Raw genomic sequence first — 115,343 nt, 5'->3', positions numbered from 1 at the left:
CCTAATACATGCAAGTCGAGCGGACGGATGGGAGCTTGCTCCCTGAAGTTAGCGGCGGACGGGTGAGTAACACGTGGGCAACCTGCCCTGCAGATGGGGATAACTCCGGGAAACCGGGGCTAATACCGAATAATCAGTTCCTCCGCATGGAGGAACTCTGAAAGACGGTTTCGGCTGTCACTGCAGGATGGGCCCGCGGCGCATTAGCTAGTTGGTGGGGTAACGGCCTACCAAGGCGACGATGCGTAGCCGACCTGAGAGGGTGATCGGCCACACTGGGACTGAGACACGGCCCAGACTCCTACGGGAGGCAGCAGTAGGGAATCTTCCACAATGGACGGAAGTCTGATGGAGCAACGCCGCGTGAGCGAAGAAGGTTTTCGGATCGTAAAGCTCTGTTGTAAGGGAAGAACACGTACGGGAGTCACTGCCCGTACCTTGACGGTACCTTATCAGAAAGCCACGGCTAACTACGTGCCAGCAGCCGCGGTAATACGTAGGTGGCAAGCGTTGTCCGGAATTATTGGGCGTAAAGCGCGCGCAGGCGGTCCTTTAAGTCTGATGTGAAAGCCCACGGCTCAACCGTGGAGGGTCATTGGAAACTGGAGGACTTGAGTACAGAAGAGGAAAGCGGAATTCCACGTGTAGCGGTGAAATGCGTAGAGATGTGGAGGAACACCAGTGGCGAAGGCGGCTTTCTGGTCTGTAACTGACGCTGAGGCGCGAAAGCGTGGGGAGCAAACAGGATTAGATACCCTGGTAGTCCACGCCGTAAACGATGAGTGCTAAGTGTTAGGGGGTTTCCGCCCCTTAGTGCTGCAGCTAACGCATTAAGCACTCCGCCTGGGGAGTACGGTCGCAAGACTGAAACTCAAAGGAATTGACGGGGACCCGCACAAGCGGTGGAGCATGTGGTTTAATTCGAAGCAACGCGAAGAACCTTACCAGGTCTTGACATCCCGCTGCCCGGCATGGAGACATGCCTTTCCCTTCGGGGACAGCGGTGACAGGTGGTGCATGGTTGTCGTCAGCTCGTGTCGTGAGATGTTGGGTTAAGTCCCGCAACGAGCGCAACCCTTGATCTTAGTTGCCAGCATTCAGTTGGGCACTCTAAGGTGACTGCCGGTGACAAACCGGAGGAAGGTGGGGATGACGTCAAATCATCATGCCCCTTATGACCTGGGCTACACACGTGCTACAATGGACGGTACAGAGGGCTGCGAACCCGCGAGGGGGAGCCAATCCCATAAAACCGTTCCCAGTTCGGATTGCAGGCTGCAACTCGCCTGCATGAAGCCGGAATCGCTAGTAATCGTGGATCAGCATGCCACGGTGAATACGTTCCCGGGTCTTGTACACACCGCCCGTCACACCACGAGAGTTTGTAACACCCGAAGTCGGTGGGGTAACCCTTACGGGAGCCAGCCGCCGAAGGTGGGACAGATGATTGGGGTGAAGTCGTAACAAGGTAGCCGTATCGGAAGGTGCGGCTGGATCACCTCCTTTCTAAGGATATTTACGGAATATGAACTTCGGGTTCATACGTTGACGTTTTGCGTTCAGTTTTGAAGGTTCATATAATCGAAACTTCATACAATCCCGGAAGGGGCCTATAGCTCAGCTGGTTAGAGCGCACGCCTGATAAGCGTGAGGTCGGTGGTTCGAGTCCACTTAGGCCCACCATCATATACTTCTGGGGCCTTAGCTCAGCTGGGAGAGCGCCTGCCTTGCACGCAGGAGGTCAGCGGTTCGATCCCGCTAGGCTCCACCAACTTACTCCATAATGGGAGTATTTTTGTTCCTTGAAAACTGGATAAAACGACATTGAAAGCAACAAACACAAGTAATCAACCGAGTCGATCACTTTTTGTGATTGAACATGCAAGTCTTTGTAACGATCTGGAAGCCGTATCGCTATGGCCGAACGATCGACCATTATGGTCAAGTTAGAAAGGGCGCACGGCGGATGCCTTGGCACTAGGAGCCTATGAAGGACGGCACTAACACCGATATGCTCCGGGGAGCTGTAAGTAAGCATTGATCCGGAGATTTCCGAATGGGGAAACCCACTGCCCGTAATGGGGCAGTACATGTACGTGAATACATAGCGTACATGAGGCAGACCCGGAGAACTGAAACATCTAAGTATCCGGAGGAAGAGAAAGAAAATTCGATTCCCTGAGTAGCGGCGAGCGAAACGGGAAGAGCCCAAACCAGGAAGCTTGCTTCCTGGGGTTGTAGGACACTCTATACGGAGTTACAAAGGGATGGGTTAGGCGAAGCGACCTGGAAAGGTCCGCCGCAGCGGGTAATAGCCCCGTAGCCGAAAGTCCATCCCCTCCAGAGTGGATCCTGAGTACGGCGGAACACGTGAAATTCCGTCGGAATCCGGGAGGACCATCTCCCAAGGCTAAATACTCCCTAGTGACCGATAGTGAACCAGTACCGTGAGGGAAAGGTGAAAAGCACCCCGGAAGGGGAGTGAAACAGATCCTGAAACCGTGTGCCTACAAGTTGTCAGAGCCCGTTAAGGGGTGATGGCGTGCCTTTTGTAGAATGAACCGGCGAGTTACGATTCCATGCAAGGTTAAGCCGAGAAGGCGGAGCCGCAGCGAAAGCGAGTCTGAACAGGGCGAATGAGTATGGGGTCGTAGACCCGAAACCAGGTGATCTACCCATGTCCAGGGTGAAGGTAAGGTAACACTTACTGGAGGCCCGAACCCACGTACGTTGAAAAGTGCGGGGATGAGGTGTGGGTAGCGGTGAAATTCCAATCGAACCTGGAGATAGCTGGTTCTCTCCGAAATAGCTTTAGGGCTAGCCTCAAACAACGAATCTCGGAGGTAGAGCACTGTTTGGACTAGGGGCCCATCCCGGGTTACCGAATTCAGACAAACTCCGAATGCCGATGATTTAGGTTTGGGAGTCAGACTGCGGGTGATAAGATCCGTAGTCGAGAGGGAAACAGCCCAGACCACCAGTTAAGGTCCCCAAGTATCCGTTAAGTGGAAAAGGATGTGGCGTTGCCCAGACAACCAGGATGTTGGCTTAGAAGCAGCCACCATTTAAAGAGTGCGTAATAGCTCACTGGTCGAGTGGCGCTGCGCCGAAAATGTACCGGGGCTAAACGGATCACCGAAACTGTGGATTGACACCATTGGTGTCAGTGGTAGGAGAGCGTTCCAAGGGCGTCGAAGCCAGACCGGAAGGACTGGTGGAGCGCTTGGAAGTGAGAATGCCGGTATGAGTAGCGAAAGAAGGGTGAGAATCCCTTCCACCGAATGCCTAAGGTTTCCTGAGGAAGGCTCGTCCGCTCAGGGTCAGTCGGGACCTAAGTCGAGGCCGAAAGGCGTAGACGATGGACAACAGGTTGATATTCCTGTACCACCTCCCCGCCGCTATCAGCAATGGGGGGACGCAGTAGGATAGGGTGAGCGCGCTGTTGGTCATGCGCGTCGAAGCAGTGAGGTGTGGAACGAGGCAAATCCCGTTCCTGTAACATTGAGCTGTGACCGCGAGGGGAATTATTCCCCGGAGTCCCTGATTTCACACTGCCAAGAAAAGCCTCTAGCGAGGCGGGAGGTGCCCGTACCGCAAACCGACACAGGTAGGCGAGGAGAGAATCCTAAGGTGATCGAGAGAACTCTCGTTAAGGAACTCGGCAAAATGACCCCGTAACTTCGGGAGAAGGGGTGCTCTGGTAGGGTGAATAGCCCGAGAGAGCCGCAGTGAATAGGCCCAGGCGACTGTTTAGCAAAAACACAGGTCTCTGCAAAACCGTAAGGTGACGTATAGGGGCTGACGCCTGCCCGGTGCTGGAAGGTTAAGAGGAGAGGTCAGCGCAAGCGAAGCTTCGAATTGAAGCCCCAGTAAACGGCGGCCGTAACTATAACGGTCCTAAGGTAGCGAAATTCCTTGTCGGGTAAGTTCCGACCCGCACGAAAGGCGTAACGATCTGGGCACTGTCTCAACGAGAGACTCGGTGAAATTATAATATGCGTGAAGATGCGCATTACCCGCGACAGGACGGAAAGACCCCGTGGAGCTTTACTGTAACCTGATATTGAATTCCGGTGCAGCCTGTACAGGATAGGTAGGAGCCTTGGAAGCCGGAGCGCCAGCTTCGGTGGAGGCATTGGTGGGATACTACCCTGGCTGTATTGGACTTCTAACCCATGCCCGTGATCCGGGCAGGAGACAGTGTCAGGCGGGCAGTTTGACTGGGGCGGTCGCCTCCTAAAGTGTAACGGAGGCGCCCAAAGGTTCCCTCAGAATGGTTGGACATCATTCGCAGAGTGCAAAGGCATAAGGGAGCTTGACTGCGAGACCTACAAGTCGAGCAGGGTCGAAAGACGGGCTTAGTGATCCGGTGGTTCCGCATGGAAGGGCCATCGCTCAACGGATAAAAGCTACCCCGGGGATAACAGGCTTATCTCCCCCAAGAGTCCACATCGACGGGGAGGTTTGGCACCTCGATGTCGGCTCATCGCATCCTGGGGCTGTAGTCGGTCCCAAGGGTTGGGCTGTTCGCCCATTAAAGCGGTACGCGAGCTGGGTTCAGAACGTCGTGAGACAGTTCGGTCCCTATCCGTCGCGGGCGCAGGAAATTTGAGAGGAGCTGTCCTTAGTACGAGAGGACCGGGATGGACACACCGCTGGTGTACCAGTTGTCTTGCCAAAGGCATCGCTGGGTAGCTATGTGTGGACGGGATAAATGCTGAAAGCATCTAAGCATGAAGCCCCCCTCGAGATGAGATTTCCCTTTACATTCGTAAGTAAGATCCCTCAAAGAAGATGAGGTGGATAGGTCCGGGGTGGAAGTGCGGCGACGCATGGAGCTGACGGATACTAATCGATCGAGGACTTGACCTCAATACAAAGGTTGCATGGCTTGTGGCAGACAATGTTGGTTTTATCCGGTTTTGAGCGAACAAGCTCAAGAGTCTGGTGACGATGGCGAAGAGGTCACACCCGTTCCCATACCGAACACGGAAGTTAAGCTCTTCAGCGCCGATGGTAGTCGGGGGCTTCCCCCTGTGAGAGTAGGACGTCGCCGGGCAAACAGGTCATTCCCAATGGGGAATGGCTTTTTTTATTGCCTTTTTTCGGGCAGGTGGCAAGCGGATGTGATGTATTGCATCCGCCTCGTCGAGGAGTTATCGGCGGTTGTCCGGAGATATCAGCACTCTAGAGAAGTTATCAGCGGTTGTCTAGAGATATCAGCACTCTAGAGAAGTTATCAGCGGTTGTCTAGAGATATCAGTACTCCAGAGAAGTTATCGGCACTTGACTAGGGATATCGGCATTCTGGAGAAGTTATCAGCGGTTGTTCAAGGATATCAGCACTCCAGAAAAGTTATCAGCGGCTGTCCGAAGATATCAGCGTTCCGGAAAAGTTATCAGCGGCTGTCCAAAGAAATCAACATTACGGGGAAGTTATCAGCACTCGTCCATAATTATCAGCGCTCCAAGGAAATTATCAGCACTTGTCCAGAAATATCAGCATTCCTCGAATAATATCATCCCTTGTCTGAAATTAACTGCAATCCTCCTCTCGAATCCGAACCATGTTTAGTTCCCTAAGAATCATATCCTCTTCATCCCTTCCGTAACATGATAAAGGGTTGTTCCGTATGCAGAAATCCTTTGGAATGGGGTATATTGGGAGTAGAGGTGAGCAAATGATCTACACGATTCGGAATGTGGCTATCCGTTTTTTCAAAGAGCGCTTTTTTGATCAGGCCGCCCAGACGGCTTATTATTTGTTGTTGGCTATTTTTCCATTCCTTCTGTTCTTGCTCTCCCTCCTTAGTTTACTTCCCGTGAATGAAGAAATGATCTTGTCCTTCCTCAGTCCATTTGTGCCTGTGGAGGCTTTTAATTTGATTGAGGCGAATATAAGTGTCATCCTCCGTAAAAGGCAAGGGCATCTTGTCTATACGAGTTTACTCTTGGCCTTTTGGATTTCTTCCGTTGCCGTCCAGTCGTTGTCCCGGTCCATGGATTTAGCGTATGGCTCTTTTCGGCGATATGCTTTTTGGAAAGTGCTGATCCGAGATTTGGGTATCACTTTTCTGTTTATGTTGGTCATTTCATTGTCTCTTTTTCTCCCGCTTATTGAAAAAGCGCTTCATGAAGCGGTCATGTATTATGATACGATTGAGCAGTGGCGAGGTTGGATGTATGTATGGCCGGGCATTCGATGGGGGCTGGGCACCGTTTTCTTGTTCCTGTTCTTCATGCTGTTCTATAAAGTCGTGCCGACCCACAAGGTGAAATGGCACCAGACATTGCCGGGCACCCTTTTCTCCACATTCGGGTGGCAATTGTTTTCCATTGTATTCGGGGAATATGTGACCAATGTGGACTATACACGGCTCTATGGCCAGCTGTCCGGGATCATTCTTCTGGTCATCTGGTTTTATATGACGGCGATCATCCTATTGATCTCCGGTTTATTGAATGCGGAATTTCGAAAGAGAGGTCGTTTGGTTTGAATAAAATACTTGTCGTTGACGATGATCCCAATATTTTAGAGCTGGTGAACATTCATCTGGTGCAGGCGGGCTACTCGGTCATGAAGGCTCCCAATGGAGAAGAAGCGTTGAAACTTGTAGAAACCGATCTCCCCGATTTGGCGGTGGTCGATGTGATGATGCCGGGGATGGACGGCTATACCTTGACGCAAAGACTGCGCGAGGAAGATTTACCGGTTTTATTATTAACGGCAAAAGGTGAGTTGGAGGATAAAGAGCGAGGCTTTCTGGCGGGTTCGGATGATTATGTCGTGAAGCCGTTCGAACCGAAGGAGCTGCTGTTTCGCATCAATGCAATCTTGCGACGCTATGACAAGGCGGTCGATGCTGTCATCCAGGCCGGCCCGCTGAAGATCAACCGGCAGAGCTACGAAGTATCCGTCGGGAAAAAAGTGCTGCTCCTGCCTTTGAAAGAATTCGAGTTGCTGTCGGTTTTGGCGTCTCGTCCCAATCAAGTATTTACGCGCGAAATCCTATTGGAGCGAGTGTGGGGCTATGATTATGAAGGAGACGAACAAACACTCAACGTCCATATTAAACGCCTGCGGGATAAGCTGGAGAAGTTGGCCGGCGCGGTCCATATTGCGACAGTCCGCGGGGTTGGGTATAAACTCGAGGTCATGTCGTGAAATCACTCTACGGTAAATTCCTATCCTTTACGATCGGCATCATGATGACCAGTGTGCTGATCGCGTTCCTTGCAGTAAATACATATTACCACCACCAACTGAAAGGCGAGAATGATGTAAAAAATATGGAGATCGCGGAAAGTATCGCTTCCTATGTTAGTACGATAGAGGGAGTGCATCTCGATAGTTATTTGGAAACTCTCTCTACTGCAGGCTATAAGCTTTTTCTTGTCAATGAAGAACGGGAAGTAAAACGATTTGGAGCGCCGTTCCGAGACGAAAATCTACCGCAATCGGCAATCGATCAAGTATTGAGCGGGAGGCCTTTCCATGGAATGCGTGATTTGAAGACTGAGACGTTTATGACAGGGTTTTTTTCAGACCAATCCGCTAATACGGTCGGTGTTCCGTTTAAGTATGAAGGGGCAACTTATGCGTTATTTCTTCGTCCGGATATCAAGTTGCTGTTCACCGAGGTTCATTTTTTATTAGGCGGTATGGTCATCGTCATGGCGATTGTCAGCCTGCTTTCCATGTTGATTGTCGCAAAAAAGCTGATTGAACCGATAACGAAACTGACCGAAGCGACCAAAATGGTAGGAGAAGAGCAGTTTTCGGGAGCCGTTGAAATTAATCGTCGGGATGAAATTGGTCAGCTGGCACAAAGTTTTCAACGGATGACAGAACGACTTGGGGAGAATGACCGGATCCGGAAAGAATTCATCAGTGATGTGTCGCATGATTTTCAGACGCCCTTATTGAATATCAAAGGATATGCCGAACTTCTGATGAATCAAGAGCTACCCGTCGGGGAACGGCTCGGTTATGCCAAAGTGATCCAATCGGAGACGGAGCGTTTATCTTCATTGACCAAACAATTATTGCTCCTCACCTCCTTGGATCAGCTGACATCGCCGCTTAAGCTTAAAATTTTTCGACTAGATGAGCAATTAAAAGAAGTCATCCGGAAATCGAGATGGCTGCTCGAGGAGAAGGAGATTTCGCTTTCGATGGATATCGACGAAGTGGAATATCAGGGCGATCCTGCTTTCCTTGAAAAAGTTTGGGAAAACCTGCTGTCCAATGCTTTGAAATATACCGAAGACGGAGGCACGGTGGATATTGAATTGGTCGACGAACAGGACGCTGTCCGGGTATCCGTCCGCGATACAGGGATTGGCATGAAGCAAACGGATGTGGATCGCATATTCGACCGCTTCTACCGGGTGGATCAATCCCGGACTCAGGAAGTCGGTGGAACTGGTCTCGGCCTATCAATTGTCCAAAAAGTGGTGAAACTCCACGGCGGGAAGATCGAGGTCCAGAGCGAGGAGGGGGTCGGAACGACATTCCTTGTCATGTTGCCAAAGTTGTAACAGGCAGTTAATGTTCCGTTCATCTTGGGTGTTTAAGATATAGTTATAACTTAAATAACTAGGAGGAAGTTAACAATGCAGGAAAAATGGAGTTTGCGATTGATTCGTATTTCAGCGCTCTTCGGTTTGCTCGGTACGGTGCTCGGTTCCCATATGGCGGGGGCCGGATCGTATGCGTTCCGTCCAATCCACGCACATATCTTGCTGGTCGGTTGGTTGTCCATGTTCGCATGGGGCGTGTTCTATAAAGTGTATAAGGTGCGTGCCCAAAAATTGATCACCGTCCATGGTTGGACCGCCATCATCGGGGCAATCGGACTGACGGGCGGGATGTGGCTGCAATTCATGAAGCCTTTCGGGGTGAATCCGACATTGGCGCTCATCCTGTACATCGTGGGCGGCACTATTTTACTAATCAGCTTTGCCTTGTTCGTCATGGTGACATTTCTCACTGAAAAAGAAGTAAAACGGTGATGACAATGAATAAACGATTTTGGTGGATCTCGTTTGGGGTATGGGTTTTATTGGCGGTCCTCTTGTCTGGATTCGCCCCTGGTGCGAAAGATTTCGTCGTGGCGAATAAAGATGCCGGATTGCCGGAGGATGCAGAGTCCATCATCGCAGATCGACAGCTCGAGAAATACTTTCCACAAGACGGCGGGCTACCGTTATTCGCCGTCCTCCATAATGCAGGCGGCCTGACAAATGAGGATACACTGCAATTTGCGAAGGCCCTGGAATCGTTGGAATCAAACCCCGTGTTTGAAAATGTGGAATCCATCCCCTTAACGGAATTGCCCCCGCAAGTAAGGGCGACGTTCCTTTCAGAAGATGGCAAAACGTTCTTTGCACCGTTGACCTTGCCTGCGACCCTCGAAGGCAAGGAATTGCATGATCTCGTCGTAAAAGTGAAGGAAGAAGTGACGGTTCCGGAGGAGATGGAATTATCCTGGACGGGGCCGGCCGGAATCGCCTCCGATGCAGTCGAGCTTTTTAGCCGGGCGGATGTCGTCTTGCTTCTCTCGACAGTCGGGTTGATCCTCGTTCTTCTTCTGCTCATCTACCGATCGCCTTTGCTGACATTCATCCCTTTGATCGGGGCGGCAATCGTGTATGCCGTCGTCGATCGGGTTATCGGCTTGGCGACCGAAGCCGGCTGGTTTGGGATTGACAGCCAGGCCGTCTCCATCATGACGATCTTATTATTCGCCGTTGTGACAGACTATTCGCTGCTCATCTTTTCCCGGTATCGCGAAGAGCTCAAGCGGCATGAATCGACCTATGCAGCGATGCGCGAAACAATGCGTCATGTAAGAGAGCCGATTTTCTTCAGTGGCAGCACAATTGTCCTTGGGGTCGCTACGCTTTTCTTTGCCCTTTATGAACCATACCGGAATTTTGCTCCGGCGTTTGCCATTGCCGCGGCAGCTATGCTCATTGCAGGGCTTACGCTCTTGCCTGCATTGTTTGCCTTGATCGGCAGGAAGTCATTCTGGCCGGTCATTCCGAAATATGGGGATGCACAAGAGGACAAAAAATCGTTTTGGGGTAAAATTGCGGAAAAAGTGACAAGGCAGCCACTCTTTTTCCTAGTGCCGATTTTGCTGTTGCTTGTCTTGGGCACTTGGAACACAACAAACTTGAAAGAGTCGTATGACTTGATTGAATCCTTTCCGGAGGATTTGTCTTCCCGTGTCGGGTATGAGCGTCTTGGCGAATCTTTTTCAGAAGGAAGCCTGGCTCCGGGCACTTTGCTTATCGTTTCCACTCAACAGCTAGAGATGGAAGAGACGATGGCGGCAATCGAGAAATTGAAAGAGATTCCGGGAGTCGATAGCATATCTGCTCAAGGGAACCCGGTGTCCGAGGATGGGAAAAACGCTAAGTTCTCCGTAACTTTCGAAGGGAGTCCATACGATGTGCCCGCGTTTGAGGCGGTCCATGAACTGCGGGCGCAGGGGGATACGATTCTTCAAGAGGCTGGTCTTGTCGACACCGAGCTTTTCATAGCGGGTGAAAGTGCAAAGAATGCAGATCTCCAGGCTATCAATAAGCGGGATTCGATTGTCGTCATGAGTATTATGACAGCGTTGATCTCCATCATGCTTGGATTGCAGACGCGTTCCATTGTTGCTCCCATTTATATGATGGGCACAATCCTCCTGTCCTATGGAGCGACGCTTGGGTTATCGATTTTCCTATTCGACGTCGTCCTTGGGTTGGATGCGATCAGTTATCGGATTCCGTTGTATGCGTTCGTCTTCCTAATTGCGCTCGGAGTCGACTATTCAATCATGCTCATCGCACGTATCCGTGAGGAAATGAAATCAATGCCGTTTGAGGAGGCAGTGAGAAGGGGAGTCGACAAGACGGGAGGCGTCATCAGCTCGGCCGGGCTCATTTTGGCAGCGACCTTCCTCGTCTTGGCCACGATGCCGATCAATGAATTGAAGCTGTTCGGCTTCATCATGGCGCTCGGTATTCTAATCGATACATTTATTGTTCGACCATTGCTTATTCCGGCGATTCTAGTATTGCTCGGAAAATGGAGTTTTTGGCCGAAGCGGGTGGAATAAAATGAAAAACGTCACTTCCTTGAAGGGGAGTGGCGTTTTTTGTCTGCCCGTCACTTCGAACGAGTCATGTATTCCATCGTTCGCTGCAATCCATCCCGATAGGAAGTACGAGGGAGCGGACCGATTTCGTTTTCATACTTGGACCCATCCAATACGACCGGCTCCTCATTCAAGTAGAACATTTCAACCGTTTCACGCATGTCTGCCTTGAAAATGCCCAAGAACCGGATCAGATTTTTGGATACCGTCGAGACCGGCTTATCGTATCCGGTAAGGTCTCGAATGATCTGAATGAGTTCTTCCCCGGTAACGATATCAGTGGCGGGGATATTCCAGTTTTGTCCGTAGGTGTTGTCATGCATTGCCAAGTTGACGACCGCTTTAGCTCCGTCCGGCGTGTAGATGAATTCCCTGGCAATGGTTCGATTCCCGACAAACATTGCTTTTTTATGCTGGACAGCATTCTTCAATGTGAAGTGCAATAGTGTATTCTCGGCGTTCGGACCATAAAAGTCGGGAAAGTGGGCAATGATGGTCGGTACGTTTCTCTGTTGGACGAGCTGCTCCACCTGCAGGCGGATCTTTCCCTTTTTTGTATTCGGTCGTTTCGGAGTGCTTTCCGATATCTTAGCCCCGGTCGATCTGCCATAAGCATATATATTTTCAATCAATACAAGCTTTGTTTGATTGATTTCTGCTGCCTTGAGGACATTTCCGATAAAAAGAATTAGTTTATCTTCCCATTGCGAGTATGGAATATTGGCCGCTTGGAAAATGACATCCACATGTTCGGACGCGGCAACGACATCTTGCAAATTGAAAATATCCCCGGTTTGAATGGAAATCCCTTGATGACCCTGATATAAAGCCTTCAGCTTTTGCTCCGAACGGGCAAATGCGACCACTTCCACACCTCTGTCAATCAATTCATTCACAATTGAAAATCCCATTCCACCGGATGCTCCTAAAACAAGCGCTCTTTTCATTTCCCATACCTCCTACAATTAATTGACCACTGTTCAAATGAGGTGAAAAAAGAAAGCCGAAAGTTGGCTAACTTTGAAATAACCCTTTCAGCAAAAACTGGACATGTTCCCTCGCCATGTCCGCTACCTCCTCATATCGGAGGACGTGCCGCAAATAATGAGTGACAAAACCGTGTAATGACAGGAAAATGGACCAAATATCCTGGATGGACAAATCCTTGCATAGACTATGCAAGGTTTGGGCGAACAATTCATACGTTTGATTCGGGCTTTGATTGAGGCAGTTTCGTACTTCCTCGTCTTTGATTAAAAACATGATTTCATAATGGCTTTGATGGGTTAACCCAAACTCGATAAAGCCGAGCAAGATAGCTTCAATCTTTTCCCGAGGGGCAAGAGGGGCCTCCGTAATTTCCTTCAGCTTGCGTTCCAGCATGCTGAAATGTTCTTCTACGAGGGCGAAAAACAGCTCCGCTTTATTTGTGAAATGGTAATAGATCGCACCGTGACTATAGCCAAGTTCTTTAGCGATTTGCCGCATGGATACGTGCTGGTAACCTTTCATGATAAATAAATCCCTTGCAGCATCCATGATCATTTCCCGAGTCAAGTCACGTTGTGCAGATTTTCGAGATGACATAGTTCCTCCTCATTTGACCACTGTTCAAATATAGAGTAGCGGAATTATGGTTGGGTGTCAATCTTAAAATGATTAAGGGGGAGTCTACGTTGCACAAGTAATGGGAATAGGTCTTTGTGACATGGATTTTTCTCCTGTAGAAAGCAGTAAAATATGAATGACAGTATGAGAAAAGTCACGCTTTTTATTGTTACCTTTGAAAGTATATGATACTATTTTCAAGTAATAGTTTTGGCGAAAGAGAGGGGCATAAAGCCCGTTACTGAGCGGCAAGTGCCCAAAATCTCTATTTTTTTGCCTATTCCTTTATGGAAATAGGTTTTTTTATCTGAATTTAGATAAAGTCTCCGGCGGATGCTACAGGTTAGTAGAGAAAGCTAAAAAAGTAATCCAAGTGCTTGAATTACTGCAAATAGCGCAGAAATTCGACCAAAAAATCCGGATGCAATTACGGTAAAGTGTAATTGATCACCCTTACAGAGTTGGAGGAAGAAAAGGATATGCGTTTGTTAAAAAACGTTCCGCTGAAGTTCAAGTTATTGCTTACTGTTTTTGCCATCATTATGGCACTCGTGGCTGTGACGACGATGCAAAGCATTTCTCAATTGCAAAGCCAGTTAGAAAGCAATCTTGAACAGGAATTGAAGAGTGTCGGATTATTGACGGCCATGCAGTTGAAACCGCAAGAAGTGGAAAATTTATTTACTGTAAAAGGGGAAACGGATCCAGACTTTATCGAGGTCCAAAACAACCTAGACCATATAGTGGATCAACAAGGAATCATGTTTTGGAGCTATATTTGGAAGATGGAGGACGGCGGGGTGAATCCTGTCGGCTACACGAATAACCTGAACGATGTGTACGAAGTGGGAGAATTGTTTACGGATATTGCACCCGACCATATGACAGCAGCAAAATTGGCGATTGAGTATGATCGACCTGAAGTGACAAGAATTTTTGAGGACTCGTTCGGAACATGGAGAACGGTTTTCAGCCCATTGAAAGACGCAAACGGAAAGACAATCGCTGTATTAGGAATCGATTATTCAGCGGATTATATTCAAGCTACTATTAACAAAAGTATTACAAAACAAATCGCCATTGCAGTGGCAGGTCTAGTTATTTTATTGGCGGTGCTGTACTTCATCATTATCCGCTTGCTCAGCCCATTAAACAAAGCAGTCCTGATTGCCAATCAAGTAGCAGGCGGCGATTTGCGTAAGGTGGAGTTAGATGAATCGAAGGATGAAGTCGGAAAACTATCAGGTTCTATTAACGAAATGGTATCAGACTTGCAGCACGTTATTTTGAATATACGAAATACGTCGAATGCAGTCGCATCCTCTGCTACTCAGCTAACAACGACGGCTAAAGAATCTTATCATAATGCAACGAATGTTTCCCGTGAGGTCGATCACCTAGCGAAAAATGCAGAAACCACCATGGTGATGACGGTAGAAACAGCAACAGCAATGGAAGAATCTGCAACGAGCATTCAACATATTGCTGAAGCCGCGCATAGCGTATCGGAGTCCTCTGATTTCACTTCAAACGCGGCAAAAGAAGGACATGAAGTGATTCAGCAAGTCATTGATCAAATGCAATTGATCGACGAATCTGTCAATCAGATAGATACAACGGTTCAAGGTTTAAATGACAACTCAAATCGTATTGGCAATATCGTAGATTTCATTACAGATATTGCGGAGCAGACCAACTTATTGGCACTGAATGCCGCTATTGAGGCAGCCAGGGCGGGCGAACATGGAAAAGGATTTGCGGTCGTGGCGGGAGAAGTGAAGAAGTTGGCGGAGCAATCTGCACATTCCGCTTCAGAAATCTATATGCTCATTCAGCATATCCAATCGAACTCGAATGAATCCATTCTTGCGATGGAAAAAGGGAAAGAAAATGTACGGGTCGGTTTGGATCGGACAGCAAGAGCGGGCGAAATCTTCCAAGGGATTGTCAATTCTGCAGAGCAAGTGGCTAGTCAAATTCAAGAGATTTCCGCTGCTTCACAAGAAATCTCCGCTTCTTCCGAAGAGGTGGCAGCATCAGTCAATAATATGAAAGCTGCTTCCGAGCAATCCGCCGAGTTTTCAACGAATGTCTCGAAGCTGACGAACGAACAACTTAGATCCATGCAAGAAGTGAAAGAGGCTGCTATGCTATTAGATAAAACAGCTGAGGAACTTCAGTCCTTGATAACGCGATTTAAGCTTTGAATTAAAAACAGAAAAAAATCCACTGGGCATGCTGCTCCAGTGGATTTTCATTATTGAAAAACCAAATTCAATTTCCCATTTTCCAAAGAAAGACTGGCATTGAACTGGTTTCCGTTATTGGCGGTAAATCCTTTGATGGAATTCGTTTTTCCTTTCGTACAGAGGAGTTTGACCTGCGCTGGAGTCAGCTTCTTCTTTAGAAAGATGCCGGGAAATGTTTGTTTGCAGCCATTTTTGTAATTGCTGCAGCCGTAAAAGCCTTTGCGGGCGACAATCATCCCTTGTTTGCAAGTCGGGCACGTAGCCACTTCCTGCGGTGCATAGGATCGTTTGGATGAACGGTTGGCGGCAGGGGGAAGGACAATGTCGATTTGTTTCGCTTCCAATTGGGGCGGCACCTCGTCCAACAGCTTTTGAATGAATTTCGCAATATTGTTTAAGAAATGTTGCCCGGTCCCTTCTCCGTTGCCGATTTTCCGCAAATATGCTTCCCATTTCGCAGTCATGGAAGGGCTAGCAAGCAAGTTACCTTCAATTGCTTGGCAAAGGACACGCCCTTTATCGGTGATAGATACAATATTCTTCGACACATTGATATAGCCGTGCTTTTTGATCGTCTCAATGATACCGCTTCGGGTCGCTTCAGTGCCGAGCCCTTCCACTGCTTTCAGGATTTCCGTTTCTTCCTTGTCCTCCACCAGTTTCCCGCATGTTTTCATCATGGCGATCAGTTGACCTTCCGTGTATGGTTTCGGCGGCTCGGTTTTTCCTTCTTTGATGCCGATCTTGCTGTGGACGGGTTCCTGTTCCCGTAGTGGCGGCAGGGAAGGTTCGTCCTTCTCCTGCTGAGATTTGTGAAATAAAGCCTTCCATCCCAAGTCCCGTTCCGTCTTCCCGGTTGTGAAGAACGACAATTCATTCACCGCGGTCGTTACTTTCGTCTCCGTGTATAAATAATCGGTATGGAACATGGCAAGTGTGGTGCGGACCACTTCTTCATATAAATTGCGTTCCACTGGGGACATTTTGGCAAGTGCCGCTTGAGTCGGAATTTTCTTCGTTGGAATGATGGCGTAATGCTCCTGCACTTTCGAACTGTCGACGAAGCGTTTTTTCGGTGACAGAGAAGCAACAGGGAACGGATGATTGACGAGTTGTTGATAATCATTCACTTGCGCCGCCAAATAAGAGAACTCATTTGGCGTAATATGCCGAGCATCGGTCCGCGGATAGGTGACGAGCTTTTTCTCATAAAGGCCCTGCATGATTTTCAAGACATTCGCAGGGCTCGTCTTCCAGCGCCGATTCGCGGTCGCCTGCAACGTAGAGAGCGAATGCAGCTGCGGCGGTGGAATCCGTTTGTCTGTATGAGTGACAGATGTGATGACGCCGGGGGTATCTGGGCGAATTCCGTGTTTTGCGAGGAGCTCCTGGATAATTTCCCGTTTCGGTTCCTTCGCCTTCGCTTTCCCCTTATAGGTACCATGTTCCGCCGTGAAGGTTGCCTCAATTTCGAAGAAAGGCTCCGACACGAATGTTTCGATTTCCCGCTGACGCTGGTAAATCAGATAGACCGTTGGAGATTGAACGCGTCCGATTGGAAACACTTCTTGGATACCACGCGCCTTCAAAAGCAGTGAATAAAGGCGCGACCCATTCATCCCAACGAGCCAATCACTAATTTGCCGGGCTTTCGCCTCCTCGTACATCAGCAAATCCTTGCGATTGTCCTGAAGATTTGAAAACCCTTTCCGCACTTCATCGACCTCAAGGGAATTGATCCATAGCCGTTTAATCGTTTTTCCCCTCGCGCCCGTTTGGTTGTAAATACTATAGAAGATGTTCGATCCTTCCCGATCCACGTCGCAGGCATTAATAACGACATCCGCCGCCAGGATGAACTTTTTCACAGCCTGAAATTGCGCATACTTTCCTTTTGCAACTTGGAATTCATACCGTTCCGGTAAAATCGGTAAACTGCCAAGCGTCCATCGATTCCAACGCGCATCATACGCTTTCGGTTCTTTTAACTCGACGAGATGTCCGATACCCCACGTAATAATTGCGCCATGTGGAAAGAGCTGACTTTGCGCTAGTTCAATATGCGTTTTCTGTCGAATTTTCACGGTAAATGCCTCTGCATAGGCTTTTGCTTGCGATGGTTTTTCAGCTAGGATGACGGGTTTCATAGGAATACCTCATTTCATTCTATGGTACACTTGTTCTTATAGTCTCATAATTAAAGAAGAATTGCTAGATGGAGAGTGTTCGGCGTAAAAATGTATCTTCCTATTTAAAAGATGCCGGAGGCCGTCTAGTATACGTTTGAAACAAGGTATAATAGTAGAGCAGTGACATATAGCGGATGGGCGGTTGGCACTCCTTTTTAAGAGGAAAGGCAGACTAAGACCGCTTCCTGCGGCAACGTCTGCATGACCCACATCCTGTGGGCCCGTGCTTAAATGGTGGCATACGAAGCAATGAACATGCTATTCCAATTTGGAATTTTTCTCGCAGCGACAGTTATTGCAGCGAATAATTGCTCTATACACCAATAGAAATAAGTAACCATCCTCCGCTACTAGGCTAAGTAGATACGATGGTTACTTCTTTGGAAAACTTCATAATACCGGCCAACCGCTTTAAGCGGATGTCAGCTGCGATTGACTGGGTGTTAGCGCACCCAGTCTTTTTCAGTATATGTACATTATAAGAAATAATATGCAAAGTATCAACCGGGGGGCTTGTTCTGTCATCATACTATGCAGTAAGAGGGCAGCGCGATTCCTTGCTAATTTCCGTGTTTCCTGTATTTCAAATTCTAGTCCATTCATATCTGTGAAGACCTTCGTTTCTTCATAAATATAATCTGAGTCACTAGTGTTGCATTAGTCCATTTCGAGGATTAGAAATCCATGGAATTCTCAAAAACAGGATGAATCTAAAAGAAAAAGTTCTTTATAATGGAAGGTATAGGTAGTTCCTGTCCAAATCCAATACAAAGGACCAACTCATGGACAAGAATATACGAAAAGCTTCATTTGGTAAATGGCTTAACGCCATTAATTTCGAGAAATTAAACGAAACCTTGGACATGCATCAACAAGATTGATATACAAAAAATTGACGACGCAGGTTTACATGCTTCTCATGCTTTACGCCCAATTAATGGAGGCGGACAGCCTGCACGCACTGGAAGCGGCGTTGACCAATCGGGATTTCCAACGGGCAATCGGCGTGAAATCCACCAGTGTATCACAGCTTTCCAGAAAAAATAATCAGTTAGATCCTGCAGTCCTGTCGAATCTATTCATGTAACTGGTCAGTCAGATTTCTGCGCGGAAACTGTCCCCCAGAAAGAGGATGCTGCTGAAAATCATAGACTCCACGACAATCTCCTTGCATGTCTCCATGTTCTATCTGGCCATTTTTTCATCTAATCCTTCGCATCGTAAAGTTGAAGTAAATGACCAAACGCCCAAGTTATAATATTTCCGTTACCTTCAAAATAACCATCACTTCTGTTTTTGATTTTTAAAGCATCTGCAATATTTTTTGCGACAGATGGCTTCTCGGTATTTGGAATAGTATTCCGTCAAAAATAGTGATTCCTAGTGTATCAAATAATACCAAGTAATTACTTAGACTTCAGTTAAAAAATATAGGAGCTTTACCATATTTCATTTGGTAGGAGCGCTAAATAACTTTTAAAACTTCCTTAATTGACTAGGCTTTATAACATCCATACTAGCACCAAGGAAAATAAAAACTATTAAATGTACAATATTAATATTAATGAATATAGTCAAACGGAAAGAGGGATTAATCGTTGAAGAATAAAAATGGGGAAAATGATTACTTTAATATTTATTACATTAATTTCTCGAAAGTATATGAAATATCAATGATGTTGAATAATATTATCGCTTCATCAATTCACAAAGAAAAAAGTACTTCTTCTGAAAAAAGTAGTTCAATTGGTGGTTCTGCATCCAGCATGGATATTCTTTCAAGTATTAATGCATCATTGAGTGCGCAGTTAAGTAATAAAAAAAGCGATGCATCTAAAATGATTGAAACATTAGATGTTATTACAACAAAATCTGTCCTTTTGAAAAATATAAATAAACGAAGTAAGGTAATCAAGAGTTTTAGTGATCAATCTGAAGGTGACTTAATTAAAATTAATAATATTGAATTGGATATCGTTAATATTGAAAATCTTAGAGAATTCAAGTTGTTCAGAAGTGATGCTCTAAAAGGATTTCAAGTTGATGGAATTGAAGTCAGTAATATATTTAATTCAATGCTTAAAGACTATTCTTATATATTGAGCGGAAAATTGAATGATTCTAACGATGTAATTGCAATTAAAATCCCAATGGAATTAGAAAATGAATTTGAAAATAAATATACAGTTGATGATCTGGTAATAGGAAAAGTTTCAATTATAGGTATTTATAAAGGTATAGTTGATATAGATAATATAAAAATAAACACGATTAATTACCTAGCAAATATGGGTGAGAAATCGACAAAGCAAAATAATCACGGCAAATTTATTAGAAGTTCGGTAGATAGACTGGAAAAAGCAAAAGAAAAATTAAATGGTCTTAAGAATTATCATTACATAGATGCTATTGCTATTGTACAAAATATATCTTTTCAGGAGGATTTAGAAAATAATGAAACTCAGATACCTTGGTATAAAAAGTTACTGAAGAAATTGAGGGGAAATAACAATGATTAGGACTAAGCTATATACTTATAAAAACAGTGCGGAATTTAATGTTTATTATGAACAAAAAACTATAGAAGGACGAGTAATCCAGCCGTTTATATTCCAAGAAACGGGGGAACTTTTAGAATTTGATTCAACATGTATTATAGATATAACCTCATTAGTGTTATATTTATCTGCTAATCCTAATGACACAATTCCAGCTTTGAATAACTTAAAGCATGCAGATGAAACAACAATATTTATTATTAAGGAAGATTATCTCGAACTAGCTTTTGAAACTCTATATGTAATGTTTGATGATGCTGATTCGATTAATTTATCCAATGCCCCCGAAGAAGTTGAAATTCCTCGTGAGAGTAATAAAATCTTTTCATTTAAAAGGAGTACTCTATATCACTATAACATCGATCAGTTAAGATTTATTAACGAACATTGTGAGAAACAAGGGATACCATTTGTTAATATCAGCGAGATTGGAATACTTGGGAATAAGTTGTCGACACAGATGGAAGAAGCACCGTACTTTGTGGATATTACAACATTGATTAATGCCTCAATTGACAATAAAAACCTCCTGTATTTAGCGGAGCAATTATTATTTAACAAATCAGAAGCAATAATAGTTATAAATAGCTCTGTCAGAGAATTAGCGCTTACAAATTTACCCCTTTCATTCAAAGATTCATTTTCGATAACCGAGCTTATTGAAATCCCAGTACAATCAATACCAGCAACCATAAATTTAGTTAAAAAGGTTATTGACGTTCCAAAAAATGAATTGGAAGATTTGTTTAATCACGTTAATAGTGAGCTAATTGGGCATGAATACTTCAAAACGCGATTTGCAAGTCTAATAAAAACTTTTCGGTTGTTAAATAGTTTGAATGAAAAACGTGTTTCCTCACTGTTTTTACTTGGTCCAACAGGTGTAGGAAAAACCGAATTCGCAAATATTGTAGGTGACTATATGTGCCCAGATACAAGTATTGTGAAAATAAATTTTGGGAATTATAGTAGTCAAGATGCGTTGAATAGTTTAATTGGTAGTCCAAGGGGATTTGTAGGGTCTACTGAAGGGGAATTAAGTAAAAAATTAAATTCCAACAAGGTCGGTATAATATTATGCGATGAATTTGAAAAAGCACAAAAAAATATAATAAACTTTTTCTTGGAATTACTCGATACGGGTGTTTTTACTGATTCGCAGGGAACAGAACACGATCTCAATGGCTATTTAATAATTTTCACATCTAATTTAGCAATGACGAGTTTTCATGAGAAAATCCCGCCAGAATTCACTTCACGAGTTGATTTGATTTGTGAGTTTGATTTACTGACAAAAGTGGAAAAAGAAATCTTTGTCGAACGATACATTAGTCAATTAGTAAAAAAGGTGGAGACAAAGACAAGTACAACTTTAACAGAAGAAGATATAGAGAAATTATCTTCTGTGGACATCTATACAACAAATAATATTCGTGATATTAAGCGATACATTATAAATGAGTTGCAAGAAGTCCTAGAATCAAAAGAGAGCTCAAAATCATTACTAAGTGCAAAGTGAGCGCTTTATAATCAGTTTTATGGGAAGGAATTAATTAAGTTATGAAAAGCTTATTGTTTAAAATCCCATTATTATTCAGAACGCTTGTTTTAATTTTATTATCGGTATTATTATCACAGTAGCTTACTATTTTGCGTTTTATACAGAACCAGAGTTTCTATGGTAATTCTAAAACAAAAAATGGCTGATAGGGTGGGGGATACCTTTTTTATTGACTTGTCCTCTAGTCCAATGATGAACGAGGGCGTGTACACAATTTCTCCACCTTGCTTTCTGGGGTATTTTATCGCCTTCCATACAAATCTGTAGTTTTTAGATTCTATAGAGTTCACCTCCAAAATCCTAATATTACGAACGTGTATTCTCGTCTCCGGTTTGGACAATTTATATTGAAAAGTCAATCAAGTAAGACATTTTATTGTTAACTGAGTCAATTATGAAATTGACCCAAAGGACATAAACTTATATAGTAGATAATAAATTCCATAAAGAGGCGGATATCTATGGCTAAAACTGATAATTTACTAGCAATTCTATGGATGCTTAGTTCAGGTGAAAAAATTACTGCGAAACAAATTTCGGAAAAGTTAGAGATGAATATAAGGACTGTGTATCGTTATATTGATACGCTTTCAATAAGTGGTGTACCTATAATTTCAGATGCAGGACATAACGGTGGATACACTTTGTTGAACAATTTTATTGAAGCTCCTCTTTTTTTTGATTTTGAAGAGAAAACCTCGCTATTTCACGCTGCTATTTTTGCAGAAGAAGCCGGGTATTATGGAGGTGAAGCACTAAATAGGGCTATTTCAAAGCTAAGAAAACATTCGAATCAAGAGCAGGAAACAAAGTTAACTCAACATTTAACCAGTCTTGAAGTAATAAGTCGATTAAGTTCCCACGCTATGGAACCTTTTTTGAGTGAGTTGGAACAGGCTGTGGCAGACGGATACTCCGTAAAAATTCAATACCATAAAAGTGGCGAAGAGCAATCAAAGTATAGATTGGTGGATCCGTACAGAATTATTTATTGGAATAATAAGTGGTATGTGATTGGATTTTGTCATCTTAGGAATGATATCCGTAGTTTTAGAGTAGATCGAATGGAAAGTCTAATGCTAGCCGAAAATAAGTTTAACCGACCAGAAAACTTTTCAGCACGTGACTTTTTTATGAAAAACCTCCTTCCAACTATAGAAGATAAGGAAGGGATTATTTCTTTGATTATTAATGGAGATAAAAGGGCATTGGGTGATATTTGCCAACATTGGTTTTTAGGACATTATTTACAAGAACGGACTTCAAATCAAGCAGTTTTTCTTCTTGAAAAAGATGTGATACATACATATGTACCTTATTTACTTTTACCGTACAATAAATCTATTAAAGTTATTGAGCCAATCAGTCTTAAGAAAAGACTTATTGAAGTTCTGTCGGAATTAATAAAATTTCATCAAAATTGATAACTTCCCTGACGATAGGTGTCAGGGAAGTTATGTTATATTTGGCCATATTAAATGTGATTGGAGTGTTATTGGATGCAAACAAAAAGAGTTTTTCTTTATGTATTTAATACAATGTCGGACTGGGAATATGGATATTTAATCGCTGAACTAAACTCAGGAAGATATTTCAAAAAAGATTTAGCACCTTTGAAAGTAATTACAGTAGGAGCTAATAAAGAAATTATTAATACAATGGGAGGACTGAGCGTAAAACCAGATATTTCCCTTGATGAGTGTACTCTCGAGGGTACGGATCTTATAATTTTACCTGGAGGGAATACTTGGGGCGAAGATATTCATCAACCTATTTTGAAAAAAATTGGCGAGGCTTTAAAGCTTGACACTATTGTTGCTGCAATTTGTGGTGCAACTGAGGGACTAGCGAATGTTGGATATCTAGATTCTAGAAAGCATACAAGCAATGACTTAGAGTATATTAAAATGGTCTGTCCTAATTATAAGGGAGAAGAATTTTATGAGATGGAACCTGTAGTGTCTGGCGAGAATTTGATTACTGCATCAGGGGTAGCTCCTCTGGAATTTGCGATGGAAGTAATGAAGAAATTAGATGTATTTGCACCAGATACATTGCATTCTTGGTATAACCTAAATAAGACTCATAAACCTGAATACTTCTTCCAGTTAATGAATTCAATAAGTTGATGAACTAAAAAAATCAACTTAGCAGTTTAATATTAGTTTAAATAGTTACCATGCTTTAGACGATGTCTAAGCATGGTTTTTGTGCCTTAAAATAAAGACCTTAAAAAGCAGTATAAATGTAACTTGATCTCTCGTTCTTTTACCAGTTGTCATAAAATAAGTAATTTAATTATGACAACTCTGAAGACATGTAGTTAAAGTAAAGAGGTTGCTGTCATAATATTTTCTCCACTTTACTATTGATATTTACTGTTAATCTTGTTAACTTTGCAAGTTCTCATACTTTGTTGTTTCATAATCCTCTCTTTCTTTTGCACTTTCTTTTTATTGGTAACTTCACTATAAATCATTACGTTGCGTAAGGAAATCTAATAGTAGTAACTTTTTTTATTGTAACTAAAAAATTAATATCTTTTTATGAAAAATGAGCGCCGAAGGATCTTTTTCCAACTAGCTTTTTTGCTAAAGTGGACTTTTCATGTTCGACTATTTTTATTAAAAAGTCCAACGTAAATATGGTCTACTTTCCTTGCCTGATAAAGGATTCAACGCTTTTCTATTAAACTTGAACGTTGATTGACCTTAATCATCCACATAAGAGGATGACGGGTTGCATGGGAAGAAGGTAAAGATAAAAATACATCTTATTAAATCGGAGTTGTTTCAAATTTGTGTGTGATTTTACTTTCCAACGAGATTACCAGTATTAACTGAAGCCTGCTCATCTCGAGTAAAGTTCCCGTATGAAATTGGCGTTTTCAGTGAAGAACCTGTTGATCGTATCCTCTGCCGGAGCACGCCGAACGTAAAAGGGAATGTTTTTAGTTTGGATGAACGAGTCGATTTCTTGTACTGTGTCGATTCCACCCTCCAATGTGTTCGCCCACAGGTCTATCTGCTTTCCGTCACTGAAATGGAGGATGTACTTTCCATTAAATGATTTCCGGTTTGAGTCCGATTCGATCGATATGGAGTAATCAATGTCCACGTACTTCACTCCATCTGTCCAATCATATTCATTTTGCGTCAAACTCCAAAAAGTACTAAATGTGATTTTCTCTTCAGCAATCACAAGGGCATTTGTGACTCCTAAGTAGAGGAAAGGCAATGTGAGCAAAATGGGGATTATCGCCAATCGCTGCACTAAACCGACCCCAGATTGGAATGCCTTGAAAGACTTCTCTCGAATCCCTTCCTTGATGTAAAAGTAAATTCCCCAAGTTGTAAGCCCATAAATGATAGCGCTGAGAAAAAAGACCCAATAGGCGCTAAGCGGGGTGCCAAAATAGATAGCGTCCTCCGTATAATTGATCTGCTTGTTGATGAAATAGAAAACGAAAAACCAGATGACCGAAAAGAAACCGAACCTTAGGAAAAACAGCCACCACAGCTTTTTTTCAGACCCCTCTTTTTTCATTGGGACCCCCTCCTTCCATGTTTATGAAACCTTCACATGAAGTATAATTCATTTCAAAACTGTAGTAGGTGTACGTAAAGTAAGCGATTAAGTTTCAATTCAACAGCGGAGGCCCAGCTGGGGAATTTGATAGGAGAGCTGAAAAGTTAGTTTACTCGGACTCATTACGCTGTATTTCTACACCGTGCATTGAATCTTGGAAATGAGGATCAACCCATGCTTGGCGATTATGATTTATATAATGTTACAGCGAAAAAGTAAAGATGAAAGAATCCAACGTTGTGGAGCTAATTTGTAAACATAGACTACAAAGGAAGCATTCAAATAAATCACCTTTGACTTTTTCAAAAAGCCCTTGTATGATGGAAATGACAATTTGATCGTTAGGAGGACTATTGAAAATGACGCACTCAATGAGACTTCGTTTCCCATCTTTAAACCAGTAACTGAATACGGTTAAAGGCTCTGTATGTGCATGCAGAGTAAAAGGGATAAGTCTGTCCATTTTCAATATTCATCATTTGAAAAATAATTATGTGATTTGAAGAAAGGGAATTGAACTGCCTTTCTTTATTTGTGTACTTTCGATTTTACATTACGATAGGACGATTTAGAGACAGATATCTTCATAATCATTCAATTAGATAGGATTTTCCTTTTACTTAGATCACAAACTGACCGTTTGTGATCTTTTATTGTTATAGAAGGAGGTTTTTAAATGGGTATGTTGCTTTTTTATTGATACGAGCTGCAGTTTTGATGGCTCGTATCGGTTCATAATCGATACGTAAGAACTATTACAGGGGGTATCGATTATAATGAAAAATAAATGGAAACGTAAATTCTTTGCTATTTATACGGGGCAGTTCTTTTCACTGCTAACTAGTGCTGCCGTGCAATTTAGTATAATTTGGTGGCTAACGGATACTACAGGAGGTTCACCGCTAGTACTAACTTTGGCTGGTTTGGCTGGATTTTTACCTCAAGCCCTGTTGGGTCCTGTTGCAGGTACAATTACAGATCGTTATTCACGAAAAATGATGATGATTCTTTCGGATCTGACAGTTGCAAGTGTAACTTTTGCTTTATTTGTATCGATGTATTTTTTTGAACCAAGTATACAGTTGGTCCTACTTGTGTTAATCCTTCGTTCAATAGCAACGGCATTCCATATGCCGGCAATGCAAGCGTCAATTCCACTAATGGCACCCGAAGAACATCTTACAAAGGTTGCCGGTTGGGGGCAGACAGTAAGTTCCATCTCCAATATCGCAGGTCCGGCAGTTGGGATGTCATTATTAGCAGCAAGCTCAATTGAGTGGGTACTATTGGTAGATGTTTTCGGTGCGATGATAGCAAGTAGTATTCTGCTATTTATTCATATCCCGAAAGTACAAAGAGAAGCAACAATAAGCACTACTGGCATTCTTGCTGAAATGAAAGAGGGATATGAGGCACTTGTAAAGCACCCCGTCTTGTTAAAGCTTACGTTTGTCATGGCGGTTGTTGCAGTCCTATACATTCCTCTTGGCACTTACTTCCCTCTTATAACACGGAATCATTTTGAAAGAGGGGTTGTCGAGGCTGGTGTCGTCGAGGTTGTTTTTGCTGTTGGTTTAATTGTAGGAGGCTCCCTATTAGGTGTGCTCGGTGATCGATTTGACAAGGTTAAAACAATGGCAGCGGGAATGATGTTGATGGGGATTGCATTAAGTATCTCTGGTTTGCTCTCACCCTCACTCTTTTATATTTTTGTTGTTTTAGCTGGTTTAGTCGGCTTGTCCGGACCGTTGTTTTCAGGACCCTTCTATGCTTTTATACAAACCGAAATCGAACCACAGTTACTGGGAAGAGTTTTTGGTTTTGTAACTAGTCTATCATTATTAGCGGTACCGATAGGCTATGCACTGGCAGGTGTATTGATTAAATTAGCCGGCGTAGCTGCGCTATTTTCTATAATGGGTGTTTTAATTGTAATAAATGGAATTGCAGCGATGAAATCTAAATAGGGGGAGAATACAATGCCATTTTTATTATTCTATTGATACGAGCTGGTTTTAGAAGCTCGTATCGATTGTTAGCTATCGATACGAAATGAGTAGATTTCGGGAGGTAGCTATTATGGAACAAATATGTTTTGAATTAGAAAATGTGGAAGTGACCTTTCTTGATAAGAAAGTAGTAGAGATTGATCGTTTAGCTGTCCATCAATTTGACCGGATCGGTGTTGTCGGGAAAAATGGAGCAGGAAAGAGTACTTTACTGAAGTTGCTTGCGGGTATCGCCCAACCATCAAAGGGGAAAGTAAATCGGCATGTGAGTGTTGGATATTTTGAACAATTAGAGGCACCAAAAGCCGTAGAGGCTGATCCTCGGTTACTAGGGAAATTGAACGTACATGGCGCTGGTGATGGGTTGAGTGGTGGTGAACAGACAAGGTTGAAGCTTGCTCAATTGTTCACTCAGTATTATGAGTGCTTATTAATTGATGAACCGACAACACATCTGGATCAAGAGGGGATTTCCTTTTTGCTCGATGAACTTAGGTATTACTATGGTGCGCTGGTGTTAATCAGTCATGATCGAGCTGTATTAGACGAATTGGTAACAACCATTTGGGAAGTAGATGAAGGAAAAGTTAGCGTATATTCCGGAAATTATAGTGAGTACATTGCCCAGAAGAATTTGGAGCGAGAACAGCAAGGCAAAGCTCACGAACAATACATGAAGGAAAAGAGTCGACTTGAAAAAGCAGCCCAAGAAAAAATGAAAAAGGCTGAGAAAATAGCTAAGGCTTCGAAAAAGGAACCGAAGGCAAAGGCGAATCGCATGATAGAGACCAAGTCAAAGGGAACAAGTCAAAAAGCCATACAGCGTGCGGCAAAAGCAATTGAGCAAAGGGTGGAGAAATTGGATGCTGTGGAAGCTCCAAAGGAAGAAAACATCATTCGTTTTCGCCAACCAAAATCACTTGAGCTCCACAATAAATTTCCGATTATGACAGATCGGTTAACGCTTTCAGCAGGTGATAAATTGCTTCTACGCGAAGCTAGTTTTCAGTTTCCATTGAGTCGAACGATTGCCATTACGGGGAATAACGGGTCGGGTAAAACAACGCTACTTCGACATATTTTATCAAACGGTGATGGACTGACAATTTCTCCTAAAGTTGTCTTTGGAGCTTATGAGCAGATGGATTATCAGTTCACTAACGATGAAACAGTCATCGAGTTTATAAAAGATAGAAGCGACTACGAAGAAATCGAAATTCGATCTGCTCTTCATTCGATGGGGTTTGCAGGGAATGACTTGAAAAAGAATGTTCGTAATCTAAGTGGCGGTGAAGCAACTCGCCTTGTGTTGTGCCGTTTATTTTTAGGAAGATACAATGTTTTAGTTTTAGATGAACCAACCAACTTCCTTGATATTTTTTGCATTGAGGCCTTAGAACAGTTTCTAGAGAGATATGAGGGTACTGTTCTTCTTGTATCACATGACCGAACCTTTATAGATCGGGTGGCTGATGATGTGTATGTGATTGAGAACCAAAAAATAAAGCTCAGAAGCTAAACCTTAGGGGGCAGGGAAACCTGCTTCCAAGGTTTTTTTTTTTGAAATGGGCCCTATCCTTAAAAGAGGATTTGCGCTTGTTTGTTTCCTTCCGTAAATGAGGTGTCCATCGGTAGCCATCTTTTACCTGAAGGGCAAAGATTCCTTTATTTATTCGACTTCTTATACTGTTTACGACGACAACAAAGACAAATGGAATGCAAGTTATATATTGGATTTTCTTGTATATAGTGAATTTTGTAAGATTGTAGTAGAGTGTGACGGGAATACCTATCACGGCTTTTTGGAAGCAAAAGAAAAAGATCTAAAAAGAGATATATGGATTAAGCGGTTGGGTTTTGATGATACTCTTCGTTTTAATACAGAACAAATTAAGTATAATTTAGATGGTTGTATTAAATTTTAAGGTGTAGTGCTTTTAACTTTCCAGGAGAGGATGGTTGTACTGTATGGAGTTAGTTGTAACTGATGCGGCCGCTAACTGGTTTATAGAAGAGGTTGGTTTGAAAGAAGGAGATTCAGTGAAATTCCATGGGAGATATGGAGGCGTCGACCCTGTTCAATTTTGATTCTCATTAATGTTTACAAGAAATAAGCCAATTCGTGCAGTTGCAAGCGTTAAGAATAGCGGGATATTGTTATTTATCGAAGAGAACGACTTATGGTTTTTCGATGGGCATGATCTCCATGTAGATTACGATGAGAAGCTGGATGAACTTAGCTATACGTATGTCAAGTAATGGACCAATGGATATAGAAATTCGTCGATTACCAAAAAGGTGCTCGTGCGTGATTATAAGTCAGACTGTAGACAAAAGGGTTGGAAATCAATTTGATTTCCAACCCTTTTTGATATGGCGTAGGTTCTATTTGAGGAAAAAGCAGTTATTAATGCTACATTTGTTGAGCTTTTTAGTGAAATGTCAACAAAGTTTATGTATTGTTAACAAAGTATATTGAATGTTGACAGTAATACCTGTGTCAATTATATTTTAAATAATTAGAAGATTGGAGGAGAAGGACATTAGTAAGGATAAACAAGATCAATTCGTCAGCTCTTCTTTACGCCAACAAGCTTCAGACGTCATAAAAACTAGAATTATTAAAGGCGTACTTGAACCGGGGGAAAGGCTAAAAGAAATTGAACTGGCGGAGGATTTGGATATCAGTCGAGGACCCATTCGTGAAGCATTGAGCGACCTGGAAGCAATAGGACTGGTGGAATCAGATTCAAATCGTAAAAAAGTCGTGGCAAGAGTAAGTGAAAAGGAGGTCTCGGAACTTCTTGTCCCTATTCGAATACAATTGGAACTGTATTCGATCCAGAATAATTTGGATTACTATGATAAAAATTTCTTTCAAACGTTAGAGGGTATTGTCGCCAATATGGAAACAGAGATTCAGAAACACGAAGTATTTAACGTAACAGAGTGGGATTTAAAGTTTCATGAAGCTATCATTACATTTTCGGACTCCCCATTTCTAAAACAGATTTGGGAAGGAATCGCTCAACGGACGAGAATTCGCGTGTTAGATTATCTTATTAATTACGATGACTCTCAAGTGAAACTCCACAGTATGGCGAATACCCATTGGAATTTAATTAACACGCTTAAGTCTAGAAACTTTGAAGAAATCTCGAAAGTGTTTATCAACCACATCCATGTAAACGACTAATCAGCAGATATAGGGCGGGTTGAGTTACCATTCAAGCGGGCTCATCGAGGCAACATCGCTTGAATTTTACATAATTCATGAACACTCCGGCAAACGCACACTTGTCAAAACAACAGTTCCTTACAGCCAAAGGGACTTGCGCGGATAGGATGCAGCCCCACTATCCCACTTGCCAATTGTGACCCTTATTAATTTCATGTTGTAAGACACCGTCAAAACAGAATCATGCGTTTACGTATAAATGAGGAACTATGGGAAAGGGGTGTGAAGATCCCGACTCTTTTTTACACTCCATTTACGAACGACATGGAGATGAATATCTATTAGGAGCATGCTGCGTTATCACAAATAACACATAGGGGGGTAATAAATAAATGCTGACTCAATTTTTGATAGCTTTAATAATCAGTTTTACAATATTGATATTTTTGATAGTTGCATTGAAGGTGCACCCTATTCTTGCACTTATCGTCACATCCGCTTTTTTAGGGATTAGCTTTGGCTATCCTGTCTTAAAAACAATGTCTTTAATGAATGCAGGATTTGGATCCACCATTGGAAACGTGGGTATCCCGATAATCTTGGGCGCCATATTAGCAATAGGTCTGATTGATTTAAAAGCGGCCGATTCAATCGTTGGTTTTTTCGACAAGTTATTTAAGGGAAAGCGAATGGAACTTGCATCCGCCCTTACAGCATTTATCATATCGATCCCGGTATTTGGTGATATCACCATCTTACTAGTTGCTCCGATTGCCTCACGAATTGCACATATTAAAAAAATATCGATGTCTACCATGGTAACCTTCACCGGATTAGGCTTGTTATTAACGCATGCGCTTGTCCCGCCAACCCCAGGTATTTTGGCAACGGCTATGGATTTAGAAGCTGATATAGGTTTGGTTATTGTGTACGGAATCATCATTAGCTTAATCTCCTTTTTCATCACATGGTTACTTCTGAAATCATGGGCGGCCAAGGAATTTATCAAGCCTTTATCAAAGTTTTCGGGTGAAGTATCTGATGGGAAGGAACTGAAGGAAATACCATATACGTTAGCTTTTCTTCCGATATTGCTACCTATTATATTTATTGCCTCGTCTTCAATAGTTAACTTATATACTGCTGACGGAGGGGCGATTAACCAAGTTATGAATGTACTGGGCGACAGGGTAGTTGCTCTATTTAGCGGGGTCGTTATGGTCTTCCTATTGGCCTTTATGTTTAAACAAAAGGTGTATGATTCTGCTATGAAAGAGGACAAGGAAGTTAACCTAAACACTCCATTCATACAGTTGATTACAAATTCATGGGTAGCACGCGGTGCTGCGGTAGCATTATTGCCGTTACTGGTCACAGGTTTGAGTGGCTCCATTGCTAATTTGATACGGGAAAACGAAAATGTTGGCGTGTTAGCCGAGATTATCGCTTCGGGTCCGGTACCTTATATTTTAATACCATATGCACTTTCAGCTGTACTTGTGGCAACGATAGGTTCTGCGACTACAGCAGCCTTAACAACAGCTGGCATTATCATGCCTATGATGCCTGTATTGGGACTATCTCCCGAGTTAACCGCTTTGTCCATAGGAGCGGGCTCGCTGGCTATCACTCATTTAAATAATAGTGGTTTCTGGGTGAATGTCCTATTATTCAATCTTTCAACGAAGCAAGGTTTAAAATACATTACCTTCCCTGCTTTTGTAGCATCAGTTGTCGCCATCTGTTTGTTGTCTGTAGCTTATATGGCAGGCCTGGTTTAATCTGTGAGAATACAAAAGATAGACTCATATCCTCGGTAGGCTAAGAAATAAAGAGAAGTAATCGATCATGAAAGGAAGTCTTTTAATTGGATCAAAGAGCAATCAGCGGAAAGAACTTGAGAGCCGATACAATAGAGAGCTCTATTACTAGGGCGTTCATGCAAGGGGCAGGATATAGCAGAGAAGACCTTAAAAGTAAACCGGTTATTGGCATTTGCAATAGTTGGAGCGAGTTGAATCCTTGTAATTTAAATTTGAAATTCATTGCGGAAAATGTAAAAAAAGGGATCATAGCAGCCGGTGGAATACCCGTTGAATTCCCGACCATCTCCATAAACGAACAAACAAACACCTCGTCCTCTTTGTATTTACGTAATTTAATGGCGATGGATGTAGAGGAGATGATTAAACGCAGCCCTATAGATGGAGTCGTCTTGTTGAACGGTTGCGATAAAACGGTTCCAGCACAAATTATGGGAGCTTTAAGTGCTGGGAAACCTATGATATCTATGTCAGCAGGCCCTCGTCCGACTTCGACCTATAAAGGAGAAGTGACCACTATCCATAATCTATGGGAGAAGAAAGAGGAAAGGGAGAAGGGAGAGATCGACGAAATATCATGGGAAGCCTTTACGGATCAACTTATCCCGGGCCTCGGCACCTGCAATGTGATGGGGACAGCCTCGACCATGTCAGCTATTGTAGAAGCGTTAGGATTATCCATTCCCGGCACGGCTTTCTTGCCATCCACTTGTTCAAGCCGGCAACATGCGGCAGAAAATACAGGCAAGGTAGCTGTGCAACTAGTCAAAAACAATAGAACACCTGACCAAATTGTAAACATACAAGCATTGGAAAATGCTTTCCGTATCGTATGTGCGTTGGGGGGTTCGACAAATGCAGTGATTCATTTGGAGGCCATCGCAGGAAGAATTGGATTGAGGTTAGGCCTCGATAACTTAAGAGAGTGGAGTGAGACGACCCCGCAATTGGTATCTGTCATTCCTTCGGGCCCATACAAATTAGAAGACTTACAGGATGTAGGCGGGATTCCAGCACTCTTTAAGAACCTTTCTCGTTTACTTCACTTAGATACCCAAAGTGTAACAGGGCAGACGTGGGAAGACATCATAAATACCATTTCCGGGGGTACATCTGGAGTATTAAAAGACTTTGATAATCCGGTTAAATCAAATGGAGGCCTAGCCATTCTACAAGGGTCATTAGCACCTAATGGAGCATTGTTCAAAAGGTCGGCAGTACCTGAGGAATATTGGAAACATAGGGGACCTGCAGTCGTGTTTGATGGAATAGAAGATATGAAAGAGCGAATTGATAGTCCACACCTTGAGGTGGAATCGGATAGTGTCCTTATTTTACGTGGAATGGGACCAATCGGCGGGCCGGGAATGCCAGAAGATGCAAAAATTCCTATACCAAAAAAGTTGTGGGAAAAAGGTGTTCGGAATATGTTACGTATCTCGGATGGGAGGATGAGTGGAACTGCAGACGGGGCTGTAGTGCTCCATGTTTCACCAGAGTCTGCCGCAGGTGGACCATTAGCCATCGTTGAAGACGGAGATATTGTCGAACTTGATGCCGTTACATGCTGTTTAAATCTACATGTTAGTGAGGAAGAGATGAGGAAAAGAATGAAAAAGGTCATAGTAAAAGAAAAACCTTCTAGAGGTTATGAGAGATTATATCACGACCATGTAACACAAGCCGATTTAGGCGCGGATTTTGACTTTTTAATAAAACAAGAATCTACAGTTTTTAAGTGAGCCATATTTCTGCTCGACATCTACCAAATACGCGCTGCTCCATCCCTCGTCTAGAAAAGCTGTCTGTGATTCTTTGCTGATGCAGGAAACGGATGCGTAGATAACTATCTGTAAGCAGTGGAGAAAAAATAGAGCCTCATTTCGATTATCTGAACCCTTGTGACAGATATGTCAAGGAACAGGCGTGAAAGTATAAAAGTGACATCAGGAACGCCAAGAAACTGGAAATGTTGAGAAAAGGACAGGAAACAGCAAAAGGAAGGGGAAGAAAAATGGCTCAATTTTCTCCGCCTGATTCATTTTTGCAGCTTTTTAGACAGCTCCTTGAAAAATAAATGCACCAAAAAAGAATATGTATTCCAATTGGTTTGAATGATTTCCCTTGAGAAGCCAACGAATCTTGAAATTAAAAAAGTGAATAATTTCTATAATAACAATTGACAATTCGAAAAAGTCAATGTATCATTGCAATCAATATAAATCGCAGACTAAGAATGGAATTAGTAAAAATAGCTGTGTCCTTGTAGAGAGTCGGTGGTTGGTGAAAATCGGCAGGCGCGCATTTTGAACTCATCCAGGAGTCACTCCCTGAAATTTGTACAGTAAGGGATGTCGGTTTCCTCCGTTATCGGGATAGGCAGTGATGGCTGCCGATAAGTGGATCTGTCTCCAGGGACAGGTCAATTAGAGTGGTACCGCGAGTTGAACCTCGTCTCTATATTTCGATATAGAGGCGGGGTTTTTTGTTTTTTATCATAAATTTAGAAGGGGTGCAGAGAAATGGGCAGAAAAATTTGGGTGTTTGATACAACGTTACGAGATGGCGAGCAGGTACCAGGTGCGAAATTAAATCTTTATGAAAAAGTAGAAATTGCACAGCAACTGAAAAAATTAGGCGTCGATATTATTGAAGCGGGATTCCCGGCTTCTTCCCAAGGTGATTTCGACGCGGTCCAGGCGGTTGCCCAAAAAGTAGGGAACACGAGCGACATCATGATTACTGCCCTCGCGCGTGCAGTGCAGGCAGATATTGATTCCGTCTATCACGCAGTGAAAGATGCGGAAAATCCAATGATCCACATGGTGCTCGGCACTTCTGACATTCACGTGGAGAAAAAGTTCAGTAAATCCAAAGACCAAATTCTGCAAATTGGCGTAGATGCAGTGAAATATGCGAAAACCTTACTCCCTGAAGTACAGTATTCCACGGAAGATGCTTCTCGCTCGGAGTTCGAATACTTGTGGAAAACGATTGAGGCGGTCATGAAGGCAGGCGCCACCATGATTAACGTACCGGACACGGTAGGCTATGCGGAACCTGAAGAATTCGGTGCGATGATCTATAAATTAAATGATCGGATGAAAAACGTAAATCCAGACGTGTTATTGAGTGTTCATTGCCATAATGATTTAGGTATGGCAACTGCCAACACATTGGCAGCTATCAAAAATGGCGCCGATAAAGTGGAATGTACGATCAACGGCATCGGTGAGCGTGCGGGCAACGCAGCATTGGAAGAAGTGGTCATGGCGTTACACACCCGGAGTGCCGTTTATAATGCAACTACACGTATTAACACAAAGGAGATCATGAACACGTCCCGCCTAGTATCCAGCTTTATGGGACTTGACGTGCAGGTGAACAAAGCCATTACGGGAGATAATGCGTTTGCCCATTCGTCAGGTATTCACCAAGATGGTTTGTTGAAATCAAGGGATGCTTATGAAATTGTGCATCCTGAAGATGTAGGACTTGATGATATGGAACTCGTCCTGACGGCACGTTCTGGCCGTCATGCTGTTAAGAATGCACTTGAAAAACTAGGGTTCTCCCAGCTGGCCCCAGATGACTTTGAAGGAATTTTTGAAGGGTTCCTGGCTTTGGCAGATGCGAAAAAAGAAGTATATGACCATGATTTATATGTAATTATTGAAAATTATTATGAAAAGCATGATAAAACGAATGTGACAAATTTCAGCGACCATTTCTTTGAAATTGAAGATCTACAAGTCATCAGCAACTCAAGCTTCCCTAGTGCAAGTGTCAAAATCCGTAGGGGAGGCGAAGTATTCCATTCAAGCGCTGTCGGTACAGGACCGATTGATGCCTTATATTCAGCAATCGCAGAGGTCACAACGATTAAAGTCAAATTGGTGGAATACGATATTAACAGCGTTTCAAGAGGGAAGGATGCACTTGGTAAAGTGAAAATCATCATCGAACACGACGGTGAAACATATATCGCAAAAGCAGCAGACACGAATATATTAAAAGCCAGCGCCTTGGCCTATATAAATGCCATCAATAGCATAGTATCAGCAAGCTTGAGAAAAGTATTGGTAGAAGGGATGGTTATAAACGGATAAGACGAGTAAGAGGGGGCCGTGGCGATGCCACGGCCCTCTTTTTCAATATATCTACTCAGAATAATTGTATCATAAGCCACTCTATATTATAATTATTTAACATACTATTCCCATATTTCAGTCATGCAAAAGGTCGTCTATCGCATTAATACAACACTTAGTATTTGATTTTTAACCAACTTAGGTAAGTATACATAGTAGTTATATTTTAACCATATATCTTCCAGTATCTTTGAAACGGCATGACGATCGGGGGAGCATACGTTGAAAAACAAATCATTCGTCAATCGGTTTCATATTATGACAGTGTCCCTGAAAGGGATCTCACAAGTCATTTTGATAGAAAATGCCGTTACGGGAGCTATCATTCTGCTTGCCATTATGATATCTTCCTTTTCTTTAGGAGTCATTGCTATGCTATCGGCAATGATTGGCACATTATTAGGCAAATTGGGCGGTGCTGATGAAGAGAGTGTTAATCAAGGGCTATTTGGTTTTAACTCTGTGCTTACAGGTATGGCTCTTTACTTGTTTTTAACTGGTCCATACCATTGGATCCTTAGTCTGATCGGCGCCTTTCTTGCTGCCATCGTAACTGCCGCATTTATGCATGTGATGAAAAATACGGGCATACCGGTTCTAACATTCCCTTTTGTTGTATTAACTTTGTTTACCTTGCTCGTTTCTTATCGTTTAAGTGCAGTACATACGAGTAACGCACTCGTTCCTCAAAGTTTATGGCAATGGAAATTAGATATTACGGGGCCGTTTAATTTGAAAGAAGGTATCTTTACCGGGATTGGACAAGTATTTTTTCTCGATTATACATTATCCGGAGTCCTGCTTTTTGTTGCTGTTTTTTGGGCTGGTTGGCGAATTGGTCTTTATGCTTTTTTAGGGAATGCAGGAGCTTTATTAACAGCTTTAATACTAGGAGCAGAACGCTCATTAATATTTGTAGGATTGTACGGCTACAATGGTATTTTAACTGCCATCGCAGTAGCAGTCGTATTTAATACGAGCAAACAGCGCCTTTCTTATGTTACGGGAATCATTGCTGCGTGTTTGACCGTTCCAATCGCAGCGAGTATTCATTCGTGGCTTCTGCCTTTTGGTCTACCTCCATTAACCATGCCCTTTGTCTTAAGCACATGGATATTTCTTAGCGCAAGGAAAGTACTACCTAATTTATAATTTTATTTTAATTGTCGGGAACCTGGTACTATTTAATATTAGTAGCGTTTCAAGAGGGAAGGATGCACTTGGTAAAGTGAAAATCATCATCGAACACGATGGTGAAACATATATCGCGAAAGTAGTAGACACAAATATATTAAAAGCGAGCGTCTTGGCTTAATATGAATGCCATCAATAGCATAGTATCAGCAGGGTTGAGAAAAGTAGTATAAACAGATAACACAAGTTAGAGAGGGGCTGTGGCAATGCCATGGCCCTGATTGTTTTACTACTACTTCTAATATATAATTCACAACACTGAAAGACAAATGAGGGAAAGACAATGCGGAATTCGTGTGGAAAATAAAAATAAGATTGAAAGAAAATATAAAAAAGAGGTTCATTCCAGCATTTAATTTAATAGTGACTCTACTAAGGGGCTGTCTAGGGGATCAGGTCAAACTGATTTCTGTACAGTCTCTTTTTTTAATTTTTGAAAGCCTTTTTGTCGCTGAAAAATATCCTAGTAGCTAACTATCCTTATCAATCGACACCTCCTGTGCAAAGCCGACTAAAATTTGTTTTTGGGGCAATTTCTGTTCCTCACTCTTAATGGCTTTTAAAAAATAGACAATAAAACAGTATTTAAAAAATTTTAAACATATTGCGTAATGAGTTTTTTTGGTGTATAAATGAACTAATACTAAAAAAAATGTTGTAAAGGTACAATTTAAAAAATTTTGGCGGTGCAATATGGAAAATGTATATAAACGAATTAGGGAACTGCGTGTTAAAGCCGGAAAAACATTAAAAGAGCTAGGGGAAGAGACAAATTTAACAGCGAGCTTCCTTTCGCAAGTTGAGCGAGGGAATTCCTCATTAGCCATTGGATCATTAAAGAAAATTGCAGACGCACTCCAAGTCCATATCTCTTATTTCTTTGATGAGATGGATGACGAACAGTTTGTCTTAGATCCTGAAACTCAAGAACGAGTCAAAACAAATAATTTAGAAACAGAATATATACGTTTAAATGGCAAATTTCCTCAGCGTTCCCTTGCCCCATTTTTACTTAGGCTGGCCCCATATCAAAAGAAAACACAAACTTTTCAGTATGCAGGAGAAGAATTTTATTATGTTTTAAAAGGGGCTGTTATTTTTACGATTGATGAGAAAGAGCACTATGTAAAGCAAGGTCAATGTATCCACTTCCCAGCTCATTTGGAGCATTACGGAGAAAATCCGTTAAATGAGGTGACTGAACTTCTCGCTGTCGTTACGCCGGTCATTTTTTAAGAGAAGGAGGAAAGAAGGATGAGTCTTCTAACGGTAAATGATTTAACGATTAGTTTTAATAGGGATGATAAAGAGATCACTCCGGTGGATCGGGTATCATTTCAAGTTAATAAAGGTGAGACCGTGTGTTTAGTAGGTGAATCAGGCAGTGGTAAAAGTGTAACGAGCCTATCTATTATGCGGTTAATAGAATTTGACAATGGCAAAATTAGCGAAGGGGATATTCTTTTTGAGGGAAGGTCTATCTTAAATAATACAAAAGAAGAAATGAGATTAATGCGAGGGAAGGATATCGCTATGATCTTTCAAGAGCCAATGACAGCTTTGAACCCCGTAGTTCCTATTGGCAATCAACTAGTTGAGTCTATCCTGTTGCATAAAAAAATAGATAAAAAAAGTGCAAAACTGCGTGCGGTCGAACTACTGGAATTGGTTGGAATTTCAGATGCTGCCCGTAGATTTTCCCAATATCCTCACGAGTTATCGGGAGGGATGAGGCAGCGGGTCATGATCGCAATGGCCTTGTCCTGTGATCCCAAGTTGCTGATTGCAGATGAGCCAACTACTGCTCTAGACGTCACGATTGAAGCTCAAATTTTAAAACTACTGAATGACCTGAAGGACAAATTAAAAATGTCCATCATATTCATTACTCACGACATGGGGGTTGCTGCAGAAATTGCCGATCGGATTGTTGTTATGTATGCAGGAAAAGTTGTAGAGGATGCAGAGGTGTTTTCCATTTTTGAACAACCTTTGCATCCATATACGGAAGGGTTGTTACGATCCATTCCTAGTACCGAAAGCGATCGCAACCAACCACTTCTTTCTATTAAGGGCTCTATTCCTGCATTGGCTAATATGCCAACCGGTTGTCGTTTTCACCCGCGTTGTGAGTATGCAACTGAGAAGTGCTTTGAGGAAGAACCTCCTTTGATGCCAGTTGGACAGCATCGGGTAGCTTGTTGGAACTATGAACGTCTACTGGAAAATCAGAAAGGATGTGAGTAGGTGAAAAGTGTGGTCGAAAGCAATGACAAAAAGTCTTTGCAAAATTTGAATGGACCAGTAACCAACGATAACCTTTTCGTTGTAAATAACGTTAAAAAGTATTTTAAATTGAAAAAAGGGATTTTTTCAAAGGAACAACAGTACATCAAAGCGGTTGATGACGTTTCTTTTGCTATTAGGAAAGGGGAGACCCTTGGTATTGTAGGTGAATCGGGATCTGGCAAGTCAACCTTAGGCAGATTATTAATCCGACTTCATGAGGCAACGGCAGGAGAGGTCTTCTTTGAAGGCAAAGAGATTACGGCAATGTCGAAACATGAGTTTCGAAACTTACGTAAGGATATGCAAATTATTTTCCAAGACCCATTTGGTTCATTAAACCCAAGGATGAAAGTCCAGGAATTAATTTCCGAACCTTTCGATATTCATACTTCTTTGACGAAGAAAGAAAAAGAAGACAGAGTGATTGAGCTCTTAAATAAAGTAGGTTTGGATCCGGAGAAACGCTTTAATTATCCTCATGAGTTATCGGGAGGGCAGAGGCAACGAGTCGGGATTGCGCGGGCCATCGCACTGGAACCCAAATTCATATTAGCTGATGAAGCGGTTTCCGCCTTAGATGTCTCGGTCCAAGCACAGGTAATTAATTTACTTAAAGAATTGCAAAAAGAGCTGCAGCTAACCTATTTATTCATTGCGCATGGGTTAAATGTAGTCAGACATATATCTGACCGAATCGCCGTTATGTATCTTGGTAAAATCGTGGAGATAGCAGAAACAGATGAGTTGTTTAGGCAGCCATTGCACCCATACACGGCAGCGCTTTTATCAACTAATCCAATCGCTAATCCTAAGAAGAGAAGAGAGAAAATTATTTTGTCAGGCGAAATTCCATCTCCAGCAAATCCTCCTGCAGGCTGCAGGTTTCATACTAGATGTCCAATCGCTCAGGAGATTTGTAAAACGAAAGTGCCCGAGCTGTCGGGGGTACCAGAAGGAAGGCAGGTGGCTTGTCACTTCCCGCTAGTCGAGCAACATAACATAATTTAGGAGGAAATTTATTATGCAAAATGCTAAAGAGAAATACGGAGTAAAGGCAAAACCAACATACGATGGATATAAATCCTATCAATATTTGGACGCAGGAGTAGATTACAAAGAATATGAGCTGGCAAAAGAAATTGCACGTGTTGAGCCATACGTATATGAAGTATCAGATGAACAAGAGAAGCTGGTACAAAAGATCATTGAGGATGAATACATTGTTTCTCTGCACGAACACACTTTTATAACTCCGGCTAACATTGATTCGATCTTTGAATTTCGTCGTCAAGGAAGAGACTGGACAGGCTATGAAGGGTTGAGTGTTTCAGGACTGGATATCGTCTTTGAAAATTATATGGACGGCACTGCGTTCATAACTTCCAATGCAGGATGGAAGTGGAATGATGTACTTCATGATCTTGGAACGCGCTATAGTGATTTTGCCCATCAAGATATGGTAATCCGTGCTGAAAGAATCGATGATTTATACCGGGCTAAAAAAGAAGGAAAAATCGCGTTTGTCACTTCACTGGAATCGGCAACACAAATAGAGAATGAAATTGACCGCGTTGACGTGCTTTATGGATTTGGTGTTCGAGTGATGGGAATTGCCTATTCCGAAGCAAATGCACTAGGCTCGGGACTACGGGAAAAGAATGATTCGGGTCTGACTGTGTTTGGCCATAAAGTCGTTGAGCGAATGAATAAATTAGGAATGACAATTGATGTGTCCCATTGTGGAGATCAGACTGCAAGAGATGTAATTGCCGCAAGTAACAAACCTATTTTCATAACACATGTTGGTGCACGCGCATTATGGGATATTTCACGTTTAAAGCCGGATGATGTGCTAAAAGCTTGTGCAGAAAAAGGCGGAGTAATTGGTATTGAGGCTGCACCGCATACAACTTTGACGCATAATCATCCAGACCATTCCATTGAGTCCGTAATGGAACACTTCGAATATGTTGTTAATCTTTGCGGAATTGATCACGTAGCATTTGGTTTGGATACATTGTATGGAGATCATGTAGGATTGCATCATGCTTTTGCAGGAGCACTTTCCATCAAATCAGCGCATGCAGGTCCACAGTTTGAAGAGGTAGAGTATGTGAAAGGTCTTGAAAATCCTACGGAAGCGTATCAAAATGTCATCCGTTGGTTAGTAAAGCATGGATATAGCCAAGAAGACATCCGCAAGGTGATGGGACGAAATGTTCTTCGGGTTTTAGAAGAAACATGGGCGAAATAAGGAGGAGCATTTGGATGAGAAATATTTCAAAATGGCTGATAGGTTTAAGTTTACTTGCCATCTTCTTAGTTGCATGTTCAAAAGATAATTCGCAGAATGAAAACAAAAATAATGATGAAGCCAATCAGGAGGCAAACACAAGTGAACCTGTGGCGGGCGGAGAAATTTCAATGCCGATTGCGGCTGATCCGACGTTCAACACTTGGCATCCGAATGCATATGCCGAATCCAATATTGTCAACCGTATTATTTTTACAGGATTGACTAAGCCAGGTAAGGATTTAACGCCAGCACCTGCTCTTGCAGAGAAATGGGAAGCGTCAGAAGACGGTTTAACATGGACATTCCATCTGCGTGAAAATGTCAAATGGCATGACGGCGAGCCGTTTACAGCCGAAGATGTCGTGTTTACGTTTAACAACCTTGTTCTAGATGGTTCGATGGGGGCGAATGGGGCTTCCAACTATAAATCCTTAAAAGAGGTCACGATGGTCGACGAACATACAGTCGAGTTTCATTTAGAACGTCCATGGGCTGCACTGCCGGCTTATCTGGCATTTAACTCGGAAATCATGCCTAAGCATAAGCTGGGTGAAGGAGATCCTTGGAATAACACCGATTTTAATAAGAAAAATCCAATGGGAACGGGTCCGTATAAAATCGAAAGCTTTTTACCCGGACAAAGTGTGATACTCGTAAAAAACGAAGATTTTTATGAAGGCGTACCTAATCTGGACAAGGTTACATATAAAATTGTACCTGACGCCAACACACAAATTGCGCAAGCATTCAGTAAGGAACTGGATTACTTTGTATTGGAAGATATGTCGGCTCTTAAACGGATTGAAAGTTCAAAGGATTTGGAAGTGACTTCCGCAGACATAACAAGATACTTCTGGATAGCGCTGAATCACGAAGATGAGAGATTTAAAGATGTTAGAGTCAGCCAAGCGATAACACATGCAATTGATCGTCAGGCTATTATTGATTCTGTTATGCAAGGGTACGGCACAATCGCTCATGGTCCGATCACTCCTGACCAAGAAGTGTATTATACGGATGAAGTAGAGCAATATCCCTATGATGTAGAGAAGGCTAAACAATTGCTTGCAGAAGCGGGATGGGAAGATACGAATGGCGATGGAATTGTAGAAAAGGATGGAAAACCATTTACCATTACATTTGATATTGCCATACAAGGTGATTTGGAACGGATTGCTCAATTGGTCCAGCAATATCTCATTGAAGCAGGAATCGATGTTAAACTCAATGTCTTGGAATGGAATGCGATGATTCAAAAAGACATCATTGAGCGGGATTACGAAATGCTGCTGAACTGGTGGTCCTACCCTACAGATCCGGATGTATATGCTCAATACAGTTCGGAAAACGCCGGAACAGGAAATAATATCCCAGGTTACAAAGATCCTAAATTAGATGAATTGCTATCAAAAGGGCAAGCAACCAGTGATCAAGAAGAGCGAGCTGCGATTTATCGAGAAGTTCAAGAATATATGTCTGAAACGCTGCCGTATATTTATTTATGGTACCCGAAAGAACTACAATTGCGTAACAGCAAATTAAAGGGATTACCGGATATGTACTATGGCGCAACTCTCCATTATATCCATGAATGGTATTTAGAAAATTAATTCGGCTGGGGGATAAAGACTCACTCTTTATCCCTCTTTTACAAGGAGGTGTAGGTTATGACACAATTCATTGCAAAACGACTTTTTCAGAGTATCATTCTCATCTTCATCGTTACAGTCATTACATTTTTTATTATGAATTTAGCTCCTGGTGGACCATCTTCTATGATGCGCATGGATGCTACGGCAGAAGAGCGTGCAGCTATCGCTGAGCAATTGGGCTTAAACGAACCGGTAATTATTCGTTATAAGGATTGGTTATTCTCTGCCCTGTCTGGAGACCTGGGTATATCACTTTCCAGTGGTCAGCCCGTCATAGAACGAATACAGGAGCGTTTTCCCTACACTTTTCAGTTGACCGCAGTAACACTTATTGTTTCTACCGTTTTGGGGATTTTGTTAGGTGTTTTGTCAGCGATCCGAAGAAACAAATGGCAAGACCATCTTATCAATTTTGGAAGTGTAGCGGGTCTTTCTATTCCTTCATTTTGGATGGCAATTATGTTTATTTTGCTTTTTTCTGTAGAACTGCAATGGCTCCCTTCGTCGGGAGTAGGAGATGCCTCGTTTGCCGATAAATTCAAAAGTATGCTTATGCCAGTTGTTATATTATCTGCAAGCACCCTGCCTACAATTGTGCGCTTCACCCGCTCCTCTATGTTAGAAGTAATCAATCAAAACTATGTACGAACTGCAAGAGCTAAGGGAGCCAAGGAGAAAAAAGTGATTTATTATCATGCTTTAAAAAATGCGCTAATTCCAGTCGTGTCGATAATTGGGGTTTTGATTCCTCGCCTCCTTGGCGGCGCTGTCATTGTAGAAACGGTATTTGGATGGCCCGGAATGGGGCGCTTAATTGTTGAAGCTTCACAAGGGCGGGACTATAACTTGGTCATGGGTGTTACTGTTTTTGTCACAATCCTAGTTATTATTTCGAATTTTGTCGTTGACATAATCTATTCCAAGCTGGACCCAAGAATGAAAGCCTATTAAAGAGCGTAGGGAGGGATGCAAAATGTCCATTACGACAACCAATGATACAGTGGGTCTTCCAAGTAGTCAGGTGAAACCGAAAAAGATTAACGCATGGGGACGAATAAAAAAGAATAAAGCAGCAATGGCGGCTTTAGTATTTTTAATAGTCACCCATATTCTTGTGTTTGTAGGTCCATTTGTTTGGACCGTAAACCCGGATGCCACAAGTCCGGCCAATATGTTACAGGGAATAAGCAGCGCCCACCCATTAGGCACGGATGATCTGGGAAGAGATGTATTGGCCCGCATGATGAAGGGGGGACAAATTACACTTTTAGTCGGTTTCGGGGCGATGGCTTTTACCATATTGATTGGCGGCCTCGTTGGAATGCTTGCCGGGTACTATGGCAAATGGGTAGATGTAATTTTAATGCGCTTTACGGAGGCAATGCTCTCAATTCCTAACTTCTTTTTAGCTCTTGTAGCACTTACTGTATTTGGAAAGAGTCCCATGATGGTAGTCTTGGTGATTGCCTTTACATCATGGATGGAAATTGCGCGGGTTGTCTACGGGGAAACATTGAAATGGAGAAAAAGCGAGTTTGTAGAAGCATCCGAAGCACTCGGGTCTTCCTCCATCCGAACTTTGGTAAAGCATATAATGCCTCAAATCATTCCGTCTATTATAGTGTCAAGTACGCTTGGGATTGCATGGGCGATTCTAACTGAAAGTGCTATCAGCTATTTAGGGTTAGGCATTCAGCCGCCTACTGCTACGTGGGGCAATATGCTGCAAAATGCTCAACAATATATTTGGACAACTCCGATGCTCGGAATTTTGCCTGGCATAGCCATTGCGTTAGTTGTACTAGCATATAACTTCTTGGGTGATGGCTTGCGAGATGCCTTGGATCCAAAGCATACGGGAGGGAATTAAAATGCAAGTTCAATCGGAGCATATAAATATAAATGGAGCATCTTTGTACGTAACCCAAATGGGTACATCCAATAAGGAAAAGATCATTTTCCTGCATGGGGGTCCTGGATTAGGGGATTCTCGTGCAGATCAAGTCACCTTTGCACCTTTAGCCGATCAGTATCATGTGACGTTCATTGATTTACGTGGATGCGGCAAATCTTCGGATACGCCGCCCTTTACCCATGCCCAGTGGGTTGAGGATATTGAGACGCTTCGAAAAACACTGGGTTTCACAAAATTTGCGCTCCACGGTTCTTCGTATGGAGGATTTTTAGTACAGGAGTATGCCGCGAAGTATCCTGAAAATGTCTCGCATATAGCCTTAAACGTAACTTGCCCGGATGGAACGAACGATTTGAAAGCCATTGAAAATGCGAAACAGAGTGATCGGTGTCACTTGTCAGACAAAGAACTGGAAAGACTATTTCAAGGGGAAGTAATGAACAACGAGGACTTCCGTTATTTGTACGCGGGGATTCAACCGTTATATATGGTCACTGCCGATAAAGAACGGGATGAGGAAAAGCTCAACCAGATTATGTTTCATTATCAAACACATAATGAAGCATTTCGGAATTTAAAAAACTTCGATATGAAACCCGTTTTGGGAAGGTTAAACATGCCTGCTCTCATCACTGCTGGTGAGAAGGATTGGATTACCCCTCCTCTATATAGTGAGCAAATTCATGAATTAATGCCAAGTTCAGCATACGTCCTTTTTAAAGATTATGGCCATTCCTTAGTTCGTGAACAGTCGGTAATTTATTTGGAATTATTAAGAAGGTTTTTGAGTAATCGCATTGAGGCCCGGAAAGAGAAATACGAAGTAATAGGAGGAGAGATTTTATGATAACAGAAGTGAATGGATGTTCAATCTACTATGAAATTTTTGGTGAAGAAAACACGGAAACTATTTTCTTTATCCATGGGGCGCCTGGTTTAGGAGATTGCCGAAGCGATATTAAAGCATTTTCCTCATTATCTAAAAACTTTAGACTCGTCTTTTTAGACATGAGAGGAAGTGGGCGTTCGGCAGATGTTCCTCCTTATACACATGAGCAGTGGACAGCAGATATTGATGAACTTAGGAAACAAGTAGGCGTTGATAAAATACATATATTGGGTGGTAGTTATGGCGGTTTCTTGGCATTGGAATATGCGATCCGTTATCCTGACCAAGTTCTTAGCGTCATGTTGAGAGATACAGCAGCTAACAACAATTCAAGTGAAGATTCGATCAATAGAGCTTTGGAAGCCAATTTAAAGGGCTTGAATGAGGATAATTTAGTTCGTCTGTTCCAAGGGAAAGTGCGTACAAATGAAGAACTAAAGGATACATTTTTCAAGATACAGCCACTTTATACAGTAGAATATGATGAAGAAAAAACAAGAGAAAAAATTGACTCGATTTATTATCATTATGCCACCCATAATTACGCCTTTAGTGAAAACAAAAAAACATATGATATTAGTGAGGATATTAAATCCATCAAAGTTCCCGTGCTCATCACGGTAGGGATCCATGACTGGATTACTCCGGTTGAATCCTCTGACTTGCTGGCAAAGAATATTCCTGACAATACGTATATTAAGTTTGAGAACAGCGGTCACTCACCGCATATTGAAGAGAATGAAAAATATTTAGAACATGTTAGAGAATTCCTATCTAGTGTTACGGCAAAACAACAATAACATGCAGTAGTATTCGCGATGTGTCTTAAAGCCCTTGCTGCAATTCCTTGGGCAACCATATGATTTTTAGTAATTAGCGGCTAAATGGCAGAAGGTCCTTCCTGACTCGGAAGTTTATGGAAATCGGGGAACTACATAAAAGGTTTTGATTTACGAAAGAACAGGAAACTCGCCCGTACATTATTGTGAGGGCGAGTTTCCAATTTACTTGCCAATAGTAGCGGCTGCTTCGCAGGAGCGTAGCGACGAAACAATCATTCGTTTCATCTCCCCCCTAAGCTTCGTGTTGAAGTGGGAGACTGTCGTTAAAGAAAACCCAATATGTGCCGATATGAAGAAGTAAGAAGCTGGAAAGGACGGCGTTGGGATATGCAAGTGTATAACGGAATGAAAGCAAGTCCGTTCACCAAAACTTATTCACCCCAGATCATTCAAAAAGTGAATGATGAGAATGCAGAAAAACCTATCAAAAGAGATTCGATTATGATTAGCGATGAAGCACGAGCGCGGCTAGGGAATTGGCAAGAAAGATCTGCCAACATGATTGAAAGCTTAATGGAAAAACTCCAAAAAGTTCAAGAAGCAAAAAGTAATTTAATTGAACGTACATTAGAGGCTGGGGAAGAACTTTCGACGATTAAAGAGCAACTGGGAGCATTCGATGAGCAAATTACTGAAATCGAAGAACAAATGGCAGCAATAGAAGCTCAGAAACGAGAAAGAGAACAGCGTGAACAAGAAGAAAAGCAACAAGCTGCTACTAAAACACAGGAAAAATCTGAAGATGTGCAATTGACATCTCTTCTTCAATCAGCCCAATCCCTTGAACAAGTTAGTGCGTTAAAACAGGTGAAGGTGCCAATCGAAAATGCGCATCGTCGACTCAAAAATGAAATGGAATATGACCTAGAACGTGGAACATCAATAGAGAGTAAGGCAAAGAAAATTAACGAACTTGCTGGGCGTATGCGAAGCATCGACAGCGAGATCAACAACCAAATTAGAAAAGCAAAAGAATCTTCTAACGAAATAAATGGGAAAGTTTCTGTGGAGGAAGAGCAAGAAGAGTTAGTAAATGAATGAACCTCATAATGAATTTCAAAGTATTTAAAAATACAATTCTTTGTATTATGCTGCTTGCAGCGTTTGATGTTTCGTTTCTATCCTAATCCGATCGGTGGCTAAGCCCTTAGAATTCCTTTAAATAAGCTGCCATCATTTCTTCTTTCTACATACTTTGGATGTCTAATGTGATCCTTTATCAATAAACAGCAGCCGGGTTGTTGGCAATCGATGCTATGTGGGGACCTGAAACATAAGATGTCCAATTTAAAAGTAGTGCAGGATAAGTACGACCCTGTAACAATTATAGGCCAATTAGTATCCGGTGAATATAAGACCGGAAATTTTATTGGAACAGGTAGTTATATTAAATAAAGGGAAGAAAAATGCCTTGACCCAAGGTGTTTTTCTTCCCTTTATTTATGTCACTGTTAAATCTTAACGGGGCTTATTGAAAACATTCAGTTTCTGGATATTGGCAAGTGGCCTTTTTTCATAATTAAATACCAGCAATTAGATTTGTTCGCCAGTAGACCCAAAACCGATGCCGGAAAGTATAGAAGGGATTGCCAATTTGATAAAGTCTTCTGGCAGCATCTCCTTACCGTTTCTTCTCCATTCTACAGAAGTCCCGTAAATCCCCCAGCTTAATAGGACAGCAGTAATTTTTAGAGCTTCATCTTCTTCAGTTTTATTTTGGAATAACAACATTTTGTAAAAAATGATTTCGAGCTGTTCTCGAATAATACGAGCAATGGTATCCTCGTATCCTCTATGACAACGATTGGATAATGACATTTGAAAATTTGTGATCGCCGTGAAAATGTTGACTAATGTTTCTTCATCTAGCTCGTTATTTCGGTAGTCATCACAATCTAAATTTACTAACAGCACTTCTGATAACACTTTTTCCAGTAAATCGTATATATCCTCAAAATGATAATAGAAAGTGGCACGATTGATCATAGCCTCAGCTGTAATATCCTTAACAGTAATCTCCTTAAATTCTTTTTTCCCGGAAAGTTCGATAAAAGAATCCATGATTAACTTACGGGTACGTTGAATTCGGGGATCCGTCTTTGGTTGAGTCATGTAAATCTCCTTCCTACTTTTTAGACAATTTTCTCAATGTGTTGGATAAACGACAAATCTAATAAAGCATTGGTTTTGATGCTATCCATTATGATCTACAATTCAATTGTATAGCAAATTAAAGGCGTTGTTTCAGTACACGCATAATAAAAATCACACCAGGAGGAATACAAATGATTAAAATTGGTATTATTACAGGGAGTACTCGTGATTCTCGAGTAAACGTTCAAGTTGCAGAATGGGTGAAATCCATTGCGGATCAGAGAACGAATGCCGAATTTGAGGTGGTGGATATTAAAGAATACAATCTGCCAAAATTCAATGAACCGATCCCTGCAATTATGTCACAGGATTATCAAGCACCAGAAGCAAAGGAATGGTCACAAAAAATTAATGAACTGGATGGCTTTGTTTTTGTCACTCCGGAATATAACAAAGCCATTACGTCCGGGTTAAAAGATGCGATCGACTATCTATATGTTGAGTGGAATAATAAAGCCGCCGGAATTGTAAGTTATGGTTCAACTCTTGGCGTTACAGCAGCTAACAATTTGCGACTGATTCTAACTGTACCAAAAGTGGCAACAGTAGGCACTCAGCCAGCACTCAGTCTTTTTACTGATTTTGAAGAAATGCGCACCTTTAAACCGGCACCTTTTCATGAAGAAACCGTTCAAACGATGCTAAATGAAGTCGTCGTTTGGTCTACTGCATTGAAAACCATTAGATAATAGTTTCAATAAATGTGCCAAAGCGAGAGAAAGGAAGATTGCTTCTTTTTCCTCGCTTACTGTATAGAAATGAGGGGAAACAAATTGAAGAATAATCTTAATATGATTTGTGATTTAGAAACGGGTGTATGCGGAGTAGCTGGAGAAGAAGATATGGAGATCATTGATTTTAATCAACCAGAAAAAAAGGTGAATCTTTATTATGTAACGGATCCTATTTGTTCCCACTGCTGGGCCATTGAACCGACACTCCGCCGTTTTTTAGAGCAATATGGTCATTATTTTAACTTTCATACGGTTATGGGTGGCTTACTGGAAAAGTGGCATGACGGACCAATTGATCCTGCAAACGGCATTTATAAACCAGCTGATGTTGCAGGACATTGGAGAGAAGTGGGTGAATATTCAAGAATGCCGATTGATGGCACTTTAATGATTGATAATCCAGTTCAATCCTCTTACCCGGCCTCTCGTGTATGTAAAGTAATTCAAAAAAATCATGACGATGCCACAGCATTTGTCTATTTACGCCGCGCAAGGGAAGCACTTTTCGCATTTAATCAAAATATTTCAGACCAATCCGTTCTAATTGAAATCGTAAACAAACTGGGTCTTGACGGAGAAGCCACTGTACATGAAGCAGAACAGCCAATCGGACAACAATTATTGAATAAAGATTTTGAGCTAACAAGAAGCTTAGGGGCTAGAGGTTTTCCTACGATTATTATGATGAATGAGGAGAATAAAGGTGTGAAGATTGTTGGGGGACGCCCATTTGAATACTATGTTGATGGATTAAAACAAGTTTTACATTTGGAAGAACTTCAACCAAAACAACAGCCGTCTCTTTCCAGTTTGCTTGAAAAAGAAAAACTGCTATTTTCCAAAGAAATTGAAGTCATGTACGACGTTGAACAATTAGAAGTTCATGCTTTTATTGAAAAAGAGCTTTCACCAGACCGTTATCAGGCAAAGGAAATTCTAGGGGAATTCTATTTTACAACTACTAATTAAACAAAGGAGAATGAATATGGCATACGTATTACAAGTGGATTTTAAAATGGATGGACCATTCGGAGATGAAATGGCGGAGGCGTTTACTGATTTAGCAAAAAGCATCAACGAAGAAGAGGGGTTCATATGGAAGATTTGGACAGAGAACCCCGAAACAAAAGAAGCTGGCGGGATTTACAGTTTCGAAACAAAAGAAACAGCTGGAAAATATCTAGAAATGCACGCTAAAAGATTAGCGGGCTTTGGAGTTACGGACATCAACGCAAAGATATTTGACGTTAATTCTAAGCTTACTGCTATTAATAAAGGACCGATAAAGTAATCAAAAGGTACTGGGACAGTTCAGAACTGTCCTAGTCCTTTCGTCAAAATCTATTTCACATAATGCTTTTTAAAATCAGGATGGATCGAAAATTTACGACGTAAATGGATGAGGTTCTTCCCAAAACTTTCTTCCAAGAGCTCTCGATGTTTCTCCATGATTTCCATGAGATACAAATCATGAATCATGACTTCTGTAATGGGCATGACCAAACCGACATGCATGGTCCATGCTGCGCGGCTATCTTTCCCCAGTGAGACAATCCCCGCAACTACTTCTGAATCATCCCCACTAAAAACAAGCCATTGGCCGCCATATTCTTCTGTAATTTCATGACCCATATAATGCAAGTAAACAGTAGCAAAATCGGAGACGATTTCTCCGTACGCAATAATGATTACATGGACCCCTCGATTTGCGGCCTGCCTAAGTTCAGGCTCCAGTTCCTCGTATTCCTCTTTCCAAATTTCTAAGAGAATTCTTTTTTTAGCAGCTGCTATACATGTTTTTACTTTATCGAGTATTTCATTACGTCCCATGATATTCCAGATATTTTCACGGTCATTTGTGGAACTTTCGAATTCCGCTAATGATTTTTCCGCCAGTTCAAAATTCTCTTCCGCTCTTATTCGGCGATTTTTAATCAACTCTTTGGCAGGGACGGGCGTATACTGTGGCGTATTTCCGAGACTCACCAGAATATCTCCGCGCATGACAAGACTGTCCAGCACTTCATATATTCTGGAACGCGGAACTCCGGAATTTTTGGCTACTGCATAACCGGTTAATGGTGATTCTTCCAATAGGGTAAGATAGGCTTTCGCTTCATATTCGGTAAAATTCAGATTTTTTAATGTATCCAAAATAGTTTCCTTCATAAATCCTCCTACGTAAAATTAGTCGCTACCTTTGTAACTAATATTTTAACAAAACGTATTGATTTTTTCCAAAGACCTCTGCTATATTTGAGTAGTTACTTATGTAGTCACTAAAAAGGAAGTGAGAACTCTTTATGGACAATTTACTAACCTATATCTCAATAGCTGCGATGATTGTGATCATACCCGGAGCAGATACGATGTTACTTGTAAAAAACACACTTAGCTATGGTCCAAAAGCTGGGCGTTATACAGTCCTTGGAATGGCAATGGGGCTTTCTTTTTGGACATTGATTGCGATACTTGGCTTGTCAGTTGTCATTGCAAAGTCCGTCGTTCTTTTCAGTATCATCAAATATTTGGGAGCCGCTTACTTAATTTATTTAGGGATTAAAAGTTTTTTTACAAAAAGCGTATTTTCTTTAAAAGACATTCAATCTCAAGCCAATACGCCTACAAAATATTCAAATCGGCATAATAAAAGTTCTTTTATGCAAGCGCTGCTTAATAATATCCTGAATCCAAAGACTGTTTTAGTTTATATCACAATCATGCCGCAGTTTATCAATTTGGACGGAAATGTCAAACAGCAGTTGGTCGTATTAGCCTTCATCCTAACCTTCCTCGCTGTATTGTGGTTTCTATTTCTTGTTACCCTAATAGATTACGCAAAAAAATGGTTGAACAATCCGATATTCCAGAAGGTATTCCAAAAGTCAACAGGCTTAGTTTTAATAGGGTTTGGTGTAAAAACAGGAATTTAATATAATTGGATTCACGCCGTTCCGATCATGGAACGGTTTTTTTATTTTAAATTTCAATGGCTTGCGAACCTATATAAAAAAAAGACTGAGTGCGTTCACACTCAGTCATGCAGTTGACAGACCGTTTGAATTATTTTAGAAATGGCTAATACGGAGAGTAACCGTGCCGCCTAGTTAGCCAGTAGTGCGGCGCGGTTACTTTTATTCTTGTAAATCACGAGCAATAACGTCTATTCTATTAGTCCAAACACCGCCGGTATAATGAGAAGGCAGTCGCTTCAAATCCTCAGTTGTATCAAAACCTTCCGACCATCCTCCATTTCCCGCCACCATAATTACACGGGTCCCTACATTTTCCAATCTAGTTATAAATTTATCCGGCCAACCCCACATCCAGGGGGCATAATTTTCCGGGATATGAATTTGCGTATTATGGCAAGCCGAGGGGACATAACCTGTCCAGCCCATGGAAATATAAGGGATCATGCAACTTTTCATAGTAGCTATAGACATCACACGAAGTTCGGGGAGCATTTCTTTTACTGAGTGAATCGGTTGGTCTCCGCCGTAGACAGTCAGTTGTTTTAACTGTTCGTTTGGCAGTTTGGACAGAAATTGTGCCAGTTGAATTCCTTCCTCAGGATCATCACTTTTAATATGAATTAAAAATGATTCTTCCGGGAAATAAGACAAAACTTCTTCAAGGGAAGGCATCAGCCCCACCCCTTTACCTCGAAACGGGTATGTTTCTCCTTTATCTGCTGTATAACCATATCCAAGATCCAGTTGTTTCAGTTCTGCCATGGTGTGCTCCCGAGTCACTCCTTCACCATTCGTTCTGCACTCAAGTGTCCAATCGTGGAAAACAGCAAACTGACCGTCTTTTGTAGGGTGAACGTCAAATTCAACGACGTCGGCTCCAGCTTCAAAGGCAGCCTTCATTGAAGGAATCGTATTCTCTAAGTAAGAATGTTCTGGTTCATAGATCCTCTCTGCTGTGCATGTATCACTGGCAATCTCCTCCATAGGGAAGGTTTGGCCCATCCCTCTATGCGCTAATAGCAAAGGAGCTTCATCTTTCGCTTGAGTAAACAGATTGCTGTTATTTAAATAGATGAAGGCTGCCAGGACCAATAAAAATATGATTAGTCTTTTAATATATCTTTTAAATTTCTTCATACGACCTCCAGATTAGTGAATTCTTATAGATAACTGTCAAAGACAGTATAGCCCAAAACTATATTATAAATCTGGGGATGTAGGGAGTTTACCGTTTCTCAGTCCACCAAAAGTATTGAAATATTGTTCGGAAGTTGAAAACTAGCGAAAACACTTGTGAGGAGAGGGGGGGAACACTATCAAATGGATGCTTTATGTCTGGTATAATAATAGACGCAGTGACATATATAGCGGATGGGCGGTTGGCACTCCCTTTTGGAAAGGGGGTGTTCAAATGGTGACTTTTGAAGCAATGAACATGCTATTCCAATTTGGAATGTTCCTAGCAACAGCGGTAGTAGCTATTGCTGCGATAATTGCTCTCTACACCAACAGAAAAAAGTAACCTCCCTCCGCTACCAGGCAAGTAGATGAGATGGTTACCTTTTTTGGTTAAACATTCTTACTTCTGGCCAACCGCACTTCAAGCGGATGTCAGCTGCAATCGACCGGGTGTTGGCGCACTCGGTCTTTTTTAGTATATGTTTACTTTACCACAGTCATACAAAGAATACACCTTGAAAAGTATCAAACCGCCTATGGTAAGATCTTTTGCAATCCGAGGAAAACCAACTGTCAAAGATGTCTTCCTTGCTAACCTAGAATCCTATCGGATAAGCGGGTTCGTCATTACTATGTTCAAACGTTTCGATAAACTTTTCGAGGGTGGAAGTTAAATATGCGTCTTTTCGTCGAATGAAGACGGTATTGATTTTGCTGTATTTTTCGGGCAAGTAATGACAGTGGACCAGTTCTTTTTCTGCTAAATGGGAGACGGCTGATTTGGGAACAAACGTAATGCCAAGTCCCATGACTACGCTCCCTAGTATTGTTTCCAAGGTTCCGAATTCCATCACTTTTTGAGGGGTTATGTTTTGATCTTTATACCAGGTTTCCAATCTTGCCCGGTAGCCGCATCCTTTGCTGAAGCATAGGAACGGCTCTTTTTTTAATTGCTCCACTGACGTTTTCGATTTGTCTGATAGTATGACTAGCTCTTCTTGAAAAACGTCATGGGAAACCAGTTCAGGGTGTTGGTCGATTTCTGTTATGAACGCACCATCCAAATGGTGATTTAGTACATCTTGTTGGAGCTGTTCAGTCACACCTGTCAGAAGAGATAAGTCTACGTTTTTATATTTTTTACTATAGGCAGACAAGATAACCGGTAATTTAATGACGGTTTCCACGGATCCGATTTCCAGTTTGCCTGCTGGTTCTGTTTTACTTTGGACGACTTTTTTCATTTCATTCGTAAGTGATAGGATTTTCTCGCAATAGACGAGCAATTTTTTTCCTTCAGGTGTTAATGTCATTCCACGGTTATGACGGTTAAAAAGTGCCGTATTCATCTCGTTCTCCAGCTTCTTGATTCTGGATGTAATATTGGACTGGACGTAGCTTAGTTCTTTCGCAGCTTCTGTAATGGTCCCTTTCTGGGCAACCATTTGAAAGATTTCCAAGTCTTTAAATTCCACGCGATTACCCCTTTCAATTTCCTCTCCTTCTATGGTATCACCAAAAGAGATGTTAGGCATCAATAATGTTCATTTTGAATGATATCAAACTTGTGATTCAATAAATATGTAGAAGATAGTTGAAGGAGACAAAGCTTTATGCAGAAGAATGTAGTATTGGGCGCTATGTTATGTTTGATTTCGGCGATATCCTGGGGAGCTATGTTTCCAGTGGCGAATCATGCGTTTCACCAGATTGACCCGTTTTATTTTACGATTTTCCGTTATGTCCTTGTAACGATCATTTTAATCGTGTGGTTGTTAGGGAAGGAAGGGAAACAAGCTTTTCGGTTGGAAGGGAAAGGTTGGTTGCTCTGGTTTTACGGTACTATGGCCTTTACGGTATATAATTTGCTGATTTTCTGGGGACAAGACTTATTGGGTCATCCAGGTACCATGGTCGCTTCCATTATGGAGTCTTTGATGCCGATGATTTCAATCGTCATTGTCTGGATGCTAGTACGACAACGCCCGCATGCCTTTACGTTATTTTGTGTGTTTATCGGGTTCGTTGGCGCGTTGTTAGTCGTTACAAAAGGGGATCTCGGCTCCTTTTTTGCAGCGAAAAATGACATGATTCCATCTTTATTTATTTTTCTCGCAGTCGTTGGCTGGGTTGTCTACACAATGGGCGGAAGCCGATTTAGCAAGGATGGTTGGTCTGCATTACGTTATTCCACGTTAAGTTGTTTGCTCGGAACCGCTACTGCAGTTGTTGTCGTTTGCGGCGCGACGCTTTCTGGATATGTCTCGTTTCCGACCGTTGAAACAATGATCATGACGAGCCCTCATATTGCTTTCATGGTGATCTTCCCGGGTGTAATTGCCTTGGTAGGATGGAATTATGGCGTAAGTGTCATCACACCGCTTAATGGATTGCTATTTCTTAACTTTGTACCCGTTACAACATTGGTCATTCAAATATTTCAAGGTGCCGGTATCACTGCTTACGATGCCATCGGTACTATTTTCATTATCGTATCCTTGCTTTCAAATAATATTTTTCTTAGGTTGCAGCAGAAAAACAGGGAACCGAAAGAGAAGTTTAAAGGGAGATTACAGGAAACGTAAAACGACTTCACAAACGAAGTCGTTTTTGCCGTTTCGAGGTAGGGAGGGGTTAACGAGCGTCAGTAATTTTTACCTTTCAGTGTTGTTCAACATACACCTTCACCCCTTAGCTAAAGAAGGAATAATAGCAAGCCCAATTTACATAGGTTAATTTTAGTAAGAATAATTAATATTGAACGGCTTAAACTGTTAAAATGGTCGTTTATTTTTTAAAAATTGGGGAGTGAAACATGGGTGCTATTAAGGGAAAAGAGTATATTGACCGATTAAATCTGCTAAATAATGAAATTTGGTACGATGGTGAAAAAATTGAGGGGCTGCTCTCTGAACACCCTGCCTTTAAGGGACTTATTCAGTCAAAAGCGGCTCTTTATGATTTGCAACATGACCCAAAAATAAAAGATGAGATGACATTTATTTCCCCAGTTTCAGGAGAACATATTGGTCTTTCCTATTTGCAACCAAAAACAAAAGAGGATTTAATAAGAAGAAGAAAAATGACTGAACATTGGGCCAGGTATTCAGGGGGAATGATGGGAAGAAGCCCGGATTATTTAAACACAGTATTGACAAGCTTTGCTTCTTCAGCGAGCTTTTTGAAAGACAAAGAAAATTGTTTTCCGTATAACCTGCAAGTATTTTATGAATTTTCTAGGGAAAATGACTTGTCGTTTACACATACCTTCATTTCTCCGCAAGTGAATCGTTCTCCTATCTATATCGAAAATAGCGACGAGCCAATCGCCGCAAAAATTATTGATAAAAATGAAGAAGGAATTATCATTAAAGGCGCCCGTCTTCTTGCGACTCAAGGTGGTTTAACAGATGAAGTTTTAGTATTCAGTGTTGGTAAATTTCTATTTAATGAAGATGAAGCTTTTGCTTTTTCTATCCCTTCTAACACAAAAGGAATTAGATTTATTTGTAGGGATACATTCATTGGAGGTCAATCTTCTTTTAATCATCCATTAAGCTCGCGGTTTGAAGAAATGGATTCGATCATTGTCTTTGACAATGTATTGGTGCCTTGGAATAGAGTGTTTTATTACAACACTGCGGAGGTAGCTAAAGAGTTTCCGGTTCAAAGCTCTTTTCATCCCTTTACTAAGCACCAAGTATTGATAAGACAAATTGTAAAAATGGAGTTCGTCTTAGGTCTTGCCGAGCTTCTTATCGAAACTATTAAAATTAGCGAGTACCAGCATATTCAAGAAAAGATGTCAGAAATCATCATTGGTTTAGAAACGATGAAAGCCTTGTTGGAGAAGTCGGAGAATCACGCGAAATTAGATGAATGGGGATATATGCGGCCAGAAATTTTTCCGCTTCAAGTCGCCGGTAACATTTTTCCAAAAATCTATCCTCGTTTCACTGAAATTATCCAGTTAATCGGAGCTAGTGGAATGATTACATTGCCAACCGAAAAAGCATTTCATTCTACGATTAGAAAGGATTTAGATTCTTATCTTAAGGGAGCAACTAAGACTGCAGAGGAGCGAGTAAAAATATTTCGTTTAGCTTGGGATCTAACAATGAGTTCGTTTGGAACAAGACAAACTCAATATGAGCGATATTTTTTTGGCGACCCAATTCGATTATCAAGCGATTTATATAAGAACTACCCCAAAAGTGAATATATAAAGATAGTTAGTAATTTCTTAAATCTAAAAAAAGAAGAGTAACAAAATTAGGTTTAAATTTCTTGTTTTAGAGGGGGCTGTCCAGAAAGTCAGTGAAAACTGAGCTTTTGTGATAGCCTATTTTGAAGTTTTTCAAAATAAAATCGCCCTATCTAGTAAAATGAGATCATCACAACTCATTCTAGAAAGGACGATTTTTTAGGAGTAATTCGAAGTACACAACTTTCACTTTATGGGGACCGTTGTCTTTATCAAACGCTATATATGTAGCTTTGTCTGCCGGTTCATATAGTAGAATCATTTTGGATCAAGAATTCTTGACGGAATAAATACTGAACACTACAATGAGTAATGTGAGGTGAATAGCGTGTGAGGATTCGAAAATTTAAAATTGATGAAAGTGGGTTGAACCGTTTTTTTGGACCTCTTGAGGCGAAGATTATGGACATCCTATGGAACAATGTCGAGATGACCATCAAAGATGTCCAGCAAGAGCTCGAAAAAGAAAAGGTAACAAACTTTAATACCGTGATGACTGTTATGAATCGATTAGTTGAAAAAAAGATTCTTCAAAAGCGGCCTGAAGGAAGAGCGACGTTATATCAACCGATTCTCTCAAGAAGTGAGTTCTTGAATACGCAGTCAAAAGAGATGATAAATGAACTCATGGATGAATTCGGTACAGTTGTCGTAAGCCATATGCTCGATGCACTTGAAGAGGTGGACGATGACCTGGTTGCTAAGTTGGAGCAAAAAATAAAAGAATTGAAAAAGGACGTATAATGTATGTCCAAGCGTCAATCTTCTTTTATGCTAATTGTGTCTCTTCTCATTTCGGGTGTGGTTTTTCTGCAGATGGGCCTCTACCTCATTTCGATTTTAGCGGGTTGGAACGTCCGATTTAATCTCGTTGAAGTTTGTCACAGTTGGATTAAAGCATTCGGTTTATCCTCACTTGAATATGTGCTCGATGGGTTTGTCGTTTACACGTTGTTGTTTGCGATATGGAAAATAGGATTGCATTGGTTTCATGCCGCGCGGATGAAAAAACGATTTGAGCTATATAAAGAGAATGCGCTCACAATCGCTATGAATCAGACCTACAACAGCGGCAAAAAAGAAATCATAGTCATCTCATATCCTGCCCCAGTTGCGATCACTGTGGGATTAAGTCGACCTAAAATCGTCGTTTCCACAGGTTTGATGAGTCTCCTAAACGATGACGAATTAACGGCAGTTGTGTATCACGAGATGTATCATAAGGAAAGTCGCGATCCATTAAAAATCTATTTGCTCTCTCTCTGCTCTTCGACATTGTGGTATATTCCGATTTTAAAATGGTGTCATCAAAAATATAGAATCGTGAATGAACTGCTAGCAGATGGGTTTGCTATTGAAAAACAAGCGACATCAGTAAACTTAGGAAGCGCACTTTTAAAAATGCTGAAAGTAGGCAAGCAGGAAACAATGCCTTTTGCCTATGCGTCATTTGCGGATACCTCCGTTAATTATCGGATTGATTATATTGTGAATCCGTTCATGGATATTCAATTAAAGCTTCCGCGGAGAGTAGTATTCCTATCAGCAATGATTTTTAGTCTGATCTGTGCACTCTTTATTTACGCGCTTGCGTAAATTTTTTTACCCCATTACACTACGTCGTGTAGTTTGAAGTAGGAGTGTTTATATTGTCTAAGAAATTGTTTTGGATTATCGGTTTAGTAGCTGTATGTGTCATTGGGATTATTGTGTTAACGGATGTTAGCAAAAAGTCGGTTACCCTCGATTATGATGGTCAACCATTTTTAGGTGAAGTTTCGGCGCCCGTTGAAATTGTCGAATTTGGCGATTATAAATGCCCAAGCTGTAAAGATTTTAATGAAAATCTTTTCCCGATTATTTATGAAGAATTAGTGGAAACAGGGAAAGCAAAATTTTATTTTATGAATTATTCATTTATAGCGGCGGATTCAACGACAGCGGCCCAATTTGCAGAGGTTGTTTATCAGGAACTCGGCAATGAAAAGTTTTGGGACTTTCATAATTTGCTGTTTGCCAATCAAACAACAGTCCCCCATTACACCGTTGAATTTTTGCAAGCCATTGTTGCAAAAATAGCAAGTCAGGAAGAGACGGAAAAAGTGCTTGCTGCTTATCAAAATCGTGAAGGGGAAGCGGCTTGGGAGAAGGATATGAAAACGGCAAATAGCCTGGGGATATCTTCGACACCAACAATCCTTATCGGCGGGAAAGAATTTAAGGGACGTACGATGAATGACTTTACTAAAATGGTGGAAGAGGCGGCGACCAGTGGTCAATAAACCGATACTCTTCGCTTGGTTGGCGTCGATCATCGCTATCGCCCTGGTAAGATAAAAAGCATCCTGCAATTGCTTTTCGAAAAAGGTATCTTGTCGATGCCCAGTTTGGTGGATGAATTGAAGGTAGACCAACCCTTTTTAACGAAATTAACCGGTATAGAAAAGGAATTTTTTGATCAATACCAGCAAAAAGAACAAAAAGTCTTTACGATGTGCGAATTAGCTCTTAATAGGCCAAGCCGAGGATGAGATCCAAAGAAACCTACCCCCGTTCTACTGTTAGAACGGGGGTAGGTCGTTACATAGATTAATCCATCTCCCTAGCCTTCTGCGTATCCCGGACATTCTTCTGCACGGTGATCGCCGCGAAGATGCTCAGAACGAACGCCATTCCATAAAACCCTTTTTCACTCAGCACGATACTTCCTGCGTTGTATAAGCCGATAGCCATCAATAAAATCGAAATAATTAGTGCAAACCAGCTGATTCCATAATAAATGTTCGTCACGGGTATCCCTTCATCTTTATCTCGGACTGCTTTTTGCAGAGAAACCGATGAATAGAGGCCGAATACTAAAATAGCAAAATAATATCCTTTTTCATTCAGTTCCATGGAGGCATTAAACAAGCCGATCAAGTACGCCCCCACCCCGATCACCAGCGCTGCCAATGCAGCTCCTTTGAACGCTGAAGTGGGTTCGCCAGGTTTCCTTTCTACCTTCACTTTCGGAGCATTTCGTGTTTCCTTATCCAATAAATCTTCGATATCATTAGCCATGGAACGTTCCCTCCCCTTTCCTCAATCATATCCAAAAGTGTGAAAATCGGCAATATTCAATGGAAGCAGGAGCTTTGTCACCAAGGCCTCTCTCCCTCCCTAATAACCCTAATTCATATGATGAATTGTGATAGTTTATGATTTACTATTTCCTAATAAAGGGAAAGAATAGTGTCTATCCGCCCGTCTGCAAACTAATCTAGTTATATAAGTTGAATTTATTATATTACCTATTAACTTAGTTGATTGGAGTGCAGAGCGGCGACTCCAGCGAAGGCCGTCACGAAGAACGGCCTTTGTGCCAAAAAGCGTAGCGTTTGGCAACAGGGGGATGCCTTAATTTCTGCAAAGTACGCAGAAATTAAGGCAAATCGCACCCTTCGCTGTTCGATTGGCTGAAGCCGTGCCCACGGAAAGCGTCCGCTCGGAACGGAAATCAACGGTTAGAAGAAGTTATTTATTTCAACTTATATAGCAGGAAAATTAAGTGATTGCGGGACATATGACATTAATTCTATTTTAGGGGGAACTCAATTGTTTTTGATAATTCCCGAATAGGTGATGTTTGCTGGACATATATTAAAACAGAAATAACTGCAAACGAAGCCGATAGAATTGACACATAATCCAGAAGCACTTACAATAAACAGACAATAAAATATTCAACTTCCTATAAGGGGAGTAGCTATACAGCAAAGTCGTCAATACGGGATCCTGTCCCCGGCTTTGTTGACAACGACAGTTGTTTGCGAGACCTTACCGATTATTTGGTGAGGTCTTTTTGTATTTTCAAAGACGATATGCCCAATAATTGGACATATCGCCTTTTTTATTTCGAATGTATTGGAGGCCACATTTTGCCAACCTATCAAGCACTTGCACAAACAGTTATCATAAACAAGGAAAACCGATTAATTCATTATGATGATTCGTTACAGCATGTTGGAACAGGAAGAAGTGCATTTGTGTTTCGGATAAAATCTACAATGAAAGCCATAAAAGTCTATTTCCCTGCGTTTGCGTATCTTGCCAAAGAGGAAACCGAAATTTATGAAAAACTTCAGGACATTGCGTATTATCCAACGGTGTATGACTCGGGGTCGAATTATATTGTGATGGATTATATTGAGGGGGATACGCTTTTTGACTGCATGTCACGGGGAAAAGTCGTCACGCCTGCACATATGAAAACAATCGATGAAGCTCTATCCTTAGCCGTTGCAAGGAATCTGAATCCATCTGACATTCACTTACGTAATATATTTATCACGTACGCAGGTGAGATAAAAATCATTGACGTCGCTCGTTTTAGACAAACGAAGGAATGTAGGCAATGGCAAAATTTAAAGAAAGCGTACAGCACATTTTACAGCAAACGTTTATTTCCAAAGAAGATTCCGGCTCCATGCCTGAATATTATCGCGGTCCTTTATAAAAAAGGCTGTATACCACTATATCGAGCATAAATTAGGAAAGAGGGGAAGAAAGGTGACTGAACCTAAAGAGCAGTTAATGGAGGAACTTAAAAAAGTAGAAAAGTGGGAGAAAGACCAGAGTGATTTATGGTTTTGGGAAAAGTTAGGACGCTTGCCGTTTAAAATAATTGATAAATGGACGCCTGATTTCATTCAACGTAAAATCGGCGTTCTCTTGGACGAACTTGGCCAGTACATTCAAACAGGGGGGGGCTATTTGAGCTCCGTTTCTAAAGTTTCCTCTTACTACCCTGACCTGGACGTCAGCACGTTGGAAACTGTAGAAAAGCTTCCGATTTCTACAATGGATACCGCCGTTGAACAAATTACAGGCAACCGTAAAAAGCTGGCAACGCTACAAGGTGCGAGTACTGGGGTGGGCGGTGTTTTCACTTTAACGATCGACATTCCACTATTGCTTGGTTTGCAATTGAAAACTTTGCAGGACATCGCGATTTGTTATGGCTATGACCCCAACAGGAAAGAAGAACGTTTATTTATCATAAAATGCCTGCAATTTGTTTCTGCCGACATTATAGGCAAACAGACCATTTTGGCTCAATTATCCCGATTCGATTCACCTGACGAGGCGTCCAAGCGTGAAATCCTATCGGAACTACAGGGCTGGCGTGAAGTCTTTTTTTCCTATCGGGATCAAATTGGTTGGAAAAAGTTCTTTCAAATGATCCCGATTGCCGGTCTCGTGTTCGGCGCCTTTATTAACCGTTCCGCGGTTAATGATATTGCAGAAGCAGGAAAAATGCTTTACCGGAAAAGAAGGATTCTGGAAAGGCTGGCTGTTCAGGAAGAATAATTATTTTTATAAATAGCGACGTAACTTATCAATCATTCTTTTTCAATCGTGCCAGGAATTTATCAGTTATTTTGATCTCTTCAATAACGGGAGCTTCGAAAGCTTCTTCTTTCGACTCCTCCCATGCCATGACAAAATCATAAAAAGAGGGATAGAGTAAGTGCAGCGGCTCCCACAAGTCATGTATTGAGGCGACGGTTGTTTTTTCCATATCATGTTTCCAAAAATAGATTTTGCCGCCTGCTTTGTTTGCAATGCCAATACATAATTGGTCGCCGCCCGGACATTCGGCTATCGGAATTATTTCTTCGGGCATCCGTCCTCTATACCGATTGTAGAGGACCATCAGATTGTGTTGATCGTTGTTTGTACTATAAAAATGAAAAGAAATTGGAGTTTCCTCTGTTGGCAGGCTATCAGGATAAATAACCGCTTCTTTCTCATCAAAGGTAAAGGGAGAGAACTGTAGAAGAAAATCTGTGTAGTCCACAGGCAATGCAGCCCCTAAATCCTTCTCTATATCGCGGATAGCCTTCATAGTTTCAGTGCTGTATTGGCGTTTTATATGAAACTGCTCCACCTTTTTTTCAATAGTGTTCAATCTGAATTTCCCCTCTTTCATTCGAAATGGAATCGTGACTCACATTATTGAAGATTATAGCATGGTAATCCTCTTTTTTATAATGAGTGGTCGCTTCATAACTTGTGGCTACATAAAAAGAACGCCTAAATGGGCGTCCTGACGTTAACTGATTGGCAATCTTTCTATTTGGTGTTTATTTGCTTCTTACAAACAACAGTTTATACCACTGAATCACGAGGAACGGCATGATGGACAAGCTGTAAATGAGCACGAATTGCGAGCTGCTTAATGGTGCGACTTTGAACATATCTGTAAGCGATGGGAGCAGTAAGACGAGATGTAGACTTAGAAAACCGATAACAAATGCGACCCATGTATAGGGATTTGAAAAGACACCGATTGCGAAGATGGACTCTCTGGATCTGGAGTTGAACCCATGAACGAGTCTCGCCAAACATAAAGTCGCAAACGCCATTGTGCTTGCGGTGAGCGGATCTCCCGTTGACAGGCCGACACGAAAAGCGATAATCGTGGATATTGCAATTAAGATTCCTTCCAGGATGACTCGAACCGTGAATGGTTTATTCAATAAAGACATGTGTATATTCCTCGGCTTGTCCTTCATTGCGTTCGGATTATGCGGCTCTAATCCGATGGCAATCGCGGGCAGACTGTCGGTCAGTAAGTTAATGAATAAGAGATGCACAGGCGCGAAGGGAACGGGCAGCCCGAATACTGTCGCATATAACACAACGAAGATAGCCCCCGCATTTCCGGATAGTAAAAAGAGAATAGCGTTTTTAATATTTGTATAGATGCTTCGTCCATTCGAAATTGCTTTGACAATCGTTGAAAAATTATCATCCGTTAACACCATGGAGGAAGCGTCTTTCGCTACCTCGGTGCCGGTGATTCCCATCGCGACGCCGATATCGGCTTTTTTCAAGGCTGGACCGTCATTCACGCCATCTCCCGTCATTGCCACAACATGTCCTTTTTCCTGCCAAGCATTCACAATCCGAATTTTATGCTCAGGTGTGACGCGGGCGTAGACGGAGAAGTCTTGCACTTGCTCTCGTAGTTGCTCGTCAGTTAACTTTTCAATTTCATGTCCTTCAATTGCCTCCGATGGACCTTGTAAAATACCGATTTGTTTGGCGATGGCCGTTGCCGTTATTTTATGGTCACCTGTGATCATGACGGGTTTAATTCCCGCTTTTATGCAGCTTTCAACCGCCGCTTGCGACTCTTTTCTCGGAGGGTCCATCATCGCAAGTAAGCCTACAAATGTGAGATCTCTTTCATCGCTGGCATCGATTGGCCAATTTTTCTTTACTTCTTTATAAGCAATGGCTAGTACGCGTAACCCATTCTTTGAGAAGTGGTGATTGGCCTCTTCGATTTTTTTTCGATGTTCATCCGTTATCGCTATGGCTCCTTTGGAAGTATCGATCTTCACAATCTTGGAGAGGAGAACGTCAACGGCTCCCTTCGTAATCATGATAGTTTGCTGCCCGAATTGATTTACAGTACTCATAAGTTTTCTGTCTGAATCAAAAGGAACTTCCTCGATTCTTGGGAAGTGCTTCCTGATAATGGATTCGTCAAAATGGAACTGTCTCCCTAATTTTACGAGTGCTATTTCGGTAGGATCGCCGATTTCTTTTTCATCGCGATTCAGGGCGTCATTGCATAATAGTGCTTGTAAGAGTAATTTTTTTTCAATGGGATGTTCCGGTTGCAGCTGATCATGGGGGATAACTTTTTGGTCTACATACACTTGTTGAACAACCATTTTATTCTCAGTCAAGGTTCCTGTTTTATCCGAGCAAATGACCGATACACTACCGAGACTTTCGACAGCATAGAGCTTTCGGATAATCGCGTTTTCCTTCGCCATTTTTCGGGTCCCGAACGCCAGCACAATGGTGACAATCGAGCTCAATGCTTCTGGAATGGCAGCCACTGCGAGCGAAACGGCAAACATGAACGACTCGACTAATTCACGTCCCCGAACTAGATCAATTGCGAAAATGGCAACACAGAGCATCGTAATCCCAAGAGCTAATTTTTCTCCAAAATGATCGAGGCTCACTTGTAGGGGAGTTTTCTTCTCTTTTGCCGTGTCCAACAAGTTTGCGATTTTTCCAATTTCCGTTTCCATTCCAATCGCGGTCACGGCCACAAATCCGCGTCCATTGGTGACAAAGCTTCCGGCGAACACCATGTTGTTTTGGTCGGCAATCGTTTCATGCCCTTTATCGAGAGGCGTAGTATGTTTGGCGACTGCCAGTGATTCGCCGGTTAGCGAACTTTCATTACTATGCAGATTATAGCTTTCCACGACTCGTCCATCGGCACTAATAAAATCACCGGCCTCCAAATAGAGAAGATCGCCAACTACGATCTCTTCGGAAGCAATCTCGATAATTTGATTGTTTCGCATCACTTTTGCGGTAGGAGAGGACAAAGCTTTCAAATTCTCCAAAGATTGTTCTGCCTTCGCATGCTGAACAGTACCCAAGATGGCGTTTAATATTACAACAAGCAAGATCACAATCGTACTTTCGACTTCCCCTAACAGAAATGAAACAAAAGCGGCAATCAGTAAAATAATGACTAATAAATCGTTGAACTGGCCAAAGAAAACGGCGATGGTACTTGTCCTTTTTCCTTCCGCCAATTCATTATAACCATAGAGGGCTTGTCGCGTTTCGACGTCGTAATCAGACAAGCCTTGTTTTGTCACGTCCACCAACTTCATGACTTCCTCTGCGGATTGTCGATAATAGGCTGACATTTGATTCTCCTTTCCCTTGGAAAATCTACATTCTTTTTGAGTAGATTTCTATTAGTTTGTCCATCGGAAGCAAGTAGTTCATTCCCTTACATGGAATGATGTAATTTGCTCTCTTTTCCGGCGCTATAATACGTTATCAATCCTATTCCTGATTCTGTTCCAATATGATAGCCTTTTTGTATTTTTCTCTAAATCTTGTTCAATTCTTTGAATATAAGGACTAAAACCATTCGAAACTTATGATTTGCTATTTGCTTTGAATTCATATAGTATGAATTCGAGGTAATTAATTTGCAAAAAGGAGATTTACAAAATGAACGTTTTAGTAGTAAAAGCTAATAACCGACCAGCATCAGAAGCTGTATCAAGTAAAATGTACGAAGCTTTCATGAATACAATTGAAGGTGTCAATGTAACAACTTTCGATGTATTTGCGGAAGATATGCCATATATCGGACAAGAATTATTCGATGCTTTCGGTAAAGTACAATCGGGCGAAGAAATGACAGATATCGAACAGCGTCTTTTAGCTGCAAAACAAAAAGCAATGGATGCTTTGACAGCAGCAGACGTCGTTGTATTCGCCTTCCCATTATGGAACCTAACAATCCCAGCGAGATTACAAACATTTATTGATTATGTATACCAAGCTGGTTTCACATTCAAATATGATGAAAATGGACAAGCTGTCCAATTAATGACTGATAAAAAAGCCATTATTCTAAATGCCCGTGGCGGTATTTACTCTTCAGCGGAAGCAGCACCGATGGAAATGGCCGCTAACTATATGAAAAACGTTGTAGGTGGCGTATTCGGTATGGAAGTCACGCATGAAGTCATTATCGAAGGTCATGCAGCTGCACCAGATCAAGCAGAAGCGATTATCGCAGAAGGTCTAAAAAAAGTGGAAGCTGTTGCGAAAGAGTTATCCGCAGTAACGGTGTAAGGGAAGTTCTAGAAAAAAATGCCATTCGGGGCCTCCTGAATGGCATTTTTATATTGCAATGGGGTTTGCATTGGTGGGACTGTATCTTCGTACTTCAAACAATTACCTTGAAATCGAGATAAATACATGATACTATACAAACTGTAGTTGAAAAACGATTGAAAAGGAGGAACAATTTTTGGTGAATAAAAATGAAATTGGAGCTTTGTTACTTCGTCTTGTGCTAGGGCTAGTCTTTTTAGCAAATGGAGTTACTAAGTTTCAAGGTGGTATAGGGAACACAGCAGGCTGGTTTGAAAGTATAGGGATTCCGGGATTCCTTGCCTATGCAGTAGGCACGATTGAATTAGTAGGTGGGATTGCTCTTATCCTAGGTTTAGGGACCCGGATTGTATCCATGCTACTCGGTATTATTATGATTGGTGCAATCTTTACGGTAAATTTGTCAGCAGGATTTCTCAACGGTTATGTTCTCGACTTGGTGTTATTGGTCTTGGCCGTGCATCTGGTCTTGAATGGCAGTAAATTATATTCCCTTGGTCAGCTCCTAAAAGGTAGGGGCAGCTAAGGATTTTTAATCCCATATATCTCGATATCGAGAATGTAGAATTCAATATAACTTTGTACTCAACGAAGGTAATTCGTTTGTAAACAATAAAAAAGCAGGTGGAATTATGAGTTTTTTAGATAAATTATTTGGTAAATCAAAGGAGACGAATAACATGTCAAAAGTAAAATTAGCAGTCGTTTTTTATAGCATGGGCGGAACCAACTTCCAATTAGCAAAATGGGCAGAAGAAGGCGCAAAAGAAACAGGTGCTGATGTTCGGGTAGTAAAAGTACAAGAATTGGCTCCGCAATCAGCCATTGAGGGAAATGAAGCTTGGAAATCAACTGTCGAAGCAACAAAAGATATTCCAGTTGCAACGTCAGAGGATATTGAATGGGCAGACGCAATCATCTTCAGTGTGCCAACCCGATTCGGAAATATGCCATCACAAATGAAGCAATTCCTTGATACGCAAGGCGGGCTATGGGCGAACGGCAAGACGATTAATAAAGTCGTAAGTGCGATGACTTCCGCGCAAAATCCGCATGGTGGTCAAGAAGCCACTCTTCTATCATTGTATACTTCCATGATGCACTGGGGTGCGGTTATTGCAACTCCGGGTTATACGGATCCTGTAATTTTTGGAGCAGGTGGAAACCCATATGGAACGAGTGTAACTGTCGGTCAAGACGGTAAAATGATTGAGGACGTGGAAGGTGCTGTGAAGCATCAGGCTAAACGGACAGTTACTGTTGCGGAATGGATTAAAAAAGGAAATCAATAAGTCCATTCAAGATAACGAAGAGAGGCAATCAGGCTTTGATTGCCTCTTTTTAAGATAGGGAATTGATTCACCGTTAGGGGGATAGAAGATGACTAATTCTTCTGCTGGGATCGAAGGTATGGAACTAAAACCGACAATGGATGAGTATCAACTGGTTTGGGAAAACACGAACGATGCGATTTTCATTTTACGTGTTGACGGGGCGGTCATCCAAGCAAATCCGGCCTTAACGGAAATTTTAGGTTGGAGTTTAGAAGAGATTGAAGGTAATGCCAGGCCTCCTTTTTTCACAGATGACTTCACTGTAGAAAAACATCAAAAGCAACTGGATGTATTGAGAAGCGGGCAAAACATCGCAAATTACGAAACGCAACGAAAGCATAAGGATGGCACGATTAGGGATGTCTTGGCGTCTTACCGTGCGATTAATAAAGGCCATATATTAGCCGTGGCGATGTATAAGGACATCACGGAGGAAAAGAGGATCAAACATAAACTTGGGATTGCGGAAAGTTGTTACCGAACATTAGTGGACTATTCCCCGGACGCGATTTTAGTTCAACATGGTGATAAAGTATCCTTTGCGAATCCAGCAGCGATAAAGCTGTTGGGTGCTGAAAGCCTTCATCAAATTATCGGAAAGTCCATCGGTGATTTCATCGAGCCGGCACAAACAAATGGGAAAAGCCGTTTTTCAGAGGTGGTTCGCGACGTGGAAATGGGGGAAACAGAGCCGCAGATTGAAAGACTTGTCCGCTTCGACGGGACAAAAATATGGACGGAAATTACCGCAATTCCAGTTACATATGACGGGGAAGTGGTCATTCAGGCAATACTCCGGGATGTCACTGTTCGAAAATACTATGAAGATCAGCTGACATACATGGCAACGTATGATCCGATGACAGGAGTTTTCAATAGAAGTTCATTCATCATGGATTTGGATCAAGCGATTGAACAAGCAAATGAATCAGGAGCGACCTTTGCTGTATTGTATATCGATATGGATAAATTTAAGGCGATTAATGATTCGCTTGGCCATGGCGTCGGAGATGAAATGCTGATCCAATTTGCAAAGCGACTGGAAGAAAACGTTCGTAGTATGGATCGGGTAGGTCGGGTCGGCGGTGATGAGTTTCTTATTTTATTATGGGACATCGCCAAGGAAAAAATAGAAGTGATCGTGAAAAGGATGCTGACCCATCTGAGCAAACCTTATTTGATTCAAGGTAATGAAATCCATTCGACGTCCAGCATTGGCATTGCCATGTATCCAGCGGATGGAAATGACTCGGCCACGTTGATTCACAACGCGGACCAAGCTCTCTATCGGGCCAAAGAAAAACGAAATCATTTTGAGTTTTATTAAGAGAAATAAAAGGTGTATTTCGTAGTAAAAGCGAAACAGCGTATGTATAAGTTTTTATAATCCATAGGTTAGGCAGGACACCCCTTATTTTGAAGTGGTCCTTATTTTTATTCAAAAAAATAATCCAAAGCCGGTGAAATTTTACTCGTCGTAAAATTCACCGGCTTTTTCATGGGGGAGGGTTTTGTCCTAGTCCCATTTTTGTATGCTTACACCATGTAATTAAAAGATAAGGGATTAACCTACCGGACGGAACTGACTCCCTGGGCAGGCCCTATCCCTTTATGATTTACCGGAACATGGAAGCCCTGCAATTATCAGCGGCATGGAAAGTGGTAAAAGTGGGAGATACGATTTCGGATATACAAGAGGGGGTCTGTGCCGGCGTTTGGTCAGTAGGCGTCATTATTGGCAGCTCGGAGATGGGTCTTACTTCAGCTGAATTTGATGCACTTACTAAAGAAGAACGAATAAAAGTCATTAATAAAACGGCAGAAACTTTTTTACGTCACGGGGCAGATTTTACAATCCAATCGATAGGTGAACTGCCTGCGTTAATCGAGGAGATCAATCACCTGATTGCAGAAGGAGAGAGACCAAGGGCAGGAGCTTATTCGTATCAGACAATAAATTAATACAATTACATACTTCACTCGAAAACAACCCATTAAAAGCGTTTAGCGCACCAGTGGGTTGTTTTTTGTACCGCCTCGTCCGTGCCGAGTGTCAGTCGGCAATGTTTTTCAGACTGTAGGCCAACCTGAGATTTCCTCGATTTTGCTACAGTCTGAAACAGCAAGCTCCATCATAGGATTCACTGCTTATCGCTTCCTTGGAATGATATCTGCCACATAATCAAAGTAAAAAGTACGTTTCCCCCTATTTGCCATAATGAAAAGGGTATGGATCAGTAAAGCTAACCACATGGCAAATACAAATATAAAGATAGCCATTGTTACCCACACATGAATAGCATAAAAGTGAGATTCCAAATGTCATTGAGAAGGTTAATTGAACTAGATGCCAGCCAAGGTAAATATAGGGCAACGGTTCTTTTTAGCACCGCTTGCCATGAAGGGGCATCCCCCTCCAAATTCGAAAGTTTAAATCGCATCAAACTTGTTCCAATTGTTCTTCCTCCCCATATAAGAGGTAAAACAAGGTACATCATCACAAACCCTACTAAAATATCCATACTTTCTATAGCTATAGACCAGCCAAGGAATGACAAGTAGAAAACCCAATACACTAAACATAATAAAGGCGGTCTTTATTGGTAGGATATATACAGACATACATACACCTCGTTTCGCTATCTCATAATTTGCTTCAATGTAAAAAGCAAACAAAGTATTTTGTCTGCTTAGTTTTGTTTCATCCCATTCATTGCGTAATTACTTTTCAATGGCTTGTGTATTCCTGCCATATGTCATGAAGCGCCATACTTTTTCTAATGGCCCCACCTTACAAGAATTTAATGTAAACCTTACATTAACCTTAAAAAACGGGTTATCCAAAAGGAACTGCATGGGAGAGGGCAGGAGAACTATTGGAGGATTGTTGTTTTATGACAGCCCGTCATATAGTGACACCGATTTCGTTTTGCATGGTTGAATATTGTAAGCCGCTGTATCATTCATTCCTCTATCCGAATCTCCACTTTAGTTCCCATGCCGATTTCGCTCGTCAATATAATACTTCCTCCATGTGCCTTTATTATGTCTCTGGAGATGGCTAGTCCGAGTCCGGTGCCCAGGATATTTTCCGTATTTGTCCCTCTGTAATAGCGGTTAAAAATCTGGTCCATATCATGCCTTGCAATGCCTTTTCCGTCATCTTCAATTGTAATTCCACTATTTGAGACACTGACGGTAATTTGGATGTCCTTGTCGTTGTGGATGATTGCATTGTTAATAAAATTCAAAACGGCCCGCTTCATTAAATGGCGATCGATACTCCATCTCAGGTCCGGTGCGTCGCTGCTGAAAGAAATTGCGGTATCACAGTATTTTGGGTCGTTCAACACGTCTATGATCAATTCACGGACAAAGCTTTCCAGACGGGTATCTTCGCGATGAAGGGGCATTTCTTGATTGCGCAAACGCATCGTTAAATTGAAATCATCTAATAGTTCTTTCATATAAATCGATTTCCGTTCAATGACTTCCGCATAATCCACCCTTTCCGATTCTGTCACGTCCTGCTCACGCAGCAATTCCGCAAAGCCTTGAATGGATGCAAGTGGGGTCTTTAAATCATGCGAAACGTTGCTGATCCACTCTTCGCGCATCTTTTCCAACTTCATGCGCTCCTCTTCATGGGCTTGCAATGTTTCAGAGACAGAATTCAAATTTGAAAAGACCGGTTTAAAAATGCCCTGGCGCTTCATTTTCTGGATGGAGAAATTGCGTTCTTTCAGTTGTGAAATTCGGTTGATCATGTAAGAGACGGGTCTTGTGATGATGCTGCTGAATAGCAAGCCGACCAACCCGGCGATAATCAGATCGGCGATAGTAATAGCGACGAATGCTTTTGACACGTAAGACAGGAATTTGGAGGAGTTGAACATGAAGAAAAGACGCTGGTCCGGTGAATCCGGAACGCCCACGAGATAGCTGTAGTCTTTAAATTGTCCAACGTAATACGTTGTTAATTGATCGTCCATATACTTGTAGATATGTACAAGCTCTACAGGGCTATAGTGTGTAGGTGCATCTTCAGGCGATAGGGCAGCGTTCACGACCTGCCCGTTTTGGTCTAACAATTGGAGCCAGCCGCCGAATGTTTTGAGAGCCTGGACCCCTTCGTCCGAAATAACGGGCTGCCCGTTTTCAATCGATAAATAGCGGGAAAATTGGCGTGTGAAATTTTCGCCGGTTTCGGCAGAGAAGTTGTCATTGCCTTTCGTCTGTTGGTAGTAAAGTATACCGAATAGCAAAACCATATTGACGAAAACGACGATGAAAACAATGCTCAAGACTGAAAATAAGTATCGAACCGTCAACTTCCATTTCATCGAATCACCTATTTCGCAATGAATTTATAGCCTAACCCTTTTACAGTTGTAAGATAGGCAGGCTTTGATGGGAACTCTTCGATTTTTTCACGGAGACGGCGGATATGGACCATTAACGTATTATCCGCTCCCAAAAAATCTTCCCCCCAAACACGTTCAAAAAGTGTCTCTTTGCTTAAAATTTGGTTCGGATTATGCATGAAACAAGCCATCAATCCTATTTCTTTAGCTGTCAGTTCCAAAGGTTCACCATGTTTGGTCACTTCGGTTTCTGATTCATTCATTGAAAACGGTCCGACGGTGATTTTTTTGGATTGCGAAGGCATTTCCGTTTCATAATAGCCAGCCCGCCTCAATTGGGCTTTTACCCGAAAGGCAACTTCTTTCGGACTGAACGGTTTAGTAATATAATCATCGCCTCCGATGGCGAGACCTAAAATCTTGTCCATCTCGTCGGATTTTGCCGATAAGAATAAAATCGGGATGTGGGAGACTTCCCGGATCCTTTTGCATAAATCATAGCCTTCTCCGTCCGGCAGCATGATGTCTAAAATTGCGATATTGGGTGAAAACGATTCGAATTTTTCCCAACCATCTTGAACGGAGTCAGCCGTTTCAATCTCCGAAAAACCTTCCTTCATAAGCGCGGTTTTCATTAAATGACGCAGATCGCTTTCGTCATCTACGATTAAGATTCGTGGCTTCGCCAAATCGCGCACATCCTTTCAAGCTTCTTTGCTCAAGTATAATGCAATTTACCGCGCCCCGCTCATATTTAAGGATAATGTAAGGCAGGAGTAAATCTAGCTTAAGGTTCGCCAAGTATAGTAAAGCTATACGAAAGAGGTGCGAATAAATGGAGCCATTATTACTTGTGAAAAACGTTGAAAAAAGCTACGGAAAAGGCGCGAATACATTCATGGCGCTTGAGCATATATCGTTTGAAATCGATCATGGTGAATTTGTCGGCGTCATGGGGCCTTCGGGGGCTGGGAAATCCACTTTACTGAATGTCCTTGCGACAATTGATACACCTACAACTGGAGATATTTTCATAGGAACAGACAATATCGCAAAGATGGATGAAGAAAAGCTAGCGGATTTTCGGCGGGATCATTTAGGGTTCATCTTTCAGGACTATAATTTATTGGATTCGTTGACGGTGCGCGAAAATATCTTACTGCCGCTTGCAATCGCAAAAAAGAAACCTGCGGAAATCGCGAAGCGGGTGGACGAAATTGCCGCGACATTCGGCATTTCGAATTTACTTGATAAACATCCATATCAAATTTCAGGCGGCCAGAAACAGCGTACTGCGGCGAGCCGCGCATTGATTTCCAATCCGAAAATCATTTTTGCGGATGAGCCGACTGGCGCCTTGGATTCGAAATCAGCCACGGATTTGCTTGAAAGCATGAGTTCGTTAAATGAAAATCATGAAACGACGATTATGATGGTGACGCATGACGCTTTTGCAGCGAGCTTTTGCCGGAGAATTTTATTCATTAAAGACGGACGGTTATCAAAAGAAATATTTCGCGGTGGTAAGACGCGAAAAGAATTTTTCCAAATGATTTTGGATGAGTTGGCGCAAATTGGCGGTGAAACGAATGACGTTATTTGATTTGGCGTTGAAAAATATCCGCCGTAATATGAAAAGCTACTCGCTTTACATCGGGTCTACGGTATTTTCCATCCTCATTTATTTTACATTTGCAACGTTGAAATACAGTGAAGATATTAGCGGGATGGCCAAAACGTCTAAGCAGATCCAAGGGGTCATGGGTGCTTCCGCATTTGTGCTCATGATTTTTGTGGCGATTTTCATCATGTATTCAAACTCTTTTTTCATGAAAAAGAGGAAAAAGGAAGTGGCGCTTTATTCTTTATTAGGCGTGCGTAAAAAGTCGATTGGTTTCCTTTTATTTTTTGAAAACATGGTGATTGGATTGGTGTCGCTCGTCATCGGCGTTGTTCTAGGTTTCCTGCTGTCACGAGTATTGCTCACCATTCTCTTGAAGCTGATGGGGCTCGACATCGTTGCGGGGTTTGCCTTTTCAATGAATGCGCTTATGAATACATGTATTGTGTTTCTCATCATTTTCTTGTTCACTTCATTGATGGGATACCGTATCATTTACCGGTTTAAACTAATCGACCTGTTCCATGCGGAGAAAAAGGGCGAAGAAGTGCCGAAAGTAAGAGTGATAACAGCAATACTGGGCGTAGCGGCATTGGCAATTGCGTACTATCTTGCTTTGCAGGATTTGATGGAATCGCAGGCGTGGCGAATGCTGGGGCTGGCCATGCCGATTGTCATTATCGCATTGACAGTGATCGGCTCGTATTTGCTGTTCCATAGCGTGTTAGTATACGTGCTATCGGCTTTGAAAGGAAATCCGCGATGGGCTTGGAAAGGTCTTCATATGATGACTGCCTCGCAGTTGCTGTACCGGATCAGGGGAAATGCAAAAACGCTGACAATCATTACAGTATTGAGCGCAACGACAATCACGTCCGGGGGTGCGGTGTTCGGCGTTTATTACAATGCTGATAAAAATGTACAAGACTATACCCCCTACACATTCATGTGGGAAGGGGAGAAGCAGGATATCGACCCTGCCATCATCGAATCGGAAGTCTCATTTCTTAGCAAAAAGGTACGTGTTCCTCTCGATACGTACGAAATGGAATATACCGTCATTGACGAGGCGGCGTTCGGGAAGTTGGCGAAGAATTTAGGTTGGTCGGATATTAAAAAGCTGCGACAAGATGAGGTCATTGTAATTGATGCTTTTTATGATGAACGATGGTCCGATAAGTTGGAAGCTGTGAAGGTCAATGGCGAGGATTATCCGGTTGCCGCATTTTACGATAAGGCGCTGTTCAATATTGGGACGTTAGGCGGAAATGCACTCGTCGTACCGAAACAACTGTATGACAAGCTCGAATCCGAAGAAAAATTGGTACAAGCCGTCCAAGTTGCTGATTATAAAAATCAGATTGCCGTTTCAAACAGATTGGCGGCTGCTACAGAGAATTTCTCGAGTGCAACTGCGGATTATCGGGACGCAATCGAATCATTGGGAGCATTGCTCTTCGTCGGAAGCTTTTTAGGGCTTGTTTTCCTCTACGCAACAGGCAGCATCATTTTCTTCAAAATGATGACAGAAGCGGAAGAGGACAAGGCGAAATATGCCATCCTCCATAAAATCGGCGTATCGAAACAGGACATGAAGCGGACGATTCGCGGGCAGGTCGGTGTGATTTTCACAGTTCCGCTCATCCTTGGCCTCGTCCACGGAGGCGTGGCATTGGCGGCCGTTTCCAACTTGTTCATGATGGATTTCCTTGTGCCTGTCGTCATTTGGATGGCCGCTTACACAATGATTTATGCAATTTACTATTTTGCTACTGTACGTAGCTTCACTAAAACAATTAGACGAGAATATTTGGAGGGGTGAACATGAAAAAAGGAGCAGCCATAGTAGGTGTTGTCGCAATTGTATTGATTGTAGCTATTGTGATCGTGCTGAAAATGGATTTTAACAGAATGGGAAAAGAAAATGCTTACTATCAAATCGGGGCACCAGCTTCTATTGAAGAGACAAAATTGGACTCGGGTGAAATTATGAAAAGGTATTTGTATACCGGCCCAGCGTATAAAGAAGATGGAGAGATGATCGAAGTAGAGTTTTCTGCCGCGAAAGAGTTGAGACAAGGCGCATACTTGAAGTTATATTTGAAAAAGGGGGATGCCGTCACTTCCTATGATGAAGTGCAGTTAACGGACATTCCCGAAAAGGTAAAGTTTTAAAGACAGAATCCAGCCCATCCCTGATCGAGTAGATGGGCTGGGCTTGGTAAGGTGAGGTCACTAAAACATAGGGACGGAATAGCGTGTTTCATCCCTGTTAAACAAGTTCATTACGCATTTATGGCAACATTAACAGAGGCATATGAGAAATAAGGACTTTGGAAGCAGCATCTACTCCTCCGGGATCAATTAAGAATTCGGATGAAACATAAATACTAAAAACCGTCTTCGTCAAGAGGACGGTTTTTGGTATTTTTGAAATGGAATATTTATTCCGATCAAACGAAGAGACATCATTTCTCATCTTTAGTCAGATTCAGAGTTGTGGCACGGTATTCAGCCGGGCTCATACCGAAACGTTGCTTGAAGATCCGGCTAAAGTGGGCGGCATTGTTAAAGCCCCAATGGAAAGCAATCTCCATGACGGTGCGTTGGATTTGTTTAGGATCGCTGAGATCTAAACGGCATTGTTCCAAGCGCTGTTCACGAATCAAAGCAGCGACAGATTGTCCTTCCACTTCAAATAATTTATGGAGATAACGGGTGGAAATCCCTTGGCTGAAGGCCACAACGTCAGGCGTGAGATCGGGATCGGCTAGGTGGGTGGAGATGAATGCTCGCGCGCCAGCCCGATGAACGTTGGCCATGGAGTTGACTTCGTTTAATTTAACGCCGGAAATTGTGGTTAACGCGGTCGCTAGCAAATCCAAAGTAGTTTCGGCTACACGCAACCGGGTGATTGCGTCGAGATGAAGATAAGAGGACGCTACTGTTCTCAACAATGTGGAAACCATGGTGGTCACCGGATGTTGCGTTCCCGGATTCAATATTGCGGTAATCTGCTCCGCCTCGGCACAGCGGGCAAGCAATAGCGAACGGGGAAACTGAAAAACAATCTGTTGGAATGGCTGCTCAAAATGTAATATATAGGGCCGGGTACTGTCGTATAGGGTAAAATCACCTGGTTGCAGTTTGACCTCTCGTTGGTCCTGCACAATATAGGCTTGTCCTTCCATTTGTAGACTGACAAGGAAATAGTCCTCTACAGATTTCTGAATTTGGCGGCTGGAGCGAACAACACGCTGTGAATCTGCGTGAACTTCAGAAATTTGGATGTCCTTTAAAGATCCGATCTCCATTCGACCTGTAAACGCGTGAGGGGAGAGTTGAGAAGCATCGAGCTTTACAAATACGTCACAGATTGCATCACGCCAATAAGAAAAACGTTCCTGTTCCTCTACCTGTTGCGTATGCAAGATCGTTTGCAATCCAACCTCCTCCTTTATTAATAAACTTATAATACTGACTTTTCAAAAGTATACTTCGAGAAAAGAGATGTGTCAATTCGCCTATTCAGTTTGTAAACAAGAAGGAAGTGTGCACAAATAGGCAAGTTCGTGTTCCTGTATGGTCAAGCTACCAAAATGGATGGAGCTTATACTGTTGAATATAGAGTAATTGGAATAGTTGGTCGTTGGAAGTACCAAACATAGTGACTTCTCCAACTGGCACTCTAAGGAGGTGGGTTTTATGTAAGCGGTGTCTTGCTTCATTCATCCAATTCATCTATATATTTTAAAGGAGGATTTACCTTGTCAAATTACCCCAAATATCGTGTAGCAGCTGTTCAAGCATCTCCAGTTTTATTGGACCTGGATGCAACAATTGATAAAACATGTAGACTCGTCGATGAGGCGGCGGCAAATGGTGCAAAAGTCATCGCGTTTCCAGAAGCATTCATCCCGGGATACCCTTGGTGGATTTGGCTCGGCAATGCGGATTATGGCATGAAATACTATATTCAACTATATAAAAATTCTGTAGAGATTCCCAGTTTAGCTGTGCAAAAGTTGAGTTCGGCAGCGAAGCGGAACAAGGTATATTTTTGTGTATCCGTCACGGAAAAAGACGGAGGATCCCTTTACCTGACTCAACTCTGGTTTGATCCGAATGGAGATCTTATTGGAAAACACCGCAAATTGAAGGCGACCAATGCAGAAAAAACAATTTGGGGCGATGGAGACGGCAGCATGATGCCTGTTTTCGAAACGGAGTATGGCAACTTGGGCGGATTACAGTGCTGGGAACATTTCTTGCCGCTTAATGTTGCTGCGATGGCATCCATGAATGAACAAGTGCATGTAGCTTCCTGGCCGATCGGCATGCCCCAGGAAGGTCATTTATTTGGTCCGGAACAATGTGTAACCGCTACCAAGTATTACGCGATCTCCAACCAGGTCTTTTGCTTACTGTCCTCGCAAATTTGGACAGAAGAACAACGTGATAAAATTTGTGAAACGGAAGAGCAAAGGAACTTCATGAAAGTTGGTCATGGATTTTCTCAGATCATCGCTCCGAATGGTATGGAAATTGGTAATAAATTAGCCCATGATGAAGAGGGCATTACCTATGCCGACATTGATCTGGAGCAAATTATTCCAGGGAAATTTTTAATTGACTCGGCGGGTCATTACTCCACGCCAGGGTTCCTATCTTTATCGTTTGATAGAACCGAAAAGAAACCGATAAAACATATCGGTGAATCAGCGCAAGAGACAGTAACATATGAAGAAATTCAATATGGCAGCAAGGCAAATGTAAAAGTCCATTCTTGATGTACAAGTGCTGTGGTTCTTGTCAGTTTCATACTGGAACAGCTTAAAAGGAGAGATGGGTAATTGAAAAATATGCCGGAAAATCACAATCCACAAGCGAATGCCTGGACTGCCGAATTTCCTCCTGAAATGAGCTATGTAGTATTTGCGCAGATTGGGATTCAAAGCAAGTCTTTGGATCACGCCGCGGAACATGTGGGAATGATGAAAAAGAGTTTCGATTTGCGGACAGGCCCCAAACATGTGGATCGAGCCTTGCATCAAGGAGCCGATGGATACCAAGATTCCATCTTTTTAGCCTACTGGGATGAGCCTGAAACATTTAAATCATGGGTTGCGGATCCTGAAGTACAAAAGTGGTGGTCGGGTAAAAAAATCGATGAAAATAGTCCAATCGGGTATTGGAGTGAGGTAACGACCATTCCGATTGATCACTTTGAGACTCTTCATTCCGGAGAAAATTACGATAATGGGGTTTCACACTTTGTACCGATCAAGCATACAGAAGTCCATGAATATTGGGGAGCAATGCGCGACCGCATGCCTGTGTCTGCCAGTAGTGATTTGGAAAGCCCCCTTGGCCTTCAATTACCGGAACCCATTGTCCGGGAAACTTTCGAAAAACGGCTAAAAGTCACGGCGCCGGATAATATTTGCTTGATTCGAACTGCTCAAAATTGGTCTAAATGTGGTAGCGGGGAAAGGGAAACATATATAGGACTAGTGGAACCGACCCTCATAAAAGCGAATACGTTTCTTCGTGAAAATGCTAGTGAAACAGGCTGTATCAGTTCAAAATTAGTCTATGAACAGACCCATGACGGCGAAATAGTAGATAAATCATGTGTCATCGGATATTATCTCTCCATGGGGCATCTTGAACGCTGGACGCATGATCATCCAACACATAAAGCGATCTACGGAACCTTTTATGAGATGTTGAAAAGGCATGATTTTAAGATCGAACTTGCTTTATGGCACGAGGTTTCGGTGCTTCAATCCAAAGATATCGAGCTTATCTATGTCAACTGCCATCCGAGTACTGGATTTCTTCCATTCTTTGAAGTGACAGAAATTCAAGAGCCTTTACTGGAAAGCCCTAGCGTCAGGATCCAGTGAGAAGTAGAAACTTTTTAGGATGCACTTCCATTGTATGAAAGCAGGCACTGAAACAACGGAAATTTGTTTCAGTGCCTGATCCATATTTCTATAATTAATCTTGAGAATCATCATTTTCTTCAGATGACCAGCCTAGACTTTTTCTTCGGCGGGCATTTTTTGCTTTGATTGCTGCAAGCTCTTTTCCTTCCGCGAATTCCATTGCGGCCTCTGCCGCTTCCATATTCCGAATCGTTTTCTTCGCTTTTTCTTCGTCAGGGACAGGATCATTCGACTTCGATGCGTTTCTGAACATAGATCTAACCTCCTTCATTTCAAATTTCAACGAATAGTGTTCCCTAAATTGATGATGAATATTTACTTTTAAAAGGTGACAGTCACCAATACAAATCGGAGAGAATTCAGAATAGCGTAGGAATTACAAGGGTGACTGTCACCTTTACAAGTTAAAAAAATAAATTAGAGAACTCTAGACTTATTGGTTGATATTTCGTGACAATAATCATAATATATGAACATATGCTCATATAGACATTAATTCATAAGGGAGGAATAAGAAATGAATGAGGAAAATCATAATGAACAGCCGCTCATGGGGGAGCATTTGCATTTGGATGAGGAGACATTATTTGTTGTTTCACAAACGTTTAAAGCGCTGAGTGATCCAACGAGGATCCGGATTTTGAACTTATTATGTTCCGAGGAACATTCTGTGAATGATATTGCTGAGACGCTAAATTTGAGTCAATCCTCTGTTTCCCATCAACTGCGTTTTTTGAAAAATTTACGCTTGGTGAAGTTTCGAAGAGAGGGGACGACTCTCTATTATTCAGAGGACGACTATCATGTTATGAATTTATTGAAACAGGCAATTGAACACGCCGCCCATAGTTGATCTATAGAACGGAGGAGGAAGGGACATGGGACATAACCACGGACATGATCACACGCACGGTGCCAATACAAAAGTGTTGTTGATTTCTTTTCTAATTATCACTTCCTATATGATTGTCGAAGCAGTCGGTGGGTTTTTAACAAATAGCCTTGCCTTATTGGCGGATGCCGGTCATATGTTGAGCGATTCAATTTCCCTTGCCATCGCATTACTGGCTTTTAAGTTTGGGGAAAAGGCAGCGAGCACGAGCAAGACATTTGGATACAGGCGCTTCGAAATTTTAGCTGCGGTTTTAAATGGTGTGACGCTGATCATCATTGCTTTGTTTATCTTCTATGAAGCAGTGAAACGTTTTGCCAGCCCGCCAGAAGTGGCGACGACAGGGATGTTGATCGTCAGCAGCATTGGATTAGCTGTCAATATTCTCGTCGCATGGATTATGATGCGCGGCGGAGATGTGGAAGAAAACTTGAATATGAAAGGCGCATATCTACATGTTATTAGTGATATGCTCGGTTCGATTGGGGCTATCGCAGCGGCTCTGCTCATGATGTTTTTCGGCTGGGGATGGGCAGATCCATTGGCGAGTGTAATTGTTGCCGTACTGGTCTTGCGCAGCGGTTACTTTGTATCCAAGTCGGGACTGCATGTGCTTATGGAAGGCGTACCTTCAAACGTGGATCTGAATGAGGTCCTTCATACTATCCAAAATGCAAAAGGAGTTCAAAGTGTTCATGATTTACACGTTTGGTCCATTACGAGTGGGCTAAACGCGCTTTCTTGTCATGCAGTAGTGGACGATCAAATGACCATTGCAGAAAGCGAGCAATTGCTGCGTGCTATTGAGCATGATCTGGCACATCAAAATATTCATCACGTCACCATTCAATTGGAAACGCCCGCCCATGCACATGACGATTCGATATTATGCCAAGTGAAACCCGAACCCGCGGGAGACCACCATCACCACCATTGAAAAGGTGACAGTCACCAATACAAATTGGAAGCGATTCAGAATAGTGTATGAATTGTAAAGGTGACTGTCACGTGTTATAATAGGGGTATAGGGTATGTAAGAACTCTAAGGAGTGATTGGTATGTCAGAAACAATGAAGAAAACTGTCCAGCCTAATAAGCAGCAGCTTTTAAATCGGTTGAAACGGATTGAGGGGCAAGTGCGAGGCGTTCATCAAATGATTGAAAATGATCGCTACTGTGTAGATATTTTACACCAAATTAGCGCCATTCAATCAGCAATGAACAAAGTTTCTTTAGCATTGTTGGAGGATCACACGCACCATTGTGTTGTCAATGCCATTAAAGGGCAAGATGGTGAAGCTGCTATTCAAGAGCTGATGAGTGTCATGAAAACGATGACGAAATAATCTTTTTGCTTGAAATACTAGTGGGGGGTATAGTATATTGTGAGTAACAATAAAACAGGAGGTTTTTTCTCATGAAAGAAGTACTAAAAGTAGAAGGTATGTCTTGCAACCACTGTGTCAATTCCATCGAAACGAGTGTTGGTGGTCTGAATGGCGTTTCAGCGGTTAAAGTGGATCTTGCCAACAATGAAGTGACTGTTGAGTTCGATAACGATGCAACTTTGCAACAAGTTAAAGAAACAATTGAAGATCAGGGCTATGAGGTTGCGTAATTAAAGAATTTACACCATACGGGGGTATAGGGTTATAAAATGCGAAGCGATTATACATAATGGTATAATCCTTCTTTTTTCAAAACTATATACCCCCACATAGTATTGGAGGAGCGGAAATGGCGATTCAAGAAAAGACCTTGAAAATTAACGGAATGACATGTGCGGCGTGTGCAAACCGGATCGAAAAGGGTTTATCCAAAATAGAAGGTGTTGAGAAAGCGAATGTCAATTTTGCTTTGGAAAGCTCTACGATTGTGTATGATCCGGAAAAAGCGAATGTCCATGATTTCACATCTAGAATTGAAAAATTAGGCTATAACGTCATTCAAGATAAAGCCGAATTTGATGTAACAGGCATGACCTGTGCGGCATGTGCGACAAAAATCGAAAAGCGTGTAAATAAAATGGACGGCGTTTCAAACGCTGCGGTCAATTTTGCGCTTGAAACATTGACAGTCGATTATGATAGTGGTCAAACGAGCCCGAATGAGATGATGGCCATTGTGAAAAAGATGGGCTATGAATTGATGGCGAAATCGGATGGCAAGGATAAGATAGACCATAAAGAACAGGAAATCAAAAAGCAATACCGGAAATTCATCTTCTCCCTGATCTTGACTCTTCCGCTATTATGGACGATGGTCGCCCATTTTGAATTTTTATCATTTCTCTACTTGCCGGAAATTCTGATGAATCCATGGGTCCAGTTGGCCCTTGCGACGCCGGTCCAATTCATCGTGGGGGCGCAGTTCTACAAAGGTGCATTTAACGCGTTACGAAATAAAAGCGCCAATATGGACGTATTGGTCGCTCTCGGTACAAGTGCCGCTTATTTCTATAGCCTTTATTTATCAGTTGAATGGATGAACGCGGGCAGCGTCGGAGAACCGGAATTGTATTTTGAAGCATCCGCTGTCATTATTACGTTGATCGTTCTTGGAAAATTGTTCGAAGTGCGCGCTAAGGGGAAAACGAGCCAGGCCATTCAAAAACTACTCGGTCTGCAAGCGAAAACAGCCCGTGTCTTGAAAGACGGGGTGGAGCAGGAAGTGCCGATTGAAGAAGTGGTAGCGGGCGATGTCATCCTCGTCAAACCGGGCGAAAAGATTCCGGTCGATGGAGAAATCATTAACGGCCAATCGGCAATTGACGAATCGATGATTACGGGAGAAAGTATTCCTGTCGATAAGATTGTCGGGGACCCTGTCATTGGAGCGACGATCAATAAGAACGGATCCTTGCAGATCAAAGCGACAAAAGTCGGCAAAGATAGCGCCTTGTCGCAAATTGTCAAAGTCGTGGAAGAAGCACAAGGATCAAAGGCGGAAATCCAGCGATTGGCGGATAAAATCTCGGGTATCTTCGTCCCGGTCGTCGTCGGAATCGCAATCTTGACGTTCTTCATTTGGTATTTCGCCGTAACGCCAGGTGATTTCCGGACGTCACTCATTCCGACCATTTCCATCTTGGTCATTGCCTGTCCATGTGCGCTCGGTTTGGCGACGCCAACCTCAATCATGGCGGGTTCAGGTCGAGCTGCTGAAATGGGATTGCTCTTCAAAGGCGGGGAACATCTGGAGAATACTCGTTCCATCGACACAGTCGTGTTGGATAAAACAGGTACCGTGACGAAAGGTGAGCCTGCCTTAACGGATGTTATCGTATCAGAAGGTTTTGGGGAACAGGACGTTTTGCAATGGATCGGATCGGCCGAAAACCAATCGGAGCACCCGTTGGCGCAAGCCATCGTGACTGGTGTCAAAGAAAAGGGAATCGGTTTGATTGAACCCGAAGCTTTCAAAGCACTCCCAGGGTATGGAATCGAAGCGGAAGTTGCTGGGAAGCAGGTTCTTGTCGGTACGCGGAAATTAATGCGCAGTCGGGACGTAGCCCTTCATGATATTGAAACTTCAATGGAGAAAATGGAAGGTGAAGGGAAAACGGCGATGCTGATCGCAATCGATGGAATGTTGGCGGGTGTCGTGGCGGTGGCAGACACTGTGAAGGAAACGTCCAAAGAAGCGATCGAGCGAATGCAGGCACTTGGATTGGACGTCATTATGCTGACAGGAGACAATCAGCATACGGCGGAAGCGATCGGTCGGCAAGTCGGCTTGTCTCATGTGATTGCGGAAGTGTTGCCGGAACAAAAGAGTGAGCAAATCAAAAAGCTGCAAGAACAAGGGAAAAAAGTGGCCATGGTCGGCGACGGTATTAATGATGCACCGGCGCTTGCGATGGCGGATATCGGAATGGCCGTCGGGACTGGCACGGATATTGCCATCGAAGCAGCGGACATTACACTTATGCGCGGCGATTTGAATAGTGTGGCGGATGCCTTCATTATGAGCCGTAAAACGATGCGCAATATTAAGCAAAACTTGTTTTTTGCCTTTTTCTACAACACGATTGGTATTCCAATCGCGGCATTGGGTCTGCTGGCCCCTTGGGTTGCGGGTGCCGCTATGGCATTCAGCTCCGTTTCCGTCGTGCTTAATGCCCTTCGGCTTCAACGGGTCAAATTATAAGTTTATGAAAAGAATCCATTTTACTGGTCATGTAAAATGGATTCTTTTTCAATTTGGTGTTGATTTATCGAGAAGTATATCCGGCGTCCGCATGGATGGTCGTGCCGGTTAGATAAGAAGAGGCGTCAGAAGCTAACCAGAGACTTGCTTGGGCGATTTCCCTTGGTTGACCGAAACGATTCAACAGACTGAGTTGAGGCGCGTATTCCTCTTCTGTAAAGCCGAATTGCTCCAATGCACCACGAAGCATTGGGGTATCAATGGCTCCCGGAGCTACGGAATTCACCCGGATATTGAGAGGACCATTTTCCATTGCAGCCACTTTGGTCATGCCGACGACGCCATGTTTGGCTGCCACGTAGGCAATATTATTTGGCTGTGGGCGAAAACCACTTACGGAAGATATGTTAATAATGGATCCGCCATGTCCCTGCTTCTGCATCTGCTGCAATTCATATTTCATGCAAAGGGCGGTTCCTGTTAAATCGACAGCGATTAAACGATCCCAGTACGCCTCATCAAACTCTGCCGCAGGTTTGTCATCCGGAGTGAGGGCGGCGTTATTGACTGCCACGTCCAATTTACCGAATGTATCGACTGCAAATTGAACCATTGCTTGTACTTCCTGGGATTTTGAAATATCGACTTTTACGAAAGCTGCTTCACCGCCGGCCGCTTGAATAGCTTCTGTGACCGCGCGTCCTTTTTCTTCATTGAAATCTGCGACGACCACCTTTGCTTTGGCTTCCGCAAATAGCTTGGCTGTAGCTTCTCCCATCCCCATGGCGGCGCCTGTTACGATAGCCACTTTGCCTTCTAGTACTGGAAATGTCATATATATTCCTCCTAAAAAATAGTAATATTACCTTTACATCCTAACTATATAGAAATTAGTGGAATTTGTATAGTGAAGCTACGAGCTGCCTATTAACAGTGGCTTTTTTCTGTTTTCAGGTGTCATGATTAGTAGTAGTTCAATTTGTAGTATAGTGTTTTTATACTTTTTATATCCTTGTATGCTTCAGACAATAGCTGGAGGGCGACATTTCATTTGAGATCGAACGAAATGTCGCCTTTTTACATTTTACGTGTTTCTCACGGATTTAAAGTGTTAGTTATCAGTGGCTCCGTTTAAATCATCATGTTTGGGTGCTTGCCACTTTTTCAATCACTTCTTCCTCGCTTGATTGCTTCAGCAAGAACGTACTCAGCAATACCAATTTCGCTTTTTCCTGCTCAATTAAATTTTCTCGCTGTGCTTTTCCAGCGCCTTCCTCTTCCTTCGTAATGCAGTACCCTTTTCGGCAAGGTCAAGCGCGGACATCCAAAGTGCCAGTATCCCTTTAGTAGAGTATATCTTTTTCCTTCAATACGGGTTTTGGTTGTTCCCACAGTTGTTTTTAACATCTTTAAACCCCTCCCTTTATTTGTTTTGTTGCAAAATTATAGGGAAGGCAACCTTGATATGTAAATGAAAGCACGTGATCATGCAAAATGTATTGCTTGAACCAACTTAGTGAATAGATTTGGATGACTATGCAAACGATGGATAGAAAGCGGTTAGTCTCAAAGGAGGAGTTCAATATGGCAGATAGACCAACAGACGTGAATGAGAAGAAGGGGATGAGCCGGCGGACTTTCATGAAGAATACTGGGCTAGTTGCGGGAGGAGTGGTAGGAGGGGGGCTATTTGGCGGTCTGCTGACGAATCAGTTCCAGAAAAAGACGGACGTCAAAAATACCAGTACTGGGAAGGATAGCGGTCAACTACAAGACGCTCGTGTGTTTTTTACACGTGCGGAGGATTTTGATATTCTTTCGGCCGCCACTGAACGCATATTGCCCAAGGATGATCTAGGTCCTGGTGCCATTGAACTTGGAGTCCCTTATTTCATTGACAAACAGTTGCACAGTGAGTGGGGGATAAACGCTAAGGAATACATGAAGGGGCCTTTTGTCTTGAATATGGATACTACCGGCAATCACAACAAGACAAGGGATCAGGACAACCAAGGGCCAAATACGGAAACACAAGTACCAACGCCTACTCCACGGTATCAGACCAAGATGAATCGAGGAGAAATCTTCATTATAGGGCTTCGTGGAATGGATCTTACGGCTCAAAAGGAATTTGGAGCAAAATTTGTCGAGCTAAGCCCCGAACAACAAGATGAAGTGATGCGAATGTTTGATGATGGCCAAGTGGAGTTAAAAGGGATTGGATCCCAAAACTTTTTCCATTTGCTCTTACAGACGACACTAGAGGGGGCGTATGCGGATCCCGTATATGGCGGCAACCGCGATATGATGGGCTGGAAAATGAAAGAATATCCGGGACCGCGTGCAAGTTATATGGCACAAATTGAACCGGAAGAGTTCGTGAAGTTGGATCAGCAAAGCTTACGTGATTATCAAGGTCACTAATGGGAGGGTGTAAAATATGGTGATTAAATTGGATAAAGTGGATGTTGTTATCGTTGGAACTGGTTGGGCCGGTGGAGTAGTGGCGGCAGAGCTTTCAAAGGCAGGCTATAAGGTGGTTGGATTGGAACGGGGAAAAAACCAAGTGCGCGCGGATTACATAGGGGTAAAAGATGAGCTGCGCTATACAAATCGGTATGAAATGATGCAAAACCTTGCCCCTGAAACAATTACATCCCGCAATTATCTGGATGAAACGGCGCTACCTGTAAGGACTCGGCAAGAAATGATGGCGGGCACTGATTTAGGTGGAGGGAGTGTACACTGGGCGGGGGCGACATACCGTTGGAGACCGTATGATTTTAAAATTCGTAGCATGACGATTGAAAGATACGGAAAAGCAAAAATTCCAGAAGGCATGACCATTCAGGACTGGGGCATCACCTACGACGAAATGGAGAAGTATTATGATCGATGGGAAAAGACGGCCGGCATTTCGGGTGAACCTGATCCGTTAGGTGATAAGCGGACCAACGACTATCCGAATCCTCCTATGATGGAGTCACCGCCAATCAAATTATTTAAAGAGGCGGCAAAAAAGTTAGGGTATCATCCATTCCAAGTCGCCTCTGGAAATCTCTCGCAGGGCTATACAAACCCTGATGGGGAAGTGATGAATGCATGCATGTACTGTTCCTATTGTACCCAATATGGATGTGATTTCGGTGCAAAATCCGATCCGCTTGTAACGGTTCTTCCTACGGCGATGAAAACCGGGAACTACGAAGCGAGAGTCGGTTCATACGTCCGCCGCGTTTTGCATGAAGGCGGTAAGGCGACGGGGGTCTTATATGTCGATGATTTGACTGGGCAGGAGTACGAGCAACCCGCAGATGTAGTCGTACTGGCGGCATTTACATTTACGAATAATCGCCTATTGATGTTGTCCAAAATCGGTCAACAATATAATCCGCAAACGAGGAAAGGTGTCATCGGCAGGAATTTGAACGGACAATTCAATATTACATTCCTTGGTGCAAGGGGCTACTTTGAAGATAAGAAATTCAACTATTACGCTGGCGCTGGTGCATTAGGCGGAACAATGAGTGATTTTGCGGCGGATAATTTTGACCATACGAACTTGAATTTCATCGGTGGCGGCGGAATTGAAATGAGGCAATACGGAGAAGCTGCTATTTCGAGTAATCATGTACCTAAAGGGACACCGAAATGGGGAGCGGAGTTCAAGAAAAACTCCATCCATTACGCGTACCGAAATCTCGTCGTTTGGTATACTCCGAATGTTATGTCCTGGTGGCATAACTTCTATGATTTAGATCCGACGTATAAGGATGATTTCGGTGACCCGCTTTTACGTATCACAAATAAATATACAGACCAGGACCGGAATATCGCCAAATTTGGTATTGAGAAGTGCCGTGAAATTATGGAAGAAATGGGTGCCGACATTATTGATGAGGATGAAGTGCCGTACGAATTCGACCATATTTATTCTGGCGGGCATTACGCAGGTGGAGTCATTATGGGAACCGACCCAGCTACATCCGCTGTGAATAATTACTTGCAAATGTGGGATATGGACAACCTCTTTGTCGTTGGAGGTTCTGCGTTTCCACAATTTGGCGGCCATCACCCGACTTCGACAATCGGAGCGTTGGGGTATCGGGCTGCTGAAGGAATCGACAAGTATTTGAAGAATGGTGGGCAACTAGTAGCAGGGAAAATGGAAAGCAATAAAGTATAAATGACCAAAACTAAAATGATGGCACACTGTCTTCGGATAGTGTGTTTTTTTATGTTATTAATGGTGCCTATTATTTTTTTAGTCAATCTATGATGGTCAACAGTTCCCGAATATCTGTCCTTGGTTGAGGAGCTGGGATGTGTTTAGGGTAGCCGATCATCAGGGTAGCGACGATTTTCTCGCCGGGTTGTACACCGATGCCTTCCCGGAAAACAGGGGCGTATATCCAGTCATTGGACCGCCAGATCATTCCAATGCCCCGTTCCCACGCCGCCAGCTGAAAGTTCTGAATCAGAGTGGCGACTGCTCCGTAATCCTCATCCCATCTTCTTTGTCGAGGGTCTTCCGGCATGATGACTACGAGATGGAGCGGAATGTCTTTGAAATAATTGGCTTTCTTCTGGACTCTTTCCGCTACTTCGCCGTCCACTGTAGGCTGCGAATTCATGTAGGCTTGCACAAATGTCTCTTTTCCTTCTCCTGCATATAATTGAAAGCGCCATGGCTCATTCAGCTTATGGTTGGGCGCCCATTTGGCCACATTGAGTAATTCAATCACTTCTTCTATATCGACCGGATCCGTTTTAAAGGCCTTGATGCTCCTGCGGTTCATAATCGCTCTTTCCACGTCGTTCTTCCCTTCATATTGCATGAATCAAAACCCCTTTTCTATAGGTATCGTAATGATGCAAATGAAAATGATTCTCATTCTATAGTTCTTATTATAACATGGTAGTTTGCTTTCACAACTAAGGGGCTGCTTATAAAAAAGGCCCAACCTTGTCCGCAAGGTTGAGCCGTCTCTTTATTTTCCATAATAAATCGGTGATCCCGGTCCCAAATCGATGCCCAACAGCATCCAGACAATCAACGTCAGGCTCCAGAACGCTAGGAAGAACATGGAATATGGGAACATAACAGAGACGAGTGTTCCGATTCCCATCTTTTTATCATACTTCTGTGCAAAGGCGATGATGATAGCGAAATACGTCATCAAAGGTGAAATGATATTGGTGGAAGAATCCGCGACGCGGTACGCCATCTGAGTCAGTTCCGGCGAGTAGCCGAGCTGCATCATGATCGGGACGAATACAGGCGCCATCATAGCCCATTTCGCGGAAGCACTCCCGATGAACAGGTTGATGAAAGCCGAAATCAAAATGAATAAAAGGATAAGCGGGATACCTTTCAAATTGATGCTTTGCAGGAACTCCGCCCCATATACGCCAAGGACGAGACCCATATTTGACTCCGAGAAGAATGCGACAAATTGGCTCGCAGTAAATGACAGCACGATGAACGCGCCCATCGTTGCCATCGTCGCGGACATCATATTCGCCACGTCTTTGTCATTCCGGATCGCCTTGGTCACTTTACCGTAAACAAGGCCTGGCACGAGGAACAGGAAGGTGATGATCGGCACAAGGGCTTGCATGAAAGGCGATTTGATGATCGGCATGTCTCCTTCATCTCCACGTAACGGTGCTCCTGGAAGAAGCACAAGAAGGGAAACAAGAATACCTGCCACAACGACCGAAATACCTGCCCAAATCAAGCCTTTCTTTTCGATAGCGCTTAACTTCTCCATTTTCTCACGGTATTCGCCGTTATACTCCCCGAGGCGTGGCTCGATGATCTTCTCGGTCACCCAAGCACCAACAAACGTCAGGACAAAAACAGACACGGCAATGAAGTAATAGTTCATCGCAATGTTCATGCCTTCCGCGTAACCTGGATCAATGATGGCCGCAGACATGATAGTTAATTCACCGAGCAGGGCATCGGTCCCAGACAAGAGCAGGTTAGCACTGAATCCGCCGGAGACGCCGGCGAACGCGGCGGCCAGACCGGCAAGCGGATGACGACCAAGCGCAGCGAAAATGACGGCTCCAAGTGGCGGCAAGACGACATATCCTGCATCGGAAGCAACACTGGACATAACACCGGCAAACACGAGCCCCAGCGTAATGAGGCGCTTCGGAACGGACATGACGAATCCGCGAAGCAATGCGCTAATTAGGCCGGAACCTTCGGCAATCCCGATTCCAAGCATAGTGAGCAGCACGACACCGAGCGGCGCGAAGCCGATGAAGTTCGCTGTCATATTCGTAATGATATAATGGATTCCTTCCCCGCTCAGAAGGTTGAATACCTCGATCATTTCCCCATCTTTTCCGGGATGGGCGACTTTCACGCCGAGGGAAGAGATGACTGCGGATAAAATAATGACAACTAAAGCCAAAACCGCAAATAAGGTAACGGGATGTGGTAAACGGTTCCCGGTCTTCTCAATGATGTCTAGGAATTTCTGAAAAAATCCCCCTCGTTTTGTTTCCATGGACAAACTCCTTTTTGGTAGAATATACTATTCAATATGTTATAAATGGCTGCTTCTTTAACATGCAAATTTCAGTATATATAACAATCCATAAGAAATGAATGCTTTTGGGAAATAACTAACTAGGAGAAAATGTTGCACTATTGCGCCAAGTGAGTAAATAAACATGAAAGTTCAAATAAACACGTTTGTTTAAACAATCTTGTTTATTTGAATAAACGTGTTTGTTTGGGTGCCTGGTACCTAAGAGAGGGTTTTATAGATGAAAAATCAAAAAGGTGTATTGGCAATACTGTTAACGAATTTGTTTATTGCCTTCCTCGGGATCGGACTCGTCATTCCGGTGCTGCCGACCATCATGAATGAGTTGAACATTTCCGGCAAGGTCGTCGGGTACATGGTCGCCGCCTTCGCGATTACCCAGCTGATCGTTTCCCCGTTTGCCGGCAGCTGGATCGATAAATATGGACGAAAGATCATGATTGTGCTCGGCTTAGTCGTATTTGGCTTATCGGAATTTTTATTTGGGTATGGGAAGACGGTGGGAGTCTTGTTCATCTCCCGTATGTTGGGCGGAGTGAGTGCGGCTTTCATCATGCCGGCGGTGACAGCATTCATTGCCGATATCACAACGAGTGAAACGCGCGCCAAGGCGTTGGGCTATATGTCCGCGGCTATCAGCACAGGTTTCATCATCGGGCCGGGCATCGGAGGGTTTCTCGCCGAATTCGGCACACGCGTTCCGTTTTATTCAGCGGGGGTGTTAGGGATCTTGGCCGCAGTCCTCTCCCAAATCATGCTGAGAGAGCCTGAACATGCGGCTGCGGAGATTCCGATGCCTGGACAGCAGACCGGCCTCCGCCGCATCTTCATCCCGATGTATCTCATTGCGTTCGTCCTCATTTTCGTGTTGTCTTTCGGACTTGCATCGTTTGAATCGCTGTTCAGTTTATTTGTTGACCATAAATTTGGTTTCACTCCGAAAGACATTGCGATTATCATTACAGGAAGCGGCATTGTAGGGGCCATCAGCCAAGTCCTTTTATTCGACCGATTGACCAAAAAGATGGGGGAAATCAATCTGATCCGCTATTCCCTCATCGTGTCCGGGCTGCTTGTATTGTTAATGACGTTTGTCAGTTCGTATTTCGCTATTTTATTGACCACCTTCGTGCTGTTTACAGGGTTTGACCTCATTCGTCCTGCCATCACATCCTATTTGTCGAAAATTGCCGGCAATGAACAGGGGTTCGTCGGAGGGATGAACTCCACTTTTACAAGCCTTGGCAATATTTTCGGCCCGATTGTCGGCGGGTTTCTGTTCGATATCGATGTCGATTACCCATATTATTTCGCTGCCATCGTTATAGCGATTGGAACCGTGATTGCATTTTTCTGGAAGCAACCGAAGCATATATTTTTAAGGTGACAGTTGAAAAAAGCACATGGTCTGGTTCATGTGCTTTTCCGTTCATCCATGTTTTATCATCCGGCTCCATCTACAAAGAAAATCTCCAGTTCCTGAATAAACCACTGCCCTTCGATTTGCGTCTTCAGAAGGGCGTTTTCGTATTGCTGTAAAATTTGTCGGACATTCGAAAGGCCGATGCCCCGGTCCGTCCCTTTCGTGGAAAATGATTCCCGACCAAGGTCCGTCAACCGGATCGTGTCTTCCGGAGTGGTGTTCCGGATACGGATGACAATCGAAGGGGAGTCCGTCTTCCAAAAGGCGACATCGACTTTTCCTTGTTCCATTCGGAGATTCGCTTCAATTGCATTGTCCATTAAAATTCCGATAATTCGGGTCAAATCGATAATGTCCATCCGGATGTCGTCAATCGGTTCGGGAATTCGAATCGACACTTGAATGCCTTGCTCATCCGCTTCAATCGACTTTGTGGCAAGCAACCCTCTTAATCCGACAAGTTGCAAATGATCAAGACTGCCGAGCACTCTGTTCCGAAATAGCGTATGCTCCCCAGACGTGATGATATGTTGCTTGTAATACCGCTTCAAGTCTTTTAAATTGTCCGTATCCAAATACCCTTGGATTGTCTGCAATATATTCGCATAGTCATGGCGAAATTTCTGCATATCCCGATTGACTTGTTCCAAAGCTTCCGTGTACATCATGTATTGCTCCAGCTTTATTTCCCGTTGTTTCACTTGCTGTTGGCGTTGTAGATGGATAAATAATAAGCCAAATATTCCCCCGGCCAGAGCCACATAACCTACTTGGATGACAAAATTGATCCTCACTAGGGTGATCACATTTTCAGTCGAAATCGTGAATATGTTCCAATACAAAATAAAAACAGTCGCACTGATCAGTAATACGACTAGGACGAGTATGATAGGCGAACTTTTGAAGAGGCACCATTGTGTTGCGATTATACGCTTATACGCATAGACGTAGCCTAGGAATAGAAGGAGGAAGCACACCAAATGAATCGGCAAAGCTAGGCTTGTTCCGGCGAACAAGGGATGATTCACAATTTGCGCCAAATGATCGGCGAGGATGCCTCCTATAAAAATACTCAATAAATCGATAATCACCCGGATATTACGTGAAAATAGATAGAAAATGAGAGTGGTGGAAATCATCAGGATAAGGATGCCCAGCCATCTAGCCATCATGGAAGCCAGTATAGTCGGCAATACAACGCCGAGTGACAAAGTGGAAACTTTTCGGATATCGGCCCGAATGCCTAATAAATAAAAAAGAGCGGAAAATATAGCTATAAGCTCTATTCCACCTAAAATAAATGGGGTTTTGCTCAATACCTCGACCTTCTTTACAGTTTCTCGATGGTTTGTATTATACCAATTATTTCTTAGAAAAGGTGCCAGGCACCGAAACAAACATAACAAACGTGAAAGTTTGAATTAACTTGTTTGTTTGAATAACCGTGTTAATTCAAACGCAGCGACCCGGTATTTTTTTGACTTTTCCAGTAACTATGCTAGCATATAAGAAGGGCCTACTTTTGTTAAGGATTTTTACTTAAACAATATGGGGTTACTTTTACTTTTTTGCAATGTTAATCTGCGTACGTTTCTTATCTTTATTACTTCTACATTTCCGCATCTTACTAGAGCACTCTAGTACCAATTAACGAATGGTAGGTGTATACCTACTTCTTTTGCAAATACCCATCCTTACTTTATTCAATCAAATCATTTAACAAAAGTAGGTTCACTAAATGATTTGGAGTGAAAGCACATTGGTGAAAACGACAGCAGCGGTACAAGAAAAAGAAGGAATTATGGAGGTCCCGACATGGTGGACTTGCCCGGAAGATTTTGAGGAATTGCAAAAACTGGCTCATTTATTGGGCGAGAAAGAGCTTCTTTCGCGGGCCATCATTTCAGACCAGGAAGGGAAATATCCAAAAGAAAGTTTGAAAGAAATTGCGGAAGCGGGTTATGGAGCTGTTACCATTCCGGTGGAAGCGGGCGGTTTGGAAAACGGATTTACCGCATTTTCCGTGCTCGCCGAAAGTTTTGCCCACTATTGTCCATCCTCGACGATGTGCTGGGTCATGCATACGACGACTGTACATACGCTGTATGAGGCGGGGACCGAGGAACAAAGAAAGCGCTTCATTCCAGGCGTCTTGAGGGGTGATGTCGGTGCCTTGGCATTCAGTGAACCGGCGACTGGCGGGCATTTCTGGAACGTCGTCAGTGAAGCGCCGCGGAACGAAAGCGGTTACTTATTGAATGCCGATAAGTCATTCGTGACAAGTGGCGGAGAAGCCGACTTTTATATAGTAGCAACTTCTTCCCCTGACACAAAGGATCAGGACAACCTGATGTATCTACTTGTCGAAAAAGATCAAGAAGGCATCCAATCATTCCCGTTCTCCGCAATGGGGCTGCGCGGGAACGCGAGCGGACCGATGAAGTTTGAGAATGTCCAAGTACCGCTTGAAAACCGCATCGGCGGCGAAGGCGGAGCAGGCTATTACAATGACAACACGGTCGATCCGCTCTTCTTGCTCGGAACGGCGGCTTGCTGGATCGGCATTGCGCAGGGCGCGTTGAATGCGGCCATTGACGGTGCTAAAAAGAAAGTGCATGCCGACACAGGTTCGAACGTAGCGGGCTACCAAGTGATCCGTCACGAACTGGCGAAATCCCAAATTCTAATCGATAGCGCCCGCAGCATGCTGTATCGAACGGCAAAGGCGATGGACGAGTGCGCAGAAAAAGGTCTGGAACTGTCCGAATGCCTGTACCCGCTGTGGCAGCTGAAAACGCACGCAGCAGACATGGTCATCACGGTGACCAATGCGGCATTGCAAGTATCGGGCGGCCGTGGCTACCTGACAGGTCAAGTCGAGAAATTCCTGCGCGACGGACGTGCGGGGGCGTTGATGGGACCGACTAACGAAGTCCTGCGTGAATGGATCGGTCGTACGTTGATTGATGTTCCTTGGTTGGAGTAATTAAATTAGGAAAGTTTTCGAAGCACAACCTTTTCGTTGAAGGGTTGTGCTTTTTTATTGGTGACTTGATGGGGTGACAGTCATCAAGACAACTTAGGGACTATTCAGAACTTTTTTGGAGTTGGGATGGTAACTGATACCAAAGTCTGTTTTCTAGTACCATTCTCTTAATTTTTTTGTTTAAGAGATTTGTAAGAAGTCTTCTTTATACTAATAGAGAATTGGGGTTCTATGCGAGGGAGGTGGCGTGTTGCGCAGATGGATAGGATGGCTGTTCTTGTTGGCCGGGCTGCTGCTCGTCAGCTACCCATTACTCAAAAAAATCGCTTTCGATCGCCAGCAACAACAACTCCTTGCGACATTTGAGAAGCTAGGAGAAATGGGACAAGCCGACCTTGCAATGGAGACAGAGATCGCGTTGCCGTCCCCTGAAAAAAACGCGGCTGACAATAGTCAAAACACCATGTTGGACGGGGCGCGAGGCATGTTGGAAATCCCGAAAATCGACCTGGGAATGATCATATTCGAACGCGTCTCGGAAACAGAGCTTGCCAAAGGAGCCGGAATGATTGAGCCGCAAAAGGAATTCGCCCAGCATAATGTTGGACTGGCAGGCCACCGCTCTGTAGCGAAAGGTCAGCAATTCAATAGGCTTGGCGAATTAAGGGAAGGGGACGAAATTACGGTGGAAACCGCAGGTGAAACACTTCGCTATAAAGTGACCGATACATTCATCGTCCACCAATCGGAAATCGGTGTACTAGATGACGCGGAAACACCGTTACTTACGCTTGTCACATGCACCCCGCTAGGCAAACGACATCCGCCCAATCGACTGATTGTCCAAGCGGAATTACAGGACGTGGCGGAACATTGATTTAGGTATTTATATAATTTTTATATAAATAAAAATTAGGGACAAGGGGGCATTTCTATTTGAAAAAACAGAGGGCAACCCGCTTTTTGGAAAGTAGATAGGATAGAGAAAGGAGAGGAATGAGAGTTTTGAAGAAATGGTTGAATATAATGATGCTCACGCTGCTTCTGTTAGGGCAGACGGTGCTTGGACCGGTTGGTACGGTTTGGGCAAATGAGGACGATGATCCTGTTGCAGGGAAGGAGCAGCAAGAAGAGAAGGACGCGGTAGAAGATCCTTCTGCCCCGACACCGTCCCCGGATGATCCAGATGATGGAGACAACTCCGACGGTAATGACGATTCGGCCGGCGATGACAGCCTCAACGGGAATAACGATCCGGAAGATGAGACTAACACACCAGTTCCTGATTCCGATGAATCGTCATCTGGCGAAGAAGGAAACACACCTGAAGACGATGAGGTAGATGGCGAAGGTGATTCGCAAGTACCTGAGGAAGAGGAAGAGGAAGAGGAAGAGGTTGTTGAGGAATCTGAAATCGAAAATCTTGCTGGTCAGGCGGAGCTACTTAACATCCCACCAGCTGCAGTGATGCCGCCAGAAGACGTCATTAAAAGTACAGAGTTTACAGTTGGTGATCAAACTGTTTCAGGAACGGGACCCGTCACTGTACAAAACGGCCAAACTGCAGAATTTAAATTTAACATGGAACTAGCGGCAGGCCATAGTTACGGCCCCGGTACAACGATGACATATACATTGCCGGATATTTTCACAAATATCACATTCCCGCAAGGAACTGCATTTGGCGAACTTGGGGAAATTACAAAGAACGGCAATGATATTACGATAACATTTAATGAGAATATTCATGATGGATTGAACGGTACTGGATTTGAACCAGGTGCACATTTCTTCATTGCAGCAACATTCAACAACACAGGCAACGATGTAAATGAAACGATTAATTTACCTGGTCAAGCGAATATTGCACTGAATTTCACACCATTAGGTGGTTCCACGATTACAAAGAACAATGGAACTCCTCAGCCTAGTAATCAGAATAGCGACTATATCACATGGACTGTCACAGTAAACACAGATTTAAAAGCGACAGGCACGGTAACATTTACTGATACATTAAGTGCGAACAATGGAAGCGGGCATACGTTTGATCAAGGAACAGTAACAATTACTGAACTTACGATGAAACCAGACGGTACTGTTTTAAGTAGGACTCCTGCGACAGGGGTTTCACCAAACTTTACTTCAGACACTGAAATGACTATTAGCTTGGACGGAACGAAAGCGTATGAAATCACGTACCACACGATTCCGGATGACCCAGGGAATAATGAGTCCGTAACGTACCGGAATAATGCAACGTATAATAGTACGCCTGCTCCGACTAGATCGACAACTGTTAATTACGGAACGCCGTTAAGCAAGGAAGTGTCCGCTTATCCTACTAGCTCAGACTTAGCAACAGAGTGGACGATTCAGTATAACTTTAATAAACGTACAATTACACAAGGGAATGCCGTATTGACAGATAGTTGGTTAACAACTGATGGAAGCGGTACAGGAACACAAGAAATGTCAGATTTTAACGTGTACGAGGAAGATGGAACGACACCGGCAGATCCGTCTGAATATACGAAGACTGATAATGGCGAAGGTTTTACACTTCAATTCAATCAAGATGTTACAAAACCATATGTCATTAAATACAAAACAACACCAACTGATGTGTTTGCTACAACGAACTTTACAGTAACAAACACTGTTACACGCAGTGATATCGGGATTACAAAAAATCCATCTGTAACGTATAACAAAAATAACTTTATGTTAAATAAATCTGCGACTGGTACACCGAACTATCAAGCCAAAACAATGGATTGGACGATTACCGCCAACCAAGCAGGCTATAATTTGGCTGCAGGTACGGTATTCACGGATACATTTACGAATGGCAACATGGAATTGATCGAAAGTTCATTGGAAGTCCGTGTAGGTGGTTCAAAGCTTATTTCAGGATATACAGTTCAAAAAACTGATTATATAGATGAAGACAACAATGTTCATTCGAATAAAGGTGGTTTTACAGTTACCTTAGACAATTCGACAAATCAGCAAGTTGTCATTACGTACACAACAGCCTATGACATCAGAGACGTTGGTTCGAATAATCGTCAGTTTCATAATAGCGTTACGATAAATAACTCTGGTTTACCAGTTGATCCATCAGATTCGGCAACGCATTCCGTTGCTGCCGAACAAACGGCGAATGGTAAAAAGACAGGTAATTACAATTACGTATCAAAAGAGTTTGAGTGGGAAGTTGAACTGAACTTTAACCTCAACTCATTGACTAATGCAATTTTTGAAGATGTCTTGCCGAATACTCAGGAGATTTTCGACATTGTAGTCCATGAAGGTACTCTAGATTCGAATGGTAGATTTATTGAAGGCGATGAAGTATCGGTTGTAAACACTGCAGTTAATCCTAGTTATGAAATTAAATTAGAACTAGGTACCATTGATCAGCCTCATAGAGTAACCTATAAATCTAAAGATGCTGACGGTGTATTTCCAACAACAGGAAACAAGGTTTCAATAAAAAATGAGGCAACACTAACAGATGGAGGCGTTCCAAACGCTTCTTGGGAGAAAACAGTCGGTGTCAATTACACGGATCAACTGATCAAGAAAACAGGTAGCCAAATTAATCAGACTGCGGGGATTCAGTGGAACTTCGAATTCAACTACGCTCAGTCAGACCTTGAAAACATTGTTATTACAGACACAGTCGGTAAAGATAATGACGGTAACCCGAATCAGTTGATTAAAGCGGATTCATTTAAAGTGTACAGAGTAGAGTTAAGTGGAAAGTCGGATAGTGCTAATTTTAATGCACCAAAACAGAATACTTTGCTATCTGGCAATGAATATGAGTTGGATGTCGATATTCAAGAAGGTACGTTTACGTTAAAATTACCGGATGGTGATAGTGCGTACTATATTGATTACGAAACAATTTACATGGGGGATAATAACTCTACTGTTACTAACGAGGTTCAAGTTAATTATGTTAGCGCGGATGGAAACCAAGCTTCTAATAATTTTTCCATCAGCAACTTTAGATACGGAAATGCCGGAACGACTGTTAAAGTGCCATTTGTTGTTGTCAAAACAGATGGGGCGACAGGCGAACCATTGGCGGATGTGGAGTTTACTTTATTTAGTGACTTTCAGCCAGGCGTCCCGTTGATCGCTAAGAGAACGGATGCGAATGGAGTATTCGACCTTGGTATGAAACTGACAGAGGGTTGGTACACGTTAGAAGAAACGGGCGTACTGCCAGGCTATGATAAGCCGGCCGACACGAGATTTGAACTTGATCGTGCTAAAGTCGCAACGAGCGGTCTGCACGACGGCAAACAAATCGTTGAAGTTGAGAACTTTAAAACAGGTCAAAATGTATGTACCGATTTTACATTAACTATTAAAGACGTTGATGGGAATCCAGTAGCAGGTAAAACAGTCACGTTAACAAATGATGCCACAGGTAAGCTACACAATGCAGTAACAAACGGCGATGGAGAGATTACAGTAGATCCCGCTGTTGTCAAAGCTGGAAAATACACAGTTACCACAAATGAAAGTGGAACAGAAGTGACGCTTGGAGAGGTAACAGTCACGTTTGATGGTGATTGTAAAGGTGAAATCGCTCCAGTGCCGTCTTGTTCAGCATTTACAATTACCATCGAAGGCAACGACAACATCGCACGTCCAGGCGTGACTGTAACATTAAAGCACAAAACAGATAGCACTATACCAGAAATCACAGCAACAACGGACGCAAACGGTAAATTCACAGTACCTTCAGCTACCACGCAAACAGGCGATTATAAAGTGTATGAAGGCAAGCAATATCTTGGTGATGTCAAGATTACGTATAAAGAAGATGTTCCAACTCCTTGTGAAGCTAAGGTAACGGAAGCCCCAACTTGCGAGACATTTACCTTAACAGTGAGAGACGTTGATGGAAACCCGCGTGGAGCGGGTATTGAATTCACAATCAAAGATAAAGACGGAAATGTAATCGAAACACTCACTACGAACGGAAATGGAAAAGTCACGACGACTGGGCCATTGCCAGCGGGTGAGTACGATGTATATGAAGGAAATTCAGCTACGCCGTTCGATGAATTTGCCGTCAATATTGACTGTGAGGCCGACGTTCAACCGGCACCGACATGTACGTCTTTCACACTTACTGTAAAAGACGAGAATGGCGATGTTCGCCCGAACGTTTCTGTAACGGTGAAAGACAAAGCTGGGAAGCCTATCAAGACAGCAACAACAGATACAAATGGTAAAATTACAATTCCATCAAAAGATTTACCAGCAGGCAAATACAATGTATTTCAAGGCGAGTTATTGATCGGTGAAATTGATGTCAGTTACCTAGTGGGTTGTCAAGATGAAGTAAAAGGCGCCCCTACATGTACTGACTTCACGTTAACTGTACAAGATCGTAACGGCAACGGACGTCCTGGCTTTGATATTACAGTTAGGGATGCAAGCGGCAAAGAAATCGAAGACGCAAACGGGAACACTATTTTTACAACGGATGCAGATGGAAAAGTTATATTCCCGAACATCATTCAACCAGGTACGTATTATGTGTACGAAGGCACAAACCTTATCAATTCATTTACAGTGACAGACAAATGTGACGCAGTTGTTAAACCACCATCACCATCATCCGGCGGTGGCGGCGGTGGCGGCGGTGGCGGTGGTGGCGGTGGTACACCACCAACAACGCCAGGTGATCCGAACAAGCCAGGTGATCCGAACAAGCCAGGTGATCCGAACAAGCCAGGTGATCCGAACAAGCCAGGTGATCCGAACAAGCCAGGTGAACCCGGCAAACCGGTTGACCCAAATAAACCGGTTGACCCGAACAAACCAGGCGAATCTGGCAAACCGAGCAATCCAGAAGAGCCAGCAAACCCAGGCAATCCAAGCGAACCAAGCAACCCAGATGATTCAAATACATCGGAGAATCCGGTTGAATCCGAAACGCCAAGTGGCTCAAATGTTACTGGGGGTTCAACGGATGTAGAAACACCAACGAACCCAGGAAAACCGGAAATTCCGACACAACCATCCACATCCACGGATAAGGTGGACAGCCTAAACAAGTCAGCCACGAATGGAAAGATCTTGCCTCAAACAGGGGAAGCTTACCCAATCGTTCCGATGGCGGCTGGCTTGACATTGATCTTAGCGGGTCTTTGGATGTTCCGTAGGAAAACATTGAGTATTAAACAGTAAATGAATGAAAACCAAGCAACCAGTCCGGCCACGGGCTGGTTGTTTGCTTGTCCTAAATGTAAGAGTTCTGTAAAGAGCTATTTGATAGGATAAAAAATCGCTGCACAGTGCGGATTACTAACTCGTCAACCTCCGATCCGTCTTTCTTCACTTGTGGAATATATTTCCTTGACAATATAATTCCTATATAGGCAAGATTTTTTTTACTTAAAGGGATGAAATAGGTGACGATTGTGAATAAGCCGATATCTGTGAGAAAGATTTTTTTCATCATCAGTATATACATATTGATTTTAACTAGTTTCCGGATTGGATGGGTGATGTACCATCAAATCCCCGTTCATCCCGAAGCGGAAAAAGGGGTCATTGATTTAAGTGAATGGACTTTCACCGACCATCAAACGATTACACTGGATGGTGAGTGGGAGTTTTATCCGCATGAGTTTCTTGGGCCTGATTCAAAAGGAAGTGGAACGGAGGAATATATAAGAGTTCCCGGCGATTGGCGGGACGCCATTTCGGATAATGGTATGCAACCTTATGGCTACGGTACATATCGTCTGAAAATCCTTCTTCCCGAGGAAGATCGGTTGTATGGCATCCGGATGAAAAATATTACAACGGCTGCAAAAGTTTATGTGGACGATGCATTGCTGAAAGAGTGGAACTCCCCAACGGAAAGGCCCAGTACAAGTGGAACAGAGCGAGGCCCTTTTTCTATTTTATTTCATAATGAAAACAATGAAGTGGACCTTCTCATCCGGGTGTCCAATTATGAAATACCAATCCAAGGGGGGCTTACCGGTGCCGTTCATATTGGAACAGAGACTGCGGTTCTGAAAGAAACGACCGGTTCCGTAACCCTTCAGATCATTGTTAATGTGATTTACCTGTTGCATATTCTATATGCTACGTACATCTTCTTTTTCGGGAAAGGGAAATACCGGAAAGAATTCTTTTATTATAGCCTTCTACTTGCGTTAAATATAATTTCTAATTCCATAGATGATAACGTTCTGGTACAACTACCTCTTTCTATCGCGATGACGCAAAAGTTGCTTTTGCTTCTATTTATAAGCATCCTATTGGTCGTCCTTAAAGTACTTGAAAACCTATTTCAAATAAAAATACGATTTATGCGATTGCTGTTTCTGCTTTATATTCTATTAGTAGTGGGTGTGCTCTTTGTCCCCTTGGAACAATTTATTTTGTTCTCGGGGCCGATTGTGATTGTCTTTTATCTACTTTCTTTTTCGACTTTTTTTGTGCAAACAATAAAGATTTTGAGAAATGGCTATTCCGATGCTGTCTTATTATTGCTTATGCTGACGAGCTATCTGTCAAATGCAGTCTGGGGCATTGCCATCAACGCGGGGCTAGTGGATATTCCTTACTATCCATTTGATTTTATCATCCCTGTTTTTGCTATTACGGCTATTCTATTCAGGCGACATTTCCATCTGGTCCACTTAAACGAAGAACAGACCAAAGAGCTTCAGCAAGCGGATAAGATGAAAGATGATTTTCTGGCGAATACATCCCATGAGCTGCGAAACCCGCTTCATGGTGTCATCAATATAGCGCAGACGATCTTGGATGATAAGGAAGCGCCTTTAACGGCAAAAAATCGAGCCAGTCTGGAATTGCTCGTCCGGATTGGCCACAGAATGACATTATTGTTGAATGACTTGCTGGATATTACCCGTTTGCAAGAACAGCATATCCGGTTACATCGGGAGAGTGTAAATATCCATGCAGTCACTTCAGGTGTCATCGATATGATCCGTTATATGACAGAAGGGAAGAAACTTCGGTTTCATTTAGACATCCCCGCTGACTTTCCTCGTGTCCTGGCGGATGAAAGCCGGCTTATCCAGATTCTATTTAATCTTTTGCATAATGCAGTGAAATTTACAAATGAAGGATCTGTGTCAATCGACGCTACTTATAAAAATGGGGTAGCTACTATTCAAGTTGCAGACACCGGGGTCGGAATGGAGGAGGAGACACGGAAAAAGATTTTCCAAGCATATGAACAAGGAACCCCCACGGTAGCATCCATGGGCGGCATCGGCTTGGGACTGCCGATTTGCAAGCAATTGGTAGAGCTGCATGGCGGAAAAATCTCTGTACAATCAACACCGGGCAAGGGATCTGTTTTTTCATTCACTCTACCGTTAGCTGTTTCCGTTGCGGAAGAAATCGAAAGAGACCTGGAGATGGCCGCTTCTGTCGCAGAAGAAATTAAAAGAGATCTGGAGATGCCGACTTCCGCACTGCTTGAAAAACAGAACGATGGAATGGAAAACATTGAGGCTTTCCATCCTGTTGGAAATGACTCCAAGCGGGTAGAGAAGATAGCGAAGATCCTACTAGTGGATGATGATCCGCTGAATCTGCAAATTTTACAAACGATGTTGACTGCGGAGTATGAAGTAGCCACCGCGACAAGTGGAGAAGAGGCATTGATGCTCTTGAAAACGGGCGCATGGGACTTGGTCATTTCCGACGTAATGATGCCGAATATGTCGGGATATGAGTTAACACAAAAGATTCGTGAGCGGTTTACCCTTTCGGAGCTGCCTGTCTTACTGCTCACGGCACGGAACCAACTTCAAGATGTCTATACAGGTTTCCATTCAGGCGCAAATGATTATCTTTCAAAACCGATGGATGCTTTGGAATTAAAATCCCGAGTGAGAGCATTGACTGATCTGAAGAAATCCATCCAAGAGCAGCTTCGGATGGAAGGGGCTTGGCTGCAAGCGCAAATTCAACCTCATTTTCTATTCAACACGTTGAATACGATTGCTTCCCTTGCTGAAACAGATATAGAGCGGATGGTCACGCTCCTTCATGAATTCGGGAATTATTTGCGAAGAAGCTTTGGTGTTCATAGTACGCAAGCTCTTATCCCGCTAGAAGATGAATTGGATTTAACACGGTCGTATTTGTTTATTGAACAAGAACGATTCGGCGAACGTTTGCAAATTGCGTGGGAGATTGAGGATGGGGTGAATTTGTGGATTCCACCATTTTCCATCCAGCCAATTGTTGAAAACGCTGTTCGGCATGGTGTCCTCCAACGGGTGGAAGGAGGGACGATTCGGATTCGAATCAAAGATCATGAAACCTATTCTGAAATTGCCATCATTGACAATGGGGTAGGCATGGAGCAGGAAAAATTGAAAGAAATCCTGCAGGCTTCCGCGGGCTCGAAAAGAGGAATTGGCATCGTGAACACTCACCGTCGCCTGACAAGGCTAAATGGAAATGGATTGAACATTTGTAGCCAGCCCGATGAAGGCACATCCGTATCCTTTCAAATTCCGAAATAAAGAACTAAAAGTGGACAACCAGTTCTCGAAAGAGGACCGGTTGTTCTTTTTTATTTACTCATAAACAGTTCGTTAGGCCTAATATAAACGGCCTGCTTTTTCAATAATGTAAGAGTTGTATAAGCGCCGTTCTTTATAATGAAGCAAATCAAAAACAGTGAATACGGGGAAGGGGAAGCTAAATGGTAAGTCGATTTCCGTTGAAGGTCCGTGAGAAAACGGGGACAGATGACGGCCAACATGTATTCCATACCATTAAAACCGCGTTGTCGTCTTCTTTCATGGTGATGGTAATGGATCCGTCTGGAAATGTAATAGAAGTGAATGACAAATTCGTTCAGCTTTTTCAATATAATTCTACCGAATTGCAGACCTTTGGTTTCTGAATTCAGGTTATCAAGCTGACAGCTTTTGGCAAGAGCTTTTGACCACTCTTGGACAGGGGGAACAATGGATTGGGGATCTTTGTCTCCGTACAAAGCATGGGGAATCCATCTGGGTGAACGCGACGATCATTCCCTTCGAACAAAGCACGGGCCCTTTGGTAAACTATTTAATCGTCCTTCAAAATGTTTCGGATCGGAAAGCAATGGAAAAATGGCGACATCTTGCATGTCATCATGATCTGACGAATTTGCCGAATCGCCGAATGTTCCATCTATCTTGTGCCTCTTATCTGGAAAGAGCGAGACGCCAGCGCTCGAAGTTGGCGTTTTTTTATGTGGATGTGAACCATTTCAAGAAAATCAACGATTCGTATGGCCATTCAGTTGGTGATCTTTTGCTACAGGAAGTGGCACATCGATTTCAACATCATCCATCGACAATGAATCGGGTGTTTCATTTTGGTGGGGATGAATTTGTCATCCTGATTGAATTCGATGATGATTTACTCGATTTTTCCGAGGCAATCCAGACGATATTCGCCCGTCCTTTCCGGGTAGGCGAGCATTGCTTGGACATGAGTGTAAGTTTGGGGGGAAGCATTTTTCCTGATCATAGCGCTGACATTGCGGAGTTATTGAAATTTGCCGATTCGGCCATGTTTGCGGCCAAGCGGGAGGGAGGAACCTGCATCCGAATGTATTCAAAACCAATGAAAGGACTGCGGGAGCCATAAGTGGAAAGAGGAAAAAGATGAAAAAGAAAACACTTGGACTATTAGTCGTCGTTCTCCTACTTGGCGTTGCAACAAGCACCACCATTTTTTCCGACGATGAAAAAAAGAAGGAGATAGCAAAAGAACCGTTGCTGGCGGAGCACTTTATCCAAAATTATTTACTTCGGGAAGATGGGCGTATGCAGACGGATTTATTGGACCAGCAAGATGTTTATCTATCCGAAACGGTCGGCTTATGGATGGATTATTTAGTAGCGAAAAATGATGTTGCGCTATTTGATCAGCAAGTGGAGGCATTGGAAACGTATTTTCTTACGAAAGATCATTTGGTCACTTGGGAACTGCAAGGTACTTCGAAAGCGCCTGCGAACGCGTTCATCGATGACTTGCGCATTATCAATGCCTTGTATGAGGCGGGTGAAAAGTGGCATCAGGGAGCTTATCCAAAATTGGCGGCCAAAATGGGGAAGTCGCTCATCCGTTATCAAATGAACGACGATCTATTAGTCGATCATGTAGATTTGGAGAGCAAGTACAAAGGGGAAAATATTACGTTAAGTTATATCATTCCAGCTGGATTTGACCGGCTTCAGCAACTTTCGCTGCCGGATCAGACATACGACATGACGAAGCAAGTGCTCCTGGAAGCCCCGGTTTCGCCACTGGGATTTTTTCCGAAAACTTATCATGTTAAAACGCAATCCTATTCCTACGATACCGAAATCAATTTAATAGACCAGTTTTACGTAGGATACCACCGGGCTCAATGGCAGGGGGACGTTACACCGCTTCTTGATTTTACGAAGACCGCTTTTGCAAAGGGGGATGGAAAATTGTATGGGCGGTATAACCGCGACACCGGAGAAGCGACTGTCCCTTATGAAGCGGCAGCTGTTTACGCTCTTGCAATTCTTATGTGTTTGGAAATCGAGGAACAAGATTTCGCCAAACAGCTTTTCAATCAGATGAAAACATTACAGCAGGCTAATGAAAAGCTTCCCTACTACGGGGGATACACCGACATTTATTCGAAGGACACTCATACTTTTGATAATTTGCTTGCACTTTTGGCGGAAAGGAAAGGAATCGATGAAGAAGCATTTTGATGTGGAAATCAGACCCCTTATCTTGTTTGCTCTGTTGTTGCTAGGTATGCAGATTACTCTATTTCTACTGTTGCAAGAAGGACGGACCGGGCTTTTAATGAGTGCCTTTTTGACTGGGTTCGTCGTTCTCTCGCTAGTGGCGGGCCCTTTGGTAGGACTGTTTAGCAGTGTACTGTTCATTTTCATCATTGGCACAATTTTGGTTTACATGGCATTGCCAAGCAGTTCATTGTCGGTTGAAACACTATCGATGCCGTTATCGCATTTATTGGGCTACGGTTTTTCCCTTCTAATATTTGTCCTACTGGCAGGACAGCTCCATGAAAGAATTGCAGGGCAAGGCAGGCTGACAAGACAATTGCAGGAGGAACTTCGCCAATTCGTGGCGGTCGATACGGAGACCGGATTTGATAATAAATACCGAATGGCCATGGAGTTGGAGGCGGAAATGAAGCGCATTGACCGGTATGGAGGTGCCTTCACCCTTGTTTTGATCCAAATTGATTTCTTTAATGAATTTCTCAAGTTATATGGTGAAAAGGAGCAGAAGCACCTGCTCCATTCCCTGGCGGATACTATGCAGACTATCATCCGGTCCACTGACCGTAAATTCCGTTATGCAACCGACCGTTTTGCGCTATTGCTGACCCATACGAATGATACCTCGATTGAGACGGTCTATGATAAATTGGCCTCCGCCATTAAGCACCATCAATTGCTGAATGAAAAATACATCACGTTATCGTTTCGGGCTGGTCACGCCGTTTATAACGGACATGCGAAAACGACGGACCATGCGATTCTAGTTTCACAAGTGGAAAGTGAGATGGTGGCACGTGAATTGTAAACGTTGGTGGGGAATCAGTGCAGTTTTACTTTTTGCACAACTTCTCATTGCCGCATCCGTTGTGTTCGCGGAGGAAAAGGTACCTGAAATCGCGTTACTTTATATGACGGATGATGGGAAGCCGAACTCCAACATATTTTTTATCGAAGCGACACTTGCCGGCTTTACCAATCAGATTGATCTGTATTCTGCCGAAGGGCCCGAAAAAGAAATAGGCCTGTATGATGTCGTTGTGTTTGTCGGGGACTACAAAGGCGATGTTCCGGAGTGGGTGCGGCATGCCATCAATAATTTTCAAGGGCGGCTGCTTGCGTTCGGATACAATGCGGAGCAGTTAACACCTTTCCAAGATTGGCATATCGCTGGGGAGGAATATATACGCAATTTGGATGGAAATCCGTTACGGGCTGTCAAATCGGTCCTCCAAGCAATACCGCCTGCAGATGCAACCGTCTTGTCGGAAGGGGAGACATCGGAGAAGAAACTGCCCTTCATTTCGAATAAAGGAAAGGTGTCCTATATCGCAACTACCTCATTCGGTACGGAAGAGAAATATGTCCTGTCCCGTTCCCTTTATGAGCTGCTGGACAGAACGGAGCCGGACAGCCATCCCGCCTACATCCGGTTGGAAGACATTTCTCCGATTTCGGACGCGAAGCTCGTCGAGGAAACGGGGATGTATCTAGCGGATCGAGGCATTCCTTTTTTCATGGCAATCATTCCAGTCTATGTCAATAGCGAAACCGGTGAACAGATTTCGTTGGCCCGAAACAAACCGCTCGTCGAAGTGCTAAAAAGATTGCAGGATCGAGGCGGGATGGTCATTGCACATGGGTATACCCACTCCTACCGATCCGATGAAACCGGGGAAGGGTTCGAATTTTGGGACGTGGAGCTCAATCAGCCGATTACGACAGAGCGGATGGACGAGCTACCGCCAAAACTGAAAACGGTCGATTCTTTTACCTCTGCTGAACAATACGAGACTTATAAACAAATGATGAATCAGGTAGAGATCAGGTATATCGAAAGGAAACATAAAAAGTCGATTGAGACGCTTACCGCTCTCGGTTTATATCCAGTCGCTTTTGAAGCGCCCCATTACACGATGAGCTCTAATGGATACAAGATCACTTCCGGCTACTTTTCCTCCATTTTTGGTCAGATTCAATTAAGCGATTCTAATTGGAGTGTCATGGATAGTCCGTTGTTCATTGGAAAGCCGGCTATTTTGGCGGGAATGACGCTCTACCCCGAAACGATCGGCTATGTCGATCCCGGGTTGGCAAATCCGCTTCACGATATGGGAATCGCTGTGAAACGGCTGCAAACAGTTCCCGGTTCTGTTATAGGCGGATTTTATCATCCGTATTTAGGCTTATCGTATTTGCCCGAACTGATCGAACTAATGGAATCCATCCCGAACATGGAATGGATCGATTTTCAGCAGGAGAATTATTTCGTTCGGACAGATCGGGTGGCAATAACGCAGACGGGGACTGGCGGGCGGCATATTGAGTCTTCCCTTACAGCAAAAGACCAATTACTTGATCGGATGTATGAAAATCCATTCGATCTTGCACTCTGGATCGTTGCTGTTATTGTTCTTGTTTTTCTTGCCATGTTTGCCGTGTATGTGACGAACTTGCGGATCCGGTTGAAAAAACGTTTATTCGAGGAGAGGGAATTCATTGGCTAACTGGCTTTTTTATGCGGCGCTCATCCTGATTTGGGTCATGCTCCTGTACCATATGTTTTTAATGCAGGGCGGGTATCGGCATTTTAAGACATTCGAAAGGGTCATTCCGACGTGGGAAAAGCGGATGGTGAATCTGCCGACTGTCAGTGTATTCATTCCCGCGCATAACGAGGAAGTTGTCATCGGGCAGACACTCCAAGCAATGTCACGTCTGTATTATCCGAAGGACAAATTGGAGGTCATCGTCATCAATGATAATTCATCGGACCGGACGGGGGAAATCGCGGACAGTTTCGCCGAAAAGTATCCGTTTATTCGAGTCATTGAAACGAAGCTGCCCAACCGGGGAATTGGCAAATCTTCCGCGTTAAATGAAGCAATGCAGCAATCGGAGAGTGACGTCATCGTTGTATATGATGCGGACAACACGCCGGAAAAGATGGCGGTCTGGTATTTGGTGATGGGGCTCGTCAATGATCCGAAGGCGGCCGCCATGGTAGGGAAGTTCCGGGTGATCAACGCCAAACAGACTTGGCTCACCCGCTTCATCAATATCGAAACGATCTGTTTTCAATGGATGGCTCAAGGAGGACGGTGGAAGTGGTTCAAAGTCGCCACCATTCCGGGTACGAATTTTGCCATCCGGCGCAGCGTCATGGAGCAGCTTGGCGGCTGGGATGTTAAAGCGCTTGCAGAAGATACCGAGTTGACGGTGCGTGTCTATGACTTGGGCCATCATATCCGTTTTTTCCCCGCGGCCATTACATGGGAGCAAGAGCCGGAAACGTTGAACGTCTGGTGGAAGCAACGGACGAGATGGGCGCGGGGCAATCAATATGTCGTCCTGAAATTTCTCGGACAACTATTCAAGCTGAAACGAAAACGGATCATCTTTGACTTGTTTTACTTTTTCTTTACGTATTTCCTATTCTTTTTTGGTGTCATTTTATCCAATGGGCTTTTTATTATCAATTTATTTTACGAATTGCATTTGAATATCGGAAACGTCGCATTGGTGTTATGGGGGCTTGCCTTCCTGCTATTTCTGGCAGAGGTGATGATTACGCTGAGCATTGAAAAGGCGGAGATGAACCGCGCCAACTTTTTTTATGTTATTTTCATGTATTTTACGTATTCGCAGATGTGGATTGCCCTCGTTGTCCACTCACTCTTCTTGGAAATGAAGCGGATCCTTTTCCGCCAAGAAGTGCGTTGGTATAAAACAGAGCGATTTACCAAAAAAACAATGGAGGGACATAATGAAACGAACTAAAGCATTGCTTGTATGCCTATTTGCGGTTTTGTGTGTAGGTTTCTTGCCATTGCAAGGCGAAGTACAGGCGGCCGTGCAGTTGCAAGTGAAAGATGTGGGAATGGATATCCATCCATCAACCATTTTGAAACAGCCATTGACGAATCGCCCAATTGAATTGACCGGGCCGGAACAGGAAGCGATATTTTATTATGAAATGCGCTCGGCTCCTGCAGACACGGAACATCGACTCGTCTTGCACTATAGCCATTCGGAATTATTGATCGCACCATCTTCTGTGACAATCCATGTTGATGAAGAGGCTGTCCTGTCCAAGCCGCTCAATGGCGAGGAACTTGCCGGAAAGATAGTGGTCCCGTTGTCGGGAAAAGCTTTGGAGAAAGGATTTCACCAAGTGTCTATCGCTTTTTCGGGAATCATTAAAGAAGGGGTCTGTGTGGAACAAGGGACGCCGGGAAACTGGTTCACCATCGGCATTGACTCTTATTTGCAGTTGAGTGGCCAACGTAGCGATGAAGAACTTTCGTTGGCGGATTATTTGCATGATTTCACCGGTACGGCGAATCGCCCGGCATTCATTGTCTTACCGGAGGAGGGGTCGTTGGAGACGGTAAACAACGGTATCCAATTGGCAGCTTATCTCGCGGAACAGGGAGATGAAGAGGAGGCGCACCAGGTTATCCGGGAATCGGAACTCCAGCAAATAACAGGAAATCTCATTGTGATCGGGACGCATTCCGAATTCACAAGTCCACTTCTAAAGGATTTATTACAACAAGCTGCTTTACCAAGCGAAAAGGATTCGGTTACCATTTCCCGTCATACGCTGACGGACAGGAAACAGCAGGCAGATATGCTGTTCGCTATTGCTTCTTCACCCGAAGATTTCGATAAACGGCTGGATGTATTAACCGATCCTACCCTGACCAAGCAGTTATCTGGCAAACAGATGACAATCAAGACATTGCCGGAGCGCAAGGCAGATTCTGATGAACGGATCATTCCGCTCAAGAAGTTTGGCATCACCAGTTTCACGCTTGATCGGAACAACAGGGAGAGCCAACAGTTTTTCCACTACGTTCCATTTGCCAGCGAGAAGGACCAATCACCGATCTTAGAACTGCATCTCAAGCATACTGCACTTGCTGCGCGGGATATTGAACAGGCAGCGGATATGACCGAGCGGGATATGGAACTTGTTGTTCTTGTCAATGATGTGCCGCATTCCGTCAATATCCGGAAGTTGGTCGAGAAGAAAGAAGGAAGTTATACCGTCCGGATTCCTGTCGAGCCGAATGCAATTCAAGATAAACGGATGATCAGTCTACAATTTGTCGGCAACGGCTTGCTGACAAAAAATCCTTGCATTGCGACAGATCAGAATCGGTGGATCTATATTGATGAGGACAGTCATTTCACTTTCCCCGTAGAAAAGGAGACGAGTAGCTTTTCATTGGCGGCATTCCCTTCGCCTTTCATCGACAAAGGGGAGGATACATTGATCATTTTGCCTTCCTCCGAATCCGAATGGGACCAATCTTTGCTCGATCTGTATCGTGCCCTGTTTGTATATAGCCAACCGATGCCATGGAGTTTGGCAACTGCTGAAAAGGTGACGGCAGAACAGATCAAGGATCGGCATCTGATTTTTGTAGGGGGGCCGGACATTCAGCCGTTGTTGAAGGGGAAAGCGGACAAATTGATCATGCCTTATGATGGGGGCACTCCCGATCTGCAGTCGTTCGGCTTTGTGCAAGAGGCAATGGAGAATGTAGGTTGGATCCAGCCCAGTCCTTGGGGCAATGGCAAATATTCAATGCTCGTATTTGACCGGGTAGATGAGTCCAATTCATATTTAGACAAAGTTCTGCTCGATTACGTAAGAGATTCGGATGAACAGGCGACTATAGCTAGCCAATCGAATAATCGCCAAGTATTTACGAATGCTGCTCTTCTTCAAGAGGTCCCCGCAACGGCCGTCGAGAGTCAAACATTGACCAAAAATTTGTCCATTTGGGAAATTGCCGGTTTTGGAGCATTAGTCCTCTTTTCCTTTGCAGCAGCCATTTTTATGGTGAAAAAGAGAAAGCGATAAACTTAAATTGAAGAAACAAGGAATCAATCTGCCGCCTGTCGAAACAGGGAGTATGAAAATAGGGAAAGTGTTTGTAAGTTTAATTTTATTCTTATCATTTTTAACGATATTGCGTTTCATATGGATCGGCATGTATTTGTCAGAAAGCTCTCCTCGTGCGAAGGACGGTGTCATTGATTTACGA

The 115,343-nt window shown here is 43.0% G+C and carries 96 protein-coding genes, 2 tRNA genes, 3 rRNA genes and 1 other annotated feature (2 of these 102 running past the window's edge); of the genes, 81 read left to right on the top strand and 20 right to left on the bottom strand.

Annotated elements, in window-relative coordinates; genetic code table 11:
* The 11 genes from MKY41_RS13560 to MKY41_RS13510 form a co-directional block, all read left to right on the top strand.
* Window positions 1-1,506 (top strand): 16S ribosomal RNA (locus MKY41_RS13560); it begins 46 nt to the left of the window's first position.
* Window positions 1,507-1,606: 100 nt separating this feature from the next.
* Window positions 1,607-1,683: transfer RNA gene (locus MKY41_RS13555), tRNA-Ile, on the top strand.
* A 12-nt stretch (window positions 1,684-1,695) separates the two neighbouring features.
* Window positions 1,696-1,771 (top strand) — tRNA-Ala (locus MKY41_RS13550).
* A gap of 168 nt (window positions 1,772-1,939) precedes the next feature.
* A 23S ribosomal RNA gene (locus MKY41_RS13545) occupies window positions 1,940-4,872 on the top strand.
* A gap of 71 nt (window positions 4,873-4,943) precedes the next feature.
* A 5S ribosomal RNA gene (gene rrf / locus MKY41_RS13540) occupies window positions 4,944-5,059 on the top strand.
* The 16S, 23S and 5S rRNA genes sit together here with 2 tRNA genes alongside, the layout of an rRNA operon.
* Before the next feature lie 227 nt (window positions 5,060-5,286).
* Window positions 5,287-5,517: a hypothetical protein gene (locus MKY41_RS13535; protein ID WP_340745517.1), complete on the top strand. Its 231-nt coding sequence runs from the start codon at window positions 5,287-5,289 to the stop codon at window positions 5,515-5,517.
* 116 nt (window positions 5,518-5,633) lie between these two features.
* On the top strand, window positions 5,634-6,497 hold the full coding sequence (locus MKY41_RS13530) for a YihY/virulence factor BrkB family protein (RefSeq protein WP_340745516.1): 864 nt from the start codon (window positions 5,634-5,636) through the stop codon (window positions 6,495-6,497).
* The gene (locus MKY41_RS13525; protein ID WP_340745515.1) at window positions 6,494-7,165 is read left to right on the top strand and encodes a response regulator transcription factor; all 672 of its coding nucleotides are present in this window, start codon (window positions 6,494-6,496) and stop codon (window positions 7,163-7,165) included. Before MKY41_RS13530 ends, MKY41_RS13525 begins: the two co-directional genes overlap by 4 nt.
* Entirely contained in the window at window positions 7,162-8,541 is a 1,380-nt protein-coding gene (locus MKY41_RS13520; RefSeq protein ID WP_340745514.1) for a sensor histidine kinase, read from the top strand. Before MKY41_RS13525 ends, MKY41_RS13520 begins: the two co-directional genes overlap by 4 nt.
* Window positions 8,542-8,616: 75 nt before the next feature.
* The gene (locus MKY41_RS13515) at window positions 8,617-9,015 is read left to right on the top strand and encodes a hypothetical protein (protein WP_340745513.1); all 399 of its coding nucleotides are present in this window, start codon (window positions 8,617-8,619) and stop codon (window positions 9,013-9,015) included.
* Window positions 9,015-11,117 carry an MMPL family transporter gene (locus MKY41_RS13510; RefSeq protein ID WP_340745512.1) on the top strand — a complete coding sequence of 701 codons (2,103 nt, stop codon included), beginning with the start codon at window positions 9,015-9,017 and terminating at the stop codon, window positions 11,115-11,117. Before MKY41_RS13515 ends, MKY41_RS13510 begins: the two co-directional genes overlap by 1 nt.
* 50 nt (window positions 11,118-11,167) lie before the next feature.
* On the opposite strand, the gene MKY41_RS13505 is transcribed toward MKY41_RS13510, so the two are convergent.
* Both MKY41_RS13505 and MKY41_RS13500 read right to left on the bottom strand, forming a co-directional pair.
* A complete protein-coding gene (locus MKY41_RS13505) occupies window positions 11,168-12,103 on the bottom strand; it encodes an SDR family NAD(P)-dependent oxidoreductase (protein ID WP_340745511.1) in 936 nt (311 codons plus the stop codon).
* Between the two features lie 67 nt (window positions 12,104-12,170).
* The gene (locus MKY41_RS13500; RefSeq protein WP_340745510.1) at window positions 12,171-12,743 is read right to left on the bottom strand and encodes a TetR/AcrR family transcriptional regulator; all 573 of its coding nucleotides are present in this window, start codon (window positions 12,741-12,743) and stop codon (window positions 12,171-12,173) included.
* 500 nt (window positions 12,744-13,243) lie between these two features.
* Here MKY41_RS13500 and MKY41_RS13495 point away from each other — a divergent pair, with 500 nt between their 5' ends.
* Entirely contained in the window at window positions 13,244-14,971 is a 1,728-nt protein-coding gene (locus MKY41_RS13495) for a methyl-accepting chemotaxis protein (RefSeq protein ID WP_340745509.1), read from the top strand.
* A gap of 50 nt (window positions 14,972-15,021) precedes the next feature.
* Here the strand turns inward: MKY41_RS13495 and topB are convergent, their stop codons facing one another.
* Window positions 15,022-17,160 (bottom strand): type IA DNA topoisomerase, encoded by a 2,139-nt coding sequence (topB, locus tag MKY41_RS13490; protein WP_340745508.1) that lies wholly within the window; start codon window positions 17,158-17,160, stop codon window positions 15,022-15,024.
* A gap of 273 nt (window positions 17,161-17,433) precedes the next feature.
* Here topB and MKY41_RS20805 point away from each other — a divergent pair, with 273 nt between their 5' ends.
* From MKY41_RS20805 to MKY41_RS13465, 6 genes are all read left to right on the top strand, one after another.
* Window positions 17,434-17,529, top strand: a complete 96-nt coding sequence (locus MKY41_RS20805; RefSeq protein ID WP_445683313.1) for a putative holin-like toxin — start codon at window positions 17,434-17,436, stop codon at window positions 17,527-17,529.
* 583 nt (window positions 17,530-18,112) lie between these two features.
* A complete protein-coding gene (locus MKY41_RS13485; RefSeq protein ID WP_340745507.1) occupies window positions 18,113-18,289 on the top strand; it encodes a hypothetical protein in 177 nt (58 codons plus the stop codon).
* A gap of 511 nt (window positions 18,290-18,800) precedes the next feature.
* A complete protein-coding gene (locus MKY41_RS13480; protein ID WP_340745506.1) occupies window positions 18,801-19,721 on the top strand; it encodes a hypothetical protein in 921 nt (306 codons plus the stop codon).
* The gene (locus MKY41_RS13475) at window positions 19,714-21,279 is read left to right on the top strand and encodes an AAA family ATPase (RefSeq protein WP_340745505.1); all 1,566 of its coding nucleotides are present in this window, start codon (window positions 19,714-19,716) and stop codon (window positions 21,277-21,279) included. The genes MKY41_RS13480 and MKY41_RS13475 overlap by 8 nt, the downstream gene beginning before the upstream one ends.
* 503 nt (window positions 21,280-21,782) lie before the next feature.
* Entirely contained in the window at window positions 21,783-22,745 is a 963-nt protein-coding gene (locus tag MKY41_RS13470) for a helix-turn-helix transcriptional regulator (RefSeq protein WP_340745504.1), read from the top strand.
* Between the two features lie 75 nt (window positions 22,746-22,820).
* Window positions 22,821-23,450, top strand: coding sequence for a type 1 glutamine amidotransferase family protein (locus tag MKY41_RS13465; RefSeq protein WP_340745503.1), 630 nt, complete (start codon window positions 22,821-22,823; stop codon window positions 23,448-23,450).
* Window positions 23,451-24,171: 721 nt separating this feature from the next.
* On the opposite strand, the gene MKY41_RS13460 is transcribed toward MKY41_RS13465, so the two are convergent.
* Window positions 24,172-24,867: a hypothetical protein gene (locus tag MKY41_RS13460; protein WP_340745502.1), complete on the bottom strand. Its 696-nt coding sequence runs from the start codon at window positions 24,865-24,867 to the stop codon at window positions 24,172-24,174.
* Window positions 24,868-25,268: 401 nt separating this feature from the next.
* Here MKY41_RS13460 and MKY41_RS20800 point away from each other — a divergent pair, with 401 nt between their 5' ends.
* The 21 genes from MKY41_RS20800 (at window position 25,269) to MKY41_RS13365 (ending at window position 48,188) form a co-directional block, all read left to right on the top strand.
* Window positions 25,269-25,313, top strand: coding sequence for an erythromycin resistance leader peptide (locus MKY41_RS20800; RefSeq protein WP_169095632.1), 45 nt, complete (start codon window positions 25,269-25,271; stop codon window positions 25,311-25,313).
* Between the two features lie 372 nt (window positions 25,314-25,685).
* Window positions 25,686-26,876 (top strand): MFS transporter, encoded by a 1,191-nt coding sequence (locus tag MKY41_RS13455; protein WP_340745501.1) that lies wholly within the window; start codon window positions 25,686-25,688, stop codon window positions 26,874-26,876.
* 112 nt (window positions 26,877-26,988) lie between these two features.
* Complete coding sequence (locus tag MKY41_RS13450; RefSeq protein ID WP_340745500.1) at window positions 26,989-28,437, top strand: Msr family ABC-F type ribosomal protection protein; 1,449 nt, start codon at window positions 26,989-26,991, stop codon at window positions 28,435-28,437.
* A gap of 97 nt (window positions 28,438-28,534) precedes the next feature.
* Window positions 28,535-28,843, top strand: coding sequence for an endonuclease domain-containing protein (locus MKY41_RS20795; protein ID WP_445683312.1), 309 nt, complete (start codon window positions 28,535-28,537; stop codon window positions 28,841-28,843).
* A 172-nt stretch (window positions 28,844-29,015) separates the two neighbouring features.
* Complete coding sequence (locus tag MKY41_RS13445) at window positions 29,016-29,177, top strand: hypothetical protein (RefSeq protein ID WP_340745499.1); 162 nt, start codon at window positions 29,016-29,018, stop codon at window positions 29,175-29,177.
* 268 nt (window positions 29,178-29,445) lie between these two features.
* Window positions 29,446-30,114, top strand: coding sequence for a GntR family transcriptional regulator (locus MKY41_RS13440; RefSeq protein ID WP_340745498.1), 669 nt, complete (start codon window positions 29,446-29,448; stop codon window positions 30,112-30,114).
* A 374-nt stretch (window positions 30,115-30,488) separates the two neighbouring features.
* On the top strand, window positions 30,489-31,877 hold the full coding sequence (locus MKY41_RS13435; RefSeq protein ID WP_340745497.1) for a GntP family permease: 1,389 nt from the start codon (window positions 30,489-30,491) through the stop codon (window positions 31,875-31,877).
* 86 nt (window positions 31,878-31,963) lie between these two features.
* On the top strand, window positions 31,964-33,661 hold the full coding sequence (locus MKY41_RS13430; RefSeq protein ID WP_340745496.1) for a dihydroxy-acid dehydratase: 1,698 nt from the start codon (window positions 31,964-31,966) through the stop codon (window positions 33,659-33,661).
* A 481-nt stretch (window positions 33,662-34,142) separates the two neighbouring features.
* Window positions 34,143-34,381: a binding site (T-box leader), on the top strand.
* 60 nt (window positions 34,382-34,441) lie between these two features.
* Window positions 34,442-36,028, top strand: a complete 1,587-nt coding sequence (locus tag MKY41_RS13425; protein ID WP_340745495.1) for a 2-isopropylmalate synthase — start codon at window positions 34,442-34,444, stop codon at window positions 36,026-36,028.
* Between the two features lie 264 nt (window positions 36,029-36,292).
* Complete coding sequence (locus MKY41_RS13420; protein WP_340745494.1) at window positions 36,293-37,222, top strand: urea transporter; 930 nt, start codon at window positions 36,293-36,295, stop codon at window positions 37,220-37,222.
* Window positions 37,223-37,298: 76 nt separating this feature from the next.
* Window positions 37,299-37,385 (top strand): hypothetical protein, encoded by an 87-nt coding sequence (locus tag MKY41_RS13415; protein ID WP_340745708.1) that lies wholly within the window; start codon window positions 37,299-37,301, stop codon window positions 37,383-37,385.
* A gap of 572 nt (window positions 37,386-37,957) precedes the next feature.
* Window positions 37,958-38,500: a helix-turn-helix domain-containing protein gene (locus MKY41_RS13410; RefSeq protein WP_340745493.1), complete on the top strand. Its 543-nt coding sequence runs from the start codon at window positions 37,958-37,960 to the stop codon at window positions 38,498-38,500.
* 18 nt (window positions 38,501-38,518) lie between these two features.
* Window positions 38,519-39,511 (top strand): ABC transporter ATP-binding protein, encoded by a 993-nt coding sequence (locus MKY41_RS13405; protein WP_340745492.1) that lies wholly within the window; start codon window positions 38,519-38,521, stop codon window positions 39,509-39,511.
* A 9-nt stretch (window positions 39,512-39,520) separates the two neighbouring features.
* Window positions 39,521-40,561, top strand: a complete 1,041-nt coding sequence (locus tag MKY41_RS13400) for an ABC transporter ATP-binding protein (RefSeq protein ID WP_445683336.1) — start codon at window positions 39,521-39,523, stop codon at window positions 40,559-40,561.
* Window positions 40,562-40,574: 13 nt separating this feature from the next.
* The gene (locus tag MKY41_RS13395; protein WP_340745491.1) at window positions 40,575-41,807 is read left to right on the top strand and encodes a dipeptidase; all 1,233 of its coding nucleotides are present in this window, start codon (window positions 40,575-40,577) and stop codon (window positions 41,805-41,807) included.
* 14 nt (window positions 41,808-41,821) lie between these two features.
* Window positions 41,822-43,459 (top strand): ABC transporter substrate-binding protein, encoded by a 1,638-nt coding sequence (locus tag MKY41_RS13390; protein WP_340745490.1) that lies wholly within the window; start codon window positions 41,822-41,824, stop codon window positions 43,457-43,459.
* A gap of 57 nt (window positions 43,460-43,516) precedes the next feature.
* The gene (locus tag MKY41_RS13385; RefSeq protein WP_340745489.1) at window positions 43,517-44,452 is read left to right on the top strand and encodes an ABC transporter permease; all 936 of its coding nucleotides are present in this window, start codon (window positions 43,517-43,519) and stop codon (window positions 44,450-44,452) included.
* Between the two features lie 22 nt (window positions 44,453-44,474).
* On the top strand, window positions 44,475-45,371 hold the full coding sequence (locus MKY41_RS13380; protein WP_340745488.1) for an ABC transporter permease: 897 nt from the start codon (window positions 44,475-44,477) through the stop codon (window positions 45,369-45,371).
* Window position 45,372: 1 nt separating this feature from the next.
* The gene (locus tag MKY41_RS13375) at window positions 45,373-46,263 is read left to right on the top strand and encodes an alpha/beta fold hydrolase (protein ID WP_340745487.1); all 891 of its coding nucleotides are present in this window, start codon (window positions 45,373-45,375) and stop codon (window positions 46,261-46,263) included.
* Window positions 46,260-47,105: an alpha/beta fold hydrolase gene (locus tag MKY41_RS13370; protein ID WP_340745486.1), complete on the top strand. Its 846-nt coding sequence runs from the start codon at window positions 46,260-46,262 to the stop codon at window positions 47,103-47,105. The genes MKY41_RS13375 and MKY41_RS13370 overlap by 4 nt, the downstream gene beginning before the upstream one ends.
* Before the next feature lie 369 nt (window positions 47,106-47,474).
* The gene (locus tag MKY41_RS13365) at window positions 47,475-48,188 is read left to right on the top strand and encodes a hypothetical protein (RefSeq protein ID WP_340745485.1); all 714 of its coding nucleotides are present in this window, start codon (window positions 47,475-47,477) and stop codon (window positions 48,186-48,188) included.
* A gap of 492 nt (window positions 48,189-48,680) precedes the next feature.
* On the opposite strand, the gene MKY41_RS13360 is transcribed toward MKY41_RS13365, so the two are convergent.
* Window positions 48,681-49,259 carry a TetR/AcrR family transcriptional regulator gene (locus MKY41_RS13360; protein ID WP_340745484.1) on the bottom strand — a complete coding sequence of 193 codons (579 nt, stop codon included), beginning with the start codon at window positions 49,257-49,259 and terminating at the stop codon, window positions 48,681-48,683.
* 173 nt (window positions 49,260-49,432) lie between these two features.
* On the opposite strand from MKY41_RS13360, the gene MKY41_RS13355 reads away from it, so the two are divergent.
* The 3 genes from MKY41_RS13355 (at window position 49,433) to MKY41_RS13345 (ending at window position 51,326) form a co-directional block, all read left to right on the top strand.
* A complete protein-coding gene (locus MKY41_RS13355; protein WP_340745483.1) occupies window positions 49,433-49,990 on the top strand; it encodes an NADPH-dependent FMN reductase in 558 nt (185 codons plus the stop codon).
* Between the two features lie 69 nt (window positions 49,991-50,059).
* Window positions 50,060-51,004 carry a DsbA family oxidoreductase gene (locus tag MKY41_RS13350; protein WP_445683335.1) on the top strand — a complete coding sequence of 315 codons (945 nt, stop codon included), beginning with the start codon at window positions 50,060-50,062 and terminating at the stop codon, window positions 51,002-51,004.
* Between the two features lie 16 nt (window positions 51,005-51,020).
* On the top strand, window positions 51,021-51,326 hold the full coding sequence (locus tag MKY41_RS13345) for a monooxygenase (protein WP_340745481.1): 306 nt from the start codon (window positions 51,021-51,023) through the stop codon (window positions 51,324-51,326).
* Window positions 51,327-51,376: 50 nt separating this feature from the next.
* Here MKY41_RS13345 and MKY41_RS13340 read toward each other — a convergent pair whose 3' ends face one another.
* A complete protein-coding gene (locus MKY41_RS13340; RefSeq protein ID WP_340745480.1) occupies window positions 51,377-52,204 on the bottom strand; it encodes a TrmB family transcriptional regulator in 828 nt (275 codons plus the stop codon).
* Between the two features lie 134 nt (window positions 52,205-52,338).
* Here MKY41_RS13340 and MKY41_RS13335 point away from each other — a divergent pair, with 134 nt between their 5' ends.
* The gene (locus MKY41_RS13335; protein ID WP_340745479.1) at window positions 52,339-52,968 is read left to right on the top strand and encodes a homoserine/threonine efflux transporter; all 630 of its coding nucleotides are present in this window, start codon (window positions 52,339-52,341) and stop codon (window positions 52,966-52,968) included.
* Between the two features lie 201 nt (window positions 52,969-53,169).
* On the opposite strand, the gene MKY41_RS13330 is transcribed toward MKY41_RS13335, so the two are convergent.
* Window positions 53,170-54,147 (bottom strand): glycerophosphodiester phosphodiesterase family protein, encoded by a 978-nt coding sequence (locus MKY41_RS13330; protein ID WP_340745478.1) that lies wholly within the window; start codon window positions 54,145-54,147, stop codon window positions 53,170-53,172.
* A gap of 274 nt (window positions 54,148-54,421) precedes the next feature.
* On the opposite strand from MKY41_RS13330, the gene MKY41_RS13325 reads away from it, so the two are divergent.
* Window positions 54,422-54,532: a putative holin-like toxin gene (locus MKY41_RS13325; RefSeq protein WP_340745477.1), complete on the top strand. Its 111-nt coding sequence runs from the start codon at window positions 54,422-54,424 to the stop codon at window positions 54,530-54,532.
* A 253-nt stretch (window positions 54,533-54,785) separates the two neighbouring features.
* Here MKY41_RS13325 and MKY41_RS13320 read toward each other — a convergent pair whose 3' ends face one another.
* On the bottom strand, window positions 54,786-55,664 hold the full coding sequence (locus MKY41_RS13320) for a LysR family transcriptional regulator (RefSeq protein WP_340745476.1): 879 nt from the start codon (window positions 55,662-55,664) through the stop codon (window positions 54,786-54,788).
* A 138-nt stretch (window positions 55,665-55,802) separates the two neighbouring features.
* On the opposite strand from MKY41_RS13320, the gene MKY41_RS13315 reads away from it, so the two are divergent.
* From MKY41_RS13315 to MKY41_RS13295, 5 genes are all read left to right on the top strand, one after another.
* Entirely contained in the window at window positions 55,803-56,774 is a 972-nt protein-coding gene (locus tag MKY41_RS13315) for a DMT family transporter (RefSeq protein WP_340745475.1), read from the top strand.
* A gap of 230 nt (window positions 56,775-57,004) precedes the next feature.
* Window positions 57,005-58,456, top strand: a complete 1,452-nt coding sequence (gene hpaB / locus MKY41_RS13310; RefSeq protein ID WP_340745474.1) for a 4-hydroxyphenylacetate 3-monooxygenase, oxygenase component — start codon at window positions 57,005-57,007, stop codon at window positions 58,454-58,456.
* 327 nt (window positions 58,457-58,783) lie between these two features.
* A complete protein-coding gene (locus MKY41_RS13305; protein ID WP_340745473.1) occupies window positions 58,784-59,197 on the top strand; it encodes a BlaI/MecI/CopY family transcriptional regulator in 414 nt (137 codons plus the stop codon).
* 3 nt (window positions 59,198-59,200) lie between these two features.
* A complete protein-coding gene (locus MKY41_RS13300) occupies window positions 59,201-60,049 on the top strand; it encodes a M56 family metallopeptidase (protein WP_340745472.1) in 849 nt (282 codons plus the stop codon).
* 53 nt (window positions 60,050-60,102) lie between these two features.
* Window positions 60,103-60,735, top strand: coding sequence for a DsbA family protein (locus MKY41_RS13295; RefSeq protein WP_340745471.1), 633 nt, complete (start codon window positions 60,103-60,105; stop codon window positions 60,733-60,735).
* Between the two features lie 307 nt (window positions 60,736-61,042).
* Here the strand turns inward: MKY41_RS13295 and yiaA are convergent, their stop codons facing one another.
* Window positions 61,043-61,513, bottom strand: coding sequence for an inner membrane protein YiaA (gene yiaA / locus MKY41_RS13290; RefSeq protein ID WP_340745470.1), 471 nt, complete (start codon window positions 61,511-61,513; stop codon window positions 61,043-61,045).
* Window positions 61,514-62,313: 800 nt separating this feature from the next.
* Between yiaA and MKY41_RS13285 the strand changes: the two genes are divergently transcribed.
* Both MKY41_RS13285 and MKY41_RS13280 read left to right on the top strand, forming a co-directional pair.
* The gene (locus MKY41_RS13285) at window positions 62,314-62,979 is read left to right on the top strand and encodes a protein kinase domain-containing protein (protein WP_340745469.1); all 666 of its coding nucleotides are present in this window, start codon (window positions 62,314-62,316) and stop codon (window positions 62,977-62,979) included.
* A 46-nt stretch (window positions 62,980-63,025) separates the two neighbouring features.
* Window positions 63,026-63,802, top strand: a complete 777-nt coding sequence (locus MKY41_RS13280) for an EcsC family protein (RefSeq protein WP_445683334.1) — start codon at window positions 63,026-63,028, stop codon at window positions 63,800-63,802.
* A 28-nt stretch (window positions 63,803-63,830) separates the two neighbouring features.
* On the opposite strand, the gene MKY41_RS13275 is transcribed toward MKY41_RS13280, so the two are convergent.
* The gene (locus MKY41_RS13275; protein ID WP_340745467.1) at window positions 63,831-64,403 is read right to left on the bottom strand and encodes an SMI1/KNR4 family protein; all 573 of its coding nucleotides are present in this window, start codon (window positions 64,401-64,403) and stop codon (window positions 63,831-63,833) included.
* Window positions 64,404-64,578: 175 nt separating this feature from the next.
* The gene (locus MKY41_RS13270) at window positions 64,579-67,185 is read right to left on the bottom strand and encodes a cation-translocating P-type ATPase (protein ID WP_340745466.1); all 2,607 of its coding nucleotides are present in this window, start codon (window positions 67,183-67,185) and stop codon (window positions 64,579-64,581) included.
* 313 nt (window positions 67,186-67,498) lie between these two features.
* Here MKY41_RS13270 and MKY41_RS13265 point away from each other — a divergent pair, with 313 nt between their 5' ends.
* From MKY41_RS13265 to MKY41_RS13245, 5 genes are all read left to right on the top strand, one after another.
* On the top strand, window positions 67,499-68,131 hold the full coding sequence (locus tag MKY41_RS13265; RefSeq protein ID WP_340745465.1) for an FMN-dependent NADH-azoreductase: 633 nt from the start codon (window positions 67,499-67,501) through the stop codon (window positions 68,129-68,131).
* Between the two features lie 178 nt (window positions 68,132-68,309).
* Window positions 68,310-68,699, top strand: coding sequence for a DoxX family protein (locus tag MKY41_RS13260; RefSeq protein WP_340745464.1), 390 nt, complete (start codon window positions 68,310-68,312; stop codon window positions 68,697-68,699).
* A gap of 154 nt (window positions 68,700-68,853) precedes the next feature.
* On the top strand, window positions 68,854-69,465 hold the full coding sequence (wrbA, locus tag MKY41_RS13255) for an NAD(P)H:quinone oxidoreductase (protein ID WP_340745706.1): 612 nt from the start codon (window positions 68,854-68,856) through the stop codon (window positions 69,463-69,465).
* Between the two features lie 88 nt (window positions 69,466-69,553).
* Window positions 69,554-70,834 carry a diguanylate cyclase domain-containing protein gene (locus MKY41_RS13250; protein ID WP_340745463.1) on the top strand — a complete coding sequence of 427 codons (1,281 nt, stop codon included), beginning with the start codon at window positions 69,554-69,556 and terminating at the stop codon, window positions 70,832-70,834.
* A 284-nt stretch (window positions 70,835-71,118) separates the two neighbouring features.
* Complete coding sequence (locus MKY41_RS13245; protein ID WP_340745462.1) at window positions 71,119-71,469, top strand: hypothetical protein; 351 nt, start codon at window positions 71,119-71,121, stop codon at window positions 71,467-71,469.
* 320 nt (window positions 71,470-71,789) lie between these two features.
* On the opposite strand, the gene MKY41_RS20790 is transcribed toward MKY41_RS13245, so the two are convergent.
* The 3 genes from MKY41_RS20790 to MKY41_RS13235 all read right to left on the bottom strand — a co-directional run bounded on the left by MKY41_RS20790 (window position 71,790) and on the right by MKY41_RS13235 (window position 74,560).
* Window positions 71,790-72,029, bottom strand: coding sequence for an RDD family protein (locus MKY41_RS20790; protein WP_445683311.1), 240 nt, complete (start codon window positions 72,027-72,029; stop codon window positions 71,790-71,792).
* Window positions 72,030-72,470: 441 nt separating this feature from the next.
* Window positions 72,471-73,850 carry a sensor histidine kinase gene (locus MKY41_RS13240; protein ID WP_340745461.1) on the bottom strand — a complete coding sequence of 460 codons (1,380 nt, stop codon included), beginning with the start codon at window positions 73,848-73,850 and terminating at the stop codon, window positions 72,471-72,473.
* Window positions 73,851-73,858: 8 nt separating this feature from the next.
* Window positions 73,859-74,560, bottom strand: coding sequence for a response regulator transcription factor (locus tag MKY41_RS13235; protein WP_340745460.1), 702 nt, complete (start codon window positions 74,558-74,560; stop codon window positions 73,859-73,861).
* 146 nt (window positions 74,561-74,706) lie between these two features.
* Here MKY41_RS13235 and MKY41_RS13230 point away from each other — a divergent pair, with 146 nt between their 5' ends.
* From MKY41_RS13230 to MKY41_RS13220, 3 genes are read left to right on the top strand one after another with little or no spacing between them, the layout of a single operon-like run.
* Window positions 74,707-75,474: an ABC transporter ATP-binding protein gene (locus MKY41_RS13230; RefSeq protein WP_340745459.1), complete on the top strand. Its 768-nt coding sequence runs from the start codon at window positions 74,707-74,709 to the stop codon at window positions 75,472-75,474.
* Window positions 75,461-77,314, top strand: coding sequence for an ABC transporter permease (locus MKY41_RS13225; RefSeq protein ID WP_340745458.1), 1,854 nt, complete (start codon window positions 75,461-75,463; stop codon window positions 77,312-77,314). The genes MKY41_RS13230 and MKY41_RS13225 overlap by 14 nt, the downstream gene beginning before the upstream one ends.
* Before the next feature lie 2 nt (window positions 77,315-77,316).
* Entirely contained in the window at window positions 77,317-77,667 is a 351-nt protein-coding gene (locus MKY41_RS13220; RefSeq protein ID WP_340745457.1) for a YxeA family protein, read from the top strand.
* A 293-nt stretch (window positions 77,668-77,960) separates the two neighbouring features.
* Here MKY41_RS13220 and feaR read toward each other — a convergent pair whose 3' ends face one another.
* The gene (gene feaR / locus MKY41_RS13215; protein WP_340745456.1) at window positions 77,961-78,935 is read right to left on the bottom strand and encodes a transcriptional regulator FeaR; all 975 of its coding nucleotides are present in this window, start codon (window positions 78,933-78,935) and stop codon (window positions 77,961-77,963) included.
* A gap of 324 nt (window positions 78,936-79,259) precedes the next feature.
* Between feaR and MKY41_RS13210 the strand changes: the two genes are divergently transcribed.
* Both MKY41_RS13210 and MKY41_RS13205 read left to right on the top strand, forming a co-directional pair.
* Window positions 79,260-80,282, top strand: a complete 1,023-nt coding sequence (locus MKY41_RS13210) for a carbon-nitrogen hydrolase family protein (protein ID WP_340745455.1) — start codon at window positions 79,260-79,262, stop codon at window positions 80,280-80,282.
* A gap of 72 nt (window positions 80,283-80,354) precedes the next feature.
* The gene (locus MKY41_RS13205) at window positions 80,355-81,401 is read left to right on the top strand and encodes a phenylacetaldoxime dehydratase family protein (RefSeq protein ID WP_340745705.1); all 1,047 of its coding nucleotides are present in this window, start codon (window positions 80,355-80,357) and stop codon (window positions 81,399-81,401) included.
* 94 nt (window positions 81,402-81,495) lie between these two features.
* On the opposite strand, the gene MKY41_RS13200 is transcribed toward MKY41_RS13205, so the two are convergent.
* Window positions 81,496-81,696, bottom strand: a complete 201-nt coding sequence (locus MKY41_RS13200) for a small, acid-soluble spore protein tlp (protein ID WP_340745454.1) — start codon at window positions 81,694-81,696, stop codon at window positions 81,496-81,498.
* Between the two features lie 264 nt (window positions 81,697-81,960).
* On the opposite strand from MKY41_RS13200, the gene MKY41_RS13195 reads away from it, so the two are divergent.
* The 5 genes from MKY41_RS13195 (at window position 81,961) to MKY41_RS13175 (ending at window position 86,484) form a co-directional block, all read left to right on the top strand.
* Window positions 81,961-82,296 carry an ArsR/SmtB family transcription factor gene (locus MKY41_RS13195; RefSeq protein WP_340745453.1) on the top strand — a complete coding sequence of 112 codons (336 nt, stop codon included), beginning with the start codon at window positions 81,961-81,963 and terminating at the stop codon, window positions 82,294-82,296.
* 25 nt (window positions 82,297-82,321) lie between these two features.
* Window positions 82,322-83,272, top strand: a complete 951-nt coding sequence (locus tag MKY41_RS13190) for a cation diffusion facilitator family transporter (protein ID WP_340745452.1) — start codon at window positions 82,322-82,324, stop codon at window positions 83,270-83,272.
* A 121-nt stretch (window positions 83,273-83,393) separates the two neighbouring features.
* Window positions 83,394-83,681: a metal-sensitive transcriptional regulator gene (locus MKY41_RS13185; protein ID WP_340745451.1), complete on the top strand. Its 288-nt coding sequence runs from the start codon at window positions 83,394-83,396 to the stop codon at window positions 83,679-83,681.
* Between the two features lie 71 nt (window positions 83,682-83,752).
* Window positions 83,753-83,953 (top strand): copper chaperone CopZ, encoded by a 201-nt coding sequence (gene copZ / locus MKY41_RS13180; RefSeq protein ID WP_340745450.1) that lies wholly within the window; start codon window positions 83,753-83,755, stop codon window positions 83,951-83,953.
* Window positions 83,954-84,072: 119 nt separating this feature from the next.
* Entirely contained in the window at window positions 84,073-86,484 is a 2,412-nt protein-coding gene (locus MKY41_RS13175; protein WP_340745449.1) for a heavy metal translocating P-type ATPase, read from the top strand.
* 64 nt (window positions 86,485-86,548) lie between these two features.
* Here the strand turns inward: MKY41_RS13175 and MKY41_RS13170 are convergent, their stop codons facing one another.
* Window positions 86,549-87,319: an SDR family NAD(P)-dependent oxidoreductase gene (locus MKY41_RS13170; RefSeq protein ID WP_340745448.1), complete on the bottom strand. Its 771-nt coding sequence runs from the start codon at window positions 87,317-87,319 to the stop codon at window positions 86,549-86,551.
* Between the two features lie 749 nt (window positions 87,320-88,068).
* Between MKY41_RS13170 and MKY41_RS13165 the strand changes: the two genes are divergently transcribed.
* Window positions 88,069-88,908, top strand: coding sequence for a gluconate 2-dehydrogenase subunit 3 family protein (locus MKY41_RS13165; protein WP_340745447.1), 840 nt, complete (start codon window positions 88,069-88,071; stop codon window positions 88,906-88,908).
* Window positions 88,909-88,924: 16 nt separating this feature from the next.
* Window positions 88,925-90,670, top strand: a complete 1,746-nt coding sequence (locus tag MKY41_RS13160; RefSeq protein WP_340745446.1) for a GMC family oxidoreductase — start codon at window positions 88,925-88,927, stop codon at window positions 90,668-90,670.
* An 82-nt stretch (window positions 90,671-90,752) separates the two neighbouring features.
* Here MKY41_RS13160 and MKY41_RS13155 read toward each other — a convergent pair whose 3' ends face one another.
* The gene (locus tag MKY41_RS13155; RefSeq protein ID WP_340745445.1) at window positions 90,753-91,322 is read right to left on the bottom strand and encodes a nitroreductase family protein; all 570 of its coding nucleotides are present in this window, start codon (window positions 91,320-91,322) and stop codon (window positions 90,753-90,755) included.
* Window positions 91,323-91,475: 153 nt separating this feature from the next.
* Window positions 91,476-93,008, bottom strand: a complete 1,533-nt coding sequence (locus MKY41_RS13150) for an AbgT family transporter (RefSeq protein WP_340745444.1) — start codon at window positions 93,006-93,008, stop codon at window positions 91,476-91,478.
* Window positions 93,009-93,270: 262 nt separating this feature from the next.
* On the opposite strand from MKY41_RS13150, the gene norA reads away from it, so the two are divergent.
* Entirely contained in the window at window positions 93,271-94,437 is a 1,167-nt protein-coding gene (gene norA / locus MKY41_RS13145) for a multidrug efflux MFS transporter NorA (RefSeq protein ID WP_340745443.1), read from the top strand.
* A 56-nt stretch (window positions 94,438-94,493) separates the two neighbouring features.
* Here norA and MKY41_RS13140 read toward each other — a convergent pair whose 3' ends face one another.
* The gene (locus MKY41_RS13140; RefSeq protein ID WP_340745442.1) at window positions 94,494-95,789 is read right to left on the bottom strand and encodes a sensor histidine kinase; all 1,296 of its coding nucleotides are present in this window, start codon (window positions 95,787-95,789) and stop codon (window positions 94,494-94,496) included.
* A 422-nt stretch (window positions 95,790-96,211) separates the two neighbouring features.
* Here MKY41_RS13140 and MKY41_RS13135 point away from each other — a divergent pair, with 422 nt between their 5' ends.
* From MKY41_RS13135 to MKY41_RS13080, 12 genes are all read left to right on the top strand, one after another.
* Window positions 96,212-97,459 carry an acyl-CoA dehydrogenase family protein gene (locus MKY41_RS13135; RefSeq protein ID WP_340745441.1) on the top strand — a complete coding sequence of 416 codons (1,248 nt, stop codon included), beginning with the start codon at window positions 96,212-96,214 and terminating at the stop codon, window positions 97,457-97,459.
* A gap of 250 nt (window positions 97,460-97,709) precedes the next feature.
* On the top strand, window positions 97,710-98,336 hold the full coding sequence (locus MKY41_RS13130; protein ID WP_340745440.1) for a class D sortase: 627 nt from the start codon (window positions 97,710-97,712) through the stop codon (window positions 98,334-98,336).
* Between the two features lie 128 nt (window positions 98,337-98,464).
* On the top strand, window positions 98,465-103,681 hold the full coding sequence (locus MKY41_RS13125; RefSeq protein ID WP_340745439.1) for a collagen binding domain-containing protein: 5,217 nt from the start codon (window positions 98,465-98,467) through the stop codon (window positions 103,679-103,681).
* A gap of 224 nt (window positions 103,682-103,905) precedes the next feature.
* Window positions 103,906-107,019 carry an ATP-binding protein gene (locus MKY41_RS13120; protein WP_340745438.1) on the top strand — a complete coding sequence of 1,038 codons (3,114 nt, stop codon included), beginning with the start codon at window positions 103,906-103,908 and terminating at the stop codon, window positions 107,017-107,019.
* A gap of 182 nt (window positions 107,020-107,201) precedes the next feature.
* Entirely contained in the window at window positions 107,202-107,405 is a 204-nt protein-coding gene (locus MKY41_RS13115; protein WP_340745437.1) for a PAS domain-containing protein, read from the top strand.
* A 113-nt stretch (window positions 107,406-107,518) separates the two neighbouring features.
* Entirely contained in the window at window positions 107,519-108,139 is a 621-nt protein-coding gene (locus tag MKY41_RS13110; protein WP_340745436.1) for a GGDEF domain-containing protein, read from the top strand.
* A 17-nt stretch (window positions 108,140-108,156) separates the two neighbouring features.
* On the top strand, window positions 108,157-109,245 hold the full coding sequence (locus MKY41_RS13105) for a hypothetical protein (RefSeq protein WP_340745435.1): 1,089 nt from the start codon (window positions 108,157-108,159) through the stop codon (window positions 109,243-109,245).
* Window positions 109,229-110,092: a GGDEF domain-containing protein gene (locus MKY41_RS13100; RefSeq protein ID WP_340745434.1), complete on the top strand. Its 864-nt coding sequence runs from the start codon at window positions 109,229-109,231 to the stop codon at window positions 110,090-110,092. Before MKY41_RS13105 ends, MKY41_RS13100 begins: the two co-directional genes overlap by 17 nt.
* Window positions 110,082-111,791, top strand: a complete 1,710-nt coding sequence (locus tag MKY41_RS13095; protein WP_340745432.1) for a DUF2334 domain-containing protein — start codon at window positions 110,082-110,084, stop codon at window positions 111,789-111,791. Before MKY41_RS13100 ends, MKY41_RS13095 begins: the two co-directional genes overlap by 11 nt.
* Window positions 111,784-113,064, top strand: a complete 1,281-nt coding sequence (locus MKY41_RS13090; RefSeq protein ID WP_340745431.1) for a glycosyltransferase family 2 protein — start codon at window positions 111,784-111,786, stop codon at window positions 113,062-113,064. Before MKY41_RS13095 ends, MKY41_RS13090 begins: the two co-directional genes overlap by 8 nt.
* On the top strand, window positions 113,051-115,159 hold the full coding sequence (locus MKY41_RS13085) for a cellulose biosynthesis cyclic di-GMP-binding regulatory protein BcsB (RefSeq protein ID WP_340745430.1): 2,109 nt from the start codon (window positions 113,051-113,053) through the stop codon (window positions 115,157-115,159). Before MKY41_RS13090 ends, MKY41_RS13085 begins: the two co-directional genes overlap by 14 nt.
* A 7-nt stretch (window positions 115,160-115,166) precedes the next feature.
* Window positions 115,167-115,343, top strand: the beginning of a protein-coding gene (locus tag MKY41_RS13080) for an ATP-binding protein (protein ID WP_340745429.1). It continues 2,913 nt past the right edge of the window; only the first 177 of its 3,090 coding nucleotides appear in the window; its start codon is at window positions 115,167-115,169; its stop codon lies off the right edge, out of view.

The organism is Sporosarcina sp. FSL W7-1349 (assembly GCF_038003045.1).
Lineage (GTDB): Bacteria > Bacillota > Bacilli > Bacillales_A > Planococcaceae > Sporosarcina.
The sequence above is the reverse complement of the archived record's forward strand: the minus strand, read 5'-3'. Positions and strand labels throughout refer to the sequence as shown.

Bases quoted from the DNA above. Each gene is read 5' to 3' on its own strand.
- MKY41_RS13445 (WP_340745499.1), top strand. From the start codon at position 29,016: ATGTTTACAAGAAATAAGCCAATTCGTGCAGTTGCAAGCGTTAAGAAT.
- MKY41_RS13170 (WP_340745448.1), bottom strand. From the start codon at position 87,319: ATGACATTTCCAGTACTAGAAGGCAAAGTGGCTATCGTAACAGGCGCC.
- MKY41_RS13455 (WP_340745501.1), top strand. From the start codon at position 25,686: ATGAAAAATAAATGGAAACGTAAATTCTTTGCTATTTATACGGGGCAG.
- copZ (WP_340745450.1), top strand. From the start codon at position 83,753: ATGAAAGAAGTACTAAAAGTAGAAGGTATGTCTTGCAACCACTGTGTC.
- MKY41_RS13395 (WP_340745491.1), top strand. From the start codon at position 40,575: ATGCAAAATGCTAAAGAGAAATACGGAGTAAAGGCAAAACCAACATAC.
- MKY41_RS13495 (WP_340745509.1), top strand. From the start codon at position 13,244: ATGCGTTTGTTAAAAAACGTTCCGCTGAAGTTCAAGTTATTGCTTACT.
- MKY41_RS13390 (WP_340745490.1), top strand. From the start codon at position 41,822: ATGAGAAATATTTCAAAATGGCTGATAGGTTTAAGTTTACTTGCCATC.
- MKY41_RS13245 (WP_340745462.1), top strand. From the start codon at position 71,119: ATGATTTACCGGAACATGGAAGCCCTGCAATTATCAGCGGCATGGAAA.
- wrbA (WP_340745706.1), top strand. From the start codon at position 68,854: ATGTCAAAAGTAAAATTAGCAGTCGTTTTTTATAGCATGGGCGGAACC.
- norA (WP_340745443.1), top strand. From the start codon at position 93,271: ATGAAAAATCAAAAAGGTGTATTGGCAATACTGTTAACGAATTTGTTT.
- MKY41_RS13470 (WP_340745504.1), top strand. From the start codon at position 21,783: ATGGCTAAAACTGATAATTTACTAGCAATTCTATGGATGCTTAGTTCA.
- MKY41_RS13200 (WP_340745454.1), bottom strand. From the start codon at position 81,696: ATGTTCAGAAACGCATCGAAGTCGAATGATCCTGTCCCTGACGAAGAA.
- MKY41_RS13355 (WP_340745483.1), top strand. From the start codon at position 49,433: ATGATTAAAATTGGTATTATTACAGGGAGTACTCGTGATTCTCGAGTA.
- MKY41_RS20795 (WP_445683312.1), top strand. From the start codon at position 28,535: ATGAGGTGTCCATCGGTAGCCATCTTTTACCTGAAGGGCAAAGATTCC.
- MKY41_RS13505 (WP_340745511.1), bottom strand. From the start codon at position 12,103: ATGAAAAGAGCGCTTGTTTTAGGAGCATCCGGTGGAATGGGATTTTCA.
- MKY41_RS13425 (WP_340745495.1), top strand. From the start codon at position 34,442: ATGGGCAGAAAAATTTGGGTGTTTGATACAACGTTACGAGATGGCGAG.
- MKY41_RS13280 (WP_445683334.1), top strand. From the start codon at position 63,026: ATGGAGGAACTTAAAAAAGTAGAAAAGTGGGAGAAAGACCAGAGTGAT.
- MKY41_RS13270 (WP_340745466.1), bottom strand. From the start codon at position 67,185: ATGTCAGCCTATTATCGACAATCCGCAGAGGAAGTCATGAAGTTGGTG.
- MKY41_RS13340 (WP_340745480.1), bottom strand. From the start codon at position 52,204: ATGAAGGAAACTATTTTGGATACATTAAAAAATCTGAATTTTACCGAA.
- MKY41_RS13530 (WP_340745516.1), top strand. From the start codon at position 5,634: ATGCAGAAATCCTTTGGAATGGGGTATATTGGGAGTAGAGGTGAGCAA.
- topB (WP_340745508.1), bottom strand. From the start codon at position 17,160: ATGAAACCCGTCATCCTAGCTGAAAAACCATCGCAAGCAAAAGCCTAT.
- MKY41_RS13085 (WP_340745430.1), top strand. From the start codon at position 113,051: ATGAAACGAACTAAAGCATTGCTTGTATGCCTATTTGCGGTTTTGTGT.
- MKY41_RS13345 (WP_340745481.1), top strand. From the start codon at position 51,021: ATGGCATACGTATTACAAGTGGATTTTAAAATGGATGGACCATTCGGA.
- MKY41_RS13205 (WP_340745705.1), top strand. From the start codon at position 80,355: ATGCCGGAAAATCACAATCCACAAGCGAATGCCTGGACTGCCGAATTT.
- MKY41_RS13240 (WP_340745461.1), bottom strand. From the start codon at position 73,850: ATGAAATGGAAGTTGACGGTTCGATACTTATTTTCAGTCTTGAGCATT.
- MKY41_RS13380 (WP_340745488.1), top strand. From the start codon at position 44,475: ATGTCCATTACGACAACCAATGATACAGTGGGTCTTCCAAGTAGTCAG.
- MKY41_RS13250 (WP_340745463.1), top strand. From the start codon at position 69,554: ATGACTAATTCTTCTGCTGGGATCGAAGGTATGGAACTAAAACCGACA.
- MKY41_RS13385 (WP_340745489.1), top strand. From the start codon at position 43,517: ATGACACAATTCATTGCAAAACGACTTTTTCAGAGTATCATTCTCATC.
- MKY41_RS13225 (WP_340745458.1), top strand. From the start codon at position 75,461: ATGACGTTATTTGATTTGGCGTTGAAAAATATCCGCCGTAATATGAAA.
- MKY41_RS13410 (WP_340745493.1), top strand. From the start codon at position 37,958: ATGGAAAATGTATATAAACGAATTAGGGAACTGCGTGTTAAAGCCGGA.
- MKY41_RS13300 (WP_340745472.1), top strand. From the start codon at position 59,201: ATGTCCAAGCGTCAATCTTCTTTTATGCTAATTGTGTCTCTTCTCATT.
- MKY41_RS13100 (WP_340745434.1), top strand. From the start codon at position 109,229: ATGAAGAAGCATTTTGATGTGGAAATCAGACCCCTTATCTTGTTTGCT.
- MKY41_RS13175 (WP_340745449.1), top strand. From the start codon at position 84,073: ATGGCGATTCAAGAAAAGACCTTGAAAATTAACGGAATGACATGTGCG.
- MKY41_RS13135 (WP_340745441.1), top strand. From the start codon at position 96,212: ATGATTTGGAGTGAAAGCACATTGGTGAAAACGACAGCAGCGGTACAA.
- MKY41_RS13325 (WP_340745477.1), top strand. From the start codon at position 54,422: ATGGTGACTTTTGAAGCAATGAACATGCTATTCCAATTTGGAATGTTC.
- MKY41_RS13330 (WP_340745478.1), bottom strand. From the start codon at position 54,147: ATGAAGAAATTTAAAAGATATATTAAAAGACTAATCATATTTTTATTG.
- MKY41_RS13160 (WP_340745446.1), top strand. From the start codon at position 88,925: ATGGTGATTAAATTGGATAAAGTGGATGTTGTTATCGTTGGAACTGGT.
- MKY41_RS13475 (WP_340745505.1), top strand. From the start codon at position 19,714: ATGATTAGGACTAAGCTATATACTTATAAAAACAGTGCGGAATTTAAT.
- MKY41_RS20805 (WP_445683313.1), top strand. From the start codon at position 17,434: ATGGTGGCATACGAAGCAATGAACATGCTATTCCAATTTGGAATTTTT.
- MKY41_RS13485 (WP_340745507.1), top strand. From the start codon at position 18,113: ATGCTTCTCATGCTTTACGCCCAATTAATGGAGGCGGACAGCCTGCAC.
- MKY41_RS13155 (WP_340745445.1), bottom strand. From the start codon at position 91,322: ATGCAATATGAAGGGAAGAACGACGTGGAAAGAGCGATTATGAACCGC.
- MKY41_RS13195 (WP_340745453.1), top strand. From the start codon at position 81,961: ATGAATGAGGAAAATCATAATGAACAGCCGCTCATGGGGGAGCATTTG.
- MKY41_RS13165 (WP_340745447.1), top strand. From the start codon at position 88,069: ATGGCAGATAGACCAACAGACGTGAATGAGAAGAAGGGGATGAGCCGG.
- MKY41_RS13265 (WP_340745465.1), top strand. From the start codon at position 67,499: ATGAACGTTTTAGTAGTAAAAGCTAATAACCGACCAGCATCAGAAGCT.
- MKY41_RS13515 (WP_340745513.1), top strand. From the start codon at position 8,617: ATGCAGGAAAAATGGAGTTTGCGATTGATTCGTATTTCAGCGCTCTTC.
- yiaA (WP_340745470.1), bottom strand. From the start codon at position 61,513: ATGGCTAATGATATCGAAGATTTATTGGATAAGGAAACACGAAATGCT.
- hpaB (WP_340745474.1), top strand. From the start codon at position 57,005: ATGGGTGCTATTAAGGGAAAAGAGTATATTGACCGATTAAATCTGCTA.
- MKY41_RS13150 (WP_340745444.1), bottom strand. From the start codon at position 93,008: ATGGAAACAAAACGAGGGGGATTTTTTCAGAAATTCCTAGACATCATT.
- MKY41_RS13375 (WP_340745487.1), top strand. From the start codon at position 45,373: ATGCAAGTTCAATCGGAGCATATAAATATAAATGGAGCATCTTTGTAC.
- MKY41_RS13350 (WP_445683335.1), top strand. From the start codon at position 50,060: ATGAGGGGAAACAAATTGAAGAATAATCTTAATATGATTTGTGATTTA.
- MKY41_RS13190 (WP_340745452.1), top strand. From the start codon at position 82,322: ATGGGACATAACCACGGACATGATCACACGCACGGTGCCAATACAAAA.
- MKY41_RS13510 (WP_340745512.1), top strand. From the start codon at position 9,015: ATGACAATGAATAAACGATTTTGGTGGATCTCGTTTGGGGTATGGGTT.
- MKY41_RS13335 (WP_340745479.1), top strand. From the start codon at position 52,339: ATGGACAATTTACTAACCTATATCTCAATAGCTGCGATGATTGTGATC.
- MKY41_RS13315 (WP_340745475.1), top strand. From the start codon at position 55,803: ATGCAGAAGAATGTAGTATTGGGCGCTATGTTATGTTTGATTTCGGCG.
- MKY41_RS13460 (WP_340745502.1), bottom strand. From the start codon at position 24,867: ATGAAAAAAGAGGGGTCTGAAAAAAAGCTGTGGTGGCTGTTTTTCCTA.
- MKY41_RS13500 (WP_340745510.1), bottom strand. From the start codon at position 12,743: ATGTCATCTCGAAAATCTGCACAACGTGACTTGACTCGGGAAATGATC.
- MKY41_RS13185 (WP_340745451.1), top strand. From the start codon at position 83,394: ATGTCAGAAACAATGAAGAAAACTGTCCAGCCTAATAAGCAGCAGCTT.
- MKY41_RS13115 (WP_340745437.1), top strand. From the start codon at position 107,202: ATGGTAAGTCGATTTCCGTTGAAGGTCCGTGAGAAAACGGGGACAGAT.
- MKY41_RS13405 (WP_340745492.1), top strand. From the start codon at position 38,519: ATGAGTCTTCTAACGGTAAATGATTTAACGATTAGTTTTAATAGGGAT.
- MKY41_RS13285 (WP_340745469.1), top strand. From the start codon at position 62,314: ATGCCCAATAATTGGACATATCGCCTTTTTTATTTCGAATGTATTGGA.
- MKY41_RS13365 (WP_340745485.1), top strand. From the start codon at position 47,475: ATGCAAGTGTATAACGGAATGAAAGCAAGTCCGTTCACCAAAACTTAT.
- MKY41_RS13360 (WP_340745484.1), bottom strand. From the start codon at position 49,259: ATGACTCAACCAAAGACGGATCCCCGAATTCAACGTACCCGTAAGTTA.
- MKY41_RS13370 (WP_340745486.1), top strand. From the start codon at position 46,260: ATGATAACAGAAGTGAATGGATGTTCAATCTACTATGAAATTTTTGGT.
- MKY41_RS13450 (WP_340745500.1), top strand. From the start codon at position 26,989: ATGGAACAAATATGTTTTGAATTAGAAAATGTGGAAGTGACCTTTCTT.
- MKY41_RS20790 (WP_445683311.1), bottom strand. From the start codon at position 72,029: ATGGATATTTTAGTAGGGTTTGTGATGATGTACCTTGTTTTACCTCTT.
- MKY41_RS13230 (WP_340745459.1), top strand. From the start codon at position 74,707: ATGGAGCCATTATTACTTGTGAAAAACGTTGAAAAAAGCTACGGAAAA.
- MKY41_RS13435 (WP_340745497.1), top strand. From the start codon at position 30,489: ATGCTGACTCAATTTTTGATAGCTTTAATAATCAGTTTTACAATATTG.
- MKY41_RS13105 (WP_340745435.1), top strand. From the start codon at position 108,157: ATGAAAAAGAAAACACTTGGACTATTAGTCGTCGTTCTCCTACTTGGC.
- MKY41_RS13465 (WP_340745503.1), top strand. From the start codon at position 22,821: ATGCAAACAAAAAGAGTTTTTCTTTATGTATTTAATACAATGTCGGAC.
- MKY41_RS13220 (WP_340745457.1), top strand. From the start codon at position 77,317: ATGAAAAAAGGAGCAGCCATAGTAGGTGTTGTCGCAATTGTATTGATT.